105 protein-coding genes, 2 pseudogenes and 1 riboswitch (2 of these 108 running past the window's edge) are annotated in these 112,957 nt (G+C 68.1%); of the genes and pseudogenes, 42 read left to right on the forward strand and 65 right to left on the reverse strand.

Going from position 1 to position 112,957, the window contains the following annotated elements; all coding sequences use genetic code 11:
* The 3 genes in view from AC5Y4C_RS01435 to nei2 are tightly spaced (at most 48 nt apart) and all read left to right on the forward strand, a layout consistent with a single transcriptional unit that may run on beyond the window.
* Nucleotides 1–1,017, forward strand: the 3' portion of a protein-coding gene (locus tag AC5Y4C_RS01435) for an SDR family oxidoreductase (RefSeq protein WP_499951577.1). The gene continues 39 nt to the left of window position 1, outside the view; the window shows 1,017 of its 1,056 coding nt (coding positions 40–1,056); the start codon falls outside the window, past its left edge; its stop codon occupies nt 1,015–1,017.
* Between the two features lie 48 nt (nt 1,018–1,065).
* Nucleotides 1,066–5,568 carry an ATP-dependent helicase gene (locus AC5Y4C_RS01440; protein WP_499962083.1) on the forward strand — a complete coding sequence of 1,501 codons (4,503 nt, stop codon included), beginning with the start codon at nt 1,066–1,068 and terminating at the stop codon, nt 5,566–5,568.
* A 26-nt stretch (nt 5,569–5,594) separates the two neighbouring features.
* Nucleotides 5,595–6,359 (forward strand): endonuclease VIII Nei2, encoded by a 765-nt coding sequence (gene nei2, locus AC5Y4C_RS01445; RefSeq protein WP_499962081.1) that lies wholly within the window; start codon nt 5,595–5,597, stop codon nt 6,357–6,359.
* 9 nt (nt 6,360–6,368) lie between these two features.
* Here the strand turns inward: nei2 and AC5Y4C_RS01450 are convergent, their stop codons facing one another.
* The 6 genes from AC5Y4C_RS01450 to AC5Y4C_RS01475 all read right to left on the reverse strand — a co-directional run bounded on the left by AC5Y4C_RS01450 (nt 6,369) and on the right by AC5Y4C_RS01475 (nt 13,613).
* Nucleotides 6,369–7,271, reverse strand: a complete 903-nt coding sequence (locus AC5Y4C_RS01450) for an NmrA family NAD(P)-binding protein (RefSeq protein WP_499962079.1) — start codon at nt 7,269–7,271, stop codon at nt 6,369–6,371.
* Nucleotides 7,272–7,300: 29 nt separating this feature from the next.
* Nucleotides 7,301–7,681, reverse strand: a complete 381-nt coding sequence (locus tag AC5Y4C_RS01455) for a DUF1330 domain-containing protein (protein WP_499962077.1) — start codon at nt 7,679–7,681, stop codon at nt 7,301–7,303.
* A 302-nt stretch (nt 7,682–7,983) separates the two neighbouring features.
* Nucleotides 7,984–9,243: an HNH endonuclease signature motif containing protein gene (locus AC5Y4C_RS01460; protein ID WP_500007933.1), complete on the reverse strand. Its 1,260-nt coding sequence runs from the start codon at nt 9,241–9,243 to the stop codon at nt 7,984–7,986.
* A 294-nt stretch (nt 9,244–9,537) separates the two neighbouring features.
* Nucleotides 9,538–10,392: a pseudouridine synthase gene (locus AC5Y4C_RS01465; protein WP_499911531.1), complete on the reverse strand. Its 855-nt coding sequence runs from the start codon at nt 10,390–10,392 to the stop codon at nt 9,538–9,540.
* A 7-nt stretch (nt 10,393–10,399) separates the two neighbouring features.
* Nucleotides 10,400–12,157, reverse strand: coding sequence for a glycerol-3-phosphate dehydrogenase/oxidase (locus AC5Y4C_RS01470; RefSeq protein ID WP_499911529.1), 1,758 nt, complete (start codon nt 12,155–12,157; stop codon nt 10,400–10,402).
* 49 nt (nt 12,158–12,206) lie between these two features.
* Nucleotides 12,207–13,613 (reverse strand): NAD(P)H-quinone dehydrogenase, encoded by a 1,407-nt coding sequence (locus AC5Y4C_RS01475; RefSeq protein ID WP_499964264.1) that lies wholly within the window; start codon nt 13,611–13,613, stop codon nt 12,207–12,209.
* Nucleotides 13,614–13,640: 27 nt separating this feature from the next.
* Here AC5Y4C_RS01475 and AC5Y4C_RS01480 point away from each other — a divergent pair, with 27 nt between their 5' ends.
* Nucleotides 13,641–14,120 (forward strand): gamma-glutamylcyclotransferase family protein, encoded by a 480-nt coding sequence (locus tag AC5Y4C_RS01480; protein ID WP_499911527.1) that lies wholly within the window; start codon nt 13,641–13,643, stop codon nt 14,118–14,120.
* A 7-nt stretch (nt 14,121–14,127) separates the two neighbouring features.
* Here the strand turns inward: AC5Y4C_RS01480 and AC5Y4C_RS01485 are convergent, their stop codons facing one another.
* Both AC5Y4C_RS01485 and AC5Y4C_RS01490 read right to left on the reverse strand, forming a co-directional pair.
* On the reverse strand, nt 14,128–15,300 hold the full coding sequence (locus AC5Y4C_RS01485) for a M20 family metallopeptidase (protein ID WP_499964120.1): 1,173 nt from the start codon (nt 15,298–15,300) through the stop codon (nt 14,128–14,130).
* On the reverse strand, nt 15,297–16,478 hold the full coding sequence (locus tag AC5Y4C_RS01490; protein ID WP_499964122.1) for a M20 family metallopeptidase: 1,182 nt from the start codon (nt 16,476–16,478) through the stop codon (nt 15,297–15,299). The genes AC5Y4C_RS01485 and AC5Y4C_RS01490 overlap by 4 nt, the downstream gene beginning before the upstream one ends.
* Nucleotides 16,479–16,515: 37 nt before the next feature.
* Between AC5Y4C_RS01490 and AC5Y4C_RS01495 the strand changes: the two genes are divergently transcribed.
* On the forward strand, nt 16,516–17,310 hold the full coding sequence (locus AC5Y4C_RS01495) for a purine-nucleoside phosphorylase (protein WP_499964124.1): 795 nt from the start codon (nt 16,516–16,518) through the stop codon (nt 17,308–17,310).
* Here AC5Y4C_RS01495 and AC5Y4C_RS01500 read toward each other — a convergent pair.
* Nucleotides 17,256–18,353: an AbrB family transcriptional regulator gene (locus tag AC5Y4C_RS01500; RefSeq protein ID WP_499964126.1), complete on the reverse strand. Its 1,098-nt coding sequence runs from the start codon at nt 18,351–18,353 to the stop codon at nt 17,256–17,258. The genes AC5Y4C_RS01495 and AC5Y4C_RS01500 overlap by 55 nt on opposite strands.
* Nucleotides 18,354–18,429: 76 nt before the next feature.
* Here AC5Y4C_RS01500 and AC5Y4C_RS01505 point away from each other — a divergent pair, with 76 nt between their 5' ends.
* Both AC5Y4C_RS01505 and AC5Y4C_RS01510 read left to right on the forward strand, forming a co-directional pair.
* Nucleotides 18,430–18,870: a MarR family winged helix-turn-helix transcriptional regulator gene (locus AC5Y4C_RS01505; protein ID WP_499964128.1), complete on the forward strand. Its 441-nt coding sequence runs from the start codon at nt 18,430–18,432 to the stop codon at nt 18,868–18,870.
* Entirely contained in the window at nt 18,867–20,423 is a 1,557-nt protein-coding gene (locus tag AC5Y4C_RS01510) for a phospho-sugar mutase (protein WP_499964130.1), read from the forward strand. The genes AC5Y4C_RS01505 and AC5Y4C_RS01510 overlap by 4 nt, the downstream gene beginning before the upstream one ends.
* On the opposite strand, the gene upp is transcribed toward AC5Y4C_RS01510, so the two are convergent.
* Nucleotides 20,405–21,028, reverse strand: a complete 624-nt coding sequence (gene upp / locus AC5Y4C_RS01515) for a uracil phosphoribosyltransferase (protein ID WP_499950252.1) — start codon at nt 21,026–21,028, stop codon at nt 20,405–20,407. The genes AC5Y4C_RS01510 and upp overlap by 19 nt on opposite strands.
* A 65-nt stretch (nt 21,029–21,093) precedes the next feature.
* Between upp and AC5Y4C_RS01520 the strand changes: the two genes are divergently transcribed.
* Both AC5Y4C_RS01520 and AC5Y4C_RS01525 read left to right on the forward strand, forming a co-directional pair.
* Complete coding sequence (locus AC5Y4C_RS01520; RefSeq protein WP_499911512.1) at nt 21,094–21,396, forward strand: hypothetical protein; 303 nt, start codon at nt 21,094–21,096, stop codon at nt 21,394–21,396.
* Between the two features lie 2 nt (nt 21,397–21,398).
* Nucleotides 21,399–22,496 carry a C40 family peptidase gene (locus AC5Y4C_RS01525; RefSeq protein ID WP_499964132.1) on the forward strand — a complete coding sequence of 366 codons (1,098 nt, stop codon included), beginning with the start codon at nt 21,399–21,401 and terminating at the stop codon, nt 22,494–22,496.
* Between the two features lie 48 nt (nt 22,497–22,544).
* On the opposite strand, the gene AC5Y4C_RS01530 is transcribed toward AC5Y4C_RS01525, so the two are convergent.
* The gene (locus AC5Y4C_RS01530) at nt 22,545–23,537 is read right to left on the reverse strand and encodes an ABC transporter ATP-binding protein (RefSeq protein WP_499964134.1); all 993 of its coding nucleotides are present in this window, start codon (nt 23,535–23,537) and stop codon (nt 22,545–22,547) included.
* A 3-nt stretch (nt 23,538–23,540) separates the two neighbouring features.
* Nucleotides 23,541–24,590: an ABC transporter permease gene (locus AC5Y4C_RS01535; protein ID WP_499950259.1), complete on the reverse strand. Its 1,050-nt coding sequence runs from the start codon at nt 24,588–24,590 to the stop codon at nt 23,541–23,543.
* A gap of 212 nt (nt 24,591–24,802) precedes the next feature.
* Here AC5Y4C_RS01535 and AC5Y4C_RS01540 point away from each other — a divergent pair, with 212 nt between their 5' ends.
* Both AC5Y4C_RS01540 and satS read left to right on the forward strand, forming a co-directional pair.
* A complete protein-coding gene (locus tag AC5Y4C_RS01540) occupies nt 24,803–26,326 on the forward strand; it encodes a PE-PPE domain-containing protein (RefSeq protein ID WP_499964136.1) in 1,524 nt (507 codons plus the stop codon).
* Nucleotides 26,327–26,340: 14 nt separating this feature from the next.
* Nucleotides 26,341–27,615: a protein export chaperone SatS gene (gene satS / locus AC5Y4C_RS01545; protein WP_499950264.1), complete on the forward strand. Its 1,275-nt coding sequence runs from the start codon at nt 26,341–26,343 to the stop codon at nt 27,613–27,615.
* Here the strand turns inward: satS and AC5Y4C_RS01550 are convergent, their stop codons facing one another.
* Genes AC5Y4C_RS01550 through AC5Y4C_RS01565 form a run of 4 tightly spaced genes read right to left on the reverse strand, consistent with a single transcriptional unit; the run spans nt 27,616 to nt 30,739 of the window.
* Nucleotides 27,616–27,960: a VOC family protein gene (locus AC5Y4C_RS01550; RefSeq protein WP_499964139.1), complete on the reverse strand. Its 345-nt coding sequence runs from the start codon at nt 27,958–27,960 to the stop codon at nt 27,616–27,618.
* A gap of 9 nt (nt 27,961–27,969) precedes the next feature.
* Nucleotides 27,970–29,058 carry an adenosine deaminase gene (locus AC5Y4C_RS01555; protein ID WP_499964141.1) on the reverse strand — a complete coding sequence of 363 codons (1,089 nt, stop codon included), beginning with the start codon at nt 29,056–29,058 and terminating at the stop codon, nt 27,970–27,972.
* Nucleotides 29,055–30,323 (reverse strand): thymidine phosphorylase, encoded by a 1,269-nt coding sequence (locus AC5Y4C_RS01560; RefSeq protein ID WP_499964143.1) that lies wholly within the window; start codon nt 30,321–30,323, stop codon nt 29,055–29,057. The genes AC5Y4C_RS01555 and AC5Y4C_RS01560 overlap by 4 nt, the downstream gene beginning before the upstream one ends.
* The gene (locus AC5Y4C_RS01565) at nt 30,320–30,739 is read right to left on the reverse strand and encodes a cytidine deaminase (RefSeq protein WP_499964145.1); all 420 of its coding nucleotides are present in this window, start codon (nt 30,737–30,739) and stop codon (nt 30,320–30,322) included. Before AC5Y4C_RS01565 ends, AC5Y4C_RS01560 begins: the two co-directional genes overlap by 4 nt.
* A 122-nt stretch (nt 30,740–30,861) precedes the next feature.
* Here AC5Y4C_RS01565 and sdhC point away from each other — a divergent pair, with 122 nt between their 5' ends.
* From sdhC to AC5Y4C_RS01585, 4 genes and pseudogenes are all read left to right on the forward strand, one after another.
* Nucleotides 30,862–31,197, forward strand: coding sequence for a succinate dehydrogenase, cytochrome b556 subunit (gene sdhC / locus AC5Y4C_RS01570; RefSeq protein ID WP_499911548.1), 336 nt, complete (start codon nt 30,862–30,864; stop codon nt 31,195–31,197).
* On the forward strand, nt 31,191–31,580 hold the full coding sequence (locus AC5Y4C_RS01575) for a succinate dehydrogenase hydrophobic membrane anchor subunit (protein WP_499911546.1): 390 nt from the start codon (nt 31,191–31,193) through the stop codon (nt 31,578–31,580). Before sdhC ends, AC5Y4C_RS01575 begins: the two co-directional genes overlap by 7 nt.
* Before the next feature lie 8 nt (nt 31,581–31,588).
* A pseudogene (locus tag AC5Y4C_RS01580) lies at nt 31,589–32,215 on the forward strand (carboxymuconolactone decarboxylase family protein); the annotation flags it as partial.
* Between the two features lie 153 nt (nt 32,216–32,368).
* Nucleotides 32,369–33,259, forward strand: a complete 891-nt coding sequence (locus AC5Y4C_RS01585; RefSeq protein ID WP_499964147.1) for an Imm52 family immunity protein — start codon at nt 32,369–32,371, stop codon at nt 33,257–33,259.
* A gap of 81 nt (nt 33,260–33,340) precedes the next feature.
* Here the strand turns inward: AC5Y4C_RS01585 and AC5Y4C_RS01590 are convergent, their stop codons facing one another.
* Nucleotides 33,341–34,246: a sigma-70 family RNA polymerase sigma factor gene (locus AC5Y4C_RS01590; protein ID WP_499911495.1), complete on the reverse strand. Its 906-nt coding sequence runs from the start codon at nt 34,244–34,246 to the stop codon at nt 33,341–33,343.
* Nucleotides 34,247–34,392: 146 nt separating this feature from the next.
* Here AC5Y4C_RS01590 and AC5Y4C_RS01595 point away from each other — a divergent pair, with 146 nt between their 5' ends.
* From AC5Y4C_RS01595 to AC5Y4C_RS01605, 3 genes are all read left to right on the forward strand, one after another.
* On the forward strand, nt 34,393–34,854 hold the full coding sequence (locus AC5Y4C_RS01595; protein WP_499911494.1) for an Lrp/AsnC family transcriptional regulator: 462 nt from the start codon (nt 34,393–34,395) through the stop codon (nt 34,852–34,854).
* Nucleotides 34,851–36,236 (forward strand): aspartate aminotransferase family protein, encoded by a 1,386-nt coding sequence (locus AC5Y4C_RS01600; RefSeq protein ID WP_499964151.1) that lies wholly within the window; start codon nt 34,851–34,853, stop codon nt 36,234–36,236. Before AC5Y4C_RS01595 ends, AC5Y4C_RS01600 begins: the two co-directional genes overlap by 4 nt.
* A gap of 79 nt (nt 36,237–36,315) precedes the next feature.
* Entirely contained in the window at nt 36,316–37,575 is a 1,260-nt protein-coding gene (locus AC5Y4C_RS01605; RefSeq protein ID WP_499964152.1) for a D-alanyl-D-alanine carboxypeptidase family protein, read from the forward strand.
* A 55-nt stretch (nt 37,576–37,630) separates the two neighbouring features.
* Here AC5Y4C_RS01605 and yhjD read toward each other — a convergent pair whose 3' ends face one another.
* Entirely contained in the window at nt 37,631–38,641 is a 1,011-nt protein-coding gene (gene yhjD, locus AC5Y4C_RS01610; RefSeq protein WP_499964153.1) for an inner membrane protein YhjD, read from the reverse strand.
* 10 nt (nt 38,642–38,651) lie between these two features.
* Nucleotides 38,652–39,662 carry a tryptophan--tRNA ligase gene (gene trpS, locus AC5Y4C_RS01615; RefSeq protein WP_499964154.1) on the reverse strand — a complete coding sequence of 337 codons (1,011 nt, stop codon included), beginning with the start codon at nt 39,660–39,662 and terminating at the stop codon, nt 38,652–38,654.
* A 75-nt stretch (nt 39,663–39,737) separates the two neighbouring features.
* On the opposite strand from trpS, the gene ephH reads away from it, so the two are divergent.
* Complete coding sequence (gene ephH, locus AC5Y4C_RS01620) at nt 39,738–40,571, forward strand: epoxide hydrolase EphH (protein ID WP_499911486.1); 834 nt, start codon at nt 39,738–39,740, stop codon at nt 40,569–40,571.
* On the opposite strand, the gene AC5Y4C_RS01625 is transcribed toward ephH, so the two are convergent.
* Together AC5Y4C_RS01625 and AC5Y4C_RS01630 are read right to left on the reverse strand one after the other, a co-directional pair.
* On the reverse strand, nt 40,568–41,791 hold the full coding sequence (locus tag AC5Y4C_RS01625; protein WP_499911484.1) for an NADP-dependent isocitrate dehydrogenase: 1,224 nt from the start codon (nt 41,789–41,791) through the stop codon (nt 40,568–40,570). The two genes, ephH and AC5Y4C_RS01625, sit on opposite strands and share 4 nt — an antisense overlap.
* Before the next feature lie 40 nt (nt 41,792–41,831).
* Nucleotides 41,832–44,069, reverse strand: a complete 2,238-nt coding sequence (locus tag AC5Y4C_RS01630) for an NADP-dependent isocitrate dehydrogenase (RefSeq protein WP_499911482.1) — start codon at nt 44,067–44,069, stop codon at nt 41,832–41,834.
* Nucleotides 44,070–44,229: 160 nt separating this feature from the next.
* A riboswitch (SAM riboswitch) is annotated at nt 44,230–44,349 on the forward strand.
* Between the two features lie 49 nt (nt 44,350–44,398).
* Between AC5Y4C_RS01630 and AC5Y4C_RS01635 the strand changes: the two genes are divergently transcribed.
* Genes AC5Y4C_RS01635 through AC5Y4C_RS01655 form a run of 5 tightly spaced genes read left to right on the forward strand, consistent with a single transcriptional unit; the run spans nt 44,399 to nt 48,621 of the window.
* Nucleotides 44,399–45,751, forward strand: coding sequence for a bifunctional o-acetylhomoserine/o-acetylserine sulfhydrylase (locus AC5Y4C_RS01635; protein ID WP_499964156.1), 1,353 nt, complete (start codon nt 44,399–44,401; stop codon nt 45,749–45,751).
* Complete coding sequence (gene metX / locus AC5Y4C_RS01640; protein ID WP_499964158.1) at nt 45,748–46,869, forward strand: homoserine O-acetyltransferase MetX; 1,122 nt, start codon at nt 45,748–45,750, stop codon at nt 46,867–46,869. Before AC5Y4C_RS01635 ends, metX begins: the two co-directional genes overlap by 4 nt.
* On the forward strand, nt 46,866–47,597 hold the full coding sequence (locus tag AC5Y4C_RS01645) for a class I SAM-dependent methyltransferase (protein WP_499964160.1): 732 nt from the start codon (nt 46,866–46,868) through the stop codon (nt 47,595–47,597). The genes metX and AC5Y4C_RS01645 overlap by 4 nt, the downstream gene beginning before the upstream one ends.
* A 32-nt stretch (nt 47,598–47,629) precedes the next feature.
* Nucleotides 47,630–47,986: a type II toxin-antitoxin system prevent-host-death family antitoxin gene (locus tag AC5Y4C_RS01650; RefSeq protein WP_499964162.1), complete on the forward strand. Its 357-nt coding sequence runs from the start codon at nt 47,630–47,632 to the stop codon at nt 47,984–47,986.
* On the forward strand, nt 47,983–48,621 hold the full coding sequence (locus AC5Y4C_RS01655) for an ATPase (protein WP_499964266.1): 639 nt from the start codon (nt 47,983–47,985) through the stop codon (nt 48,619–48,621). Before AC5Y4C_RS01650 ends, AC5Y4C_RS01655 begins: the two co-directional genes overlap by 4 nt.
* A gap of 57 nt (nt 48,622–48,678) precedes the next feature.
* On the opposite strand, the gene AC5Y4C_RS01660 is transcribed toward AC5Y4C_RS01655, so the two are convergent.
* Together AC5Y4C_RS01660 and AC5Y4C_RS01665 are read right to left on the reverse strand one after the other, a co-directional pair.
* On the reverse strand, nt 48,679–48,972 hold the full coding sequence (locus tag AC5Y4C_RS01660) for a DUF3017 domain-containing protein (protein ID WP_499911471.1): 294 nt from the start codon (nt 48,970–48,972) through the stop codon (nt 48,679–48,681).
* On the reverse strand, nt 48,969–49,817 hold the full coding sequence (locus AC5Y4C_RS01665) for a bifunctional methylenetetrahydrofolate dehydrogenase/methenyltetrahydrofolate cyclohydrolase (RefSeq protein WP_499911469.1): 849 nt from the start codon (nt 49,815–49,817) through the stop codon (nt 48,969–48,971). The genes AC5Y4C_RS01660 and AC5Y4C_RS01665 overlap by 4 nt, the downstream gene beginning before the upstream one ends.
* A gap of 38 nt (nt 49,818–49,855) precedes the next feature.
* Between AC5Y4C_RS01665 and AC5Y4C_RS01670 the strand changes: the two genes are divergently transcribed.
* Together AC5Y4C_RS01670 and AC5Y4C_RS01675 are read left to right on the forward strand one after the other, a co-directional pair.
* Nucleotides 49,856–51,049, forward strand: coding sequence for an NADH:flavin oxidoreductase (locus AC5Y4C_RS01670; RefSeq protein ID WP_499964164.1), 1,194 nt, complete (start codon nt 49,856–49,858; stop codon nt 51,047–51,049).
* A gap of 38 nt (nt 51,050–51,087) precedes the next feature.
* A complete protein-coding gene (locus AC5Y4C_RS01675) occupies nt 51,088–53,688 on the forward strand; it encodes an FHA domain-containing protein (protein ID WP_499964166.1) in 2,601 nt (866 codons plus the stop codon).
* 27 nt (nt 53,689–53,715) lie between these two features.
* Here AC5Y4C_RS01675 and AC5Y4C_RS01680 read toward each other — a convergent pair whose 3' ends face one another.
* Entirely contained in the window at nt 53,716–54,030 is a 315-nt protein-coding gene (locus tag AC5Y4C_RS01680) for a hypothetical protein (RefSeq protein WP_499911463.1), read from the reverse strand.
* A 178-nt stretch (nt 54,031–54,208) separates the two neighbouring features.
* Between AC5Y4C_RS01680 and AC5Y4C_RS01685 the strand changes: the two genes are divergently transcribed.
* Entirely contained in the window at nt 54,209–55,105 is an 897-nt protein-coding gene (locus tag AC5Y4C_RS01685; protein WP_499911461.1) for a L,D-transpeptidase, read from the forward strand.
* Between the two features lie 192 nt (nt 55,106–55,297).
* On the forward strand, nt 55,298–55,972 hold the full coding sequence (locus AC5Y4C_RS01690) for a Crp/Fnr family transcriptional regulator (protein WP_499964168.1): 675 nt from the start codon (nt 55,298–55,300) through the stop codon (nt 55,970–55,972).
* A 14-nt stretch (nt 55,973–55,986) separates the two neighbouring features.
* On the opposite strand, the gene AC5Y4C_RS01695 is transcribed toward AC5Y4C_RS01690, so the two are convergent.
* The 6 genes from AC5Y4C_RS01695 to AC5Y4C_RS01720 all read right to left on the reverse strand — a co-directional run bounded on the left by AC5Y4C_RS01695 (nt 55,987) and on the right by AC5Y4C_RS01720 (nt 62,438).
* The gene (locus AC5Y4C_RS01695) at nt 55,987–56,835 is read right to left on the reverse strand and encodes an SDR family NAD(P)-dependent oxidoreductase (RefSeq protein ID WP_499911457.1); all 849 of its coding nucleotides are present in this window, start codon (nt 56,833–56,835) and stop codon (nt 55,987–55,989) included.
* Nucleotides 56,836–56,874: 39 nt separating this feature from the next.
* A complete protein-coding gene (locus AC5Y4C_RS01700; protein WP_499964169.1) occupies nt 56,875–58,410 on the reverse strand; it encodes a flavin-containing monooxygenase in 1,536 nt (511 codons plus the stop codon).
* A 98-nt stretch (nt 58,411–58,508) separates the two neighbouring features.
* Nucleotides 58,509–59,084 carry a GTP-binding protein gene (locus tag AC5Y4C_RS01705; RefSeq protein WP_499911453.1) on the reverse strand — a complete coding sequence of 192 codons (576 nt, stop codon included), beginning with the start codon at nt 59,082–59,084 and terminating at the stop codon, nt 58,509–58,511.
* Entirely contained in the window at nt 59,065–59,421 is a 357-nt protein-coding gene (locus AC5Y4C_RS01710; protein ID WP_499964171.1) for a DUF742 domain-containing protein, read from the reverse strand. Before AC5Y4C_RS01710 ends, AC5Y4C_RS01705 begins: the two co-directional genes overlap by 20 nt.
* A 6-nt stretch (nt 59,422–59,427) precedes the next feature.
* Complete coding sequence (locus tag AC5Y4C_RS01715; RefSeq protein ID WP_499911450.1) at nt 59,428–59,835, reverse strand: roadblock/LC7 domain-containing protein; 408 nt, start codon at nt 59,833–59,835, stop codon at nt 59,428–59,430.
* Nucleotides 59,832–62,438, reverse strand: coding sequence for a HAMP domain-containing sensor histidine kinase (locus tag AC5Y4C_RS01720; RefSeq protein ID WP_499911448.1), 2,607 nt, complete (start codon nt 62,436–62,438; stop codon nt 59,832–59,834). Before AC5Y4C_RS01720 ends, AC5Y4C_RS01715 begins: the two co-directional genes overlap by 4 nt.
* A 334-nt stretch (nt 62,439–62,772) precedes the next feature.
* Between AC5Y4C_RS01720 and AC5Y4C_RS01725 the strand changes: the two genes are divergently transcribed.
* A complete protein-coding gene (locus tag AC5Y4C_RS01725) occupies nt 62,773–63,225 on the forward strand; it encodes a tRNA (cytidine(34)-2'-O)-methyltransferase (protein ID WP_499964268.1) in 453 nt (150 codons plus the stop codon).
* A gap of 25 nt (nt 63,226–63,250) precedes the next feature.
* On the opposite strand, the gene AC5Y4C_RS01730 is transcribed toward AC5Y4C_RS01725, so the two are convergent.
* Nucleotides 63,251–63,898 (reverse strand): nitroreductase family protein, encoded by a 648-nt coding sequence (locus tag AC5Y4C_RS01730; RefSeq protein WP_499964173.1) that lies wholly within the window; start codon nt 63,896–63,898, stop codon nt 63,251–63,253.
* A gap of 23 nt (nt 63,899–63,921) precedes the next feature.
* Between AC5Y4C_RS01730 and AC5Y4C_RS01735 the strand changes: the two genes are divergently transcribed.
* On the forward strand, nt 63,922–64,332 hold the full coding sequence (locus AC5Y4C_RS01735) for a TIGR03667 family PPOX class F420-dependent oxidoreductase (protein WP_499911442.1): 411 nt from the start codon (nt 63,922–63,924) through the stop codon (nt 64,330–64,332).
* 48 nt (nt 64,333–64,380) lie between these two features.
* Here the strand turns inward: AC5Y4C_RS01735 and AC5Y4C_RS01740 are convergent, their stop codons facing one another.
* Nucleotides 64,381–67,704 (reverse strand): error-prone DNA polymerase, encoded by a 3,324-nt coding sequence (locus AC5Y4C_RS01740; RefSeq protein ID WP_499964175.1) that lies wholly within the window; start codon nt 67,702–67,704, stop codon nt 64,381–64,383.
* Nucleotides 67,705–67,834: 130 nt separating this feature from the next.
* On the opposite strand from AC5Y4C_RS01740, the pseudogene AC5Y4C_RS01745 reads away from it, so the two are divergent.
* A pseudogene (locus AC5Y4C_RS01745) lies at nt 67,835–67,915 on the forward strand (DUF899 domain-containing protein); the annotation flags it as partial.
* Between the two features lie 38 nt (nt 67,916–67,953).
* The gene (locus AC5Y4C_RS01750; protein ID WP_499964177.1) at nt 67,954–68,805 is read left to right on the forward strand and encodes an acyl-CoA thioesterase; all 852 of its coding nucleotides are present in this window, start codon (nt 67,954–67,956) and stop codon (nt 68,803–68,805) included.
* 2 nt (nt 68,806–68,807) lie between these two features.
* Here the strand turns inward: AC5Y4C_RS01750 and AC5Y4C_RS01755 are convergent, their stop codons facing one another.
* On the reverse strand, nt 68,808–69,677 hold the full coding sequence (locus AC5Y4C_RS01755; RefSeq protein ID WP_499964179.1) for a MaoC family dehydratase: 870 nt from the start codon (nt 69,675–69,677) through the stop codon (nt 68,808–68,810).
* A gap of 77 nt (nt 69,678–69,754) precedes the next feature.
* On the opposite strand from AC5Y4C_RS01755, the gene AC5Y4C_RS01760 reads away from it, so the two are divergent.
* Together AC5Y4C_RS01760 and AC5Y4C_RS01765 are read left to right on the forward strand one after the other, a co-directional pair.
* Nucleotides 69,755–71,761, forward strand: a complete 2,007-nt coding sequence (locus AC5Y4C_RS01760) for an SDR family oxidoreductase (RefSeq protein WP_499964181.1) — start codon at nt 69,755–69,757, stop codon at nt 71,759–71,761.
* 44 nt (nt 71,762–71,805) lie between these two features.
* Nucleotides 71,806–72,780, forward strand: coding sequence for a nucleoside hydrolase (locus AC5Y4C_RS01765; RefSeq protein ID WP_499964270.1), 975 nt, complete (start codon nt 71,806–71,808; stop codon nt 72,778–72,780).
* On the opposite strand, the gene AC5Y4C_RS01770 is transcribed toward AC5Y4C_RS01765, so the two are convergent.
* Entirely contained in the window at nt 72,771–74,330 is a 1,560-nt protein-coding gene (locus tag AC5Y4C_RS01770) for a DNA polymerase Y family protein (protein ID WP_499964183.1), read from the reverse strand. The two genes, AC5Y4C_RS01765 and AC5Y4C_RS01770, sit on opposite strands and share 10 nt — an antisense overlap.
* A 9-nt stretch (nt 74,331–74,339) precedes the next feature.
* Entirely contained in the window at nt 74,340–74,972 is a 633-nt protein-coding gene (gene imuA' / locus AC5Y4C_RS01775; RefSeq protein ID WP_499964185.1) for a DnaE2-dependent mutagenesis accessory factor ImuA', read from the reverse strand.
* 418 nt (nt 74,973–75,390) lie between these two features.
* On the opposite strand from imuA', the gene AC5Y4C_RS01780 reads away from it, so the two are divergent.
* Nucleotides 75,391–75,642, forward strand: a complete 252-nt coding sequence (locus tag AC5Y4C_RS01780) for a hypothetical protein (protein ID WP_499964187.1) — start codon at nt 75,391–75,393, stop codon at nt 75,640–75,642.
* Between the two features lie 21 nt (nt 75,643–75,663).
* Here the strand turns inward: AC5Y4C_RS01780 and guaA are convergent, their stop codons facing one another.
* Both guaA and AC5Y4C_RS01790 read right to left on the reverse strand, forming a co-directional pair.
* The gene (gene guaA, locus AC5Y4C_RS01785) at nt 75,664–77,229 is read right to left on the reverse strand and encodes a glutamine-hydrolyzing GMP synthase (protein WP_499964189.1); all 1,566 of its coding nucleotides are present in this window, start codon (nt 77,227–77,229) and stop codon (nt 75,664–75,666) included.
* 29 nt (nt 77,230–77,258) lie between these two features.
* Entirely contained in the window at nt 77,259–77,576 is a 318-nt protein-coding gene (locus AC5Y4C_RS01790; protein WP_499911424.1) for a hypothetical protein, read from the reverse strand.
* A gap of 65 nt (nt 77,577–77,641) precedes the next feature.
* Here AC5Y4C_RS01790 and AC5Y4C_RS01795 point away from each other — a divergent pair, with 65 nt between their 5' ends.
* Nucleotides 77,642–78,370, forward strand: a complete 729-nt coding sequence (locus AC5Y4C_RS01795; protein WP_499964191.1) for a beta-phosphoglucomutase family hydrolase — start codon at nt 77,642–77,644, stop codon at nt 78,368–78,370.
* Nucleotides 78,371–78,377: 7 nt separating this feature from the next.
* The gene (locus AC5Y4C_RS01800) at nt 78,378–80,729 is read left to right on the forward strand and encodes a glycoside hydrolase family 65 protein (RefSeq protein WP_499964193.1); all 2,352 of its coding nucleotides are present in this window, start codon (nt 78,378–78,380) and stop codon (nt 80,727–80,729) included.
* 2 nt (nt 80,730–80,731) lie between these two features.
* Here AC5Y4C_RS01800 and AC5Y4C_RS01805 read toward each other — a convergent pair whose 3' ends face one another.
* The 3 genes from AC5Y4C_RS01805 to guaB form a co-directional block, all read right to left on the reverse strand.
* Complete coding sequence (locus AC5Y4C_RS01805) at nt 80,732–82,468, reverse strand: FAD-dependent oxidoreductase (RefSeq protein WP_499911418.1); 1,737 nt, start codon at nt 82,466–82,468, stop codon at nt 80,732–80,734.
* A 126-nt stretch (nt 82,469–82,594) separates the two neighbouring features.
* On the reverse strand, nt 82,595–83,722 hold the full coding sequence (locus AC5Y4C_RS01810; RefSeq protein WP_499964272.1) for a GuaB3 family IMP dehydrogenase-related protein: 1,128 nt from the start codon (nt 83,720–83,722) through the stop codon (nt 82,595–82,597).
* A 112-nt stretch (nt 83,723–83,834) separates the two neighbouring features.
* On the reverse strand, nt 83,835–85,400 hold the full coding sequence (gene guaB / locus AC5Y4C_RS01815) for an IMP dehydrogenase (protein ID WP_499950302.1): 1,566 nt from the start codon (nt 85,398–85,400) through the stop codon (nt 83,835–83,837).
* A 112-nt stretch (nt 85,401–85,512) separates the two neighbouring features.
* Here guaB and AC5Y4C_RS01820 point away from each other — a divergent pair, with 112 nt between their 5' ends.
* Nucleotides 85,513–85,917, forward strand: coding sequence for a DUF5319 domain-containing protein (locus tag AC5Y4C_RS01820; protein ID WP_499911414.1), 405 nt, complete (start codon nt 85,513–85,515; stop codon nt 85,915–85,917).
* A gap of 7 nt (nt 85,918–85,924) precedes the next feature.
* Here the strand turns inward: AC5Y4C_RS01820 and AC5Y4C_RS01825 are convergent, their stop codons facing one another.
* From AC5Y4C_RS01825 to AC5Y4C_RS01835, 3 genes are all read right to left on the reverse strand, one after another.
* Nucleotides 85,925–87,064, reverse strand: coding sequence for an anti-sigma-D factor RsdA (locus tag AC5Y4C_RS01825; protein ID WP_499964196.1), 1,140 nt, complete (start codon nt 87,062–87,064; stop codon nt 85,925–85,927).
* Nucleotides 87,057–87,629, reverse strand: a complete 573-nt coding sequence (locus tag AC5Y4C_RS01830; protein ID WP_499911410.1) for a sigma-70 family RNA polymerase sigma factor — start codon at nt 87,627–87,629, stop codon at nt 87,057–87,059. Before AC5Y4C_RS01830 ends, AC5Y4C_RS01825 begins: the two co-directional genes overlap by 8 nt.
* Before the next feature lie 82 nt (nt 87,630–87,711).
* Nucleotides 87,712–88,497: a hypothetical protein gene (locus tag AC5Y4C_RS01835; protein WP_499964198.1), complete on the reverse strand. Its 786-nt coding sequence runs from the start codon at nt 88,495–88,497 to the stop codon at nt 87,712–87,714.
* A gap of 351 nt (nt 88,498–88,848) precedes the next feature.
* Here AC5Y4C_RS01835 and AC5Y4C_RS01840 point away from each other — a divergent pair, with 351 nt between their 5' ends.
* Entirely contained in the window at nt 88,849–89,139 is a 291-nt protein-coding gene (locus AC5Y4C_RS01840) for a WhiB family transcriptional regulator (protein ID WP_499911406.1), read from the forward strand.
* Between the two features lie 7 nt (nt 89,140–89,146).
* Here AC5Y4C_RS01840 and AC5Y4C_RS01845 read toward each other — a convergent pair whose 3' ends face one another.
* From AC5Y4C_RS01845 to AC5Y4C_RS01855, 3 genes are all read right to left on the reverse strand, one after another.
* Entirely contained in the window at nt 89,147–89,896 is a 750-nt protein-coding gene (locus tag AC5Y4C_RS01845) for an SDR family oxidoreductase (RefSeq protein ID WP_499964200.1), read from the reverse strand.
* Nucleotides 89,897–90,279: 383 nt separating this feature from the next.
* Entirely contained in the window at nt 90,280–90,597 is a 318-nt protein-coding gene (locus AC5Y4C_RS01850; RefSeq protein WP_499964202.1) for a DMT family transporter, read from the reverse strand.
* A 272-nt stretch (nt 90,598–90,869) separates the two neighbouring features.
* A complete protein-coding gene (locus AC5Y4C_RS01855; protein WP_499964204.1) occupies nt 90,870–91,742 on the reverse strand; it encodes a hypothetical protein in 873 nt (290 codons plus the stop codon).
* Between the two features lie 270 nt (nt 91,743–92,012).
* On the opposite strand from AC5Y4C_RS01855, the gene AC5Y4C_RS01860 reads away from it, so the two are divergent.
* On the forward strand, nt 92,013–93,005 hold the full coding sequence (locus AC5Y4C_RS01860) for an MOSC domain-containing protein (protein WP_499964206.1): 993 nt from the start codon (nt 92,013–92,015) through the stop codon (nt 93,003–93,005).
* 43 nt (nt 93,006–93,048) lie between these two features.
* Here AC5Y4C_RS01860 and AC5Y4C_RS01865 read toward each other — a convergent pair whose 3' ends face one another.
* From AC5Y4C_RS01865 to glmS, 12 genes are all read right to left on the reverse strand, one after another.
* The gene (locus AC5Y4C_RS01865; protein ID WP_499964208.1) at nt 93,049–93,672 is read right to left on the reverse strand and encodes an Ltp family lipoprotein; all 624 of its coding nucleotides are present in this window, start codon (nt 93,670–93,672) and stop codon (nt 93,049–93,051) included.
* 179 nt (nt 93,673–93,851) lie between these two features.
* Entirely contained in the window at nt 93,852–95,474 is a 1,623-nt protein-coding gene (gene groL / locus AC5Y4C_RS01870) for a chaperonin GroEL (protein ID WP_499964209.1), read from the reverse strand.
* Between the two features lie 77 nt (nt 95,475–95,551).
* Nucleotides 95,552–95,854, reverse strand: a complete 303-nt coding sequence (gene groES, locus AC5Y4C_RS01875) for a co-chaperone GroES (RefSeq protein ID WP_156687331.1) — start codon at nt 95,852–95,854, stop codon at nt 95,552–95,554.
* 172 nt (nt 95,855–96,026) lie between these two features.
* Nucleotides 96,027–97,052 carry a tRNA (adenosine(37)-N6)-threonylcarbamoyltransferase complex transferase subunit TsaD gene (gene tsaD, locus AC5Y4C_RS01880; protein ID WP_499950317.1) on the reverse strand — a complete coding sequence of 342 codons (1,026 nt, stop codon included), beginning with the start codon at nt 97,050–97,052 and terminating at the stop codon, nt 96,027–96,029.
* The gene (gene rimI / locus AC5Y4C_RS01885) at nt 97,049–97,528 is read right to left on the reverse strand and encodes a ribosomal protein S18-alanine N-acetyltransferase (protein WP_499911388.1); all 480 of its coding nucleotides are present in this window, start codon (nt 97,526–97,528) and stop codon (nt 97,049–97,051) included. The genes tsaD and rimI overlap by 4 nt, the downstream gene beginning before the upstream one ends.
* A complete protein-coding gene (gene tsaB, locus AC5Y4C_RS01890) occupies nt 97,525–98,154 on the reverse strand; it encodes a tRNA (adenosine(37)-N6)-threonylcarbamoyltransferase complex dimerization subunit type 1 TsaB (protein WP_499950321.1) in 630 nt (209 codons plus the stop codon). Before tsaB ends, rimI begins: the two co-directional genes overlap by 4 nt.
* Nucleotides 98,151–98,603, reverse strand: a complete 453-nt coding sequence (gene tsaE, locus AC5Y4C_RS01895; protein ID WP_499964211.1) for a tRNA (adenosine(37)-N6)-threonylcarbamoyltransferase complex ATPase subunit type 1 TsaE — start codon at nt 98,601–98,603, stop codon at nt 98,151–98,153. Before tsaE ends, tsaB begins: the two co-directional genes overlap by 4 nt.
* A complete protein-coding gene (locus tag AC5Y4C_RS01900) occupies nt 98,596–99,600 on the reverse strand; it encodes an alpha/beta fold hydrolase (RefSeq protein ID WP_499964274.1) in 1,005 nt (334 codons plus the stop codon). The genes tsaE and AC5Y4C_RS01900 overlap by 8 nt, the downstream gene beginning before the upstream one ends.
* 199 nt (nt 99,601–99,799) lie before the next feature.
* The gene (gene alr, locus AC5Y4C_RS01905) at nt 99,800–100,963 is read right to left on the reverse strand and encodes an alanine racemase (RefSeq protein WP_499964213.1); all 1,164 of its coding nucleotides are present in this window, start codon (nt 100,961–100,963) and stop codon (nt 99,800–99,802) included.
* Between the two features lie 64 nt (nt 100,964–101,027).
* On the reverse strand, nt 101,028–102,410 hold the full coding sequence (gad, locus tag AC5Y4C_RS01910; protein WP_499964214.1) for a glutamate decarboxylase: 1,383 nt from the start codon (nt 102,408–102,410) through the stop codon (nt 101,028–101,030).
* Nucleotides 102,411–102,424: 14 nt separating this feature from the next.
* On the reverse strand, nt 102,425–103,846 hold the full coding sequence (locus tag AC5Y4C_RS01915) for an NAD(P)H-hydrate dehydratase (protein ID WP_499964216.1): 1,422 nt from the start codon (nt 103,844–103,846) through the stop codon (nt 102,425–102,427).
* A gap of 112 nt (nt 103,847–103,958) precedes the next feature.
* Nucleotides 103,959–105,824, reverse strand: coding sequence for a glutamine--fructose-6-phosphate transaminase (isomerizing) (gene glmS, locus AC5Y4C_RS01920; RefSeq protein ID WP_499964217.1), 1,866 nt, complete (start codon nt 105,822–105,824; stop codon nt 103,959–103,961).
* Between the two features lie 55 nt (nt 105,825–105,879).
* Here glmS and AC5Y4C_RS01925 point away from each other — a divergent pair, with 55 nt between their 5' ends.
* Nucleotides 105,880–106,734, forward strand: coding sequence for a dienelactone hydrolase family protein (locus tag AC5Y4C_RS01925; protein WP_499964219.1), 855 nt, complete (start codon nt 105,880–105,882; stop codon nt 106,732–106,734).
* On the opposite strand, the gene AC5Y4C_RS01930 is transcribed toward AC5Y4C_RS01925, so the two are convergent.
* The 7 genes from AC5Y4C_RS01930 to rplM form a co-directional block, all read right to left on the reverse strand.
* A complete protein-coding gene (locus tag AC5Y4C_RS01930; RefSeq protein WP_499964220.1) occupies nt 106,724–106,897 on the reverse strand; it encodes a hypothetical protein in 174 nt (57 codons plus the stop codon). The genes AC5Y4C_RS01925 and AC5Y4C_RS01930 overlap by 11 nt on opposite strands.
* Nucleotides 106,894–108,375, reverse strand: coding sequence for a hypothetical protein (locus AC5Y4C_RS01935; RefSeq protein WP_499964222.1), 1,482 nt, complete (start codon nt 108,373–108,375; stop codon nt 106,894–106,896). Before AC5Y4C_RS01935 ends, AC5Y4C_RS01930 begins: the two co-directional genes overlap by 4 nt.
* 2 nt (nt 108,376–108,377) lie before the next feature.
* Nucleotides 108,378–108,680 carry a type VII secretion target gene (locus AC5Y4C_RS01940; RefSeq protein WP_499911367.1) on the reverse strand — a complete coding sequence of 101 codons (303 nt, stop codon included), beginning with the start codon at nt 108,678–108,680 and terminating at the stop codon, nt 108,378–108,380.
* A 37-nt stretch (nt 108,681–108,717) separates the two neighbouring features.
* Entirely contained in the window at nt 108,718–110,055 is a 1,338-nt protein-coding gene (gene glmM, locus AC5Y4C_RS01945; protein ID WP_499911365.1) for a phosphoglucosamine mutase, read from the reverse strand.
* A gap of 144 nt (nt 110,056–110,199) precedes the next feature.
* Nucleotides 110,200–110,871, reverse strand: coding sequence for a hypothetical protein (locus AC5Y4C_RS01950; protein WP_499911360.1), 672 nt, complete (start codon nt 110,869–110,871; stop codon nt 110,200–110,202).
* A 226-nt stretch (nt 110,872–111,097) separates the two neighbouring features.
* Complete coding sequence (gene rpsI, locus AC5Y4C_RS01955; protein WP_499911536.1) at nt 111,098–111,529, reverse strand: 30S ribosomal protein S9; 432 nt, start codon at nt 111,527–111,529, stop codon at nt 111,098–111,100.
* A gap of 20 nt (nt 111,530–111,549) precedes the next feature.
* Nucleotides 111,550–111,993 (reverse strand): 50S ribosomal protein L13, encoded by a 444-nt coding sequence (gene rplM, locus AC5Y4C_RS01960; RefSeq protein ID WP_499911358.1) that lies wholly within the window; start codon nt 111,991–111,993, stop codon nt 111,550–111,552.
* 296 nt (nt 111,994–112,289) lie between these two features.
* Between rplM and AC5Y4C_RS01965 the strand changes: the two genes are divergently transcribed.
* Nucleotides 112,290–112,957 carry the 5' end (the start) of an APC family permease gene (locus AC5Y4C_RS01965; RefSeq protein ID WP_499964224.1) on the forward strand. Its footprint extends 919 nt past the window's final position, so only the first 668 of its 1,587 coding nucleotides appear in the window; its start codon is at nt 112,290–112,292; the stop codon falls past the right edge of the window.

The raw sequence follows: 112,957 nt of genomic DNA on the forward strand, positions 1-112,957 counted from the left end.
ACAAGCGTCGTCGAAGCTCTCGCCTCCGACGAGCGGGTGGACCGGATCGTCGGCGTCGCGCGCCGCCGGCCGCAGTGGCAGCCACCGAAGACGACATGGGTGCAAGCTGACGTGTCCTGCGACGATCTCGACCGGCACTTCCGGGGCGCCGACGCGGTGGTGCACCTGGCGTGGCTCTTCCAGCCGACGCATGACGAGCTGGCCACCTGGCGCAACAACGTGCTGGGGGCGATCCGCGTGTTCGACGCGGTCGCCCGCGCGGGTGTCGGCGCGCTGGTGTACTCGTCGTCGGTCGGTGCATATGCGCCCGGTCCCAAGGACCACGGCGTCGACGAGTCATGGCCCACTCATGCGCTGCCCACCGCAGCGTACGGGCGGGAGAAGTCGTATCTGGAGCGCGTGCTCGACACCTTCGAGCGCGACCATCCCGACGTGCGCGTTGTGCGGCTGCGTCCGGGTTTCATCTTCAAGCGCGAAGCCGCCTCGGCGCAACGCCGGCTGTTCGCCGGTCCGCTGCTGCCCGGCGCGCTGGTGCGGCCGTCGTTGCTGCCGATCGTTCCCGATCTGCCGGGCCTGCGGCTGCAGGCGCTGCACAGCGTGGACGCCGGAGAGGCGTTTCGGCTGGCGGTTGTGCAGCCCGTCCGGGGGGCGTTCAATGTCGCGGCCGACCCGGTGCTCGATCCGGTGAGCCTCGGCGGCTTGCTCGGCGCGCGGCCGGTCAAGCTTCCGCTGGCCCCCATCCGCGCGGTCGTCAGCGCCGCCTGGAACCTGCATCTGCTGCCCGCCAGCCCGGCGCTCGTCGACCTGGCCCTGAGCCTGCCGATCATGGACACCATGCGCGCCCAGACGGAACTGGGCTGGCAACCCTCGCACAGCGCACTGGACGCGATCCGCGACTTTCTCGACGGGCTCAGGGACAGCAGCGGCATGTCCACTCCCCCGCTGGATCCGGCGGCGGGCGGCCGGCTGCGCGGCAAGGAGTTCGCGACCGGCGTGGGACAGCGGGCCACCACGTAGAGCCCGTCGCCGCACCGGCTTGTCGTACCGGGTTGGCACGATGGTGAGGTGAGCGCTTCTGCCGATCCGCTGGGCCGCTTCAGCCCCGCCACCCGCGAGTGGTTCAGCGGCACGTTCGAGGCGCCCACTCCCGCGCAGGCACAGGCCTGGTCGGCGATCGCCGACGGCGACAACACCCTGGTCATTGCACCTACCGGGTCAGGCAAGACGCTCGCGGCGTTCCTGTGGGCCATCGACCGGCTGGCGCATCAACCCGGCGACGGCACGAGGGTGCTCTACATCTCGCCGCTCAAGGCTCTGGCCGTCGACGTCGAACGCAACCTGCGAACCCCGCTGACCGGCATCACCCGTACCGCGCAGCGGCTGGGCCTGCCGGACCCGCAGATCACCGTCGGCCTGCGCTCCGGCGACACCCCACCCGCGCGGCGACGCGAGCTGGTCAGCCGGCCGCCGGACATCCTGATCACCACGCCCGAGTCGCTGTTCCTGATGCTCACGTCGGCCGCCCGCGACACGCTGGCGAGCGTCGAGACGGTGGTCGTCGACGAGGTGCACGCGGTGGCCGGCACCAAACGCGGCTCGCATCTGGCGCTTTCCCTGGAACGTCTCGACGCGCTGCTGCCCCAACCGGCGCAACGCATCGGCTTGTCGGCCACCGTGCGTCCGCCGGAGGTGGTCGCGCGGTTCCTGGTCGGCGCAGCGCGGCCGGTCACCATCGTGGCGCCGCCGGCGGCCAAGACGTTCGACCTGTCCGTGGTGGTGCCGGTGCCTGACATGGCGAACCTCGAGAACAACACGATCTGGCCGGACGTCGAGCAGCGCATCGCGGATCTGATCGAAGCACACAACTCGACGATCGTGTTCGCCAACTCGCGGCGCCTGGCCGAGCGGCTGACGGCGCGGCTCAACGAGATTCACGCCGAACGCGTCGGGATTGCCCTCGAGCGGCCGCCGAATCCCGAAGTGCCCGGCGGGCCACCGGCGTACATCATGAGCAGTGGTCAGACGTTCGGCGCCGAGCCGCTCTTGGCCCGTGCGCATCACGGTTCGGTCAGCAAGGAACAGCGGGCCGCGGTCGAGGACGACCTGAAGAGTGGGCGGCTCAAGGCCGTCGTTGCCACGTCCAGCCTGGAACTCGGAATCGACATGGGCGCAGTCGATCTCGTGATCCAGGTGGAGGCGCCGCCGTCGGTGGCCAGCGGTTTGCAGCGCATCGGCCGCGCCGGACATCAAGTCGGCGAGATCTCCCGCGGCGTCGTGTTTCCCAAGCACCGCACCGACTTGATCAGTTGCGCGGTGACGGTGCAGCGGATGCGGGCCGGCCAGATCGAGAACCTTGCGGTGCCGGCCAATCCGCTCGACGTGCTGGCGCAGCACACCATCGCCGCATGCGCGCTCGAGCCACTGAGCGCCGACGTATGGTTCGACACCGTGCGCCGCAGCGCCACGTTTTCGACGTTGCCGCGCAGTGCATTCGAGGCGACACTGGATCTGCTGTCAGGCAAGTATCCGTCGACCGAGTTCGCCGAGTTGCGGCCCCGGCTGGTGTACGACCGCGACACCGGCACCCTGACGGCCCGGCCCGGGGCGCAGCGGCTGGCCGTCACGTCGGGCGGCGCCATCCCCGACCGCGGTCTGTTCACCGTCTATCTTGCCGCCGGCGCTGATTCTGAAAAGCCCTCGCGAGTAGGCGAACTCGACGAGGAGATGGTGTACGAGTCGCGGCCGGGCGACGTCATCTCGCTGGGCGCCACCAGCTGGCGGATCACCGAGATCACTCATGACCGCGTGCTGGTGGTGCCCGCATTCGGGGAGCCCGCCCGCCTGCCGTTCTGGCGCGGCGACGGCGTCGGTCGGCCCGCCGAGCTCGGGGCGGCGCTGGGCGCGTTCACCGGCGAGCTGGCCGGCCTTCCGCCGGAAGCGTTCGGACAGCGTTGCGCCGCAATGGGTTTGGATCCGTACGCCACCGAGAACCTGCGGCGGCTGCTCGACGACCAACGTGAGGCCACCGGCGCGGTGCCCACGGATTCCACACTGCTGGTCGAACGGTTCCGCGACGAGCTCGGCGACTGGCGGGTGATCTTGCACTCACCGTACGGACTGCGGGTGCACGGACCGCTGGCGCTCGCGGTCAGTCGGCGACTGCTCGAACGCTACGGCATCGACGAGAAACCCACCGCCTCCGACGACGGAATCGTCGTTCGCTTGCCCGACACCGAGGACGTGCCGCCCGGCGCCGACCTGTTCGTGTTCGACCCCGACGAAATCGAGCCCACCGTCACCACGGAGGTCGGCGGTTCAGCGCTGTTCGCGTCGCGCTTCCGGGAGTGCGCTGCCCGGGCGCTGCTGCTGCCACGGCGCCACCCTGGCAAGCGCTCACCGTTGTGGCACCAGAGGCAGCGAGCCGCGCAGTTGCTCGATGTGGCGCGCAAATATCCCGACTTCCCGATCGTGCTGGAGGCTGTGCGCGAGTGTCTGCAGGACGTGTACGACGTGCCGGCGCTGACCGCCCTGATGACCGGAATTCACCAGCGCCGCGTGCGAGTGATGGAGGTCGAGACCGCCACCCCGTCGCCGTTCGCGGCGTCGCTGCTGTTCGGCTACGTCGGCGCGTTCATGTACGAAGGCGACGCACCGCTGGCCGAGCGGCGTGCGGCGGCACTGTCGCTGGACACCACGCTGCTGGCCGAACTGCTGGGCCGCGTCGAGTTGCGGGAACTGCTCGACCCGGACGTCGTCGACGTCACACATCGCCAACTGCAACACCTCAGTACCGACCGACTCGCGCGCGACGCCGAGGCGGTGGCGGACCTGCTGCGCCTTCTCGGTCCCCTCACCGAGGAGGAGGTCGCTCAGCGCAGCACCACGGCGGATCCGGGCGGCTGGCTGGAGGGGCTGCGGGCGTCGCGCCGGGCGGTGACGGTGTCGTATGCGGGTGCGACGTGGTGGACCGCGGTCGAGGACATCGGCCGGCTGCGGGACGGCGTCGGCATCGCGGTGCCGCCCGGCGTCCCGGTGAGCTTCACCGAGCCGGTCGCCGACCCGCTGGGCGAGCTGCTCGGGAGGTATGCCCGCACCCGGGGCCCGTTCACGACCTCCGACGCGGCAGCGCGGTTCGGGCTCGGTGTACGCGTTGCCGAGGACGTGTTGAGAAGGCTGGCTGTCGACGGCAAGCTTGTGGGTGGCGAATTCATCTCTGCTTCAAGCGATTCCGGGCAGTGGTGTGACACCGAGGTGTTGCGCATGCTGCGGCGACGGTCGCTGGCGGCGCTGCGCGCGCAGGTCGAGCCAGTCAGCACCGCCGCCTACGGCAGGTTCCTGCCGGGCTGGCAACAGGTGGGCGGAAACACGTCGGGCGTCGATGGCGTGGCAGCCGTCGTGGAACAGCTCGCCGGGGTCGCCGTCCCGGCGTCCGCCCTGGAGCCGTTGGTGCTTGGGCAGCGGGTACGCGATTACCACCCGGCGATGCTCGACGAACTGCTGGCCTCTGGCGAAGTGGTCTGGTCGGGGGCCGGCGCGATCTCGGGTAGCGACGGCTGGGTCACGCTGCACATGGCCGACACCGCGCCGCTGTCGCTCGCCGCGCCGGTCGAGATCGATTTCACCGACCGGCACCGGATGATCCTCGACACGCTGGCGCCCGGCGGTGGCTTCTTCTTTCGGCAGCTGACCGACGGACGCGACGAGCGTGAGCTGAAAGAAGCACTATGGGAGCTCGTTTGGGCCGGCTGGGTGACCGGTGACACTTTTGCGCCGGTGCGGGGCTTGCTCGCCGGGTCGGGTCGTGGGCGGTCGGCGCCTGCGCATAGACAACGGCGGCGGGCACCGCGGCTGAGCCACTACAGCGTCGCGCACGCCCAGAACCGCGCATCGGACCCCACCGTTGCCGGCAGATGGTCGGCGTTGCCGCCTCCTGAGCCGGATTCGACTGTGCGCGCGCACTTTTCGGCTGAACTGTTGTTGGGCCGCTACGGCGTGCTGACGAAGGGCAGCGTGGCCGCAGAGGGAGTGCCGGGCGGATTTGCCACGCTCTACAAGGTGCTGACCGCGCTCGAGGACGCGGGCCGCTGCCAGCGTGGCTACTTCGTCGAGTCACTGGGCGGCGCGCAGTTCGCGGTCGCCTCGACCGTCGACCGGTTGCGGTCGCATCAGGACAGCGTCGACCCCGACCACCCCGCCTATCACGCGGTCGCGCTGGCCGCGGCCGACCCGGCGAACCCGTACGGCTCGGCGTTGCCGTGGCCCGTCGGCGAAGGCCGCCCGGGCCGCAAGGCCGGCGCGCTCGTCGTGCTCGTCGACGGAAAACTGGTGTGGTTCCTCGAGCGCGGCGGGCGCTCGCTGTTGACTTTCTCGTCGGACCTCGAGGCACAGCGGGCGGCCGCGGGCGCGCTCGCCGACCTGGTTGCCGGCGGGCGGATGGGGGGCATGGTGGTCGAGCGGGTGGACGGCGTGCCGGTGCTGGATCCCGGTCATCGCACGGATGTGGCGGTGGCGCTGGCCGATTCGGGATTCGCGAGGACGCCGAGAGGTCTGCGGCTGAGGGCGCGATGAGCGCTTGCGCGGGACAGTAGGGCTCGATGCCCGAGGGTGACACCGTCTGGCTGACCGCCGCCAAGCTGCGAGACGGCTTGGTGGGCAAGACGCTCACACGCTGTGATGTCCGGGTACCACGGTTTGCGACCGCGGATCTGACCGGCCACACAGTCGACGAAGTGCTCAGCCGCGGCAAGCACTTGTTCATCCGCGTCGGCCCGGCCAGCATTCATTCGCATCTGAAGATGGACGGCAGCTGGCGGGTGACGGCCAGGAACCGCGGCGTGCGGCCGAACGACCACAGGGTACGAATTGTTCTGGAAACAAACGACATTCAGGCCGCCGGCATCGACTTGGGCCAACTCGAGATCCTGCCGCGCAACCAGGACATGTCGGTGGTGGCCCACCTAGGACCGGATCTGCTGGGCACCGACTGGGACCCCGCGCGAGCGGCCGCCAACCTGACCGCCGACCCTGACCGCCCGGTCGGGGCGGCACTGCTGGACCAGCGCGTCATGGCCGGCGTCGGCAACGTTTACTGCAACGAATTGTCTTTTGTGTTCGGCATTTTGCCCACAGCTCCGGTGTCGCGACTTGCCGATCCGCTGCGCGTGGTCTCCCGTGCGCACGACATGCTCGTGGCGAACCGCGCTCGCTGGAACCGCACCACCACCGGAGATCGCCGACGTGGCAGCGAATTATGGGTATACGGCCGCGCCGGAGAACCCTGCCGCCGCTGCGGCACACCTATTCAGACTGATCGCCGCGGCGAGCGGGTCACGTATTGGTGCCCGCACTGCCAGAGCTAGCAGCGGGCGCTATCCCCCGAACAGCTGCGAATGGGCCGCGATGTACTGGTCGACTGTCTGCGGCGGCTGTCCGGTGATCTTCTCGAAGTCGTCGCTCATTCGGTCGTAGCGGCCGTCGCGGTGTAGCCGCGCGATGGTCGCGATGTGCTGTTGGACATGTTCGGGCAGGCCGGATACGCGCAAATACTGCCGAACCCAGTCGTCGTAGGGGGTGTCCTCGGCGGTGACCGGCCGGTTGAGACCGCGGGCGTAACGCTCGGCCAAGCCGTGGATGTCGAGGACTTCTGCGCCGGTCAGTTCATAGACGTCGCCGATGCGGTCCGCCGGATCGAGCAGCACCTCGACGACCACTCGCGCGATATCGGCGGCAGCGATAGGTGAGGTACGCCCGGTTCCGATCGGCAGCGGCAGCACGCCGCGCTCCCGCACAGACCGGCGGACCAACATCGCAAACAACGGGTTGTCCAGGAACACGGTCGGCCGGATATGTACCACCGGCACGCCGGACCAGTTCATGACCTGTTCGGAAAGCCAGTGCAACCACTGCTGGAATGATTCGCCGGTGCTGGTCAACCCCATTTCCGAGACCGTCATCTGCGACATGTTGACAATTACCTGGTAGCCGCCGACATCCCGCGCGGCCGCGCAGACGATCGCCGTCGCCTCGAGATAGTCCAGCGACACGCTCATGTTGAAGAACATCCGGTCGACACCGGTCATTGCGTCGACGACGTTGCGCGGATTGGTCAGATCCCCGATGACCACCTCTGCGCCGATTTCGCGCAGCCGCTGTGCCCGGGCGTCCTCGCGGTGCACCATGGCCCGCACCGGTTCGCCCCTCTCGATCAACATCTCGACGACCCAACGACTGACTCCGCCGAGCCTTCCGGCCGCCCCCGTGATCAGATACATGCCCTTAAGTTAGTCGCCGCGGGTGGCCGTCAATCACCGATCGACCACTTGGATGTGGCGATGAGGTGTCCGCGGTCCAGTGCAGCGGCGCGGTGTTCATGCACGTGCAGATATGCCTCGTCGGTGACCATGCCGATGAACGCGCCGGGCGTCGGATATTCGACGATCAGGATCGCGTCCCACCACGGCCGTTCACCGTCGCCGATCACCACCGTCGGCGCCGTTCCGCTGTAGCGGACGATGCCGCCGACCCGCTGAAGGTGTGGGGTCACTTCTCGTGCGTACTGTCGATAGCGCTCTGCTCCGCCGGGCTCTTTGAACTTCAGCAGATTGACCATCACCACGGGAGCATCCGGGGGCCGCGCCGCAAGCGCGGCGATCTGCTCGGTCGTCGGTTCGAGCTCTGACATCGTATCTCCTTGCGTTGCAATGGCTTCGGGTTCATCGTCGGCATGATGCGCGACCACCGCATCGAAGCGATGTCAAGCCATCTTTCCGCATTCGTGGGCACCAGTCGATGATTTCGCGTTGTGGCAACACCTACTTCGACCCGCAACGCAGGCTCGAAGGCGTTCGGCTCAGCTCACATTGATGAGCACCATCGGCGCGCATGGTAATGACGAGTGGCAAGGTCCCTGACCTAAGGGCTTGATGCGGCAAGCATTTGCGCTTCACTGCCTTGTCGGCTGTGAGCGGTCCGGGGTGAGGAGGCCTAGTTGTTGGTGGGTGGTGGTTGGGGTTGGAAGGGTTGGTACCACCACCACTGGGCGCGCTCACCGGTGGGCCCCGGACAGGGCGGCACCGCGGGCGGGGGTTGGGTTGGTGGGCGGGCCAGCGAGGCGGCGCTCAGTACTCGCCCAGCGTTGTCGGTGACGACGAGCGCGTCGGCGGGCCCGGTGATGGTGATCAGGCCGCGATGGTGCAGCCGGTGATGATGCGCGCACACCAACACCAGATTCGCCAACTCGGTGGCGCCGCCGTCCTCCCAATGCCGAAGGTGGTGGGCGTGCAAACCGCGGGTGGCCCCGCAGCCGGGCACCACACAGGTGCGGTCGCGGTGCTCGAGTGCGCGGCGCAGCCGCCGGTTGATCTGGCGGGTTGTTCGGCCCGCGCCGATGGGTTGCCCGTCGCGTTCGAACCACACCTCACAGGTGGCCTCACAGGTCAGGTAGCGGCGCTCGGCGTCGGTGAGCAGCGGACCCAGATGCAGCGCCGCGACACGGTCTTTGACATCCAGGTGCACCACCACCGTGGTGTGCTGGCCGTGCGGGCGGCGCGCCGCCTCGACGTCCCAGCCCGTCTCCACCAGCCGCATGAACGCATCGACGCTGCTGGGCATGGGCGGGGCCGTCTCTGACGCGCGCTCGCTGTTGTCGTGGTCGTGTTTCCACTCGCCGATCAGCGCCTCCAGATGCGACGCCAACGCCGCGTCGAACTTGGCCGCGTCATCATGCGGCAGCCTGATCCGATAATTGCTGCCCTGCTCGTCGCTGGTCTTGATGATCGAGCGCGCCGGGTGCGGCCGCGCAGGCTGCAGCTCGCGTTCGGGTCGCGGTTCGAGCTTGACCGCGGTACGTAACTGGTTGACCGTGGCCACGCTGGCCAGCTGCGCATAGTGCTCATCAGAGCCCTCGGCTGCGTGTGCGGCGATCACCCCGACCTGATCCAGCGACAGCCGGCCCTCGGCCAGACCCTGCACACACCGCGGAAACTGCTCACGCCGGCCCGCCACCGTGGTGATCGTGTGCGCATTGGCCGACGACACCCCCAGCTTCCAGGCCACCAACGCCGGCACCGACCGCGCACCCGTCGCGCCCCACAACCCCTCACCATCGATCTCAGCGACGATCTCCACGATCCGCCCATCAATCGCATTACGCTGACCGCTCAGCTCCGCCAACTCCTCGAACAACACCTCAAGACGCTGCGCAGGACTCACCGCAACAACGGCCGACGACGCGATCGAGGACATAACGACACCATCGCACCCACCACCGACAAGTCGAGGCCACGAGCCCCGCCCGCGGTGGCCCCTAGGCACACGGTGCGAATGTTGGTTGCCGAGACTGGACCCGTTCGACCCGCACAGGGTCCCCCACATGTATTACACCGGACCTGACCACGTCGACATACCAACCTGCACAAAGAGATTCGCTATTCGCGCCGATGTGCAGATCGCAACCGATCCAGTCGTCGTCGGCCGGCCCATCGCCCTCGACCGAGGACGTCCGGCCGCCGCTGGGGTGCCGGCTGACGGAGGCGCTTGTCATGCCGGAAGCGTCCGCCGGCTGACGAACCGCATCAGGGCACCGCGGCGCGGATCGTCGAATTCGATGCTGTGCGCGAGCAAGTGCAGCGGTGCCGAGAAATCGTCGGCGGCGACGTCGAGCACGGTGGGATACAACGGGTCCCCGACGATCGGTAGACCGAGCGACGCCATGTGTACGCGCAGCTGGTGTGTGCGGCCGGTGCGCGGCGTGAGCCGGTAGAGACCGTCCCCCAACGGCTCGACCGATGTCTCCGCATTCGGTTCACCGGGTTCGACGCTGGCTTGTAAACACCCGCGCCGCTTGACAATTCGGCTCCGCACCACCTGCGGCGCCTCCAGTTCACCCGACGACCTCGCCAGATACGTCTTCCGCACCGCGCCGCGGGCGAACAACGACTGAAAGAGCCCGCGCATCTCGCGCCGCGCGGTGAACAGCAGAATTCCGGCAGTCAGTCGGTCCAAGCGGTGTGCCGGCGTCAGCTCCGGCAGGTCGAGCTCCCGACGCAACCGCACCAACGCCGTCTGCGTCACGTGGCGGCCGCGAGGCATCGTCGCGAGGAAGTGCGGCTTGTCGATTACGACGATGTCGTCGTCGCGGTAGAGCACGGGGATGTCGAAGGGTACGGGCACCTCAGCGGGCAGCACGCGGTAGCAGTAGACGACCGAGCCCGGCGGCAGCGCGCTGCGCGCGTCGAGCACCGCGCCGTCGGCGTCCACCACCTCGCCCGCCAGAACCTTCGCCGCGCCGGCCGCCCCGAACCTCGCGGTGAACTCTTCGAGCACCGATCCACCGCGCACCCGCAACCGTGCCGGACCAAGCCCGTCACGAACCGGCAAAGGCGCAGGCCTCACGGCGTGATCAAGTCAGCGGGACCGGCTCGAGGATCTCCGCCCGCGCCTCCGGCGCCGCCTGGCGTAACGCGTCGGCTGACTCGTCGTCGGGCTGCTGCTGCGACCGCACCTCGGCGTCCACCCGCGCGATGTACGTGTCCACCTCCCGCTGCACATCGGCCTCGTCCCAACCCAGCACCGGCGCGACGATCTCTGCGACCTCCCTCGCGCAGTCCACCCCTCGATGCGGATACTCGATCGAGATCCGCATCCGCCGGGCCAGGATGTCCTCCAGATGCAGCGCCCCCTCGGCCGCCACCGCGTACAACGCCTCGACCTTGAGATACACCGGCGCTTCTGTGATCGGCGCCAACAACTCCGGCTTGGCTGCACCCGGCTCGCTGGCCATTGCGAGGACCTCGCCGATCAGCGATCCGTAGCGGTCCAGCAGGTGGCGCACCCGATACGGATGCAGCCCGTAGTAGGCGCCGACCCTTTCGGCCTGATTCACCAGTGCGAAGTAGCCGTCAGCACCCAGCAGCGGCACCTTCTCGGTGATCGACGGCGCCACCCGCGCCGGAATGAATTCGCTGGCGGCGTCGATCGCGTCCTCGCCCATCACGCGGTAGGTGGTGTACTTGCCGCCCGCGATCGCCACCAGCCCCGGTGCCGGCACCGCCACGGCGTGCTCGCGCGACAGCTTCGACGTGTCCTCGGTCTCCCCGGCCAGTAGCGGCCGCAGGCCCGCGTACACGCCGTCGATGTCGTCGTGTGTCAGCGGGGTGGCCAGCACGGTGTTGACGTGGTCGAGGAGGTAGTCGATGTCGGCCTTCGTGGCGGCTGGGTGGGCCAGATCGAGGTTCCACTCGGTGTCGGTGGTGCCGATGATCCAGTGCGTCCCCCACGGGATCACGAACAGCACCGACTTCTCGGTGCGCAGGATGATCGCTACCTCGCTGACGATCCGGTCGCGCGGCACCACGATGTGCACGCCCTTGGACGCCCGCACCCGAAACCGGCCGCGCTGCTTGGACAGCGCCTGGATCTCGTCCGTCCACACGCCGGTGGCGTTGACGACGACGTGCCCGCGCACGTCGGTCACCTCGCCGTTCTCGGAGTCGCGGACCGTCACGCCGATCACCCGGTCCCCTTCGCGCAGCAGAGCCACGACCTGTGTCGAGGCACGCACCACGGCCCCGTAGTGGGCGGCGGTGCGCACCACTGTCATCGTGTGCCGCGCGTCGTCGACGACCGTGTCGTAGTAGCGGATCCCGCCGATCAGCGAGTTGCGCTTGAGACCCGGAGCCAGCCGCAGCGCCCCTGCCTTGAACAGGTGCTTCTGCGCCGGAACCGATTTCGCGCCGCCAAGCTGGTCGTAGAGAAAGATTCCCGCAGCCACATAGGGCCGCTCCCACCACCGCTTGGTCAGCGGGTACAGGAACGGCATCGGCTTCACCAGATGCGGGGCCAAGGTGGTCAGCGACAGCTCGCGCTCGTGCAGCGCCTCGCGCACCAGCCCGAACTCCAGCTGCTCGAGGTAGCGCAGGCCGCCATGGAACATCTTGCTGCTGCGGCTCGACGTGCCCGACGCGAAGTCGCGGGCCTCCACGAGCGCCACCTTCAGCCCGCGGGTGGCCGCGTCCAGCGCCGCGCCGGCGCCCACCACGCCGCCGCCGATCACCACGACGTCGAACTGCTCGGAGCCCAGCCGTTCCCAGGCAACCGCGCGTTCGCGTGGGCCCAGAAACGTCTGCCCGTTGCCAGGGGCGGGGGCAGCCTCGATCACAGACACTCCCGGTTGAAGTTACTGGTCAGTACCACCAGGTTAACGGCAGTCAGTCCAGGTCGTCGTGCGCCACCAGCTGACGGGCCGCTTCGGTGATCGACCCGGTCAGCGACGGGTAGACCGACAGCGTCTGCGCCAGCTCGGCAACCGAGTTGCCGTTCTGCACGGCCAGCGCGATCGGCAGGATCAGCTCAGAGGCGACCGGCGCCACCACCACACCGCCGATCACCACGCCGGTGGCGGGCCGGCAGAAGATCTTGACGAAGCCCTTACGCAGGCCCGACATCTTCGCGCGCGCGTTGGTGTTCAGCGGCAGCATCACCGTCCGGGCGGCGACTGTGCCGTCGTCGATCTTGGCCTGCGGCACCCCCACCGCGGCGATCTCCGGCCGGGTGAACACCGCAGCGGCGACGGTCCGCAGCCGGATCGGAGTGACCGCATCGCCCAGCGCGTGATACATCGCGATCCGGCCCTGCATCGCCGCGACCGACGCCAGCGGAAGCAGCCCCGTGCAGTCGCCGGCGGCGTAGATCGTCGGCACCGAGGTCCGCGAAACCCGGTCCACCGGAATGTAATTCCCGCGCCCGAGGTCGATGCCCACGCGCTCGAGCCCCAGACCCGACGTGTTCGGCACCGACCCGACCGTGATCAGCGCGTGGCTGCCCTCCACGCAGCGCCCGTCGGTCATCTTCACCACGACCCCGTCCTCGCTGCGGGTCACCGACTCCGCGCGGGCGTTCTTCACCAGCGTCACACCGCGTTCGGCGAACACCTCCTCGAGCACGGCGGCCGCGTCGGAGTCCTCGTGCGGCAGGATCTGGTCGCGGCTGGCGACCACGGTCACGTCGACACCCAGCTCGGTGTAGGCGTTGACGAACTCCGCGCCCGTCACGCCGGAACCCACCACCACCAAATGGTCGGGCAGGTCGGTCAGGTCGTAGAGCTGCCGCCACGTCAAGATGCGCTGGCCGTCGGGCGTGGCGTTGGGCAGCACCCGCGGGCTGGCGCCCGTCGCGATCAGCACCACGTCCGCCTCGAGCACCTGCTCGCTGCCGTCGGGCTCGGTGACCTTGACGCTGTGGCGGGCCATGCCCTCCACCGCGTCGACGATCTCGCCGCGCCCGCTGATCAACCGCACGCCTTGCCCGCGCAGGCGCTCGGCGATGTCCTGCGATTGCGCCGCAGCGAGCCGCTTCACGCGGTCGTGGATCTGGGTCAGCGAGATTTTCGCGTCCTCGATGTGGATGTCGTAGCCGAGCTGGGGTGCCCGGCGCAGATCGGTCCGCACGCCCGTCGACGCGATGAACGTCTTCGACGGCACACAGTCGAACAGCACACAGGCTCCCCCGATGCCGTCCGAGTCGACGACGGAGACGTCCGCTTCGTGCGCTGCCGCGATCAGCGCGGCCTCGTACCCGGCCGGCCCTCCCCCGATGATCACGATGCGGGTTGCCACAGTGCTCACGGTAGCTACTCTTTCTCCGTGCCGCTCTACGCCGCGTACGGGTCGAACATGCATCCAGAGCAGATGCTGCAGCGCGCACCGCATTCCCCGATGGCCGGTACCGGCTGGCTGCACGGCTGGCGCCTGACGTTCGGCGGCGAGGACATCGGCTGGGAAGGTGCGTTGGCCACCATCGTCGAGGACCCCAATTCCAAGGTCTTCGTGGTGCTCTACGACATGACCAAGGAAGACGAGAAGAACCTCGACCGCTGGGAGGGTTCGGAATTCGGCATCCACAAGAAGATCCGCTGTCGTGTGGAGCGGATCTCGTCGGACACCACAACCGATCCCGTGCTGGCGTGGCTGTACGTGCTCGACGCGTGGGAAGGTGGCCTGCCGTCGGCCCGCTACCTCGGGGTGATGGCCGACGCAGCCGAAATCGCCGGTGCGCCACCGGAATACGTGCACGCGCTGCGCACGCGGCCCTCACGCAACATCGGTCCCGGCCACGGCGACTAGCACACCGCTAGAGCAAGGCCGCGGCCTGCTCGACGGTGTTCACCAGTACCCGCACCCCGATGGCCAGCGCGCGCTCGTCGAGGTCGAACGTCGGTTGGTGCAGGTCCAGCTGAGGCCCACGGCCCGACCACACTCCTAGCCGTGCCATCGCACCCGGCACCTCCTCGAGGTACCAGCTGAAGTCCTCGCCGCCGCCGGACTGCCGCGTCTCGGCCAGCGCGTCAGGGTCGACAGCCTCGATCGCGTGGCTGAGAATCCGCGTCGCGAGCTCTTCGTTGACCACCGGCGGCACCCCGCGCCGGTATTGCAGCGAATGCTCGACGCCCAGCGGCGCCAGCAGCGATGCCACCGTCTCCCGGACCAGCGACTCCAGGGTCAGCCAGGTGGCGTGGCTGGCCGTGCGCACAGTGCCCGCCAGCACACCGTTCTGGGGGATCGCGTTGGGCGCCATCCCCGCATTGACCGCCCCCCACACCATGACCGTGCTGTTGCGCGGGTCGATGCGCCGCGACAGCACTCCCGGCAAGCCGGTGATCAGCGTGCCGATGCCATACACGAGGTCGGCGGTCAGATGCGGCCGCGCGGTGTGCCCGCCCGGCGAATGCAGCGTGATCTCGATCGAGTCCGACGCGGAGGTGATGGGCCCTGCGGTGATCGCCACCTTGCCGACCTCCAGCCGAGGGTCGCAGTGCAGCGCGAAGATCCGTGAGACCCCGGCCAGCACCCCCGCGGCGATCGCGTCGATTGCGCCGCCGGGCATCAACTCCTCGGCCGGCTGGAAGATCAACCGCACCCCGATGGGCAAGTCCGGCACTCCAGCCAGGGCCAGGGCGGTGCCCAGGAGGATCGCGGTGTGGCCGTCATGGCCGCAGGCGTGCGCGACGCCCGGCACCACCGACGTATACGGCGCGCCGGTGCGCTCCGACATGGGTAAGGCGTCCATGTCCGCGCGCAGCGCGATCTTCGGCAGGTGATCGGGTCCGAGATCGCAGGTGAGGCCGGTGCCCAAAGGCAGCACCTTCGGATTGAGCCCGGCGTCGGCGAGCAGCGTCGCGACGAACTGCGTGGTGGCGAACTCCTGCCGGCCGAGTTCCGGGTGAGCGTGAATGTGCCTGCGCCAGCTGACCAATTCGTCATAGTGTGCCGCCAGCCAAGATTCGGCGGTGTCGGCAAGGCTCATGCGCGCATCACCCGTGCCCGCTCCGAGGGAGTTTCCGCCAGCCGAATCACGGTGCGCGCCAACATGATCGATCCGTCGACGACGGCTTGGTCGGCGCTGGGCGACACCGCGGCCGTAGCGAACTCCGGCTGGTGCAGCGACGCGCCGCCCGCCTCGACGCCGACGATGGGGTGGATCCCGGGTATTGCCTGAGTGACGTTGCCCATGTCTGTACTGCCCACCGGCAGCGCGCTTTCCAGCTCGGCGGGCACGGGACTGCGGCCGCACCGGATCATTTCGTCGCGAAACACGTTCGCCAGCCACGGATCTGGGCGCAGTTCGTCGTAGGCGGGCCCGCGGGCGTCGATGGCGCATTCGCATCCGGTTGCCAGAGCGCCGGCGCGGAAGCAGTCGAAAACCCGGCCCTGAAGATGATGCAGGGACTGCTTGTCGACGGCCCGCAACGCGTACGTCATCGAGGCGTGCCCGGGAACCACGTTCGGCGCCCGGCCGGCCTCGGTCACGATTCCGTGCACCTGCTGCCCCGGCCCGAGGTGCTGACGCAGCAGCCCGATCGCCACTTGCGCGACGGTCGCCGCGTCTGCGGCATTGACGCCGAGGTGCGGGGCCACCGAGGCGTGTGATTCGTGGCCGCGGAATCGCACGGTCACCTCCGACAGCGCCAGCGACCGGGTGGCCGCGATGTCAGCCGGTCCGGGGTGGACCATCACCGCGGCATGTACGTCGTCGAAGGCTCCGCCGTTGAGCAGCAACGCCTTTCCGCCGCCTGACTCCTCGGCGGGGGTGCCCATCAGCACCACGGTCAGGTCGAGCTCGTCGGCGACGTCGGCCAGCGCCAGCGCCGCACCGACCGCGGACGCGGCGATGATGTTGTGCCCGCAGGCATGTCCGATGTCGGGCAGCGCGTCGTATTCGGCGCACACCGCGACAGTGAGGTCACCGCTGCCGTAGTCGGCGCGAAACGCGGTGTCCAATCCGGCCGGCGCGGCGGTGATAGCGAAGCCCCGCTCGGCCACCAGCGCCTGCGTCTTGGCGCAGCTGCGATGTTCGGCGAACGCGAGTTCGGGCTCGGAGTGAATGTCGTGCGACAGCGCGATCAGGTCACCGCCGCGGTCCCGGACCACCTGCTCGGCCACGTCGGCAGCGGCGTGACGGCGCGGCGGCGAAGTGGCGGGCATCCTCGCAGTATCGCATTGCGGGCTAAGCTCGCTGACCGTGACTCGGGATGACGAGCTGGCCAAACAGGCCGCCGCGGCCATCGCCGATCACACCGGAGTCAGCAAACACGACGTCGCCGTGGTGCTCGGATCCGGGTGGGCGCCGGCCGCCGACGCGTTGGGCCGTCCCATCGCCACCCTGGACATGGCGGAGCTGCCCGGCTTCACGCCTCCGACCGCCGCCGGGCATCGCGGCACGGTGTCGTCCATCATGCGAGGCGACACCCGAATCCTATTGCTGCTCGGGCGAATTCACGCCTACGAAGGACACGAGCTGCGGCATGTCGTGCATGCGGTCCGCACCGCGGCGGCCGGCGGCGTGCGGGCGGTGGTGCTGACCAATGCCGCCGGTGCGCTGCGCGACGACTACCGCGTGGGGCAGGCCGTGCTGATCGCCGATCATCTCAACCTCACCGGCCGCTCACCGCTGGTCGGCCCGCGGTTCGTCGACATGGTCGACGCGTACTCCCCGCGGCTGCGCGCGCTGGCGCGCGAGGCCGATCCGACACTGCCCGAGGGGGTCTACGCCGGCCTGATCGGGCCGCAGTACGAGACGCCCGCCGAGATCCGGATGCTGCGCACTCTGGGCGCCGACCTGGTCGGCATGTCCACGGTGCACGAGACCATCGCCGCGCGAGCCGCGGGGCTGGAGGTGCTGGGGCTCTCGCTCGTGACCAACATGGCCGCCGGCATCACGGGCCAGCCGATCCGCCACGACGAGGTGCTGGAAGCCGGGCGTCAATCCGCAGCGCGGATCGGCGCCCTGCTGGGCTCGATCGTCGGCATGGTCTGAGCAGTGTGCTGCGAGAACCGCAGGAACAGCCGAGCCACCAACGGCGCGGTGAACAACATCAGCAGCACGCGAATCACTTGTGCGGCAATGACGAACGTGACGTTGGAGCCGGTCTCGACGCTCGTCGCCAGCACGGCGTAGATGCCGCCGGGACTGGTCGCCAGATAGCCGTCGAGCTCACTGATCCCTGCCACCTTCGACAGCACCACACCGAAGCCCGCCGCGGCGACGTTCAGCATCACGATCAGCCCGAGTGCGGCCGGCAGAATGCGCTCGATCGCGCGCAGCGACTCGCGGGTGAACGCCAGGCCGGCCTGCCAGCCGATCAGCATGTAGCCGATCTGCACCAGCACCGCGGGCACAGTCAGCCCGAACGAGAGCCCGGTGAGCTCGGCCGCGATCGTGAGCGCCATCGGACCCAGCAATCCAGCACCGGGCATCCGCACCAACCGCCCGGCCACAGCCCCTATGACCACGATCACCGACATCAGCGGGATGCTGAGATACCAAGGCAGCGAACCGGTTTCGGACACCAGAGTCTGGTGCGGCGCCTTGGTCGCGTGATAGACGAGCGTGACGACGACCGGCATGGACGCGGTGATCAGCGCGACGCGCAAGTACTGCACCACGGCCACCACGCGGTCGTCGCCACCCAATTCCCGCGCAATCGCCACCAGACCGGACGCGCCGCCGGCCACGAGTGCCAGCGCCCCGGTCAGCGGCGTCACGTCCCGGTGCAGACCCAGCAGCGCACCGCCGACGACGGACAGCACCAGCGTGCCGATTGCGACGGCCGCGACAACCGGCCAGTCCGAGCCCAGCGCCGCGAACGACTCACGGTGCACCATGGTGCCGATGTAGACGCCGAGCACGCCCTGGGCGGCTACTCCGGCCAGTCGCGGGACGCGCCGCGGCGCGAACGGCACCAGCGCCAGCGCAATGCCCACCACCAGCGCCGCGAACAACGCCGCCGACGGCACGCCTAGCCTGGCGAGCGGGACGGTCACGGCGACCGTCATACCCGCCAGAACCAGCCACCTCATTCTTCAAGTATGCCCTTGGCAATTTGGCGACTCAAAGTGCGTAGATCAGCGAAAATTGTCAAGGTATAACTTGCTTATGGGCGCGCAACGTTCCGCCGCCGCCACAGAACTGCGCGAGGCGATGATGGCGCTGGCCCGCCAGTTGCGACGGCATCGGCCCGACCACGGGCTCACGCTGAGCCAGTTGGAGGTGCTCAGCGAAGTCAGCCGCACCGGGGTCAGCACTCCCGCAGAACTGGCCCAACGACTGCATGTGCGAGTGCAGTCGCTGACGGACAGCATCAACGACCTGGCGGCGCGGAGGCTGGTGTCTCGCCGCGCCGACACCGCCGACAGGCGCCGCCAGCTCGTCGAGATCACCCTTGATGGCACCGCCCTGCTCGAGATCGATCGGGCCGAGAGGGACCGCTGGCTGCAGGAGGCGATGCGCGAGCACCTGACCGATCTGGAATGCGACCTGGTGATACTGGTCGCCCCGATTCTGCGCAAACTGGCCAGGGCAGAATCGAGGGAGTGACGCCCCAGGAGTGGATCGCGGAGTGGATCGCCCACGATCCAGAACCCGGCGCGGTGGCGGAGTTGTCGGCCTGCGGGCCCGAAGAGCTCGCCGAGCGGTTCAGCAGACCGCTGAGGTTCGGCACGGCCGGACTGCGCGGGCCGATGCGAGCCGGTCCGGCGGGCATGAACCTCGCCGTCGTGCTGCGCGCCACCTGGGCGCTGACGCGCGTGGTCGAGCCAGGCCCGGTGTTCGTCGGCTACGACGCCCGACGCCGATCGCGGGAGTTCGCGACTGCGGCGGCGGAAGTGCTTGCAGCCGAGGGCTTTTCGGTGACTTTGTTTCCGAAGCCGCTGCCCACCCCGGTGCTCGCGTTCGCCGTGCGGCGACGCGGCGCCGCGGCCGGCTTGCAGATCACCGCGTCGCACAATCCGGCCTCCGACAACGGCTACAAGGTCTACCTCGACGGCGGCCTGCAGATCGTCTCACCCATCGACCGCCAGATCGAGGCCGCGATGGCCGACGCCCCGTACGCCGACCACATCCGGCGGATTCCGGTAACCCCAACTGGCGCAGGCATTCTGGAGGACTATCTCCAGCGCACAGCGACTGTGCGCCGTGGCTCCGGCACCGTGCGCGTGGCGCTGACGCCGCTGCACGGAGTGGGCGGGCAGGTCGCCGTCGAGGCTTTGCGGCGGGCCGGTTTCACCGACGTGCATACGGTCGCAGGCCAGTTCGCCCCCGACCCGGACTTTCCCACCGTCGCATTTCCCAACCCCGAAGAGCCGGGCACAGTGGACATGCTGCTGGAGCTGGCTGCGGACGTCGGCGCGGACCTCGCAGTCGCGTTGGACCCGGACGCCGACCGCTGTGCGATCGCCATACCGGCAGAGCACGGCTGGCGCATGCTGTCCGGCGACGAGACCGGTTGTCTGCTGGGCGATTACATTCTGCGCTACGCGAAGCCGGGCGTGGCGGTGGCGAGCACAGTGGTGTCGTCGCGCATGCTGGCCGCGATCGCCGCAACCCACAACGCTCGGCACGTGGAGACGCTCACCGGATTCAAATGGCTGGCCCGCGCCGCCGGCGACGACCTGGTGTACGCCTACGAGGAGGCGATCGGCCATTGCGTCGACCCGCAGGCCGTCCGCGACAAGGACGGCATCAGCGCGGCGGTGCTGTGCTGCGACCTGGTCGCGGCGCTGAAAGCCGACGGGCGCTCGGTGGCCGACGCGCTCGACGACCTGGCCCGCCGCCACGGCGTGCACCTGACCGCGTCGATCACGGTGCGCACCGAGGACGCGGCAGCGCTGATCGCGCGCCTGCGCAGCGATCCGCCGGTAAGGCTCTGCGGCGTCGCCGTGACCGTCACCGAATGGGCCGAGGTGCTCATCTTCACCGGCGACGGCGTGCGACTGGCGGTTCGACCGTCGGGCACCGAGCCGAAAGCCAAGGGATACATCGAGATTCGCGTGGCAGGCGACGAGCTACGGGTGGCCCGCCGCCGGGCCGAGGAGATGTGCGCTCAGGTTCGGGCCGAGGCGACCGCGCTGCTTCAGCGTGGACCGAACTGACGGTCCCCGGCGTCGCCTAACCCTGGGACGATGTAGGCGATCTCGTTGAGGCGGTCGTCGACGGTGGCGGTGAAGACCCGCATGTCGGGTGCGATCTTCTCGAGTGCGGCGATGCCCTCCGGCGCCACCACCACGCACACCGCGGTGATGTCGGTGGCTTGGCGCGCCTGCAGCAGCCCGACAGTGTGGGCCATCGACCCGCCGGTGGCCAGCATCGGATCGAGCACCATCACCGGCTGGCGTGACAGATCGTCGGGAAGCGACTCCAAATACGGTGTGGGCGAATGGGTTCGCTCGTCGCGGGCGACGCCGACGAACCCGACGCGTGCCTCCGGTATCAGCGCGTGCGCTTGGTCCACCATCCCGAGCCCGGCCCGCAGCACCGGCACCAGAAGCGGCGGCTTGGCCAGCCGGCAGCCGGTGGTCACCGCCAACGGCGTGCGCACCGAGACCGTGTCCGTGGGCGCGCCGCGGGTGGCTTCGTAGACCAGCATCAACGTCAGGTCGCGCAACGCCGCGCGGAACGCCGCGTTGTCGGTGCGTTCGTCCCGCAATGTGGTCAACCGGGTCCGGGCCAGCGGGTGGTCTACGACGCGCACGTCCATGGCGCAGACATTAGCCCGGCGATTGCGGCGGAACCGGATCGTCGCGATGCCACGTCCAACACGGCATGCACGCCGACACCCACGCCATCCGCGGCTACGGGAGCGCTACCGCCTGCCTGGGCGCCGACCTTCACGCCGCGGCCACCACCCTGTCCGTCGACCTCGGCCCGACGATCGCTGCGGCGTTCGGCCCGATCGGCAGCCGGTTCGCCCACGCACTAGTCGCCGCCACCGAGGCGCTGGCGGTCGGATTGAGCAGCATCGCCGACGACGTGGCGGCGGCCGGCGCCGCGACGGCAGCAGCCGCCGGGCACTTCGACGACGTGGACCAACGGTCCCGGTCGCACCTCACGAGCCTGGCCAGTTAACGGTGCCCAGCGCCCTGGTCGCCGCGCTCGCGGCACCACTGCATGAATTGCACGCCGCCGTCGGTGCCGGCGTCTTCACCGGTGACGACCCAGCCCGGACACTGCTCACCGCCAGCCAGGTCGTCGCCGACGCGGCGTCCGCAGGCACAGCGGCGCTCGGGCAAATGGGTGCCGCATGGTCGGGTCTCGCCGCCGACGCGGCGGGGCAGGCGATTTCCACGGCGCTCACCGGCGCGGCCGACCTCGCGGCCCACGCGTCAGGCATGGCCAACCGCGTGGGGGCCGCATCGGACGCGGTCGCGCGCGCGAAGGCCCAGCTGCAGCGCATCATCGACGACTTCCACGCGACCGCTCAGGCGCTGGAACCTGCTCTGCCGAAAAGCGCGCCCGCGCTGGCCGATGCGGCACGACAGGCACTCGCGGAGGCCGGCCGCGTGGTCGCGGACCTGGAAGCCGAGCTCGACGGTCATGCCGCAGCTGTCGCGTCGGGACCAGGGGCGCCGTCGGCTGCCCAGGCTCCGACGACGTCACCCGCGGGGCTGTCGCCGGCCGTGCCGGCCACGATGGCTCCGGCCGCGTCGGGGATTCCCTCCGGGCTCTCCGGGCTTTCCGGACTCACGAGCCCGACCTCCGGCGCGTTGCCGACCACGACCGGTCTCGAAGACGTCGCCGAAGCGCCCATGCTGAACCCCGACGCGTTGGGCAGCGGGGTCGCGGTGCGCCTGCCCGACGGCAGCACGGCACTGGCACCGAACCAGGTGGCCGCCGAGGCCGTGCGGCATGCGCTCACGCAACTCGGCGTGCCCTACGACTGGGGCGGGACGTCGCCGGGCGTCGGGCTGGACTGCAGCGGCTTGACGCAATGGGCGTATCACCAAGCAGGACTTGACCTTCCGCGGCTGGCCCAAGAGCAGGACATCGGCGCCGCGGTAGCGCCGAACGCATTGCTGCCTGGCGACCTCGCGGTGTGGGACGGGCATGTGGCGATGGTCGTGGGCAACGGCATGATGATCGAGGCCGGCGATCCTGTTCAGCTGTCACCGATCCGAACCAGCAACGCCGGTCAGGGTTTCCAGGGTTTCTGGCGGCCGACGGGTTGAGCATGAGACCGCACATCGCTCTTGAAGCGCGTATCGACGAGCTTGTGATCAGTCGATGCTGAGCTCGCGACGCTGGATCAGCTCGGCGAAACCGCTGACGCCGAGCCGCTCACGAAACGCCTGGGCGGTGTATCCCACAACCGTCGCGTCGGTGCGGGCGCGCACCGTCGCCGACCGCGGCAAGTGAAACAGCACACCGATCTCGCCGAAGTAGTCGCCCGGACGGGCTATGCGCACGAATTCCTCACCGCCGTCGGCTAATTCACGCACAATCTCGAGTTCACCCTCGGTGACGATGTAGATGAGACTTCCCATCGTGCCCTGCTCGAACAGCACCTCACCGGCCGAGAGATGAGTCGTTTCGGACCGCTGGTTCGTCGGCACGACATCGGGAATCAGGTCGACGACCCGATCCGCCATCGGCAGAATCCGACTGTCATGGGTCGCGACGACCACCACACGTTGCCCCGAAGCGAGCGAGCGGATCAGCCTCAGCACCTCCTCGACCTGGATGAAGTCGAGGTGTGCGGTTGGTTCGTCGGCGAGGATCAGTGGTGGATCCAATGCGATGGCCCGCGCGACTGCCACGCGCTGCTGCTGACCGCCGCTCAAGTCACCCGGACGATGTCTCAGACGGTCCGCGAGACCGACCTGGGTCAGCAGCTTCGTGGCCGCCTCGCGCGCCGATGCGCGCGGGATTCCGGCAATGCGCATCGGGATCATGACGTTTTCGATCGCGGTGAGACTGGCGACGAGGTTGAACGCCTGGAACACGATGCCCACCGTCTGGCGCCGGTACTTCGCCAACGCACTGCCGTCGAGCCCGGTGATGTCGGCGCCGTCGAATCTGATCGATCCGGAATGCGGGCGCAGGATGCCGCCGAGACACGACAGCAGGGTCGTCTTCCCGCAGCCACTGGGACCCAGCAGGATCACCAACGACCCGGCCGCCACATCGAGGCTCAAGCCGTTGATCGGCCGCACAGCGTATCCGCCGCTGGAGTACTCGACCACCAGGTCCCGAATGCTCAGATCGCCCACTGCTCAGGGACCTCCGAAGGCAAGCGCCGGGTCCACCGCGACCGCACGCCGGAGCCCGGCAAGGCTGGCCAGCAGACCGATGACCACCGCGACCGCCGGCAGGGCGAGGTAGGCGCGCATCGGTACCACGACGTTCATCGGGAACAACGGTGCGAGCGCTTGGGCGAGCAGCATGCCCAGCGCCGCGGCCAGCAGCGCGACGACAACGGCCTGCACGGCCAGTCCCGCCAGAATCGACCGCGTCGGCGCGCCGATCGCCTTGAACACCGCGAAATCGCGCAACCGCTCGAGCGCCGAGAGGTACACAACTGACCCGACGATCAACGCCGCCACAATCCACAGCAGCACCGCGACAATGGTGATCGCGTCGACCGCCACCTTCATCGGGCGCATCAGGTCAGTCATGCCAGCCGCCCGATCGACGACCTGGTAGCCGGGCAGTACTTCTTGCGGTGTGCCGACGATCCCAATCGAGGTGACGATCGGTTGACCGTTGAAAGCCAACTGCTGCACACCCTCGGTCGTCATGAAGATGTTCGGCATCCGCGCCAGCGCAGTGGAATTGGGCACTATCCCGACGATCCGCAGGGTGCGCTTGCCGACCTGAAGATCGTCGCCGACGTGGCGTCCCAACGTGCTCGACACCGCGACCTCGTCGGCCCTCGACGGCGCGCGTCCCTCCGCGACGGCCGGCATGCCAGGGCCATGCTCCGGCGCCCCGAACGCGGTGGCGTTCTTGGTCGAGGTGCCCTGCCGGATCGTCACCGCGGCCATGGTCAGCGGAGCCGCGGCCACGACACCGGGCGTACTCGCCACCCGAGCGAGATCAACTGGGGCAAATGCCGTGGCGCCCATGAAAGGGCCATTCGCGCCCGCCTCGATGAGGAATCGATCGACACCCAGGGAATCGACGGTTCGTTGTGATTCGACCCGGAAGCCGTTGGACAGGCCGGTGAGAACCAGCGTCATCGCGAAGACCAATGCGGTGCTCACGATCGCTATGAAAAAGCGCCGTCTTCGCCACTGCATATCGCGTAACGCCGCGAACAGCATGGCGGCGACGTTACCGGCGTCAACCGGCGCGCGGCTGCGCTTTGGAAAAGCACCACTGCGGAGTTTGCTGACTGTCGCACAAAGAAGTAGTTCGATTTTGCTACGGGAGTGCTCCGAAAATGTCAGGATGTTCTCACCCACGGCGTCGGGGCGGGGATTCTTCGAGTTCCAACGCGGTGAGAATCGGTTTCGGCGCACCCAGGGAGGTCGGAATGCGCCCCTTCATCCGCGCCGCGGCAGTGGCTTTGCTGACGCTGGGCCTCACCTTCTTGCTGGCCGTCTCCACGACGATGACGTCGGTCGTGCTTGCCGCAACCGCGCTCATCATGGGCGGAACGAAACATCCGCTCAGTCGGCCGCAGGACACCCAGCAGTTCATCAGCGACTATGTGACCGGCGCCAACGACACCTACATCGACAACACTGGGTTCTGCGGCAACTCGCCCTGCACCCTCGTCGCGGTCTACACCCCCGAGCAGTTCCGGTTCGATACCGGGCTCACCGACATGACGTTCGACCAGTCCGTGGCGGCGGGGAAGGCAAACCTCGACCGTTGTATTCGCAACGGCGCCTGCCAAGCGACGGCGGCTCCCTATGACGCCACCAGCCCGAACCAAGACGTCACCGACACGAGCTATGTGGTGTACGGCTATTCGCAGAGCGCGACCATCGCGACGGAAGAAAAGCGCGACCTGATGGCCAACCCGGCCGGCGTTCCCGTGCACTTCGTGCTCGTCGGGAACCCGAACCGCCCCAACGGCGGCATCCTCGAGCGCTTCGAGGGTCTGCACATCCCGATCCTGGGAGTGACCGCTGACGGCGCCACGCCCACCAACAACCCGGACGGTACGCCGACGGACATGACGACCGTCGACGTCGCCCGCCAGTACGACGGGTGGACCGACTTCCCGCTCAACCCGCTGTTTCTGCTGTCCGACCTCAACGCCGCGATGGGCATCTACTACCTCCACGGCGGCAACTACACCGGCATCGGCACACCGCAACTGCAGGGACAGTACGGCGACACCACCTACTACCTCGTTCCGACGCCGGTGCTGCCGCTGCTGATGCCGCTCACGCAGATCCCGGTCATCGGAACCCCGCTCGCACAGACCCTCGACCCGGTGCTGCGGGTGCTGGTGGAGGCGGGCTACGACCGCACGATCAACCCCGGAGCTCCGACGCACGCCAACTTCTTGTACTTCGGCAACCCGATCACGACGCTGGTCAACGCGGTGCGTGCCGTCCCGGTGGGGCTGGACAACGGGATCAGTTACTTCACCGGCAGCCGGCCGCTCGGGACGACGGTTCCGACCTCTCCGTACGGGGTGGGCGGGCCACCGATCAACGCCGGCTGCGGCGGCGGCGCCAACTGCGGCAGTCCGACACCGTACGTGGCGACGAACCCGTCGGCCCAGCTCGCGCCGGCCACACCGGCAGACGATCTGTCGCCCACCGACCAGAAGCGCATCGAGACGCCGACGCTCAAGAACGACCCGCCGAAGACCAAGCCGGTCAAGCCGCCGAGGCTGACCAAGCCGGCCGATCTCGTCGCGGCGTTCCGTCCTGACGTGACCAAGCAGCCGACCACACCGCCCGCAGGCAAGACGGACGATCCGAAGCCGCCCCGCGTTCGGCTGCCGTCGCTGGCGATCAACAGGCACGCGCCATCCGGCAACGACACGTCCGACAGCAGTTCGGCATCTGCCGGGAGCGCCGCCGCGAGCACGAAGTAGCCGCCCGAGCGTCAATGGCTAGGCTGTGGCGCGTGGCTGACATCGTGCCGATCGAGCTGTCTCTTGACGACCGCGACGTGTTCACGCTGTACGCGCCGCGCTGGCGCGACGCCAACGACGAGTGGGAGGCGTTCCTCGGCAAGGACGACGACCTCTACGCGTTCGAGTCGGTCGCCGATCTCGTCGCGTTCGTGCGCTCCGACCACGACAACGACCTCACCGACCACCCGGCGTGGGAAAAGCTCAAAAGCGGGTCGGCCCACAAGCTCAACCCCAAAGACGACAAGCGCTTCGACCTGATCAAGGTCTACGAGCTGCTCGCCGAGAAGCCGACAGCGGAGTCCGTCGAAGAGCTGGCCGGGACGCTGGCCATCGCCTCGGCGATCGGATCGGTCTGCGAATTGCCTGCGGTGACCAAGTTCTTCAACGGCAACCCGGTGCTGACCGCGGTGTCCGCCGGGATCGAGAACTTCTCCGACAAGGCGGGGCTGCGGCGCTGGGACGAGATCGGCGCGGTCGTGGAGAAGGGCTGGGACAAGGTCATCGACGCGATCGAGGACGTCATCACCACCCCCGAGGTGGACAGCGCGGCCGCGGAGAAAGCCAAGGCCGAACTCGACGAACCGGCTCCCGAGGAGCCCGAAGAGGAAGAAGACAGCGTCGAGCTCGGCGCACAGACCGACGAGGAGACCTCTGAGGAACCCGAACCGGCTGCCGCGCACGATGTGGTGCTGGGTGGCGACGAGGACTTCTGGGCCAAGGTGGGCATCGACCCGGTTCGGATGATGACGAGCACCGGCACGTTCTACACGCTGCGGTGCTACCTCGACGACACGCCGGTGTTTCTGGGGCGCAACGGCCGGATCAGCGTGTTCGGCTCCGAGCGGGCGCTGGCGCGGTACTTGGCCGACGAGCACGACCACGACCTTTCCGACCTGGCGACCTACGACGACATCCGCACCGCCGCCACCGACGGCTCACTGCGGATCGACGTCACCGAGGACAACGTGTACGTGCTGACCGGCATCGCCGACGACTTGGCCGACGGCCCCGACGCGGTGGACCGCGAGCAGCTGGCGCTTGCCGTCGAGCTGCTTCGCGACGTCGGCGACTACTCCGAGGACACCACGGTCGACAGGATCCTCGAGCCGGACACCCCGCTGGGGCAACTGGTCGCGCATGTGCTCGATCCCGACGGCGTCAGCAAACCCAAGCCGCCGTACGTCAAGGCCGTCGACCAGTGGGGCGAGCTGGAAGCGTTCGTCGAGTCGCGCCTGCGCCAGGAGTAGCTACAGCTCGGTGGCACGATCGTGCCGCGGCTGGTACAGCCCGAGGCTGCCGCCGCCGGGCAGCGTGATCGTCGTCAAGATCCCCCAGCCCTCGTCGGTCGGCGGCGTGCAGCCGATCCCGCGCTCGGCAAGCGAGGCGATGGTGGCGTCGAGGTCGTCGCACATCAGGTACAGCTCATGGGCGCCCTGTCCGGCCGGATGCACCGCGACCTCGGCGGGCGGCAGCTTGAAGATCAGCCAGCCGCCGCCGGCGTCGACATGCGAATAGCCGAGGACGTCGCGGAAGAATGCGCGGTCGGCGTCGGCGTCGGTGCTGTAGATGATGACGTGGGCGCCGGTGATCATTGTGTCCTCCTACCCGATCAGCACCGCGAATCGCGGCTTGATGACGTCGTCGATGATCGCGAGCCGTTCGTCGAACGGGATGAACGCCGACTTCATCGCGTTGATGGTGAAGCGCTGCAAGTCGGCCCAGCCGTAACCGAAGGTCTCGACGAGCCGCAGCATTTCCTGGCTCATCGTGGTGTCGCTCATCAACCGGTTGTCGGTGTTGACGGTCACCCGGAATCGCAGCCGCGCCAGCAGGCCGAACGGATGCTCGGCGATGCTGCGCACAGCGCCGGTCTGCACGTTGGAGCTGGGGCACATCTCCAGCGGAATCCGCTTGTCGCGCACGATTGCCGCCACGCGGCCAAGGTGGTGGCTGCCGTCGGCCCGCTCCTCGATGTCGTCGACGATCCGCACCCCGTGGCCCAGCCGGTCGGCGCCACAGAACGCGATCGCCTCGTGGATGGACGGCAGGCCGAATGCCTCGCCAGCGTGAATGGTAAAGCGGCCGCTGTTGTTTCGCATGTATTCGAAGGCGTCCAGATGACGGGTCGGCGGATGTCCCGCCTCGGCGCCGGCGATGTCGAAGCCGACCACGCCCTTGTCGCGGAATCGGATCGCCAGCTCGGCGATTTCCAGTGAGCGGGCGGCGTGGCGCATCGCGGTGACCAGGCACCGCACGGTGATGGTCCGACCGTCGGCGCGCACGGCCTTCTCCCCGTCGGCGAACCCGGCCAGCACCGCGTCCACCACCTCGTCGAGCGACAGGCCTTCGTCGATGTGCAGCTCCGGCGCGAACCGCACCTCGGCGTAGACGACGTTGTCGGCGGCCAGGTCCTCGACGCACTCGTAGGCCACCCGGTACAGCGCAGCCTGGGTTTGCATGATGCCGACGGTGTGCGCGAACGGTGCGAGGTAGCGCTCCAGCGAGCCGCTGTGCGCGGAGGTGGCGAACCAGGTGGCAAGCGCGTCGACGTCAGTGGCCGGCAGGTCGCGGTAACCGCACTGCTCGGCGAGCTCGAGCACGGTCGCCGGGCGCAGGCCGCCGTCGAGGTGGTCGTGCAACAGGGCCTTGGGCGCCCGACCGATCGTGTCCAGGTTCAGCGGAGCCGTCATCCCACGATTCTGTCGATCACAAGCGGCCGGCGGGTGAACATCCCCACACGCCAGCCGTCGAGTTCGGCCAGCGCGGGCGCCAAGCGCTCCGCAGTGTCGGTATAGAGCGTGAACACCGGCTCGCCGGCGACCACCTGCTCCCCCGGCCGGCGGTGGATCCGCACCCCGGCGCCGGGCTGCACGGGATCGCCCGGCCGTGCTCGGCCCGCGCCGAGCCGCCACGCCGCCATCGCCACCGCCATCGCGTCGATGTCGCCCACGGTGCCGCTTCGGTCCGCGGTGACGGTCTCGGTGTGCGCGCCCAACGGCAGCGACTTGCCCAGGTCGCCGCCCTGCGCGGCGACCACCGCGCGGAAGCAGTCCATTGCCGACCCGTCACGCAGGGTGTCCGCCGGGTCGCGGCCGTCGAGGCCGGCCGCGTCGAGCATCTCGCTGGCCAGCGCCAGCGTCAGCTCCACGACGTCGTCGGGTCCGCCGCCGGCCAGCACCTCCAGCGCTTCGGCGACCTCGATCGCATTGCCGACCGCACGCCCGAGTGGGGTGTTCATGTCGGTCAGCAGCGCGCGGGTCGCCAGACCGTGGGCGGCCCCGAGCTCGACCATCGTGCGGGCCAGCTCACGCACCTCCGCCTCGGTCTTCAGGAACGCCCCCGAGCCGACCTTGCAGTCGAGAACCAGCGCACTGGTGCCCTCGGCGATCTTCTTGCTCATCACCGAGCTGGCGATCAGCGGCAACGACTCGGTGGTGCCGGTGACGTCGCGCAGCGCATAGATCTTGCGGTCGGCCGGGGCCAGCTCGCCCGGGGCGAAGATCGCTGCGCCGACATCTTGAAGTTGTTGCTGCACTTGATGTTTCGTCAGTTCAGCGGTGAACCCGGGAATCGACTCGAGCTTGTCCAGCGTGCCGCCGGTGTGGCCGAGCCCCCGACCGGCTGCCTGCGGCACGGCGCCGCCGCACGCGACGACGACGGGCACGACGGTGAGGGTGAGCTTGTCACCGACGCCGCCGGTGGAGTGCTTGTCGACGGTGGGCCGGCCGACGTCCGAGAAATCGAACCGCTGTCCTGAGGCCACCATCGCCGCGGTCCACTGGGCGATCTCGTCGCGGTCCATCCCGCGCAGGAAGATTGCCATCAGCAGCGCCGACATCTGCTCGTCGGCGACCTCCCCCGCGGTGTAGGCGTGCACCACCCAGTCGATCGCCTCGGCGGACAGCCGGTGGCCGTCGCGCTTGGCCCGGATCACCGTGGGCGCGTCGAAGCTCATCGCTGCAGGTCGTCCGGCCCGAACGCGTGCGGCAACAGCTCGACGAGGCGGCGCGCACCGCCGGGCGCGTCGACCAGCAGTTCCGGGCCGCCGTGCTCCATCAACAGCTGCCGGCAGCGCCCGCACGGCATCAGCGGCCGGCCGCCCCCGTCGACGCAGGCCAACGCGACCAGCCGCCCGCCCCCACCGCTGTGCAGCGCGCACACGACCGCGCACTCGGCGCACAGCGCCAGCCCGTACGAGGCGTTCTCGACGTTGCAGCCGGCCACCACGCGGCCGTCGTCCACCAGCGCCGCGGCACCGACCGGAAACCGCGAATACGGCGCGTAGGCACGGGCAACTAGGCTAGTTGCCTTGCCGCGCAATGCTTTCCAGTCGATGTCTGCGCCCACCGTCGCCGCTTCCGCCGTCGTCATCGGATCACGCCTTACCCTAGTGGCCCCGACGCATGGTTCGGGACGAAGGGGCGGCAGGGTTTACTGTCGTCATGAGCACCACGTCGATGGAGCGCAAGGCCGTCCGCCGCGGCGATCCGGGGATCTGGTTGTGGGTGCTGCACCGCATCTCGGGGGCGGCGATCTTCTTCTTCCTCTTCGTCCACGTCCTCGACACCGCGCTGGTGCGGGTCAGCCCTCAGGCTTACGACCAGGTGGTCGCGCTCTACAAGACGCCGGTCGTCGGCCTCATGGAGGCAGGACTGGTGGCCGCGGTGCTCTTTCACGCGCTCAACGGGATCCGCGTGGTCGTCGTCGACTTCCTGTCGCCGCGTGAGCGCTTCCAGACGTTCTTGCGGTGGGCCGTCGTCATCCTGTGGCTAGCCGCGGTGATTCCGGCACTGATCGTGCTGGGCGCGCACCTGGTGCAGCGATCGTGACGCCGGTGGATGCGCCCCGCTCTCCGCGGGGCCGGCGGTTCGAGAGGTCCGCGTGGCTTTTCGTGCGGTTCTCCGGGCTCGCGCTCGTGGTGCTGGCGGTGGGACACCTGTACGTCACGCTGATCGCCGACGACGGTGTACACCGGATCGACTTCAATTTCGTTGCTGCACAATGGCATTCGCCATGGTGGCGGATATGGGATCTGCTGCTGCTGTGGCTGGCGCAGCTGCACGGCGGCAACGGCATGCGCGTGATCATCGACGACTACGCCCGCAAGGACTCCACCCGGCGCTGGCTCAAGGGCCTGCTCGCGGTGTCGATGACGTTCACCCTGGTGCTCGGCACCTACGTGATCGTCACGTTCGACCCCAACATCTCGTGATTCGGCTGTCACACATCGGTGGGCTGCGGCGTCTAAGGGGTATGACCAACACCCGCATCCCGCCTCTGCCCCCTCACCGCGCCAATCTGCTGACCCGGCTGATGTACCGCTACGCCAAGCGCCGGTTCGGCGAAGTGCCCGAACCGTTCGCGGTCGCGGCACATCACCCCGGCCTGCTGACGGCCAATGCGGTCCACGAGACCGCGCTGCAGAAGGCCTCGACCAAGCTGCCCGCGAACGTCCGCGAGCTCGCCGTGTACTGGACCGCCCGCACCGTCGGCTGCTCGTGGTGCGTGGACTTCGGCTCGATGCTGATCCGCCTCGAGGGCCTGGATCTTGAGCGGCTCAAGCACATTGACGACTACGCCACGTCGCCGCTGTACAACGACGACGAGCGCGCCGCGATCGCCTACGCCGACGCGATGACCCGCGACCCGCACACCGTCACCGACGAACAGGTGGCCGATCTGCGACGCCGTTTCGGCGACGCCGGGGTGATCGAGCTGACGTACCAGATCGGCGTCGAGAACATGCGAGCCCGGATGAACACCGCGCTGGGCATCACCGAACAGGGCTTCAGCTCTGGTGAGGCGTGCCGGGTTCCGTGGGCGAGTCCCACAATGAAGTTGCTCTGACCACAAGCTGCCCGCCAGGTAGCAGCGGCCGGCGGGACTCCGGTTCAATGGACGTTCGCCGAGGAAGCAAGCGCAAATCTCGTCCGAGAAATGCTTATGCACGATTACCCGCAGATCCGCGTTGTTTGGGTCCCGCCACAGTAGGGGAACACTTTGACGAAATCGTATCTAGGGGCGTATTGGGGCGCTCGCGCAGAGTCGGTCGAGCAGTGTGCCGACAAGGTCGCAAGATTCCTTGGCGTCGTGGCTGAGATCGATCCTCTCCTAACTGATTGGCGCGGAAAAGGGCGCTCGCGACAGGAGGCGCTGAAGGAACCACTAGTTACCGCGGAGCGAACGGACCTCATTGATCGTCTCTTGGCGGGACGGAACAGCAAGGACGTCGGGCACGACGTCATGGAAGATCTGGGATATGCCCTGTATTGGTGGAACAGCCGCGACAACAAAGATGGTGGCGTCACGCTTTCTATGCATTTGAGCGTGACGTCCCAGTACGTCGGCAATAACGTGACGATCAACTTCCCCGATTCGTCGCGGTTCCCCACGCTCTACGCCCGGGACACCGCCATCTCGATACTGACAGCTGTCATTGCAACGTTTCAGCCGCAGCGCGCAGTGTGGTCCAGTAGCGCATTGACGAGAGCGCAAGCCGAGCCGGATCAACCGCTGGAGAATGGCGGTATCGCCTACGGGCAAGTGATTGGCCAGCCCGCCGGGTGGGCCACCTTCCTCGCGGACGATGACTCGATTCGCTTTGAGTGGCGGGCGCTTCCGCCAACGGCGACCGTCGAGCGGATCGATAACGGGTCGCTTGTTCTGATCGGCGACGATCCTGCCAATCCGCCCCTGAATGAAGTGTTAGCAGTACGGGCCGCGATGGGATACGCCGTGCCGCAACGAGAGACGTCACCCGCACCGCAGGTCGAGTCATCGTCAAGTGCTAGCTTTGCTCAGCTGCAAGGCGAAGATCGAGAGAGCTCGGCTTCGACTGCCTCAGATCGGCAGGAGCGCGGGCAAGACCCGCAACGTCCACTTGATACCTAGGCGCTGAGTGGCTGGACCCAAGTGCAAGACCAGCGACGGCAGGGAACGCGCTGGGGCACAAAGTCAATTGTGCCGCGCCAGCTACCGGCCATGCAGCGGCGAACCGGTGAACTTGTCCGGGTTGGCCACGTCCCAGACGGCCGCGACCTTGCCGTCGCGCACGGCGACCGCGATGATCCTCGGGTGCACGGGCTCGTGGCCGTCGCTGCCGGGGCTGCCGACCGAATAAGCGCCGAGTTCGCCGTTCACCAGCGCCAGCCGGCTCGACTCCAGCCAGCCGGGACCGTAGCGGCGGGCCAGCCCGAACAGGAACCGCGCCACCTTGTCCGGACCTGTGATCGTGTGAATTGCGGTGCGGGTCTTGCCATTTGCGTCGCCGACGAGCGTGACGTCGGGGTGCAGCAGTCCGATCACCGCATCCATGTCACCCTCGGCCATCGCGGCCAGCAGCCGGCCCACCACCTCGTCGTGCGACGCATCCACCGGCCGCGCAAGCGGCTCGTCGCCGACGATCCGGCGGGCACGCGACGCCAATTGCCGCGCCGACGCCTCCGTCGTGCCCAGAATCGACGCGATCTCCGAGAACGGCACCCCGAAGCCGTCGTGCAGCACGAACGCCACCCGCTGATCCGGCGTCAACCGCTCCAGCACCACCATCGCCGCGTACCGTGCGTCTTCGTCGGCGACCACCGCGGCCAGCGGATCATCGGTGCCGGGAGTGGTGACCACCGGTTCCGGAAGCCACTCCCCCACATAGGTTTCGCGCCGTCTGGCCGCTGACCGCAGCCGGTCCAGCGCCAGCCTGCTCACCACTCTGGTCAGCCAGGCCCGCAAGTCCTCGGGCTCGTCTCCGGAGTGCTGCCACCGCAACCACGCATCCTGTACCGCGTCCTCGGCGTCGGCCACTGTGCCGGTGAGCCGGTAACCCACCGAAAGCAGATGAGGGCGCAAAGCCTCGAACTCGTCGACCCGCTGCGCTGCGGTCATTCACCAGAGTCTATTAGCGGCCGGCCGACCACGCTTCGAGGCCATGATTATTCGCTCACCCAATCCGTTGCGTGCATCCGAAAGCCACGAGTCAAAGCGTTGTCTGGGTTGCCCACGACGACGGAATCCGTGCCAGAATCTTTCCCATGCCCAGCACCGACGGCCAACTCGACGAGCTGTCGAAAGCGATCATCGAGCAGCTGCAGGAGGACGGCCGCCGGTCCTACGCGGGCATCGGTAAGGCAGTGGGGTTGTCGGAAGCCGCTGTGCGCCAACGGGTTCAGCGGATGATCGACGCAGGGGTGATGCAGATCGTCGCCGTGACCGACCCGATGCAGTTGGGCTTCGCCCGCCAGGCGATGATCGGCATCCGCTGCACCGGCGACTCCGGCAAGCTCGCCGAGCAGCTGGCCGCATTGACGTCGGTCGACTACGTAGTGTTGACGGCCGGCTCCTTCGACGTGATCGCCGAAGTCGTCTGCGAGGACGACGACCACTTGCTGGATTTGCTCAACACCCAGATCCGGGCGCTGCCCGGCGTCACGTGCGCCGAGACACTGGTCTACCTCAAACTCGTCAAGCAGCAATACAATTGGGGGACGCGGTGACCATAAACGGTCCCGCCCAAGACATTTCGGCTGAGCTTTCGGCGAAGGCCGACCGCTACCTGTGGGGCCACTTCGCCCGGCACGGCGCCGGCATCACGCCTCCGATCATCACTCGCGGTGAGGGCGTGCGGATTTGGGACAGCCGCGGCAGCTGCTACCTCGACGGGCTGTCCGGACTGTTCGTCGTCCAGGTGGGCCACGGCCGCGCCGACCTGGCCGAGGCCGCCGCCCGACAGACCAGGCAGCTCGAGTTCTTTCCGCTGTGGTCCTACGCCACCCCACCGGCGATCGAACTGGCCGAACGGCTGGCGCACTACGCGCCGGGCGACCTGAACCGGGTCTTTTTCACCACCGGCGGCGGCGAAGCGGTGGAAACCGCATGGAAGCTGGCCAAGCAGTATTTCAAGCTGGTCGGCAAACCCCATAAGTACAAGGTGATTTCGCGGTCGATCGCCTACCACGGCACCCCGCACGGCGCGCTCGCGATCACCGGCCTACCGAACTTCAAGAAGCCGTTCGAGCCGCTGCCACCGGGCAGCTTCCGGGTGCCCAACACCAACTTCTACCGCGCGCCCGCGCCGGTGAACACCGACGTCAAGGAGTTCGGGCGGTGGGCTGCAGACCGGATCGCCGAGGTGATCGAATCCGAGGGTCCCGACACCGTCGCTGCGGTGTTCCTCGAGCCGGTGCAGAACGCGGGTGGGTGCTTCCCCCCGCCACCCGGCTACTTCGAGCGGGTCCGCGAAATCTGCGACGAGTACGACGTTTTGCTGGTGTCCGACGAAGTGATCTGCGCGTTCGGCCGGATCGGATCGATGTTCGCGTGTGACGACTTCGGCTACGTCCCCGACATGATCACCTGCGCAAAAGGCATGTCGTCGGGTTACTCGCCGATCGGCGCGATGATCGCCTCCGACCGGCTGTTCGAGCCGTTCGCCGACGGCAAGACGACGTTCCCGCACGGCTACACGTTCGGCGGCCACCCGGTCTCGGCGGCGGTCGCGCTGGCCAATCTCGACGTCTTCGAACGCGAGGGCATCAACGACCACGTCAAACACAACGCCGCCGCGTTCCGCACCACGCTGGAGAAGCTCCACGACCTGCCGATCGTCGGTGACATCCGCGGCGAGGGCTACTTCTACGCCGTCGAGCTGGTGAAGGACAAGGCCGGCAAGGTGACGTTCACCGACGAGGAGAGCGAACGGCTGCTGCGGGGCTTCTTGTCGTCGGCACTGCTGGAGGCGGGGCTGTACTGCCGCGCCGACGACCGCGGCGATCCCGTGGTGCAGCTCGCGCCGCCGCTGATCAGCGGCCAAGCCGAGTTCGACGAGATCGAGCAGATCCTGCGCCGCGTGCTGTCGGAGGCGTGGCGGCGCCTGTAGGCGATGTGGCAGACCTGTGACCGGCAAGCGGCGGGTCATGACGGCTGCCGTGACCTTCGTCCCGTAACCTGCGGTCTCGATGGGTGGGTTGACGAAGGCCGGCCGGCGCGTACTGTGCGCGGCTTCGGCAGCGGTGTTGATGGGGTTTCCGACGCTGGGCGGCATGCCGCCGGCGTCCGCCGAGCCGGTCGCTGCCCCTGACACGCCTTCGTGCCCGTACCGGGTGGCCACCCCGCCTGCCGTCGACGAATCCGAGGTGCCGACCGCCGGCGAGGCGCCCCAGCCGTTGCCGGTTCCGGCCAAACCGATGGGCGGTGACGCACTGAGCGGCTGCGGGGTGGTCGTCGCGCCCAACACCCCGCCCCTGCCCAACGACATCTCCGCCGACGCGTGGCTCGTCGCGGACCTCGACACCGGCGCGGTCGTCGCCGCGAAGGATCCGCACGGGCGGCACCGGCCAGCCAGCATCATCAAGGTGCTGGTCGCGATGCAGGCGATCAACGAACTCGGCATCGGGAAGGTGGTCACCGGCACCGCCGAGGACGGCAACGCCGAAGGCACCCGCGTCGGCGTCGACCAAGGCGGCACCTACACGGTCTTCCAGCTGCTGCACGGGCTGCTGATGCACTCCGGCAACGACGCCGCGCATGCGCTCGCGATGCAGCTCGGCGGCATGGACGTCGCGCTCGGCAAGATCAACGCGCTGGCGCGCAAGCTCGGCGCCACCGACACCCGCGCCGCCACCCCGTCCGGCCTGGATGGCCCTGGGATGAGCACGTCGGCCTACGACATGGGCCTGTTCTACCGGTATGCCTGGCAGAACCCGATCTTCGCGCAGATCGTCGCCACCAAGACGTTCGAGTTCCCCGGTCACCCGGCCCGGCCCAACGTTCCCGGCGACGAGCCGCACCCCGGCTACACGCTCGAGAACGACAACCAGCTGCTCTACAACTATCCGGGCGCGATGGGCGGCAAGACGGGCTACACCGACGACGCCGGCCAGACGTTCGTGGGTGCGGCCAACCGCGACGGCCGGCGCCTGATGGCGGTGCTGCTGCACGGCACCCGCCAGCCCATCCCGCCGTGGCAGCAGGCGGCGCATCTGCTGGACTACGGGTTCGCGACGCCGCCGGGCACGATGGTGGGCAAGCTGGTGGAGCCCGACCCGTCGCTGGTGCCCAAGACCGCTTCTGACAGCAGCGCCCCGTCGGCTGCGGCGGGCCTGCCGGGTTCGATGAACGACCTGCCGGTGCGCGTCGGTGTCGCGATCGTGGGCGCGCTGATCGTGTTCGGCTTGATCCTGGCCGCCCGCTCGATCAACCGCCGCGCCCAGACATAGTCCTTCGCCGAGCGTGCGCTGGCTGCGACGATCCGGCCGGATTCTCGCAGTGAGTTCACATTCGGCGCGTGAGCCTTGAAATCCCCAGCGCCCCGAGGGCTCCCAGCGCTCCTGCCACCAGCGCCCCACGCAACCCGACGCCCTCGGAGGTACGTGGCGCGATGATCGCGGCGTCGGGCGGCACCACCGGCGCGGCGGCGAGGTTTTCCGACGACGTCGCCGCCCACGCCGTCGCAAACAACACCAGTCGCGCCGTGATGTAGGCGAATACCAAAAGACCCAGCACCGGCCCGAACGTCGCCCCCGCCGGCCCATGCATGACCGTCGCCAGATACAACGAGCCCAACTGTTTGAACACCTCGAAACCCACCGCGGCGATCAGCCCCGCGCGCAGCGAGCTGCGCACGCTCAGCGACTCCCGCGGCAGCCGGGCGATCATCCACGCGAACAACAGCCAGGAAACCAGCACCGACGCCAGCACCGAGGTGATCTGCAGTGCTACGCCGACCCCCGGAAGGTGAGCAATGCCCAACCAGCGCAGGATGTTTCGCATCAGCGGACGGCTCGACAACGCGGACAACCCGATGGTGACGACGAGTGCGAGGAACACCGACAGCAACGCGCCGAGGTCCGACAGCTTGGTACGCACGAAACCCCCGGCTTCATGCCGTTGGTCCCACATCGCACTCAGCGCCTCGCGGATGTTGGCCATCCAGCCCAGCCCCGCCCACAGCGCGGTGGCCAGGCCGATGACGCCCACGGACGTCCGCGACTCGATCGCCGCGGCGATGAGTTCGACGACCTGGCGGCCGAATTCGCCCGACACCGTGTGCTTGACGCGATCCTCGATCTGTGTGAGCAGCTCCGGCTGGCGCGACAACACGAACCCGGCGATAGCGAACGCCACCATGAGCAACGGAAACAACGCGAACACCGTGAAGTAGGTGATTCCTGCGGCGAAGAAGTCGCCGTTGGCGTCGCGGTAGCGCTGCTGAGCCCGCATCACGTGGTCGAACCAGCCATAGCGCGCCCGCAGCCGATCGAGGATGCCCGGCTTGTCCGGCATGGGCCGTCTCCTATGAGGAAATCTGCAAGAACCCTAGCCGCTCATAGACATTGGCGATCGTCTTTGCCGACACCTCGCGGGCCCGGTCGGCGCCCTTCTTGAGAATCGCTTCCAACTCGGTTGTGTCGCTCAGCAATTCGTCGACACGCGCCCGGATGGGGGTGACGAACTCCACGACCGCGTCGGCGGTGTCGCGCTTGAGGTCGCCGTAGCCGCGGCCCGTGTAGCCCTCGACCAGCTTGTCGACGTCGGTGCCGGTGATCGCCGATTGGATGGTCAGCAGGTTCGACACCCCAGGCTGGTTCTGCGGGTCGTAGCGGACCTCGCGGCCGCTGTCGGTGACCGCCGAGCGGATCTTCTTCGCGGTGAGGCCCGGATCGTCGAGCAGGTTGATCAACCCGGCCTCGGTGGGTGCGGACTTGCTCATCTTCGACGTCGGGTCGCTCAAGTCGTAGATCTTGGCCGTCGCCTTCGGGATCAGCACCTCGGGCACCACGAACGTGTCCGGGAAGCGGCTGTTGAAACGCTGCGCGACATCACGCGCCAGCTCCAGATGCTGACGCTGATCCTCACCGACCGGCACCAGATCGGTGTCGTACAACAGCACGTCGGCAGCCATCAGTACCGGATACGTGAACAGCCCGACCGTCGTCGACTCGGTGCCCTGCCGTTGAGCCTTGTCCTTGAACTGCGTCATCCGCGACGCCTGCCCGTAGCCGGTGAAACAGCCCAGCACCCAGGCCAATTCGGTGTGCGCGGGCACGTGGCTCTGCACGAAGACGGTGCTACGGGCCGGGTCGATTCCCAGCGCCAGATACTGCGCGGCGGTCACCAGCGTGCGCCGGCGCAGCACATCGGGGTCCTGCGGGACGGTGATCGCGTGCAGGTCGACCACGCAGAAGAACGCGTCGAACTCGTCCTGCAGCCCCACCCAGTGCGTCACCGCGCCCAAGGCGTTGCCAAGGTGCAGCGAGTCGGAGGTCGGCTGGACGCCGGAGAAGACGCGTTTCTGCTTGCTCATGGTCGGCCAATCTTTTCACCCGCAGGCGTCCAGCGCGCTTGCGGTACCGGCGGTACCGGCTTTATGGTCGCCATCATGCGCGAGCGTGCCCCCATCCATCTCGGCTCCGGCGAACCGATGCTTCTGCTGCACCCGTTCATGATGTCGCAGAACGTGTGGAAGAAAGTCGCCCCGCGGATCGCCGACACGGGCCGCTACGAGGTGTTCGCGCCGACCATGGCCGGCCACAACGGCGGCCCGAAAGGCAGTTGGAAGCTCGACAGCGCCACGCTCGCCGATCATCTGGAGCGCCAGCTCGACGACCTCGGCTGGAAAACTGCGCACATCGTGGGCAACTCGCTGGGCGGCTGGGTGGCGTTCGAGCTGGAGCGCCGGGGCCGGGCCCGCACGATCACCGCGATCGCTCCGGCGGGCGGCTGGCACCAGTGGTCGCCGGTGAAGTTCGAGATCGTCGCCAAGTTCCTGGCCGGCGCACCGCTGTATGTGCTGGTGAAATTGCTCGGCCCGCGGGTGCTGAGCCTGCCGTTCAGCCGATATCTCGCGCACTTCCCGATCAGCGCATCTCCGGAAACTCTGCCCGAGAGCGACCTGCTGGACATCATCGACGACGTCCGCAACTGCCCGGCCTACTACCAGCTGTTGATGAAGTCGCTGATGGCGCCCGGCCTCTTGGAACTGGCCGAGACCTGCACGCCCACCCACCTGGTGATCTGCGAAAAGGACCGCGTGCTGCCGCACCCGCGCTACACGCGGCACTTCCACACCCACATTCCGGAGATCAACAAGGTCACCGAGCTCGACGGCGTGGGTCACATCCCGATGTTCGAGGCACCCGAGCGCATCGCCGACGTGATCGTGAATTGGGTCGACGAGTACATCGGCACGCCGCCGGTGAAGTCGACCGGTTAGGCCTCGGCGAGCGCCTTCTGCAGGTTGTCGTCGAGGGCGGCCATGAAGTCCTCGGTGGTCAGCCACTCCTGGTCCGGACCGATCAGCGCCGCGAGGTCCTTGGTCATCTGCCCGCCCTCGACGGTGTCGACGACCACGCTCTCCAGCTTCTGCGCGAACTCGATCACCTCGCGGGTGTCGTCGAGTTTGCCGCGGTGCTCCAGCGCCCGGGTCCACGCGAAAATTGACGCGATCGGGTTCGTCGACGTCGGCTTGCCCTGCTGGTGCAGCCGGAAATGGCGCGTCACGGTGCCGTGCGCCGCCTCTGCCTCGACGATCTTGCCGTCGGGAGTCATCAGCACCGACGTCATCAATCCCAGCGACCCGTAGCCCTGCGCGACGGCGTCCGACTGGACGTCGCCGTCGTAGTTCTTGCACGCCCAGACGTAGCCGCCCTCCCACTTCAGCGCCGAGGCGACCATGTCGTCGATCAACCGGTGCTCGTAGGTCAGGCCGTTGCGCTCGAACTCGTCTTTGAACTCCTCGTCGTAGATTCGCTGGAACTCGTCCTTGAACATCCCGTCGTAGGCCTTGAGGATCGTGTTCTTGGTCGACAGGTAGACCGGGTACTTCTCTTTCAGCCCGTACTTGAACGACGCGCGCGCGAAGTCCTGGATCGAGCGCTTGAAGTTGTACATGCCCATGATCACCCCGCCCTCGTCGGGAATGTGGACGACCTCCTGCTGGATGGGCTCGCTGCCGTCGTCGGGAGTGAACGTGATCGTGAACGTGCCCGGCCGGTCGAACGCGAAGTTCTCGGCGCGGTACTGGTCGCCGAAAGCATGGCGGCCGATGATGATCGGCTTGGTCCAGCCGGGCACCAGGCGGGGGACATTGTTGATGACGATCGGTGCACGAAAGATGGTGCCGCCCAAGATGTTTCGGATGGTGCCGTTGGGCGACAGCCACATCTTCTTGAGGTTGAACTCCTTGACCCGGGCCTCGTCGGGGGTGATCGTGGCGCATTTGACGCCGACGCCGTGCTTCTGGATCGCGTGCGCGGCGTCGACGGTCACCTGGTCGTCGGTTTCGTCGCGGTGCTCGATGCCGAGGTCGTAATACTCGAGGTCGATGTCCAGGTACGGCAGGATCAGCGTGTCCTTGATGGACTTCCAGATGATCCGGGTCATCTCGTCGCCGTCGAGCTCAACGACCGTGCCTTCGACCTTGATCCTGGACATGTGAGCCACACTACAAGGGCCGAATGCCGCGAAACTGCGCTCAGGCTTGGGCGGCCTCCAGCGTCTGGTTGAACGTCTTGCTGGGCCGCATCACTGCGGTGGTCTTTTCGGGGTCGGGGTAGTAGTAGCCGCCGATGTCGACCGAATTGCCTTGCGCGGCAGCGAGTTCCGACAGAATTGTGTCTTCGTTCTCCGACAGCGACTTCGCCAGCTGCGCGAAATGATCCGCGAGCTCTTGGTCGTCGCTCTGCTCGGCCAGCTGCTGCGCCCAGTACAAAGCGAGATAGAAGTGGCTGCCCCGGTTGTCCAGCTCGCCGGTCTTGCGCGACGGGCTCTTGTCGTTCTCCAGGAAGCAGCCGATCGCCCCGTCGAGCGCTTTGCCGAGAACCGTGGCCCTCTTGTTTCCGGTTTTCGTGCCGATGTCCATCAGGCATGCGCCCAGCGCCAGATACTCGCCGAGCGAATCCCACCGCAGGTGGTTCTCCTCGACCAGCTGCTTGACGTGTTTGGGCGCCGAGCCGCCCGCGCCGGTTTCGTACATCCCACCGCCGGCCATCAGCGGCACGATCGACAGCATCTTGGCGCTGGTGCCCAGCTCCAGGATCGGGAACAGGTCGGTCAGGTAGTCGCGCAGGATGTTGCCGGTGGCCGCGATCGTGTCTTTGCCGCGCACCACACGTTCGAGCGTGTACCGCATCGCCCACACCTGCGGCATGATCTGGATGTGCAGGCCCTCGGTGTCGTGGTCCTGCAGGTACTTTTTGACCTTTTTGCGTAGCTCGACCTCGTGCGGGCGTTCGATGTCGAGCCAGAACACCACGGTCATACCGGAGTCGCGGGCCCGGGTGACGGCCAGCTTCACCCAGTCCTGGATCGCCGCGTCCTTGGTGACGGGCATGCGCCAGATGTCGCCCTCTTCGACGTTCTGCGTCATCAGCACTTCCCCGGTCTCGTTGTCGACGATGTCGGCGACGCCGTCCTCGGGGATCTCGAAGGTCTTGTCGTGGCTGCCGTACTCCTCGGCCTTCTGCGCCATCAGCCCGACGTTCGGCACGGTGCCCATGGTGGTCGGGTCGAACTGGCCGTGGGTCTTACAGAAGTTGATCATCTCCTGGTAGATGCGGCTGAACGTCGACTCGGGGTTGACCGCCTTGGTGTCCTTGGTCCGGCCGTCGGCGCCGTACATCTTGCCGCCGAGGCGGATCATCGCAGGCATCGAGGCGTCGACGATCACGTCGGACGGCGAGTGGAAGTTCGTGATGCCCCGCGCCGAATCGACCATCGCCAATTCGGGACGATGCTCGTGCACGGCGTGGATGTCGTTGATGATCTCCTCGCGCAACGATCCGGGCAGCGCCTCGATCTTGTTGTAGAGGTCGACCATGCCGTTGTTGACGTTCACGCCGAGTTCGTCGAGCACGTCTTGATGCTTGGCGAACGCGTCCTTGTAGAACACCTTGACGCAGTGGCCGAACACGATGGGGTGGCTGACCTTCATCATCGTGGCCTTGACGTGCAGCGAGAACATCACGCCGGTCTTGTAGGCGTCCTCGATCTGCTGCTCGTAGAACGCGCACAGCGCCTTCTTGCTCATGAACATGCTGTCGATGACGTCGCCCTCGTCGAGCTTCACCTCGGGCTTGAGCACGATCGTCTCGCCGCGCTTGGTCTTCAGCTCCATCCGCACGTCGCGTGGGCGGTCCAGCGTCATCGACTTCTCGCCGTGGTAGAAGTCGCCGCTCTTCATCGTCGCCACATGGGTGCGCGAGGCCTGCGACCACTCGCCCATGCTGTGCGGGTGCTTGCGCGCGTACTCCTTGACCGCCTTGGCCGCGCGCCGGTCCGAATTGCCTTCCCGCAGAACGGGATTGACGGCACTGCCGAGTACCTTCGCGAAGCGCTCCTTGAGCGCCTTCTCCTCGTCGGTCTTGGGATGCGCCGGATAGTCGGGCACTGCGTAGCCCTTCTCCTGCAGTTCCTTGACCGCGTCGGTGAGCTGCGGCACCGAGGCGCTGATGTTGGGCAGTTTGATGATGTTGGTGTCGGGCAGCTGCGTCAGCCGGCCCAGCTCGGCGAGGTTGTCCGGCACGCGCTGATCCTCCTCCAGGCAGTCGGAGAACTCCGCCAGGATGCGGGCCGCCAGCGAGATGTCACTGGTTTCGACTTTGATGCCCGCCGGCTCGGTGAAAGTGCGGATGACCGGCAGCAAGGCGTAGGTAGCCAGCAGCGGCGCTTCGTCGGTCAGCGTGTAGATGATGGTCGGTTGCTCATTGCTCATGTGTTGGGTGTCTCCCGCCATCGGTTCGGACAAGCCGAGTATCAGTATTCCGTCGAGGCACCCGTCGTGTCAGGGGTGGGTCCGGTAGCGAGGTCAGCGCGGGCGTCTGCGATGCGAACTCGGTGGCAGTCGGCTTGCGGCATGCGATACTCTTCTCATCGGTCAAGAGCGCCAGCGCCAAGCCCCGGCTCGCTGGCCGGCAACCCTCCAACCGCGGTGGGGTGCCCCGGGTGATGACCAGGTTGAGTAGCCGCCAGCGGCTACACGGCAAGCGCGGGTCCGTGATGACGGGCCCCGGACCGGACGGCCCTCACCACAGGAGCACATCGATGACGAACGAACAGGACGATCCCAGCAGCCGCTGGGCGTTCGAGACCAAACAGATTCACGTCGGCCAGGTCCCGGACGCCGCCACCAACGCCCGGGCGCTGCCGATCTACCAGACCACGTCGTACACGTTCAACGACACCGCCCACGCCGCCGCACTGTTCGGCCTCGAGGTCGAAGGCAACATCTACACCCGGATCGGCAACCCCACCACCGCGGTCGTCGAGCAGCGCATCGCCGCGCTGGAGAACGGCGTGGCCGCGTTGTTCCTGGCGTCCGGGCAGGCGGCGGAGACGTACGCGATCCTCAACGTCGCCAACGCCGGCGACCACGTCGTGTCCAGCCCTCGGCTGTACGGCGGCACGTACAACCTGTTCCACTACTCGCTGCCCAAGCTGGGCATCGAGGTCAGCTTCGTCCAAGACCCCGACGATCTCGAGTCGTGGCGGGCGGCTGCGCGGCCGAACACCAAGGCGTTCTTCGCCGAGACGATTTCCAACCCCCAGATCGACATCCTCGATATCCCCGGCGTCGCGGCGGTGGCCCATGACGTCGGCGTGCCGCTGATCGTCGACAACACCATCGCGACGCCATATCTCATCCAGCCGATCAGCCACGGCGCCGACATCGTCGTGCACTCCGCCACCAAGTACCTGGGCGGCCACGGCGCGGCGATCGCCGGAGTGATCGTCGACGGCGGCACGTTCGACTGGCGCAACGGTGACTTCCCTGGCTTCACCACGCCAGACCCCAGCTACCACGGAGTGGTGTTCGCCGACCTCGGCCCGCCCGCCTTCGCACTGAAGGCGCGGGTGCAGCTGCTGCGCGACCTCGGTTCTGCCCCTTCGCCTTTCAACGCGTTCCTGATCGCGCAGGGACTGGAGACGCTGAGTTTGCGGGTGCAGCGCCACGTGGAAAATGCGCAACGCGTCGCCGAATATCTGGAGTCCCACCCCGAAGTGGTGTCGGTGAACTACGCCGGGCTGCCGAGCTCGCCGTGGTACGAGCTGGGAAAGAAGCTGGCGCCCAAGGGAACCGGCGCTGTGCTGGCGTTCGAACTGGCCGGCGGCGTGGAGGCCGGCAAGGCGTTCGTCAACGCGCTGACCCTGCACAGCCACGTCGCCAACATCGGTGACGTGCGCTCGCTGGTGATCCATCCGGCATCCACTACGCACAGCCAGCTCAGCCCCGAGGAGCAACTGGCCACCGGCGTCACGCCGGGCCTGGTGCGCCTTGCCGTCGGCATCGAGGGAATCGACGACATCATCGCCGACCTCGAGCGCGGCTTCGCCGCCGCCAAGCCGTTCAGTTCGGCGCGGGGTGCCGACCCCCAGTCGGTGGGGTCGCTGTCGTGACGGATTTCGACGTCCCGACCACCCAGCTGCCCGCCGAAGGGGAGGTGGGCGTCGTCGACATCGGCCCGCTGCGACTGGAGAGCGGCCGGGTGATCGACGACGTGTCGATCGCGCTGCAACGCTGGGGTGAGCTGTCGCCGGCACGCGACAACGTAGTGGTGGTGCTGCACGCGCTCACCGGCGACTCGCACGTCGCCGGGCCCGCGGGCCCGAACCATCCGACCCCCGGCTGGTGGGACAGCGCAGTCGGTCCCGGCGCGCCGATCGACACCAACCGCTGGTGCGCGGTGGCCACCAACGTGCTGGGCGGCTGCCGCGGCTCGACCGGGCCCAGCTCACCCGCACCCGACGGAAAGCCTTGGGGCTCACGGTTTCCCACGATCACCGTGCGCGACCAAGTGGAGGCCGACGTCGCAGCGCTGGCGGCAGTGGGCATCACGGAGGTCGCCGCGGTGGTCGGCGGTTCGATGGGCGGCGCGCGGGCGCTGGAGTGGATCGTCGGCCATCCCGACAAGGTGCGCGCCGCGCTGGTGCTGGCCGTCGGCGCACGCGCGACCGCCGACCAGATCGGCACGCAGACCACCCAGGTCGCCGCGATCAAAGCCGACCCGAACTGGCAGGGCGGCGACTACTACGGCACCGGCCGAGAACCCGTCGACGGCATGGACATCGCCCGGCGCTTCGCCCATCTGACCTACCGCGGCGAGGTGGAACTGGACCGGCGCTTTGCCAATCAGCCGCAGGCCTCGGAGAACCCGCTGACCGGCGGCCGGTACGCGGTGCAGAGCTACCTCGAGTACCAGGGCGCCAAGCTGGTCGACCGGTTCGACCCGGGCAGCTACGTGGTGCTCACCGACGCGCTGTCCAGCCACGACGTCGGACGCGGCCGTGGCGGTGTGCCGGCGGCGCTGAGTCGATGTCAGGTTCCCGTGGTGGTGGGCGGCATCACCTCCGACCGGCTGTATCCGCTGCGGCTGCAGGAGGAGCTGGCCGACCTGTTGCCGGGCTGCCCCGGGCTGAACGTCGTCGACTCGGTGTACGGGCATGACGGGTTCTTGATCGAATCCGAGGCCGTCGGAGATTTGATCCGGCAGACGCTCAAGCTCGCATCGGCATGACCGACCAGCTGGCCCGCTCGCTGTCGTTCGGCGCCGAAGCGGCCGCATACGAACGCGGCCGGCCGTCGTACCCTCCCGAGGCCATCGACTGGCTGCTGCCGCCAGATGTGCGCGACGTGCTCGACCTCGGTGCCGGCACGGGCAAACTCACCACCCGGCTCGTCGAGCGCGGGCTGTCCGTGGTGGCGGTCGATCCGATCCCGGAAATGCTCGAGCTGCTTCGCCATTCGCTGCCCGACACGCCCGCGCTGCTCGGTACCGCCGAGGAGATCCCCCTGTCCGACGACAGCGTGGATGCGGTGCTGGTGGCGCAGGCCTGGCATTGGTTCGACCCCGCCCGCGCTGTGGCCGAAGTGGCGCGGGTGCTGCGGCCCGGCGGGCGGCTCGGCCTGGTGTGGAACGTGCGCGACGAGCGGATGGGCTGGGTACGCGAGCTGGGCCGCATCATCGGCCATGAGGACGATCCGTTCAACAACCGCGTCACGCTGCCCGAGCCGTTCGTCGACGTCCAGCGCCATCAGGTGGAGTGGACGAATTACCTGACGCCGCAGGCGTTGATCGACTTGGTGGCGTCGCGCAGCTACTGCATCACCTCGCCGACAGAGGTGCGTACCCGGACCCTCGAGCAGGTGCGCGAGCTTCTGGCCACGCATCCCGCATTGGCCAACTCGACGGGCCTGGCCCTGCCGTACGTGACAGTGTGCATTCGGGCCACCCTGTCGACCTAGCGCGCGTCGTCGTATTGGCTAAAATGTCCAATATGGCTACTTTGACGTTCCGCAACCGCGACGGTGTGCTGGTCGACGTGCCGACGGTCGCTGCCACCCGGTTCAAGAACGAGTTCGGCGCGGTCTTCGAAGAGGCGTCGCGCCGCGGCGCAGTTGCGATCACCAAGCACAACACACCGAAGGCGGTGCTGTTGTCGTACGACGAGTTCGAGGCGCTGACGAAGGGCAGTGTGCCGGCACTGGACGAGTTGACCGCAGACTTCGACCAATTGTTGGAGCGCTTGCAGACGTCAAAGGCCAAGGCAGCTATGGCCGCTGCGTTCGACGCGACGCCTGACGAGCTCGGCCGGGCCGCCGTCGAGGCCGCCCGTCCGAAGCGCCGACGCTGACACCGCCACGGCTTTATGTTGTTGCCGGCGTCAACGGCGCCGGGAAGAGCAGCATCGTCGGCGCGATGATCCGCGCGGCCGGCGCCGACTACTACAACCCTGACGAAGCCGCGAAGGCCTTGACGGCCGCGAACCCCGGGCTCGATCAATTGAAGGCCAATGCTGCCGCGTGGCATGAGGGCAAGCGACTGCTGGAGCGGGCGATCGAGCAGCGGCTCGACTTCGCGCTCGAGACCACTCTGGGCGGCAACACCATCCCGCGCTTGATCACGGACGCGGCATTGGATGGCTTCGAGGTGCGCATGTGGTACGTCGGGCTCGACAGTCCCGAAACACACATCGCGCGGGTGCGGCATCGTGTCCGGGCAGGCGGTCACGACATCCCCGAGGCTGTCATCCGGCGCCGGTGGCGGCACAGCAGGCAAAACCTGATACGGCTGCTGCCCGCCCTCACCGAACTGCGGGTATACGACAACTCAGCCGACGCCGACCCCGCGACCGGCCGCGCACCCCGTCCATCGCTGGTGCTGCACGTGGCGCGTGGTGCGGTGGTCGGGCCGGACGACCTGACGTCGACGCCGGAGTGGGCGAAGTCCGTTGTCGCAGCGGCTCATTCGCGCCGAGTGTGGACTTGAGCCACGCTCCGCTGCGCCTGCCAAAAGCGTGGATCAACCCAACACTCGGGCCAGCAACTATCGGGTGCCCAGCGGATCGATCGTCCACGCGATGTAGATCACCACCGCGCTGACCACCGCCATCGTCACGAAGTCGGTGAGCCGGCTGCGGACCACCAGCAAGCCCGCGCGACTGTCCGACAAGACCAACCGCAGCACCGCAGCAACCGCGACGCCGATGCCGATCAACAACGACCCGCGCCGCCAGAAGTCCGCGACCACGAGCACGAATGCGGCCGCAAAGATCAGGAACACCAACAGGATCGGCCACTGGGTGCGGACGACCTGACGGGCGGCGTCGCGCGTGCTCATCGCGACTCCGCACGCTCCACGACGTTCGTCAGCAGGAACGCCCGGGTCAACGGCCCCACGCCGCCGGGGTTCGGCGACACGTAGCCCGCCACCTCCCAGACGTCGGGATGCACGTCGCCGGTGAGTTTGCCGTCCACTCGGCTCACCCCGACGTCCACGACCGCGGCCCCCGGCTTGACCATGTCGGCGGTCACCATGTGCGCAACGCCGACCGCCGCGACCACGATGTCGGCCTGCTTCGTCAGCGCCGGCAGATCACGAGTTCCGGTATGGCACAGGGTGACTGTGGCGTTCTCCGACCGTCGGGTGAGCAGCAGGCCGAGCGGGCGGCCGACGGTCACACCGCGGCCGATCACCACCACGTGCGCGCCGGCGATCGGTACGTCGTAGCGGCGCAGGAGGTGCACGATCCCGCGCGGCGTGCACGGCAGCGGTGCCGCCTTGCCCAGCACCAGCCGGCCGAGATTCGTCGGATGCAGGCCGTCGGCGTCCTTCTCCGGGTCGATGCGCTCCAGCGCGGCGTTCTCGTCCAACTGACCCCGCGGCAGCGGCAGCTGCACGATGTAGCCGGTGCACTCGGGGTTCTCGTTCAGCTCGTCGATGGTCTCGTCGAGCTTGGCCTGGCTGATGTCGGCGGGCAGATCCCGGCGGATCGAGGTGATGCCGACCTTCGCGCAGTCGGCGTGCTTGCCGCGGACATAGGCCTGCGAGCCGGGGTCGTCGCCCACCAGGATCGTGCCCAGTCCGGGAGTGCGCCCGGCGGCTGTCAGCGCCTGCACCCGCTGCGTCAAGTCGGCGAAGATCTCGTCGCGGGTGGCCTTGCCGTCGAGCACCGTCGCAGTCACGAACCTCAGTCTGACAGGCTTGTGGCACGCTTTGAGCCATGGCCCCGACGAGCGTGTTCTCCCCGGCCAAGCTGGGGCCGATCACGCTGCGCAATCGGATCATCAAGGCGGCGACGTTCGAGGCGGCGACCCCCGACGCGCTGGTGACCGACGAACTCGTCGAATACCACCGGTTGCCTGCGGCCGGCGGGGTGGCGATGACCACGGTCGCCTATTGCGCGGTGTCACCGGGCGGCCGCACCGAGGCCGGCCAGCTGTGGATGCGACCCGAGGCGGTGCCGGGGCTACGCCGACTGACCGAGGCCGTGCACGCCGAAGGCGCCGCGGCCAGCGCGCAGATCGGGCACGCCGGGCCCGTCCGCGTGGGCCCGGCCGACAAGTCGCCGGCGCTGGCGCCGGTCCGCAGCTTCAACCCGATCGTTCTGCGGTTCGCGAAGAAAGCCACCCGCGAGGACATCGACAGGGTGATCGCCGACCACGCCGCGGCGGCCCGGCTGGCCGTCGACGCCGGCTTCGACGCCGTCGAAATCCATCTGGGGCACGGCTACTTCTGCAGTTCGTTCCTCAGCCCGCTGGTGAATCGTCGTGACGACGAGTTCGGCGGCTCGCTGCACAACCGCGCGAAGGTGGCCCGCAGAGCGGTGCAGGCCGTGCGCCAGGCCGTGGGCAACCAGATCGCGGTGACCGCGAAACTCAATATGGCAGACGGGATTCGGACCGGCATCACCGTCGACGAAGCGCTCACCACTGCCACGTGGCTGCAGGATGACGGCGCCCTCGACGCCCTGGAACTGACCGCGGGCAGCTCGTTCGTCAACCCGATGTACCTGTTCCGCGGCGACGTTCCGATCGAGGACTTCGCGAAGATCTTCAAGCCCCCGACGAGCTGGGGGCTGCGGCTGGTGGGCAAGAAGATCTTCCGCGAATACCCTTACCGCGACGCGTATCTGCTCGACTTGGCGCGCACGTTCCGGGCCGAGCTGTCGATGCCGCTGATCCTGCTGGGCGGCATCACCAACCGCGAAACCATGGACCTCGCGATGGCGGAGGGGTTCGAGTTCGTCGCGATGGCCCGCGCGCTGCTGGCCGAACCGGATCTGGTCAACCGGATCGCCGCGGGCGGCACCGCGGTGCGATCGGCCTGCACGCACTGCAACAAGTGCATGCCCGCCGCTTTTCGCTCGCGGCCCACCGTGCGCACCCGATGCGTCGTCACCGGAGCGCCCGGCTAACGCATCGGGACGCCGCTGTCCTTATAGAGTGACGGCTAATGAGCCGACCATCACCGCCCGCGCTGACTGTTCGGACCGACGGGTCGCAACGCACCTTCGCGCCGGGCCACGACGTGGTCATCGGCCGCGATCTGCGCGCCGACGTCCGGGTCGCTCATCCACTCGTCTCACGCGCGCACGTGCTGCTGCGGTTCGACCGCGGCCGCTGGGTGGCGATCGACAACGGCAGCCTCAACGGGATGTTCGTCGACCACCGCCGCGTGCCGTCCGTGGAGATCCGCGACGGGCAGAGCATCAACATCGGCAACCCGGACGGCCCGCGGCTGACATTCGAGGTCGGGCGCCACCAAGGTGCTGTGGGCCGGCCCCCGCAGACCACGTCGGTGCCGGCCCAAGCCCGCGGCGCGGCCGCCCGGCAGGGCCACCAGCAGTCCATGTCGCATGCCCCCGCGGGGTATCCGCCGAGCACGCCGCAGCCGTCGTACCCGCCGACCCAGCCGCCGCACACATATCCGCCCGGCCCATCCAGTGGCCCGCAGACGCGGCCGCCCAGCACGCCTGCGCCGGCGTCCCGGGTGCCGTCGCCGCCTGTGTCGCAGCCGGACACTCAGCCGCCGCCGACGCAGATCCGGCCGACGGCACGTCCCACCGGCGCCGACGGCCAGAACCTGGCGACCAGCATGATCCGCATCCTGCGTGGCGGCGCTGCGCCTCCGCCGCCGGGAGCGACGACGATCGGCCGCGCCACCGACAACGACATCGTGATTCCCGACGTGCTGGCGTCGCGGCACCACGCGACGTTGGTGCCGACGGCCGAGGGCGTCGAGATCCAGGACGCGCGCAGCATCAACGGCACGTTCGTCAACGGCAACCGGGTGGACCGGGCGCTGCTGCGCGACGGCGACGTCGTCACGATCGGCAACGTCGACCTGGTGTTCCAGGGCGGCACGCTGGTCCGTCGCACCGAGACCGAAGCCGCCACGCGCACAGGCGGTTTGGAGGTTCGCGACGTCAGCCTCGAGATCGAGCACGGCCGCACGTTGCTGGACAACATCTCGTTCTCGGCGCGGCCCGGCACGCTGACCGCGGTGATCGGCCCGTCAGGCGCCGGCAAGTCGACGCTGGCGAAAGTGATTGTCGGGGCCAGCAATCCGACCCGCGGCAGGGTGCTGTTCGAGGGCCACGACGTCCACGCCGAATACGCGTCGTTGCGCAGTCGTATCGGGATGGTGCCGCAAGACGACGTGGTGCACGGTCAGCTGACCATCGAGCAGGCGCTCGGCTATGCGGCCGAGCTGCGGCTGCCGCCGGACACCACCAAGGAAGACCGGCGTCAGGTGATGATGAACGTGCTCGAGGAGCTCGAGCTCACCCCGCACGCGGGCACCCGGGTGGACAAGCTGTCCGGCGGACAGCGCAAACGCGCCTCGGTGGCGATGGAGCTGCTCACCGGCCCGTCGCTGCTGATCCTCGACGAGCCCACCTCGGGTCTGGATCCGGCGCTGGATCGCCAGGTGATGACGATGCTGCGCCAGCTGGCCGACGCGGGCCGCACCGTGATCGTCGTGACCCATTCGCTGACCTACCTCGACGTGTGCGATCAGGTGCTGCTGCTGGCCCCGGGCGGCAAGACCGCGTTCTGCGGGGCGCCCAGCGACATCGGCTCGGCAATGGGCACCACCAACTGGGCCGACATCTTCAGCGCCGTGGCAAGCGACCCCGAGGGCGCGAAGCTGCGGTTCCTGGAACGCCATCCGGCCCCGCCGTCACTGCCGGAGACCGAGAAGCCGACGGACTTGGGCAAGCCGGTGCACACCAGCTTGTGGCGGCAGTTCTCTACGGTCACCCGCCGGCAGGTGCGGCTGATCGTCGCCGACCGCGGCTACTTCGTCTTCTTGATGCTGCTGCCGCTGATCATGGGTGCACTGGTCAAGGCGGTGCCCGGCGACGTCGGGTTCGGGATTCCGAACCCCTACGGCGACGCACCGAACGAGCCGGGCCAGATTCTGGTGCTGCTCAACGTCGGAGCGATCTTCATGGGCACCGCGCTGACCATCCGCACGCTGATCGGCGAGCGGCCGATCTTCCTTCGCGAACAGGCGGTGGGATTGTCCACGACTGCCTACCTGTTGGCGAAGATCTGTGTGTTCACGGTGTTCGCGGTGGTGCAGTCGGCGATCGTGGTGGCGATCGCGGTGTGGGGCAAGGGCGCTCCCACCCAGGGCGCAGTGCTGCTGAAGAGTCCGGCCTTCGAGCTGTTCGTCGACGTGGCGTTCACCTGTGTGGCCGCGGCGATGGTGGGCCTGGCGCTGTCGGCGCTGGCCAAGTCCAACGAGCAGATCATGCCGCTGCTGGTGGTGGCGATCATGTCGCAGCTGGTGTTCTCCGGCGGCATGATCCCCGTGACGCATCGCGTTGGGCTGGACCAGCTTTCGTGGTTCACGCCGGCGCGCTGGGGATTCGCCGCGTCGGCGTCGACGGTGGATCTGATCAAGCTCGTCCCCGGTCCGCTCACGCCGAAGGACTCGCACTGGCACCACACGTCGAGCGCCTGGCTGTTCGACATGGCGATGCTGGCCGCGATCTGTGTCGGCTACGCCTCGTTCGTGCGCTGGAGGATCCGGCTCAAAGGCTCGTAGCGTCGGCCCGGTTCCTCCGGGAAACGACTACTCGGGCGGAGGCGGCACCACGGGACGACACACGTTGGCTACCGGGTCCCACCAATTGCCCCAGCCGCAATCCTGCGGAGGCGGCGGCACCACCGGCCGACACACGTTGGCTGCCGGATCCCACCAATTGCCCCAGCCGCAATCCTGCGGAGGCGGCGGCACCACCGGCCGACACACGCTCGCCACCGGGTCCCACCACGTACCCCACTCGCAGTCGGCGTGACTCACCGCTGGCGAGACGACCGTCACGTACGCCAAGGGCGCCAATGCAACGGCAATGGCGCCGGCCAAACGAGGAAACAACTTGCTCATCAAAGGCCCCTCCATCCGCAAGCGTGCAGTCCCCCGGCGCCTGTCTTCTTCCCACAGACATGCCCCGCGAAACGTGCCACCTCCCGTACGCCAGAGCCAGACACGGGACAGACGGCGAAGATACGGCCGCACCGGCCGCTATGCGACACTGCATGCGGAACGCGACTGGAGGGACTGTATGCCGGGCCGGACGAAGAGAAGTCTCTTGACGGTGTCGAGGGCGGCCGTAGTGGCTTCACTCGTGGTTTCGGCGTTGGCATTGAATGCGGCTCCCGCACTTGCAGATCCGGATCCGGCCGTGCCTGACCCAGGGGTCGTTGCGGGGCCGGCCGCAGGGCAGGACCCGACGCCGTTCACCGGCACGCCGCCGTTCGGACCGCCGAGGATCGTCCCTGCCAACGGCTCCACGGTGGGCGTGGGGCAGCCGATCATCATCAACTTCCCCGGTCTGGTCGACGACGCCGTCGCAGCTGAAGGCGCCGTGCACGTCTCCTCGGTCCCTCCGGTTCCGGGAAAGTTCTACTGGATGACACCGACGCAATTGCGCTGGCGTCCGCTGAGCTTCTGGCCCGCCCACACCGCGGTGACCGTCGATGCCGGCGGCACGGTGTCGAGCTTTCGTACCGGTGACGCGCTGGTCGCCACCGCCGACGACGCCACACATCAGCTGACCGTCACCCGCAACGGAGCCGTCGTGAAGACGATGCCGATGTCGATGGGTATGTCAGCCGGCGGCCATCAGACCCCGAACGGCACCTACTACGTCCAAGAGAAGATGCCGTCGGTGGTGATGGACTCCTCGACCTACGGCGTTCCGGTCAACTCCACCTACGGATACAAGACGACGGTCGAGCTCGCGGTCCGGTTCGACGACAGCGGCGACTTCGTGCACAGCGCTCCGTGGTCTGTGGACGACCAGGGTAAGCGCGACGTCAGTCATGGCTGCATCAACATCAGCCCGTCCAACGCCAGGTGGTTCTTCGACAACTTCGGACCCGGCGATCCGATCATCGTGAAGAACTCCAGCGGCGGCACCTACTCCAGGCACGACGGGTCCAACGACTGGCAGATGTAGCCGGCACCTGCCGCCGCTATCGGCGTTGCACGGCGTAATTGCTTTCTGCGCAATGACTTAGAGCTTTCTCGATTGTGCTCCGCGGACGCGCTGAAGCGCGTAGCGTCGCATCGCCAGGACATCCTGCTGGTCAATGTCGACCACTCCCCGATCACCGTGCAGTCCCGGTTCGTCACCTGAGAGGAAGTCGTCGTGAACGAGGTGCTAGCACGCGCCGGCATTTTCCAGGGGGTGGCGCCCAGCGCCGTCGGCGCGCTCACCCAGCAGCTCGAGCCGGTGACCTTCCCTCGCGGACACACCATCTTCCGCGAAGGCGATCCCGGCGAGCAGCTCTACATCATCACCGCGGGCAAGGTGAAGGTCGGGCGCCGCACTCCGGACGGGCGCGAGAGTCTGATCACGTTGCTGGGGCCGGCTGACATGTTCGGCGAGCTCGCACTTTTCGACCCTGGACCGCGCACGTCCACGGTCACCACCTTGACCGAGGTGCGCGCGGTGATGATGGACCGCGCCGCGCTGCGCTCGTGGATCACTCAGTATCCGGATATCGCCGAACAGCTGCTGCGGGTGCTGGCGCGGCGGCTGCGGCGCACCAACGATGCGTTGACCAGTTTGATCTTCACTGACGTTCCCGGCCGGGTCGCCAAGCAACTGCTGCACCTCGCGCAGCGGTTCGGCACCCGCGAAGGCTCGGCGCTGCGCGTCGACCACGACCTCACCCAAGAGGAGCTCGCTCAATTGGTCGGCTCGTCGCGCGAGACGGTCAACAAGGCCCTCAGTGACTTCGCCAAACGGGGATGGATCCGAGTCGAAGGCAAGAGTGTGCTGATCGACGACCCGGAGCGGCTCGCTCGGCGTGCCCGGTAGCAGCCGTCTGTCGCCTAGCCGCCGAAAGTCCGCTTCTCCCACCACAGAACCAGCCGGACGTGCGCGCGAGGGAGGAGCCGAACCAGCAGGTCGACACCCTTGGCGTCTCTACCTACCAGCACCCGGCTCCGGTTGGCCTCGACGCCGTCGAGGATGATGTCGGCGGCTCGCTCGGGAGACATTTTGAGCAGCTTGCGGTTGTACGCCTCGGCGCGTCGGCGCTGCGCGTCGGTGATTTCTCGGCCGGCGCGCTCGGCCTCGGTGAGGGCCGACGTGGCGATGTTCGTCGCGATCCCGCCCGGGTGCACGACGGTGACTTTCACCGGATATTCCGCCGACAACATCTCGGCACGAAGCGCCTCGGTGAATCCTCGCACGGCGAATTTGGTTGTGCAGTAACCAGTCATCGACGCTTGGGCCATCAGGCCGTTGAGGCTGGAGATGTTGACGACGTGTCCGTCGCCGGACTCGATCAAATGCGGCAGGAACTCCTTGGTGCCGTTGATGACGCCCCAGAGGTTGACGGCGATGATCCGCTCATAGGTTTCGTAGTCGCAGTCGATGAGTGGCGCTGCCCCGCTTGCGATTCCAGCGTTGTTGTAGATCTGGTGGACCACTCCGTAGTGTGCGGCGACTGACGATGCGTAGGTCTGCACCGCCGAGCGGTCGCTGACATCGAGAAGTTCGGCATGCGGCTCACCGTTGAGCGCGGTGACCATCTCAGCGGTTTCTGCCAGCCCCTCTTCGTTGACGTCGGAGATCGCCACCCGCGCGCCCCGGCGCGCCAGGCCCAGCGCAAGCGAGCGTCCGATGCCGGAGCCCGCGCCGGTGACCACCGCTACTTTGCCTTCGAACGATCCCACCGTGTTCTGCCTTCCCGACGAGTTGCGTTGCGCTGCAGATCAATTCGCGTCGCTGAGCTGACGCGCCGACGTCTCGTACGCGTCGACGTCGAAGTGCTTCGTCTGTGCGCGGAACCGGAACGTGAAGTCAGGCCACAGGGTCGTGTTGTTGCCATGGGCGTCCAGATACCAGCTGGCGCAGCCGCCGGTCATCCACACGGTGCGCGCGAGCTTGCGCTGCAGCTGCTCGTTGTAGGCGTCTTGGACGTTTCGGCGAACCTCGACGCGGGTGAGCCCGCGCGCTTTCATGGTCTCGATCGCATCGACGACGTAATTCAGTTGCGACTCGATCATGTACACCATCGACGTGTGCCCGAGCCCGGTGTTCGGCCCGACGAGGAAGAACGCGTTGGGAAATCCCGCGATGGTGGTGCCCTTGTAGGCCTGCATGCCCTTGTCGGCGAAGGATTGCGCCAGGCTTCGCCCGTCGCTGTTGCAGATGGTCTCGAACATCGGCGAGTCGGTGACGTGGAAGCCGGTCGCCACGATGATCGCGTCGACTTCCCGCGCTGTGCCGTCCTTGGTGACGATGCTGCGGCCGTCCACCCGCTCGATGCCGTCGGTGATCAAGTCGACGTGGTCGCGGTCCAGCGTCGGATACCAGTCGTTGGCGATCAGCATGCGCTTGCATCCGATGCGGAAATTAGGCGTGACCTTGCGTCGCAGGTCGGGGTCGCGGATTTCGCTGCGGATCTTGGCCTGCGATATCAACTCGAAGACCTTCATCAGGGGCGGATACTTGGCCAGCCCCACCACCTGGGTCTCGCGGGCGGCGTAGATCCCGAACCGGGCGAGCCACAGCACACCGGGCACATTGCGGAACGCCCACCGCTCGACAGGGGTGAACGGCCGGTCGAATCGCGGCAAGAGCCAGGGGGCGGTTCTCTGATAGACGTCGATGTGGCCCACCGTGTCCGCGATGGCCGGCACGATCTGGATCGCCGACGCGCCCGTGCCGATCACAGCGACGCGCTTTCCGCGCAAGTCGGCCGCGTGGTTCCACTGCGCCGAGTGGAAGAGTTCGCCGTCGAAGGCATCGATCCCGGGTATGTCCGGCAGTTTGGGCTCCGCCAGCGCGCCGAAGGCGCCGATCAGCACGTCGGCAGTCATCGTCCCGCGTGACGTCGACAGCTCCCAGTGGTTGCGGCGCTCGTTCCATGCCGCCCTTTTCACCTCGCAGCCGAACACATGCCGGTCGAGGACACCGGCCCGGCGAGCGACTCCGCGCAGGTAGTTCTGGATCTCCTCCTGCCTCGAGAACGACCGCGTCCAGTCCGGGTTCAGGGCGAACGAGTACGAGTACAGGTGCGACGGCACGTCACAGGCGGCGCCCGGGTAGGTGTTGTCGCGCCAGGTCCCGCCGACGTCGGTGCCGCGCTCGAGTACGACGAAGTCGCGGTGACCGGCTTCGTCCAGCTTGACGGCCGCGCCCAGGCCGGAGAAACCGCTACCGACAATCGCGACGCCGACGTGACGCGGCAATCGATCCGGATGCGAGGGACTGGACGACACCTGCGTCACGGTCTGCTCCTTCATCTGTCGACGGTTCCAGACCGCTCTAGTTAATCGCCCCACAAGGGCGAACGCACCTACCTACGTTAGCGTAGGTTACCGAATAGTAACCGGCCGGGCGCTCACCGCGCCGGCGTCAGCTGCTCCAGCGCGTACTCCGCGAGCGCAATCAGCGCCTGTTTTGCCGAATCCCGTTGTCGCGCATCGACATCGATCACCGGAACGCCGGGCGGCAGCGAAAGCGCTTTGCGCACCTCGTCGGCCGGGTAGCGCGGTGCGCCGTCGAACTGGTTGACCGCCACCAGAAACGGCAGTCGGTGCGCTTCGAAGAAGTCCACGGCCGCGAAGCTGTCTTGCAGCCGGCGTACGTCCACCAGGACGATCGCGCCGATCGCACCGCGCACCAGGTCGTCCCACATGAACCAGAAGCGGCGCTGCCCTGGCGTGCCGAACAGGTACAACACCAGGTCCTCTTCTGCCAAGGTGATGCGGCCGAAGTCCATGGCCACCGTGGTGGTTCTCTTGTCGGGCGTGCCGTCGAGTTCATCCACACCCACCGAGGCCTCGGTCAGGATCGCCTCGGTGCGCAGCGGCATGATCTCGGACACCGAACCGACGAAAGTGGTTTTGCCTGCGCCGAATCCGCCGGCGATCACGATCTTGGTGGAGGCTTGGGTCTCAGAGTGTGCGGAGGCCACGCAGCGTCCTTCCGATCAACTCACGCCGCTCCTCGACCGACGAGTCGTCGTCGAGCGTGGCGAGTACCCGCAGGTGCCCGGATTCGATTAGGTCAGCCACCAGCACCCGCGTCACGCCGAGCGGCAGGCTCAGCTTCGACGCGATCTCCGCAACGGACGGCCTTGCGGCACAGAGCTTCACGATGTCCTCTCGTACGTCGTTGGGAAGCCAGCCGTTGGCGTCGGCGGACCGGCATAGCGCAATCGGCGCTTCAAGCGGCAGCGCAATGCTCGCGCTCGTCCGCCCGGCCGTCAGAGTGTACGGCCGGACCAGGTTCGGTTCACTGCGGGGGTTCACTACGCCTCACGACTGCTGCGTCGCTCGCCGTGCCGACTTCACCACTGCCCCAACGCGTTCCACCAAGACCGCCATCTCGTAGCCGACTTGACCGATGTCGCACGACGTGGACGCCAGCGCCGCCAGGTGCGACCCGTCTCCCACCCGCATCAGCAGCAGGTAGCCGTTTTCCATCTCGACCACCGACTGCAGCACACGGCCGCCTTCGAACAGTTGCGCCGCGCCTGTCGACAAGCTCGCCAATCCCGAACTGACAGCGGCCAATTGGTCGGCGCGTTCTGTCGGCAGATGCGCACTGGCGGCCACCAGTAGGCCGTCGGCGGACACCAGGATCGCATGCGACACGCCGGGCACGTCCCGGGCGAACGCCGACACCAGCCAGTCCAGCGACTGGTTGCGCGCGGGACGCGTCATTCGTCGTCTCCCGCGTCGTCTTCGCGCGCGTGCGACCGGCCGGCGCGCACCCCGCTCCAGTGGCTGGACAGCGACGCCCGCACGGCTTCGGGGTCACGCTCGGCCGTCGCATCCACGTCGCGGTCGTCGTCCGGTTTGCGGTGTGCGGCGCCGTTCGGCCGCCCGGTGGAGGCCTGAGCCGAGCCGGGCACCAGCCGTGCGCCGGGCTCGCGCACCGGCAAGCCATGCTCGGTGCGCTGTTCGACCGGCACCTCTTCGGCCTGCGCGGCCGCCTCCCAGCCGCTGTCCCATACCGATTCCCACGACTGGAACGGCTGCATCAACTCCTGCGGATCGATCAGCCACTCCGAGACCATCTTCTGGAAGATCACGTCGGTGTCGCCCAGCGGTGACGACGGCGGCCGGGTGCGGGCCGCAGGCTCCTGCGGTTCGGCGGCCTGCTCACGGGAAGCGAAGTACGCCGACGTGTCCGCGGGCGTGCGGGGCTCGGCTGGCTGCTCTAGCTGCTCGCCCGGCAGCGCGACGATGCCGCTGGCGCCGGGAGCCCGCCGCGGTAGCAGCGAGTCCTGGTCGTCCTGCGCCGGAATGTCGTTGCGGTGCGATGGTTCCGCGAATGCAGGGCGGGTGGCAGCCTGGCTGATGGCCGCCGTCGCGTCGTCGCTTTCCAGGGTTTCGTCGTGCTGCTCGGGGCGGGTCCAGCCCGTCGCGCCCGGCCGTTCGATCAGCTCGGCGGGGATGAACACGCCGGCGGTCAGGCCTGAGCCCGGCTCGCCGGCCACCGAGCTGCGCAGCCGCACCACCAGCCCGTGCCGCTGGGCCAGCCGCCCGACCACGAACAGCCCCATGTGGCGGGCGGTGTAGGGGGTCACCTCGCCGCCGGACTCCAGGCGCATGTTGGTCATCCGCAGGTCGCCCTCGGTCATGCCGAGGCCGCTGTCGCTGATCTCGATGACCAGCCCGCGCGGACCGGTGCGCACCGCAGACACCCGAACTTCGGAGGTGGGCGGCGAGTAGCGCAGCGCGTTGTCGATCAACTCCGCGAGTAGGTGCACGACGTCGGGTGCCGCGGAGCCGACGACCGCGCTGTCGGGCACCGTGGTGATGACCACCCGTTGGTAATCCTCGACTTGCGAGGTCGCCGCCTTGACGACATCGGCCACCGCCATCGATTCGGCGTGCTCGCGGCGAGGCTTCGCCCCGGACAGCACCAGCAGGTTGCTGCCGCTGCGGCGCATCCGCGCGGCCAGGTGGTCGAGCTTGAACAACGCCTCCAGCCGCCGCGGGTCGTCCTCGTTGCGTTCGAGCTCGTCGATCAACGACAGCTGCTGGTCCACCAGCGAGCGGGTGCGCCGCGACATCGTCTCGAACATGTCGCTGACGTGCAGGGCAAGCCGCGACTGCTCGGCCGCCATCATCAATGCCTGCTCGTGCAGGTCGTCGACCGCGTGGGCGACCTGGCCGATCTCCTCGGTGGTGTAGACGGGAATCGGCACGACGGGCTCGGGCTCGTGGCCGGCGCGGATACGTTCCACTTCGGCGGGTAGGTCTTCGTGGGCCACCCGCAGCGCGCCCTCCCGCAGCCGGCGCAGCGGCTGGACCAGCGACCGAGCGCCCAGGACCACGGCGACAATGCCGAGCAAAAGCGCGACCAGGACGATCGCCGCATCCCGGATCGCGGCGGCACGCGCCGCTGACGCCTGCTGGTCCACCGCGGCGGTCACCGAGGGCGTGGTGTCACTGATCACCTTCTTGGCGATGTCCTCGGTGGCCTGCAGGGACTGCAGGAGGTCGGGATTGCCGGCGAGCACGGCGTTCGGATCGGACATGACGGCCATCCGGCTGACCATCTGCTGTTGCAGTGCCTTGGCGTCCGCGGAGCCGACGCCGAGCACCTGGTTCATGCCGAACAGCGTGGAAGGCTCGGTGCCGGCCAGCGTGATCATCGACGTGCGCAGCTCCGGCTCCGGCAGCTCGCCACCACGGTTGACCAGAAGTTTCTGCATCGTCATCTGGCCGCGCGCCCCGACGGCGCGGCTGAGCCCTTGGGCCTGTGCGCGGATCTGTTCGTCGTCAACCCGCACCGACCCGTTGATCGCGTCTTCGGCGGTCAGCAGGATCGGTGCGTACGTGGTCACGGTGTCGCGAACTGCCATGCTGTTCGACGCGGCCTGGTCGAGTAGCGCAGGACCGCTGTTCAACAGCGTGGTGATGCCGGAGCGGACGTCCGCGTCGACGTCGGTGCCGGCCAGTTTGCGCTCCAGTGCCGCGCGGGAGTCGTCGAACGCCTTGCGGGCGACCGGGCCGTCAGGACCCGATGCGTAGGCCAGCAGGGCGCTCTCCAAGGCGCCGGTGTAGTCCTCGATCGGTGCGACGAGGTCCGCGCGGGCGGCGGCGGCGCGCAGATTCCGGGCGTCGTTGACGCTGTGATACACGCGCAGACCGCCGAACGCCACCGCCAGCGCGATCGGGATGACGACGATCGCGAGTACCTTCCAGGCCACCGGCCAATTCGACGGCGACCACGACGGCGGACGTTTGGGCGGCGCTTCCGGCGGACTTTCTTCCGCGTCGTCGGGCAGCACCGGCTGCTCGAACATCGTCATCGCTGCACGCTGTTTCGAATGTGCGCCTGGCTCATAGACTTTCCTGCTTTTGTCGACCCCGACGTCGGGCGGCGCGGTAACCGCCTGCAGAACAAGCGCAGTTCAGAGGCGTTTGCCGCGCTGGAATTCTACGCGAGTGAATTCGGGTGTCCGCAGGACGGCTGGTTTTTCTTTCGGTTGTGCGCTGTTCGCATTCGTGCGCCTGTCCTTTTGCACACTGCGATCCGAATTTCTGCGTTGACGCTCGTCCGAGTCCGGCCCGTCGCCGGAGGCGAATACGATCGGATGCAATGCAAGTGACGACCTCGATCGTGCTCAGCCGTTGTTCAAGGTGATGTTCTTCTCGCCGCGGATCGCGCCGAACACAGGCAACGCAATTCGGATGGTGGCGGCCACCGGCTGCGAGTTGCACCTCGTCGAGCCGCTCGGGTTCGACCTGTCCGAGCCGAAGCTCCGACGCGCCGGGCTCGACTACCACGACCTCGCATCCGTCACTGTGCACGCATCCCTGGCCGACGCATGGCGGGCGGTTGGGCCGGCACGCGTGTTCGCCTTCACCGCCCACGCGACGGCGTCGTTCGCCGATATCAGCTACCAGCCCGGCGACGTGCTGTTGTTCGGCCCGGAGCCGACGGGGCTGGACGCGCAGACGCTGACGGACCCGCATGTCACCGCCGCAGTACGGATTCCGATGATCCCCGGGCGCCGATCGTTGAATCTGTCCAACGCCGCGGCCGTCGCCGTGTACGAGGCGTGGCGCCAGCACGGGTTTGCCGGAGGCCGCTGAGTTTCGAGGCCGACCGCGCTCGGCGTCACCAACTGTCGAAATGCACGATCTGCTCGACCGGCAGCCGCTTGGCCGGCTTGAAGTCGGTGCCCTTCGTGTAGGCGATCGGGAAGAGCCCGCCCTGGCGGTAGTCCTCATAGGGGATGCCGAGCAGCTCAGCGGCCTGCTCTTCGCCGCCGTTGATCAGGTGCAGCGTCGTCCACGCCGACCCGAGCCCCCGCGACCGCAGCGCCAGCATGTAGCTCCACGCGGCCGGAAGCAGCGACCCCCAGAACGACGCCGGGCTCTGCGACGCGTCTTCGACTGTGCCCTGCAGGCACGGGATCAGCAGCACCGGCGCCTCGTGCATGTGCTCGGCCAGATACATGGCCGACGAGACCACTCGGTCGCGCCGCTCGGCGCGGGTGTCGCCTTCGGCGTACTCGGGACCGGGCTGCGCGCCGTACCACTGGAAGTTCTTGCGGTAGATGTCGGCGAGCGCCTTCTTCTTCTCGGCGTCCTCGACGAACACCCACTGCCAGCCCTGCTGGTTGGAGCCGGTCGGCGCCTGGATTGCCAGCTCGAGGCACTCCAACAGCAACTCCCGCGGCACCGGCTTGTCGAAATCGAGGCGCTTGCGTACCGATCGTGTGGTGGTCAGCAGTTCGTCGACGGAAAGATTGAGGGGGGCCATCTTGTGGAGACTACATTCGCTTCATGGCCGAACTGACACCAGAAGTCACCGACAGGCTCTCCAACGACCACTACGGGTGGTTGACCACCGTCGCGAAGTCGGGGCAACCCGTCCCGCGGCTGGTGTGGTTCTACTTCGACGGCGACGACCTGATCGTGTACTCAATGCCCAACGCCGCCAAGGTTTCCCACATCGAGGCGCGGTCGCGAGTGAGCCTGAACCTGGACTCTGACGGCAACGGCGGCGGGATCGTCGTCGTCGGTGGCAACGCGGTGGTCGACGAGGTGGGCGTCGACCCCCGCCAAGACGGGCCGTATTGGGAGAAGTACCGCGCGGACGCGGAGCAGTTCGGGCTGACAGAGGCGATCGCCGCGTACAGCACACGGCTGAGGATCAACGTCGAGCGGGTCTGGACCACACCGACCGCCGAGTAGCGATTTCGGTGCGCTAACGTGCGCTGAGCGCCGGTTAGCGCACCGAAATCACCGGAAGTCGCGGGACTTCGAGCCGATCGCCAGCTCGATGCGGCCGATCCGCTCGGCCACCACGGTGACCGCGCCGGTGGCGTTCTGCAGCTGGCCGCGGATCAGCATGGCCGGGGCGGTCTGCGCGACGCGACGGTGCCGTGCCCACACCCCCGGCGTGCACAGTACGTTGACCATTCCGGTTTCGTCCTCGAGGTTCAAAAAGGTCACTCCCCGTGCAGTGCCGGGCCGCTGACGATGCGTCACAGCCCCGGCGATCAGCACCCGGGTGCCGTCGGGCACATTCAACAACTGGTCGGCGGGAATGACGCCGAGCGCGTCGAGATCCTCGCGCAGGAACTGCGTCGGATAGCTGTCCGGGGATATCCCGGTGGCCCACACGTCGGCCGCCGACAGCTCCAGTTCCGTCATGCCCGGCAGTGACGGGATGTGCGACGACGACCCGACGCCCGGTAGTCGATCGGGCCGTTGCGTGGCCGCCGCCCCGGCTGCCCACAGCGCTTCTCGGCGGCTGACCCCGAAACAGCCCAGCGCGCCGGCCGTGGCCAGCGCCTCGGTCTGCGGCACACTCAGCTGCACGCGCGACGTCAGGTCGAGAAGAGAAGCGAACGGCCCGTTGGCTTTTCGCTCGTCGACGATCGCCTGCGCCAGCTCGTCGCCGATATGGCGGACCGCCCCCAGCCCCAGCCGCACCTCGGTGCCGCGGTTTTCCAGCGTGGCGTGCGCGAGGCTGGCGTTGACGTCGGGTGAGTGGACGACGACCCCGTGCCGACGGGCGTCGGCGACCAGTGACTGCGGGGAGTAGAAGCCCATCGGCTGCGCGCGCAGCAGCGCCGCGCAGAACGCCGCCGGGTGGTGCAGCTTGAACCACGACGAGTAGAACACCAGCGACGCGAAGCTCAGCGAATGGCTTTCCGGGAAGCCGAAGTTGGCGAACGCCTCCAGTTTTTCGTAAATCCGGTCGGCGACCTCGCCGGTGATGCCGTGGCGCTGGCGCATGCCGTCGTAGAACCGGCCCTTGAGCCGCTGCATCTTTTGGGTGGAGCGTTTGGAGCCCATCGCACGTCGCAGCTGGTCGGCCTCGGCAGCGGTGAACCCGGCGCAGTCGACCGCCAGCTGCATCAGCTGTTCCTGGAACAGCGGCACTCCCAACGTCTTTCGCAGCGCCGGCTCCATCGACGGGTGGTCGTAGGTGACGGGCTCTTCGCCGTTGCGGCGTTTGATGTACGGGTGCACCGAGCCGCCCTGGATCGGGCCGGGCCGGATCAGCGCCACCTCGACCACGAGGTCGTAGAACATCCGGGGCCGCAGGCGCGGCAGCGTGGCCATCTGCGCGCGCGACTCCACCTGGAACACACCGACCGAGTCGGCCTTCTGCAGCATCTCGTACACGGCGGGTTCGGATAGATCGAGCTTGGCCAGGTCCACGTCGATACCCTTGTGCTCGCGCACCAGATCGATCGCGTAGTGAAGCGCCGAGAGCATGCCGAGGCCGAGCATGTCGAATTTCACCAAACCGATTGCTGCACAGTCGTCTTTGTCCCATTGCAGTACACTGCGGTTCTCCATGCGGGCCCATTCCACCGGGCACACGTCGGCGATGGGCCGGTCGCAGATCACCATGCCGCCGGAGTGGATGCCCATGTGCCGGGGCAGGTTGGAGATCTGCAGCGCAAGGTCGATCACCGGCTCAGGAATGTCTGCCACATCGGGGGACTGTGCCCCATTTTCTGGGCGAACCCCGTTCCACCGGCTGATCTGCTTGCTCCACGCATCCTGCTGCCCTTGCGAAAACCCAAGCGCGCGAGCCATATCCCGTACCGCACTGCGGCCGCGGTAGGTGATGACGTTGGCCACCTGCGCGGCGTAGTCACGGCCGTAGCGGTCGTAGACGTACTGGATCGCCTTCTCACGCAGGTCCGACTCGATGTCGATGTCGATGTCGGGCGGCCCGTCGCGTTCGGGTGACAGGAACCGCTCGAACAGCAACTCGTTGGCCACCGGGTCGACGGCGGTGACCCCGAGCGCATAGCAGACCGCGGAGTTGGCCGCCGATCCCCGGCCCTGACACAGGATGCCATTCTGGCGGCAGAACCGTGTGATGTCATGCACCACAAGGAAATACCCCGGGAACTTCAGCGCCTTGATCACCTCGAGCTCATGTTCGATCTGCGCGTAGGCCCGCGATGCCCGCTCCGGCGGTCCATACCGCTCACGTGCTCCTGCCATGGTCAGATGCCGCAGCCAGCTGTCCTCGGTGTGCCCGTCGGGTACGTCGAACGGCGGCAGTTGCGGTGCGATGAGCTCCAGCGCGAACGCACACTGCTCGCCCAGGTCGGCGGCGGCCGTCACCACCTCTACGGGAAACAGCCGGGCCATCTCCGTACCGGAACGCAGATGCGAACCCCCTAGCGGCGCAAGGTATCCGGCGGCCTCGTCGAGTGAGTGCCGAGCCCGGATCGCGCCCATCGCCATGGCCAGCCGCGCGCGGGACGGTTCGGCAAAGTGTGCGCCGGTGGTGGCGACGATGCCCACCCCGGAGCCGCCTGGCCGGCGACATCCAAGCCCGAACTTGGGTGCCAGCGCCGCCAGCGCCGCGTTGTGTTCGTCGTCAAGCGGCTGACCGTGCGTCGTCAACTCGATACTGACTCGCCTCTGCCCGAACCGGTCCACCAGATCGGCCAGCGCCTTTTCGGCCGCCTCCGGTCCATGGGCCCTAAGTACCTGGCGCACATGGCCTTTGCGGCATCCGGTGAGGATGTGCCAGTGCCCGCCCGCGGCCTCGGTGAGCGCGTCTAAGTCATACCGCGGTTTGCCTTTCTCGCCGCCGGCCAGATGCGCTTTGGACAGTTGGCGTGACAGCCGCCGGTACCCTTCGGGTCCGCGGGCCAGCACCAGAAGGTGCGGTCCGGGCGGGTCCGGGTGCTCGGTGCGCGGGGTGTTCGACAGCGAAAGTTCCGCACCGAACACCGTGCGCATGCCCAGTTCCTTGGCGGCTTCGGCGAAGCGCACCACACCGTAGAGGCCGTCGTGGTCGGTCAGCGCGATGGCGCGCAGGTCCAGCCGGGCGGCTTCTTCGACCAGCTCTTCGGGAGTGCTGGCGCCGTCGAGAAAGCTGTAGGCGGAGTGAGCATGCAACTCGGCGTAGGGCACTTGAGATGACGCCGGCTGGACGTCGGGCCGAAGGTAGGCGCCGCGTTTACGAGAGGCGGCCGGTCCGCCGAGGTCAAGGGGATCCTCCAACGGCGCGCCGGCGCGGCGGGGCTTGCTGTTGAGCACCCGCTCGATCTCGCCCCAGCTCGGCCCGGTGAACCATCCCACCGAGCCATGGTATCGAACTGATGTTCGACCACAAGCACACACGGGCGATTACGGTGCGTTTTCGTGCGCTGAGCGCCGGAAAACGCACCGAAATCACCGCAGATCGCGATGAAAATGGCGCTTTCAAGGGCCCGAAGGCTGGCCGAAGAGGCCCACGTACTCCGGCTGGCTGGACTCCCCGACGATCGCGCAGCGCTACGGGCAGGGCTAACCGAACGTCACCGACGGCGATCGGCGATGATCGTTGCCGTGGCCGAGACGCTGACCGACATCCTGGCGCTGCTCGACCTGCAACCGGCCGGTCACGACGCGTTCATCGGCCCACAGCCCGCCGACACCCGCAACACGCGAGTCTTCGGGGGCCAGGTGGCGGCGCAGGCGCTGATGGCGGCCGGGCGCACCGCGCCCGACCGTGTTCCGCACAGCGTGCATCTGTATTTCCTGCGCCCAGGTGACCCGCGAAAACCGTTGCAGTACAACGTCACCCGGCTTCGTGACGGCGGCACATTCTCGGCTCGCGCGGTTGCGGTCACCCAGGGCGACGACCGGGTCATCCTCGAAGCGCTGGCGTCGTTCAGCGAGCCCGTCGACGGCATCGACTATCAGCAGCCGATGCCCGCCGTGCCACCGCCAGAAGCGTTGCAGCCGTTGGAGATTCAGCTCGCTGATTACGCGGACGTGCTCGACGGATTCTGGGTGCAGCCGAGGCCGGTGGAGATGCGCTACGTCGACCCGCCGCCGTTGCTGGCCGCGGACCTCCCCGCCGCGCCGGGCCCGCAAGCCCGACTGTGGTTTCGTGCCCCGGGCGACGTGCCCGCCGACCCCCTGACCGCATACGGTCTGCTCGCCTACATCAGTGACTGGTCGATCCTCGATCCGGTGCTGTATCTGACGCGACGTCCGCCGGTGGCAGGCAGCATCGCCTCACTGGACCACGCGATGTGGTTTCACCGCGCGCCGGACTTCTCGGATTGGCTGCTCTACGAACAACATTCGCCCAGCGGCATCGGCGCACGCGGGCTGTCCAACGGCGCGATCTACAACAGGGCCGGACAACTTGTCTGCACGGTGGTGCAAGAGGGATACCTGGGCCGGCGCTGAGCTCAGCCGCCGTACTCGGCGGTGCCGTCCTCGAGGACGACCCGGGCGTCTGACCCGTCGGGATTCGAGGCCTCGGTGCGGAACACCGCGCGTCCCGGGTCGGTCCGCCAGATCGACGTCGTCAGCGTCTCACCGGGAAACACCGGCTTCGTGAAGCGCGCACCGACGGCGGTGACCTTGTGGGCGTCGCCACCTCCGAGTTCGGCGACCAGCGCGCGGCCCGCGAAGCCGTACGTGCACAGCCCGTGCAGGATCGGCTTCGGGAACCCGGCCATTTCCCGGGCGAACCAAGGGTCGCTGTGCAGCGGGTTGCGGTCGCCGGAGAGCCGGTAGATCAACGCCTGATCATCACGCGTCGGCAGCGCGATCCTCGCGTCCGGCTCCCGGTCAGGAATCGGCGGCGCGACCGGCCGCTGGCCGGGCTGCCCGCCGAAGCCGCCCGCGCCGCGGATCACCGCGGTGGTCAGCGTCTCGGCGAGAGCCGTGTTGGTGTCCGGGTCGGTGCCAGTCGCCTTGAGCATGACGATCGCGTTCTTGCCCTCGCCCTTGTCCTGGATGTCGGCGACCTCGGAAACCACGCTCAGTTTTCCGGCCGGCGGCAGCGGCGCGAACAGCCTGATCTGCTGCGAGCCATGCAGCAGCATCGCGAAGTTGAACGTGCCGATCTTGGCTGCCGCGGCGAACGGTAGGCACGCGATCACCGCGTAGGTGGGCAGCACCTGCTGCTCGATACCGTGACTGTTCTCCGTGGTGAACGCCAAGTCGTCGACGCCCGCGCCGACGCCCAGCGCATAGAGCAGGGTGTCGCGGTCGGTCCATTCGAAGACTGTCGGATCCGTCTTGGCGCCCACGGCGTTGGGGTCGAGCGGCATGGCTGCGAGCCTAAGCGCTTAACCGAGCCCGTCACACACCATTGACCCTGCCGACGCGGGAGACGACCATGGCTCCCATGCGCTATGTCGTTACCGGCGGTACCGGGTTCATAGGCCGCCGTGTGGTGTCGAAACTGCTGGAGACGCGACCCGACGACGAGGTGGGCGTGCTCGTGCGCCGCACGTCGCTGTCGCGGTTCGAACGGCTCGCGGCGGACTGGGGCGAGCGGGCGAAACCCGTGGTGGGCGATCTCGTCGCGCCGGGTCTGGGGCAAACCGAAGAGACCCTGGCGACCCTGACCGACGTCGAGCACGTGGTGCACTGCGGCGCGATCTACAACATCACCGTGCCCGAGGCCGCGCAGCGCGCCGCCAACGTCGAGGGCACCCGCTCGGTGATCGCATTCGCCAAGCGGCTCGGCGCGACGTTGCACCACGTGTCGTCGATCGCGGTGGCGGGAGATTTCCGCGGCGAGTACACCGAGGCCGACTTCGACGTCGACCAGACGCTGCCGTCGCCGTACCACCGGACCAAGTTCGAGGCTGAACAACTCGTCCGCGACGAGCGCGGCCTGCGCTTCCGTATCTACCGGCCCGGCGCGGTGGTCGGCGATTCCCGCACCGGTGAGATGGACAAGATCGACGGGCCGTACTACCTGTTCGGGCTGCTTGCCAAACTCGCGAAGCTGCCGTCGTTCACGCCGATCGTGCTGCCGGACACCGGCCGCACCAACATCGTGCCGGTCGACTACGTGGTAGATGCGCTGGTGTATCTCATGCACCTGGCAGATCGCGACGGACAGACGTTCCACTTGACATCGCCGCAACCCATTGGACTGCAAGGTATTTACCGCGGCGTGGCCAGGGCTGCCGGGTTGCCGCCACTGGTGGGCAGTGTGCCGGGCACGCTGGCCGCGCCGGTGATGAAGCTGCGCGGGCGAGCCAAGGCGGTCCGCAATGTCGCTGTCACGCAGCTGGGTGTACCCGCAGAACTGCTCGACGTCGCCGACCTGCCCACCACGTTCACCTCCGATGCGACTCGGGAAGCGTTGCGCGGCAGCGGCATCGAGGTGCCAGAGTTCGCATCCTATGCGCCGGTGCTGTGGCGGTACTGGGCTGAGCATCTGGATCCCGATCGGGCCCGTCGCGACCACCCGGACGGCCCGCTGGTCGGCAGGCACGTCATCATCACCGGTGCGTCCAGCGGCATCGGGCGGGCGTCGGCAATTGCGGTCGCGAAGCGGGGTGCGACGGTGTTCGCGCTGGGCCGCAACGCGGCGGCGCTCGACGACCTCGTGGCCGAGATTCGTGAATCCGGCGGTCAGGCTTATGCTTTCACGTGCGATGTCACCGATTCGTCGTCGGTGGAGCACACGGTCAAGGACATTCTCGGCCGGTTCGGCCATGTCGACTATCTGGTCAACAGCGCCGGCCGGTCGATACGCCGCTCGGTGGTCAACTCCACGGACCGCCTGCACGACTACGAGCGGGTCATGGCCGTGAACTACTTCGGCGCGGTCCGCATGGTGCTGGCGTTGCTTCCGCACTGGCGCGAGCGGCGCTTCGGCCACGTGGTCAATGTGTCCAGCGCGGGCGCGCAGGCACGCAACCCCAACTACAGCGCGTACAACCCGAGCAAGGCCGCACTGGATGCGTTCTCCGACGTGGTGGCGTCCGAAACGCTTTCCGACCACATCACGTTCACCAACATCCACATGCCGCTGGTGCGCACGCCGATGATCGCACCGTCGCAGCGCCTGAATCCGCAGAAACCGATCAGCCCTGAGCGGGCGGCGGCGATGGTGGTGCGTGCGCTGGTGGACAAGCCGCCGCGCATCGACCACCCGTTCGGCACGATCGCCGAGGCCGGCAACTACTTCACCCCCAAGCTCGCACGGCGAGTGCTGCACCAGATCTATCTGGCATATCCCGACTCGCCGGCAGCCCGCGGAGTGGCCGAGCCGCAGCGCGATCCACCGCCTCCGCCGCGCCATCCGAAGCCGCCCTCGCGGGCAGTGCGCCGGTTGCGGGTGCCGCGGCCGGTCAAGCGGGCAGTGCGTCTGGTGCCCGGCGTGCACTGGTGACCGCGCCGATCTTCGCCGACGTCGACACCGGCGTCGACGACGCGATGGCACTGGTGTACCTGCTCGCCAGCGCCGAGGCGCGGCTGGTGGGCATCGCTTCGACGGGAGGAAACGTTGCGGTACACCAGGTCTGCGAGAACAACCTCGGTCTGCTGGAGTTGTGCAAGGCCGATGACATTCCGGTGTCGAAGGGCGCTGAGCAGCCGCTGAGCTGTCCGCTGCGCACCGCGGAGGACACGCACGGACCGCTCGGCCTGGGCTACGCAGAACTGCCTACGAGCCGGCGTCCGGTCACCGACTACGACGCGGCAGGGGCGTGGGTGCGCGCCGCCCGCGCCCATCCAGGCGAGTTGATCGGATTGGTGACCGGCCCGATGACGAACCTGGCGTTGGCGTTTCGGGCCGATCCGGAGTTGCCGCGGCTGCTGCGCCGGCTGGTGATCATGGGTGGCTCGTTCGAGTATCGCGGCAACACCGACGTGGTGGCGGAGTGGAATGTCAGCGTCGACCCGGAGGCGGCCGCCGAGGTGTTCGCTGCCTACTGCGGGGCACCGGAGTTGCCGATTGTCTTGGGGCTCAATCTCACTGAGAAAATCGTCATGACTCCGGCGATCTTCACGCGGCTGGCCGAAGCGGCCGACTCGGCCACGGTGGCGATGAGCGTGCTGGACGCGCGCGGTACCCGGTCGGTGGCATCCAATCCACTGATCCGGGTGCTCGAGGACGCCATGCGGTTCTACTTCGAGTTCCACTACGAGCAGGGCGAAGGGTATTTGGCGCATCTGCACGATCCGCTGGCCGCCGCGGTCGCGCTGGATCCCTCCGTGGCGCTCACGCGCACGGCGACAGTCGATGTGGAGCTGACCGGCACGCTGACGCGAGGGATGACGATCGCGGACTGGTCAGGGCGCTGGGGGCGGCAGCCGAATGCGCGGGTGGGGGTCGACGTGGATCCCGGCGCGTTCTTCGACCGGTTCATCTCGCGGGTGGGGGCATTCGCACGCCGGCTCTACTCGTAGACCCCTTCCAAATGCCAGCGCCGCTGCCGGTAGCACAGCAAGAACGCGTCGCCGGGATCGCCGTCGACGAGCACCTGGGCCCGGGCCGTCCTGGCGGCTGTGACGCTGGGATCCCACCAGCGTTCGTCGACCGGCCACGGTCCGGCCCACCAGCGCAGCGGCCCGTCACGGCCGTGTGCGACCAGCCGCGCCGGGTCGGCGGAGAACAACCCCCGACTGGTGACTCGCACTGGATTGCCTTGGGCGTCAAGGAGTTCGACGGGATCGTCGCGCAGCACGGCCGGGGACGGCTCCGGTAGTTGCCCCGGCCACGGCTGTCGCGGGTCGGCTCGGGGTACGAGTTCGTCGCCAAGCGGCACCAGGGTGATCCGCTCGGCCGGGCCACGCCCACCCGACAGCACCGGAACCTGGACCGCCTCCGGTCCGAGCAGGCCCTGCACCCGCACCAGCGCCCGTCGCGCTCGCAGCCGGTCTTCTTCCCCGATACCGCCCCACAGCGGCAGCTGCAGCGCCTCGGCCGAGACCACCTCAACGGGCTGCAGCCGCAGTGTCGTCACCGGTGCCGTGGGCCGGTCACCCGTACGGCTGTTGAGCCAGCCGTCCAGCTGCCAGCGCACCCGGTCTGCGGTGGCGTCCTCGGTCAGCGGCTCCGCACATCGCCAAACACGTTGCAGCTCTTCGCCGTTAGCGGTAACGGCGTGGATGGCCAGCCGGGTGCAACCGACGCCGGCGGACATCAACGTCTGATGCAACTGACTGGCCAGCGATCGACCGGCGAACGCCGCGGCGTCCACGCGGTCGATCGGCGGATCGCAGGTCATCACCGCGTCGAGCTCGGCCGGCGGCTCGCGTCCCGACGGGCCGCGCTCCGGCTCGCCGCGAGCGAACCGGTGCGCCACCACCGCGTCGGCGCCGAACCGGGATGCCACGTCGGTGCGCGAGAGTGTCGCGAACTGGCCGATGGTACGAATACCCAACCGCCGCAACAAGTCTGCCAAGTCGGCACGGCCGTCGCCGGATAGGCTCGGTTCGGTGGCCAGCTCGCGGATCGACAGGCCGGCCAAGAATGCGGCGTCAGCACCGGGCTCGACGATGCGTCCGGCGCGGGCGGCGAACACCGCGGTGGGCAGCTGGTCGGCGATGCCGGTCTGGCACTCGGCACCCGCCGCTGACACGGTGTCGACCAGCCGCTCGGCGGCGGCGGATTCCGAGCCGAAGTAACGGGCCGCGCCGCGGACGGGCAGCACCAGCAGACCGGGCCGCAGCACCTCCGCGCGGGGCACTACGTCGTCGACGGCGGCCGTCACCGGTTCGAAGAACCGCGCGTCACGACCCGGATCGGCGGTGACCACGTGCAGATCCGGGCAGCGGGCCTGCGATTCGCGACGGCGCAGCCCGCGACGCACGCCGGCCGCGCGAGCCGCCGCCGAGCACGCGACCACGCGGTTGGCCAGCGTCACCGCCACCGGGGCGGTGGCGGGCAGGCCGGCGGCCTTGGCGGCGGCGACCGCGGGCCAGTCCATGCACCAGATTGCCAACACGCGGGACATGACACCGCGTCAGCCCGACTGGCCCCAGGCCGCTCGGCCGGCGGTGATCTCCAGCCGCACCTTGCGGATGCGACCGCCTACCTCGTAACCGCTGACCCGCGCCTCCAGCCGCGCCTTTGCCCCCTGCCAGTCGCCGCCGGTGACCAGAAGCGTGCAGCCCTTGTTGCGGGCCCGCGCCGTCACGGCTCGGGCCCGAGACAGCGGCACCGACCGGTCGCCGAGACCGAGCACCACCAGATCCATTCCATCCAGCAGCACCGCGGCCACCTCGACGGGATCGGTGCCCGGATCGGGCACCAGCGCCAGCCGGTTCAGGTCCGCACCCATCTCCACGGCGGCCAGCAGGCCGACATCGGGCTGCCCGACCACGGCGGCATGACCGCCCGCCGCCGTTACCGCCGCGACCACTTGCAGCGTCAGCGATCGCGCGCCTGACGCCACCACTACCGAACCGCGCGGCAAAGCCCCCACCCCAGGGATCGCCAGCAAACTTTTTGCGTCCGGCATCACCCGCTCGGGCCGAGGCGGTGCCGCGTGACCGCGGGCCACCTTCCCGGACACCGCCGCGATCTGCCGGCGCAGGCGTTCTACCTGTTCAGCGCGGTCAAACGCTCGCTGATCCAGGCTTGCCGCTGCTGTCACAGCAGCACCTCCCGCACCATCCGTCACTCCTTGGTTTCGAACTGATGTTCGATACAGTGAGTAAACACCTCAGGGCTGAGGACCGTCAAGGGCGGGACGTGTCGAAGCGACCGGTCGCGGCACTGCCCGCACGACGCTGCCTGATGCTTCCGCAAAGGGCAACAATTATGAATTCAGCATGAAATAGGTGACTTCACGGTGGCTCGGCACAACAATTGCGAGCATGGCAACAGATCCGCCACCTGATCAGTTATCGCGCCGTGTAAGAACACCAACCTGATCGCGAAGACACCCGCCTCACCAGCTCTTTTCGGCTCCGACGCGTTGAATTCAGCGCATACCGATATGTCCTGAATTCGGCCGCCGACATTTCCGGCATGCCGGAAAAAATCCCTGATCCAGCACCGAAAGGAATGACATGATCGGCAAACGTGTGGGTACCGTCATGGTGGCGACGGCGTGGGCAATCGGCGCCGTCGTCTTCCTGCCGAGCTATGGCGCCGCCCAGGCAACCACATGCGCTTGTCCGGACGGTACTGTTGCGCTGCCCCCGGGCGGATTCGAAACCGTCTATCCGCGTGACCACATCATCGGCGGCGCAAACCCGTTCGTTCCGTACGGCACCAACCCCTTCGTGCCCTACGGAACGTGGGCGGGGCTGGAGTACTGACACTGTCGATTGCCGGCTGCGCTACTCCCATTCGATGGTGCCCGGCGGCTTGCTGGTGACGTCCAGCACCACCCGATTCACCTCTGGCACCTCGTTGGTGATCCGGGTCGAAATACGCTCCAGAACCTCGTAGGGCACCCGCGTCCAGTCGGCGGTCATCGCGTCTTCGCTCGACACCGGCCGCAGCACGATCGGATGTCCGTACGTGCGTCCGTCGCCCTGCACGCCGACCGACCGCACCTCGGCCAGCAATACCACCGGGCATTGCCAGATCAGGTTGTCCAGGCCGGCCGCGGTCAGCTCCTCGCGGGCAATCGCGTCGGCCCGCCGCAGCGTCTCCAGCCGCGCCGCGGTGACTTCACCGACGATCCGGATGCCCAGACCCGGACCCGGAAATGGTTGGCGCGCAACGATTTCCTCAGGCAGCCCCAATTCCCGGCCGACCGCGCGGACCTCGTCCTTGAACAACAGCCGCAGCGGTTCGACGAGCGTGAACTTCAGGTCGGCCGGCAGCCCGCCGACGTTGTGGTGGCTCTTGATGTTCGCGGTGCCGCTTCCCCCGCCGGACTCCACGACGTCGGGGTACAGCGTGCCCTGCACCAGGAACTTGACCTCAGAACCGCCCTCTGCCACCAAGTCAGCCACCGCGCCGTCGAACGCGCGGATGAATTCCCGCCCGATGATCTTGCGTTTGCCCTCGGGGTCGTGCACTCCGGTCAGCGCCTCGAGAAAGCGCTCCGCGGCGTCGACGGTGACCAGCCGCGCACCCGTCGCCGCCACGAAATCGCGCTCCACTTGGGCGCGCTCGCCTGCACGCAACAAGCCGTGGTCGACGAACACGCACGTCAGCCGGTCGCCGATCGCCCGCTGCACCAACGCCGCGGCCACCGCGGAGTCCACCCCGCCGGACAGCCCGCAGATGGCGCGCCCCGCGCCGATCTGCGCACGCACCTGCTCCACCAGGGTTTCGGCGATGTTGGCCGGCGTCCACACCGAGTCGATGCCGGCGAACTCGTGCAGAAACCGGCTCAGCACCTGCTGGCCGTGCGGGGTGTGCATGACCTCGGGGTGATACTGCACGCCGGCCAGCCCGCGAGCCCGGTTCTCGAACGCCGCCACCGGGGCACCGGCGCTGCTGGCCACCACGTCGAAGCCCTGCGGCGGCGAGGTGACGGCATCGCCGTGGCTCATCCACACCGGCTGCGTCTCCGGCAGCCCCGAATGCAGTTCTCCCCCAACGACTTTCAGCTCCGTGCGGCCGTACTCGCTGGTGCCGGTGCGGGCCACGGTGCCGCCCAGCGCCTGCGCCATCGCCTGAAATCCGTAGCAGATCCCGAACACCGGCACTCCGAGGTCGAACAGCGCGGGATCAAGCTGCGGCGCCCCGTCGGCGTACACGCTGGCCGGCCCGCCCGACAGCACGATCGCCTGCGGCTCTTTGGCCTTCAGCTCCTCGACGCTCGCGGTGTGTGGAATGACCTCGGAGTAGACCCTTGCCTCACGCACGCGACGGGCGATCAGCTGCGCGTACTGCGCCCCGAAGTCGACCACCAAGACGGGTCGACCGGGTGCGTGCGGTTTTGTCACGCGGGCCAGTCTATGGGCGGCCCGCGCCCTCAGTCCTTGCGGCGCAGCATCCAGGCCGGCACCCAATGCGTCACCGGACGGCTGTTGGCGCCGTAGCTGACCGGATATGTCACCAGCCCCCACCAGTGGCCCTGCTCGCACAGCCCCCAGCAGCACAATCGGCCCTCGACGACTTTGTGCATCTGCAACCCGGCCGGGTGATAGCCGCCGCGACGGTGCGGCTCCCGGGGAAACAGCGCGGCCAGGTCGATCATCACCGCAACAGGCGGCTCCACCGGACGAAACGCCTCGGGCACCGGTTGACCGCTGTAGCTGATCCCGCGAAGATCACCCACCCGATCGATCATACGTTCGAATCACTGCGTGCGGGAGTGAAAGAACCGCTCGGGCGGGTACCGGTAGCGGAGAATGCTTGGCGGACGAAGGAGGCGGTGTGCTGGGTCTGCCTGACACGATTCGGGCGTGTCTGTTCGACCTCGACGGTGTGCTGACGGACACCGCGAGCGTGCACCGCAAGGCGTGGAAGGCGATGTTCGACGAATTCCTGCGCCAACGGGCCGACCGCACGGGCGAGCCGTTCGTGCCGTTCGACGCGGCGGCCGACTACCAGACCTACGTCGACGGCAAGAAGCGTGAGGACGGCGTGCGGTCGTTTCTTCAAAGCCGCGGCATCGATCTCGGCGACGACGCCGTGATCGAGCTGGGCGACCGCAAGAACGCCATGTTCCAGCAGACTCTGGCCGAGGACGGCGTCAAGGTGTTCGACGGATCGCGCCGCTACCTGCAGGCGGTGCATGCCGCCGGCCTGTCGGTCGCGGTCGTGTCGTCGAGCGCCAACACCCGCGAGGTGCTCGAGGTCACGGGGCTGGACAGATTCGTGCACCAGCGAGTGGACGGAGTGACGTTGCGCGAGGAGCACATTACGGGCAAGCCCGCCCCTGACTCGTTCCTGCGAGCAGCCCAGCTACTCGGCGTGGCGCCGGCGGAAGCGGCCGTGTTCGAAGATGCGCTTTCGGGAGTGGCTGCCGGACGGGCCGGCAACTTCGGCCTGGTCGTCGGCGTCGACCGCGTCGGACAAGCAGAAGCGTTGCGGCGCAACGGCGCCGACGTCGTCGTCACCGATCTGGCCGAACTGCTCTAGGGTCCCCATGATTCCTCACGAAGCCTTCCCGGTCGAACCGTGGCACGTCCGCGAGACGCGGCTCGATCTCGAGCGGCTGGCGCAGTCGGAGTCGTTGTTCGCATTGTCGAACGGACACATCGGATTACGCGGCAACCTCGACGAAGGAGAACCGTACGGGCTGCCCGGCACGTACCTCAACTCGTTCTACGAATGCCGCCCGCTGCCTTATGCCGAAGCGGGTTTCGGCTATCCGGAAGCGGGCCAGACCGTCATCGACGTCACCAACGGCAAGATCATCCGGCTGCTGGTGGACGACGAGCCGTTCGACGTGCGCTACGGCCAATTGCTCTCGCACGAACGGGTTCTCGACATGCGCGCCGGCACGCTGACCCGCAACACGCGCTGGGAGTCACCGGCCGGCAAGAAGATCGAGCTGCGGTCCACCAGGTTGGTGTCGCTGGCCCAACGCAGTGTGGCGGCCATCGAGTACGTGGTCGAGGCGCTCGACGACTTCGTCCGCGTCACAGTGCAATCCGAGCTCGTCGCCAACGAGGACCAACCACGCACCTCACGCGATCCGCGGGTGGCCGCGGTCCTGAAGAACCCGCTCGAGGCGGTGCAGCACGAGACCACCGACAACGGAGCAATCCTGTTGCACCGCACCAGGTTGAGTGAGCTCGTCATGGCGGCCGGCATGGACCACGAGATCGAAGTGCCGGGGCGCGTCGAGTCGCACACCGAAGCCGCCGAAGACTGGGCCCGAACCACCGTGATCTGCGGGCTGCGTCCGGGCCAGAAGTTGCGGATCGTCAAGTATCTGGGCTACGGCTGGTCGAGCCTGCGCTCGCGGCCTGCACTGCGCGACCAGGCCGCTGCCGCGCTGGCCGGCGCCCGCTACAGCGGGTGGCAGGGATTGCTCGACGGCCAGCGGACCTACCTCGACGAGTTCTGGGACGCCGCCGACGTCGAGGTCCAAGGCGATGCCGACTGCCAACAGGCGGTGCGGTTCGGGCTCTTCCACGTCCTGCAGGCCAGCGCGCGCGCCGAGCGTCGTGCGATTCCCGGCAAGGGACTGACCGGCACCGGTTATGACGGCCACGCGTTCTGGGACACCGAGGGATTCGTGTTGCCGGTGCTCACCTACACCGCTCCGTCCGCGGCCGCCGACGCGCTGCGGTGGCGCGCCTCGACGCTGCACTTGGCCCAGGAGCGCGCCGCCGAGCTGGACCTCGAAGGTGCCAGTTTCCCGTGGCGCACCATCCGCGGGCAGGAATGCTCAGCCTACTGGCCCGCCGGCACCGCGGCATGGCACGTAACGGCCGATGTCGCAATGGCTTTCGAGCGGTATCGCATCGTCACCGGCGACGACTCACTGGAAAAGGAGTGCGGTCTGGCGGTGCTCGTCGAAACCGCTCGGCTGTGGCGCTCGCTCGGGCATCACGACCGCAACGGCGTGTGGCATCTGGACGGCGTCACCGGTCCCGACGAGTACACCGCGATCGTGCGCGACAACGTGTTCACCAATCTGATGGCCGCCCACAACCTGCGCACGGCGGCCGAGGCGTGCGCGCGCCACCCCGACGCCGCCCGCGCGATGGGCGTCAGCACCGAAGAGATGGCGGCCTGGCGCGACGCCGCAAACGCCGCGCACATCCCGTACGACGAGGAGCTGGGCGTGCACCAGCAGTGCGAGGGCTTCACCACCCTGGCCGAGTGGAACTTCACCGAGAAGACCACCTACCCGCTGCTGATGCACGCGCCGTACGTGCGGCTGTATCCCGCGCAGGTGTGCAAGCAGGCCGACCTGATCCTGGCGATGCATTGGCGAAGCCACGCGTTCACGCCTGAGCAGAAGGCCCGCAACGTCGACTACTACGAGCGGCGCACGGTGCGTGACTCGTCGCTGTCGGCGTGCACGCAGGCGGTGATGTGCGCAGAAGTAGGGCATCTGCAGCTCGCGCACGACTACACGTATGAAGCCGCGATGGTGGACTTGCGCGATCTGCACTCCAACACCCGCGACGGCCTGCACATGGCTTCGCTGGCGGGAGCGTGGACCGCGCTGGTCGCCGGATTCGGCGGCCTGCGCGACGACGAGGGCGTCCTATCGCTCGACCCTCACCTTCCCGAAGGCATCTCGGGTCTGCGATTCCGCTTGCGGTGGAGGGGATTTCGGCTGACGATCAGCGTCACCCACGACGACGTCACCTACGCGTTGCGCGACGGACCCCACGGTGAACTGACCATCCGCCACGCGGGCGACGAGCTGAAGCTGAGCACCGATTCCCCGTCGACCGTCGCGATCAAGGAACGCCAGGCGCTGCTGCCGCCTCCGCCGCAACCGGTGGGCCGGGAGCCGAGTCGGCGCCGCGGCTGATCTCAGCCCGCCGAGCTGACCGGCTCGATCGGCAAGCGCCGCAGCGCCGCCGGCGCGTCCGCAGGAACCACCGGGTGTTTCGGCGGCACCGGGTCGAGGCGCCGATACGGCTCACCTTGCGCGGGCCGCAGGTCGGTTTCCCCCTTGTTCGGCCACAGCGACGCCGCCCGCTCGGCCTGCGCGGTGATCGAAAGTGACGGATTCACACCGAGATTCGCCGAGATCGCAGCGCCGTCGACCACCGACAGCGTCGGATATCCGTACACCCGGTGGTACGGGTCGATGACGCCGGTCTCCGGGCTGTCGCCGATCGCGGCGCCACCCAGGTAGTGGGCGGTCAGCGGGATGTTGAACAACTCTCCCCAGGTGCCCCCGGCCACGCCGTCGATCTTCTCCGCGACGCGCCGGGTGACGGCGTTGCCGACCGGGATCCACGTCGGGTTGGGCTGGCCGTGGCCCTGCTTGCTGGTGACGCGGCGGATGCCGAGCTTGGTGCGCTTGGTGAACGTCGTGATCGAGTTGTCCAGGTGCTGCATGACCAGCATGATCATGGTCCGCTCGCTCCAGCGCCGGGCGTTGAGCAGCCGAATCGTGCCGCGCGGGTTTGCGGCGACCTGCTGGAAGAACTGCTTCCAGCGCGGCACGTCGGTGCCCTCCGGCCCGTCGCCGTCCGTCATCAGCGTCTGCAGCAGACCCATCGCGTTGGAGCCCTTGCCGTAACGCACCGGCTCGATGTGGGTGTCCGGGGTCGGGTGGATCGACGAGGTGATCGCCACGCCGTGGGTGAGGTTCAGGTCCGGGGTGACCTTGTAGCGGCCGGCCCCGACGATGGATTCGGAGTTGGTGCGGGTCAGCACGCCCAGCCGGTCGGAAATCCTGGGCAGCTTGCCCTTGTCGCGCATCTTGAACAGCAGTCGCTGGGTGCCGTAGGTGCCTGCGGCCAGCACGAGGTGGCGCGCGGTGAACGACTTTCGCTGACGGCGCACCCACCGGCCGGTGACGACGGTGTCGACGCGCCACGAGCCGTCGGGCTGTTCTTCGAACCCGGTGACCGTGCGCATCGGAAACACCTGCGCCCCAGCAGATTCCGCGAGGCCAAGGTAGTTCTTCACCAACGTGTTCTTGGCGCCGTAGCGGCAGCCCGTCATGCACGAGCCGCATTCGATGCAACCGGTGCGGTCGGGCCCGGCGCCACCGAAGTATGGATCGGCCACGGTCTTGCCGGGTGCCTTTTTGCCGTCGGGACCGAAGAACACCCCCACCGGCGTCGGGGTGAACGTATCGCCGACGCCCATCTCGTCGGCGACCTCCTTCATGATGCGGTCGGCGTCGGTGAACGTCGGGTTGGTGACCACGCCGAGCATTCGCTGCGCCTGCTCGTAGTGCGGCATCAGCTCGGCTCGCCAGTCGGTGATGTGCGACCACTGGCGGTCGGCGAAGAACGGCTCCGGCGGCACGTACAGCGTGTTGGCGTAGTTCAGCGAGCCGCCGCCGACGCCGGCACCACCCAAGATCATCACGTTGCGCAGCAAGTGGATGCGCTGGATGCCGTACATGCCCAGCTTCGGCGCCCAGAGGAATTGCCGAAGATGCCAGGACGTCTTGGCGAACTCGTGGTCGGCGAAGCGCCGGCCGGCTTCGAGCACGCCGACGCGATACCCCTTCTCCGTCAATCGCAAGGCGGTGACGCTGCCGCCGAAACCGGAGCCGATGATGAGAACGTCGAAGTCAGGCTGCATAGAGCCAGTATTGCCGTACCCATGGGTAACAAACCAGAGCGGGTTGGCGGTTGATCTGCGCGAGCAGACACCAACTCGCACGGATCGGCCTCGGTTAACGCGATTGCGCGTCTGCTCGCGCAGGCGTCAGCGGCCGACGGTCAGGCCCACCTTCTGGAACTCCTTGAGGTCGCAGTAGCCGGCCTTGGCCATCGACCGGCGCAGCCCGCCGACCAGATTCAGCGACCCGAACGGGTCGTCGGAGGGGCCGCCCAGCACCTGCGCCAGTGACGGCCGGTCCCCCACCGCGACCTGGAGCAGCGCGCCCCGAGGCAGCGACGGATGCGCGGCCGCCGCCGGCCAGAACCAGCCCTCGCCCAACGCCTCGGCCGCCACCGCCAGCGGGGTGCCGAGCACCACCGCGTCGGCGCCGCAAGCGATCGCCTTCGCCAGATCCCCGGATGTGTGGATGTCGCCGTCGGCCAGCACGTGTACGTAGCGGCCGCCGGTTTCGTCGAGGTATTCGCGACGGGCCGCGGCGGCGTCGGCGATCGCGGTGGCCATCGGCACGCTGATGCCCAGCACCTCGTCGCTGGTGGTGACTCCGCTGGTCGAGCCGTAGCCGACGATGACGCCCGCCGCGCCGGTGCGCATCAGGTGCAGCGCGGTGCGGTGGTCGAGCACGCCGCCGGCGACCACCGGCACGTCGAGTTCGGCGATGAACGTCTTGAGGTTCAGCGGCTCGCCGTCGCGGGCGACCCGCTCCGCGGACACGATCGTGCCCTGGATGACGAGCAGGTCGATGCCGGCCTGCAGCAGCACCGGGGTCAGCGAGCGCGCGTTCTGCGGGCTGACCCGCACTGCGGTGGTGACGCCCGCGTCGCGCACCCGCGCGACCGCCGCGCCCAGCAGATCCGGATCCAGCGGCGCGGCGTGCAGCTGCTGCAGCAGCCGGATCGCGGCGCCAGGCTCCGGCTCCTTTTCTGCGGCCTCGACGACTTGCGCGATCTTGGCCTCGACGTCGGCGTGCCGGCCAATGAGCCCTTCGCCGTTGAGGATTCCCAATCCGCCGAGCCGGCCCAGCTCGATCGCGAACTCCGGGGAGGCCAGCGCGTCGGTGGGATGCGACAGCACCGGGATCTCGAACCGGTACGCATCCAGTTGCCAGGCGGTGGAGACGTCCTTGCTGGAGCGGGTGCGCCGCGACGGCACGATGTTGATGTCGTCGAGCTCGTAGGTGCGGCGGGCGGTGCGGCCCATGCCGATCTCGACCATGTCTCGCATGCGTTAGTCCCGGGTCTCGGCGAGAGTGACGTATTGCAGAGAACGTGCGAGAAGCAGCCTGCAAAACGTCACTCTCGGCGCGTTGCTCATCGAAAAGTGTGCCTCAGCGGCTGTAGTAATTCGGCGCTTCGACGGTCATCGTGATGTCGTGCGGATGGCTTTCCTTCAAGCCGGCCGCGGTGATCCGCACGAACTGCGCGTGCTGCAGGTCCTCGATGGTGGCCGAGCCGGTGTAGCCCATGGCCGCACGCAAGCCGCCGGTCAGCTGGTGGATGACCGTGGCCAGCGGGCCGCGGAACGGCACCCGGCCCTCGATACCCTCGGGCACCAGCTTGTCCTCGGAGAGCACGTCGTCTTGGAAGTAGCGGTCCTTGGAGAACGACTTGTTGTCGTCGCGCCCGCGCATCGCGGCGATCGACCCCATGCCGCGGTAGCTCTTGAACTGCTTGCCGTTGACGAAGATGAGGTCACCGGGCGCTTCAGCCGTGCCGGCCAGCAGCGAGCCCAGCATCGCGGTGGATGCGCCGGCAGCCAGCGCCTTGGCGATGTCACCCGAGTACTGCAGGCCGCCGTCGGCGATCACGGGTACCCCGACGGGCGCGCAGGCCGCGGCCGCTTCGAGGATCGCCGTGATCTGCGGCGCCCCGACGCCGGCGACCACGCGAGTGGTGCAGATCGAGCCGGGCCCCACCCCCACCTTCACCGCGTCGGCGCCTGCCTCGACCAGCGCGGCGGCCCCGCTGCGGGTGGCGACGTTGCCGCCGATGACCTCCACCTTGTCGCCGGCCTCGGCCTTGAGCTTGCCGACCATTTCCAGCACCAGGCGGTTGTGCGCGTGGGCGGTGTCGACCACGAGCACGTCGACGCCGGCGTCGACGAGCGTCATCGCGCGCACCCAGCCGTCGTCGCCGGTGCCGACGGCGGCGCCGACCAGCAGCCGACCGTCGCTGTCCTTGGTGGCCAGCGGATGCTGTTCGGTCTTGACGAAGTCCTTGACCGTGATGAGCCCCGTCAGCCGGCCCTGGCCGTCGACAATCGGAAGCTTTTCGATCTTGTTGCGCCGCAACAGGCCTAGCGCTGCGTCGGCGGAGACGCCTTCGCGGGCGGTGATCAGCGGCGCGCGGGTCATGACCTCTGCCACGCGCTTGTTCTGGTCCACCTCGAAGCGCATATCGCGGTTGGTGATGATCCCGACGAGCGCGCCGTCGTTGTCGACGACGGGCAGGCCTGAGATCCGGAACCGCGCGCACATCGCGTCGACCTCGGCCAGCGTATTGTCCGGCGAGCACGTCACCGGATCGGTGACCATGCCCGCCTCGGACCGCTTGACCATTTCCACCTGACCGGCCTGTTCGGCGACCGCGAGATTGCGATGCAGCACACCCATGCCGCCGGCGCGGGCCATCGCAATCGCCATGCGCGCTTCGGTGACGGTGTCCATCGCGGAGCTCACCAGCGGCACCTTGAGCCGGATCTTCTTGGTGAGCTGACTGGAGGTGTCGGCGGCAGCAGGGACGACGTCGGAGGCGGCCGGCAGCAGCAGCACGTCGTCGAAGGTCAGCCCCAGCATGGCGATCTTGTTCGGGTCGTCACCGCCGGTGTACACCGGCGTGTCGTCCCGAAGCGAAGCAGCCGAACTCACCGTGGTACGGCCGTCTGTGATCGACATGGAAAGGCCTCCATCGGCGCCGGGGGCTAGGCGCCCATCCTATCCGTACGGACCCGACCGCTGCGGGCGGCGCGGCTGGCGGAATATCGGACAGTCCCCGTAATGTAGAGACGTGCGCGACCATCTTCCCCCGGGTTTGCCGCCCGATCCCTTCGCCGACGATCCGCTGGACCCGTCGGCCGCGCTGGACGCCATCGAGCCCGGTCAGCCGCTGGATCCCCAGGAGCGCACCGCGGTCGAAGCCGACCTGGCCGACCTCGCGGTGTACGAGGCGTTGTTGGCGCACAAGGGAATTCGCGGCCTGGTGGTGTCGTGCGACGAATGCCAACAGGATCACTACCACGACTGGGACATGCTGCGCGCCAACCTGTTGCAGCTGCTTGTCGACGGCACCGTGCGGCCGCATGAGCCGGCTTACGATCCGGAGCCCGACGCGTACGTCACCTGGGATTACTGCCGCGGGTATGCGGACGCCTCGCTGAACGAGGCAACTTCTGATTCCGACAACTACCGCTGAGCCGCCGCTAGCGGACGATCGGACCCTCCGACGTTTGCGGAGAGGTCGTCGGCGTCGCTTGGGACTGTGTGGTCGCTGACGCCTCGGACGGCGTGGGCAGCGACCGTGCTGACGTCGAGTTGGTCGTCGGTGCCGCTGTCGTCGGAGTCGCCTTCGCCGTGGGCGACGGAGCCGCGGTCGCCGACGCTGTCGCGGTGGGTTCCGGGTTGCCGACCTGCGGCAGCTGCGACGTCGGCACCGGACCCGTGGGCGTGGGCAACGGTGCGCTCGGCGTCGGCAGCGGACCGGTGGGCGTCTGTGCCGGCAACGTCGCGGTCGACGACGGACCCGTCGGCCTGGACGTCGGCGTCGGCCTGGACGTCGGCGTCGGCCTGGACGTCGGCGTCGCCTGCGAACTCGTCGGCGACGGACTCGTCGGAACTGTAGTCGTCGGCGTCGGCTGCGGCGTGGCCTCGCCCGGTGTGGTCGGCGGCAGCGACGACGTCGTGGGCACCTCCACCGCGGGCACCGGCAGAAGGGTCAGCGGCGATGAGGGCAGCGGCGGCAACGGTTGTCCCGGCGGCGGCAGTGCGGCCTCGGGATCACGCTGAATCACCTTGACAGTCAACGCGTTGTATTGCTCGACCAGCTGCTGCTTGCTCGCGACGTCGTCGACGCCCTGCACGGTGGAGGACAGCGTGGACAGCTTCGCCTGCGCCTCGCCCCACTTGCCCTGCTGCACCAGCTGCTGCACCTGTGCCAACTCGGTTTTCGCCGCCAGCACCACCGCGTCGTCGCGGGTCTTGGTCGACTCGCCGAACAGCATGGTGTGCAGGCCGTAGAGCGAATCGCCGGGCTTGGCGTCGTACACCACGGCGCCGAAGCCGCCGACGCCCAGCACCGCGGCCGCCGCTGCTCCTACCACGGCGAGCCCAAAGCGGTTGCGGCGCGGCGCTTTTCGGGTACCGGCCAGTGCCGCGACGGCCTGGTCAAGTGTCACGACATGCGCGTCGGGCCGGCTGCGCACCTCGTCGCGCCACGCGCCGAGCATCGCCGACAGCGGATCGACCGGCGACATCCGCGCACCGGACGACAGCGCGTCGACAAAGCGATCGGTGCGCACGACGGCCTCGAAATCGGGCTCGGCGGGCCGATTGAAGTCAGGCATAGCCCGCCCCGATCATCTCTTCGCGCAGCCGTGTCAACGCCCGATGCTGCGCGACCCGCACGGCACCCGGCGAGCTGCCGACGGCTTCAGCGGTCTCCTCAGCTGACAGCCCGACGACCACCCGCAGAATCAAGATCTCGCGTTGCTTCTCGGGCAGGACGGCCAACAGCGCGTTCATCCGGGCCGACGCTTCGGCGTCCAGGGCCATCTGCTCAGGACCGGCCTCGAAGGTGGGGCGTTCGGGGATGACGTCGGTGGGTTCGGCACGGTTGCGCGCGACAGCCCGGTGGGCGTCTGCCACCTTGTGAGCCGCGATGCCGTACACGAACGCCAAGAAGGGCCTCCCCTGGTCCCTGTAGCGAGGCAACGCCGTGATGGCGGCCAAGCACACCTCCTGAGCCACATCGTCTGCTGACAGACCGCTCCGCTCCGCCGCACCCAACCTTGCGCGGCAATACCGCACGACGATCGGCCGAACGATCTCCAGCACTTCCCGGAGTGCGCCACGATTACCTGCCACCGCGTCAGCAACGACAGCTTCGAGGCGATCTCCCGAATTTGTCATCGACGACGGCGTCCCCAACGTTACGAGCCGAGCGCTTCTCGGCGACTTAACGACAATAACGATCCAACAACGTTCGACCGCTTCAGCGACGCCAAACCCCACCGGCGCGGCGCACGAAGGCAGCGCAGTCGTCGCGGATCGCGACCATGTCGGCCCGTGGGACGGTATCGCCGCCGATATCCGCGAGCAAACTTGCCACCGCCCACCGCAGCGGCACGAGCTTGAATTCGCCTGTCGCGGTGAGGGCCTCGACGGCGACGGTGCGCGCGTGCGGTATCCGGCCGGCGCTGCAGAGCGCGGCGGCATGCACGATCTGGGTTTTCACGCGGTGGCGCACCGACGGTAGAGCGGACGCCAACTCGACAGCGTGCTGGGCGTGCTCGACGGCCTGCGCACCGTGTCCGCGGGCCATCGCCAACTCGGCGGCCACCCACTGCCAGCGCAACGGCAACCGGGCCGGCAGCGACGGTCCGTTGAGCGCGTCCGCGGCCCGGTCGAGCAGCGCTGCCGAGGCGGCGAACCGGCCGACGCCCAATGCGTCGGCGGCCAGCCCGAGCAGGGCGTCGACGCGCGCTTGTGGATCGCTGCCGGCAAGCGCCAGCGCCCGGCCATCCCAAGCCCGGGCCTCCCGGTGCCCGCCGAGCTGGCGGATGAACGACGCCTGGGTGCTGTGCACCAGCGAGGCCAGCGGGCCGCTCGAGACGTCACGGCGCAGGGCCGCCAGGTCAGCCGTTGCGCTGCCGTAGTGGCCCTGGCCGCCGGAGGCGACGGCACGCAGCCAGCGGTCGTGGGGCGTGGTGGCAGCGGGCAGCGGCCAGCGACTCGGGTGGTCGCCGAATGCCGCCGCGGTCAGCACGGGATCGCTCATGCGTGGTTAACAGTTTGTGGTCGAAGTGTTAACACCGTGTCAACTGCCTGCCCGCCGAGTGGAATGCCGCCGCGACACAGCCGTGAGCCCAACAGCACAAATCTGTCGACGGGCACTTCCTGCGTTGTCGTGGATAGCACGGCGTTGGTTGTTGTTGGGTCGCAATGATGAACGTGATGTAAATTCTGGGCCTGCTGTTATGCAGTTGCGCACACTACGTAGCTATTGACGCGCTTTTGTAAGCACCCCTACCTTGTCAGCACGAGTGGTCATCGGCGACATGTCTCGATCGTTTCGCACCCGAGCGTCCAGTGAAGCTTCGCGAATTGGACTCGGCGAGAGGGGTTTTCCATGCCGCAGCCGCAACAGCTACCCGGACCCAACGCAGACATCTGGGACTGGCAGATGCACGGCCTGTGCCGGGGCGTTGACTCGTCGATGTTCTTCCACCCGGACGGCGAACGTGGCCGCGCGCGGGCGCAACGCGAAATGCGAGCCAAAGAGATGTGCCGCCGCTGCCCCGTGATCGCGCAGTGCCGGGCGCACGCGCTGTCGGTCGGAGAGCCCTACGGCATTTGGGGCGGACTTTCGGAAACCGAGCGGGAACTGTTGCTGAAACGCGGGATCCGCCGCAGCGCCTGACGATCCGCTAGCGCGCGCCGGCTGCCAGCCACTGGTCGAATGTCGTCGGGGCGATGCGAGCGTTCTCACCCGGCAGCAGGACACTGCCGGCCATCGACTCGTCGAACGGACCGGCCCAGGTGGGTACCAGCTTGACCGCGCGGCCTCGAACGTCGTTGGTGCGTCGCGCCATGTCGACGAGGTCTTGGGTCTCTGGACCGGCGACGTCGACGTGGCGCCCCTGCGGTCTGCCGACGGCGACCTCGGCCAACACCTCGGCGATGTCGTCGGGCGCGATCGGCTGCACCAGAAGCGGAGCGATCGTCGCCACTCCGTCGTGTTCGGTCCAGCTACACACCATCGCCGCGAAGTCGTGAAACTGCGTCGCCGGCACGATGGTCCACGGCACAGGCCCTTCTTCGACCAACCGCTCTTGCTCGCGCTTGCCCGCGTAGTGCGCACTGCCGCCCTCGATTCGGTGAATCCCGACGATCGACAGCAGGACGTGGTGCCGCACACCTGTCCGCTCTTCGGCGCCGAGAAGATTCCGCGTGGTCGTGCCGAAGTAATTGCGGGTTTCCTCGATGCTCATCGGCGGGGCGCTGATGGCATCGACCACGGCATCGACCCGTTCGAGCGCCGAGTCCAGCCCTTCACCGGTCATCAGGTCGACCCCAAGGGCGCGACTGATCCGGACGACCTCGTGCCCCTGCCGCTCGAGAACCGCGGCAGTCCGGGCACCGATGTTGCCGGTTCCTCCGGCGACAGCAACTCGCATGATGCACCTCCGCTGACACGCTAACGGAGCTCTCGGCTGCGAGTGGACGCCGTCCGCCGGGCTGGTCTGGTCACGCTCGACCGCCTGGTCAACGTGCTCGGAAGTTACGGGGTCCGCCTGCGGTTCTGCCCGATACCGCGGTCCACCGAATTGCGCAGCGTCGTCATGCACGAACACAGCGGAGGCCGGGCCGTCGTCGGATTTGTTCGCCCTCGCCGACGGTCGGGCCGATGCGACCGGCGGTGCGGTGATTATCGAGGACCGCCTCTCACGGGTACTGGCCTACTCGTGACCGGGAGCATGCCGACTCAGCGCGGGTGCGGTCGGTCGTGAATTGCCAAGCGCCGCAACGATTTCTTTTGCGCGACAGATCATCGCGCTAATCAGTGACTGACGACTTTGAGGCCGACGACGCAGCCGATGGTTGCGAGAATGAGAACGACCTTGATCACCGAGGCCGGCTCTTCGCCCGTCAGCATCGAGTAGGCGACGGTGAGTAATGCGCCGATCCCCACCCAGATCGCGTAACTCGTGCCTAGCGGCAGTTGACGCAGCGCGGTCGCGAGGCCGATCATCGACAACACCAACGCCGCGACGAACACCACCGACGGCACAAGACGGCTGAATCCTTCCGACTTGTCCAGGGCGACCGCCCAGACCGCTTCCATCACACCGGACAGCACGAGGATCACCCAAGCCATCTCATCCTCCGAACGCATACCGCCGCAGGACGACAACGCGCAGCCGTCCGGTTGTCCGGTACCGGCAACCGGTTCCGAGGCTACTTACGCCACGCTGGAACGTGACATACATAGCAACCTACAAGCGCTGCGTGAGCTCAACCCGTGCGCCGAATCAGCCACTGATCAACCCTCAGGCGTCTCCCGAATTGCCTTGCAGCGCTGGGAGTCCGACGGACGAGCAAGCCACGCGGAGCTGGACCGTCACGTGACGACCACTGTTGCCACTCCAGCTACGACGTCGACACCGACTTGCCGATGTCCCCGCAAGCAATCGGTGCGACCAAGGGCGTCGGCGGGCTGTTCGACGGGATCTGAGCCGACGACCCGACTTGCACTTTGAGATACCACCCGCCTGAGGAAGGCGGCGGCTGGTCGACGTCTTGCACGACCGTGGTCTGGTAGGCGGTGCCGTTGGGTGAGGCGACCAAATCGGTCAGTGGGTACTTCACCGCGCCCTGGGCCGCACACGTGCCCTGCCCGATGCTCTGAGCGTGGACGCTGCCCGGCGCCACGCCGCTCAGGGCCGTGGCCACGATCAACGTCTTGTTGCCCGCGTTGTACGTCAGGTTCGCCCAGCCCTCGGGCCGTTGGCCCACGGGCGCCACGTTGAGATCGGCCGTCACGACGGCGGCGTTGATGTCTGCGCAGGCGAACGGCGCGGCGCTCACGTCGGCGGGACCGGCGGGCTCCGCACCTGCCACCGGGCGCACAGTGAACGTCGTGCCGGGAAGCAGCCCTGCCGGGGCAGGCTTCTCACCGACGACGGTGGTGCTGAGGGTTCCGCCGCTGTCGGCGCTCACGGCCGGAAACGGGACTGTCACATCGCCGATCGCGGCGCAGGTGCCTTTGTGGATCTCGGCCGCGTACAAGGCCTTCGGCACGAATCCGGCGATCTGAAGCTTGGCGGTGACTTTGCGGCTTTGCCGATCCCAGCTGAGCGTTGCCGTGCCGCTCGGCTGGTAGGCCAGGTTGACCTTGACGCGCGACGCTTCACCGGGCGCCATCGGCCGCGACGACTGCATCAGCCGAGGGTTGCAGCCCGCGACGGATACGGCGATCAGCGCGGCACCCGCGACGGCCCTTAGGACGCCCCACTTGCTCATGCTCACCATCATGGAACTGCGCACTCGACAGCCCCACTTGGGCTTGTGCCGGTCGATGAGATCACCAGCCACCCCCTTGTCCTGGGTGAACGGTAACTCGCGGTTGCGGCAAATGGTTCGCGGGCAGACCACACACGTCGATTACGTGATGGTGCAGTCATCCAGTTGATACGAAACACCCCCGGGCCGTGACGCGACTGGGCGCGCAAAAGTATCCTCAGCGACCGTCAGCGCGCCGAAATCCCAGTGCGTAGTGCCTAATGTATGGGGATGGCGGTCGGCGAGGTGGCCCAACTCTGGCGTTATCCGGTCAAGTCTCTGGGCGGTGAACAGGTCGAACAAGCGGAGGTCGGCCCTCGCGGAGTGCGAGGCGATCGGCTCTGGGCTGTGCGAGACCTGCAACGCGACATCACTGCGTCGGCGCGCCGTTTGCCCGCGCTGTTGACCGCCACGGCCCGCTATCCCCGCACCGTTCCGGCCGACGCCGGCCCAGGGAACGTGCCCGACGTCGACATCACTTTCCCCGACGGTACGGTGCTGTCCAGCAGCGACTCCGAGGTGCACGCGAAGCTGTCGGAGTTGGCCGGCCGGGAGGTGCGGTTGACGGCACTGCCCCCGGCAGACGACACGAGCTTGCATCGGCTGCGCCGCGACCACCGGACGGACGGCCTGTCGGCTACTTCGCTGCGCTCGGACTTCGGCGTTGCCGACGGTGACAAGCTCCCTGACCTGTCGATGATCCCGATGGCCGACCTTCTGACCCTCGGCCGTTACTCCACACCGCCGGGAACATTCGTCGACCTGGCGCCGGTGCATGTGCTGTCGACGACGAGCTTGGCAACCATCGGCGCGGAGGTCGGCGACGAACTCGACGTTCGCCGTTTCCGGCCCAATGTGTTTGTGGCCGTGGAGGATTCGGACGACGAGCTCCCCGAGACGCAGTGGGTCGGGGCGCACCTCGTGTTCGGCGACGTCACCCTGAACGTCTCGATGCCGACGGTGCGCTGCGTCGTTCCCAGTCGCGCGCAACCGGGTCTCGACGTCAATCGGCAAGTCACCCGGGCGGTAGCCGCGAGGGCCCAGCGGTGCCTCGGTGTGTACTGCAGTGTCGAGCGCACGGGCACGGTGAGAGTGGGAGATCGATTCACCGTCCGCGCTGTCGCTTCGTCGCGGCCACGGCGATTGCTAAACGATGCCGCCCGGCGCACGAAGCGGTTCGCATTCGCACTTGCGACGGCGGCTGCGGACCGGCTGTCCCGCTAGCAGCGGCTGCGTTAGAGAGCGAGCAAGCCCAATTGCCTCGACTTCAGGCTCCGTATGCCGTGTCGGCACCGTACTGAGCCTCGCTAGAAGTGAAACCGTCGAACTGCAGTTGGTCAATCAGACCTTGCTTGGAGAACGAGGTGTAGCCGAGGTAGCTCTTGGCCTTCTTGACTGCCTGCTCATTCCAGTTCACGCTTCCATCTGACTCGAGATGTTCGACGGCGAAGGTAGCGTCTTCCGTGCTGAAATGGTCGAACTCCAGTTGCTTGATCAGCCCTTGCTTGGAGAACGCGGTGTACCCCAGGTAGCTCTTGGCCTTCGCAATTGCGTTGTTTTGACCAGGAGTGAAGTCGGGCTTAGCGGTGGTTGGGGTTTCAGCTGGCGTGGGCGCGATGTTCACAGCCCTAGTCGTGGTGGCACTCGTGGAAGAAGACGAAGTTTTCTCGCCGTTGCCGATGGAGCCGAGGACGATCAACGCCAAGACTGCCGCTCCTACGCCTATGCCGATCTTCAGTCCTGTGGACATGCCCCGCTTTGCGGGTTGGCCGCTGCCATGTGGCGGCGCAGCGAACGGGGCGTAGTTCTCGGTCCACGCTTTGCCGTCGAAGTACCGCTGGCGGCTCGGATCAGATGGATCGGGATACCAACCCGCGGTTGGCTGCGTCATAGAGTCCCCCCTCGCTGGTTTGCTGCCCTATCTTCAGGCGGGGCAAAGCATACCCACAGCATCCGACAAGCTAAGGAGCGCTCCCAGCAATCCCTTATTGCCTAACGAGACACGGGATCAACCCAGCCCAAACGAGAAACACCCCCGGCCTAGACGACCGGGGGCGCTCCTGTCAGTCGCTAGTGGTGGTGATGACCGTGGCCGTGGCCGTGGTCGTCGGCCTCCTCGGCCGGCTTCTCCACAACCGCCGTCTCGGTCGTCAGCACCATGCGTGCCACCGATGCCGCGTTGAGCACCGCCGAGCGCGTCACCTTGACCGGATCGACGACGCCTTCAGCGACCAAGTCGCCATAGGACAGCGTCGCGGCGTTGAAGCCTTGGCCCTTCGGCAGCTCCGCAACCTTGTTCACCACTACGGAGCCGTCCAGGCCGGCGTTCGTCGCGATCCAGTACAGCGGCGCAGACAGCGCGTCGGCGAACACGTCGACACCCAGCGCCTGGTCACCAGACAGGCTGGACCGCAGCTCGTCGAGGGCGCCCCGCGACTGCACCAGTGCAGAACCGCCACCGGCGACGATGCCCTCCTCGACGGCCGCCTTGGCCGCCGCGACCGCGTCCTCGACGCTCTCCTTGCGCTCTTTGAGCGCGGTCTCCGTCGCGGCGCCGACCTTGATCACCGCCACGCCGCCGGACAGCTTGGCCAACCGCTCCTGGAGCTTCTCGCGGTCCCAGTCGGAGTCAGTGGTCTCGATCTCGGACTTGAGCTGCTTGGCCCGCGCCTCGATGGCCTCTTGACTGCCGCCCCCGTCGACGATCGTCGTGGTGTCCTTGGTAACGACGATGCGCCGCGCGGTGCCCAGCACCTCCAGGCCGACCTCACGCAGCAGCAGGCCGACGTCGGGGTTGACCACCTGGCCGCCGGTCACGATCGCGAGGTCTTCGAGGAACGCCTTGCGGCGGTCGCCGAAGAACGGCGCCTTGACCGCCACGGCCTTGAGCGTCTTACGGATCGCATTGACCACCAGCGTCGACAGCGCCTCACCCTCGACGTCCTCGGCGATGATCAGCAGCGGCTTGCCGGCCTGCGCGACCTTCTCCAGCAGCGGCAGCAGGTCGGGCAGCGAGCTGATCTTCTCGCGGTGCAACAGCACGTAGGCGTCTTCCAGCACCGCTTCCATCGCGTCGAAGTCGGTGATGAAGTAGGCCGACAGGAAACCCTTGTCGAACTGCACACCGTCGGTGATCTCCAACTCGGTGCTCATCGTCGACGACTCCTCGACGGTGACGACCCCGTCGTGGCCGACCGTGGTCATCGCCTCGGCGACCATCTCGCCGATCTCCTCGTCGCGCGACGAGACCGTGGCCACCTGCGCGATCGCGTTCTTCTCGGTCACCGGAATGGCCGTCGCGAGCAGCGCCTCCGAGATCGCGTCGGCCGCCTTGCCGATGCCGGCGCCCAGCGCGATCGGGTTCGCGCCCGCCGCGACAAGTCGCAATCCGCCTTTCACGAGTGCCTGCGCCAGCACGGTCGCCGTCGTGGTGCCGTCGCCGGCGACGTCGTTGGTCTTGGTGGCCACTGACTTGACCAGCTGCGCGCCGAGGTTTTCGAACGGGTCTTCCAGGTCGATCTCGCGGGCGATGGTCACGCCGTCGTTGGTGACCGTCGGGCCGCCGAACGCCTTGGCGAGCACCACGTGGCGGCCGCGGGGCCCGAGCGTCACCCGGACGGCGTCGGCGAGCTTGTCGACCCCGGATTCCATTGCCCGGCGCGCGGTTTCGCTGTACTCAATCTGTTTGCTCATCTGAGTTCCTGTCTAGCGCGCACCGCCCCGGTAATCCGCCGCGGTGTGCGGTGGATCGCCGGGGCGGACACGGGTGATTACTTGTTGACGACGGCCAGCACGTCGCGGGCCGACAGGATCAGGTACTCCTCGCCGTTGTACTTGATCTCGGTGCCGCCGTACTTGCTGTAGATCACGGTGTCACCCTCGGAGACGTCCAGCGGAATCCTCTTCTCGCCGTCCTCATCCCAGCGGCCGGGACCAACGGCGACGACGGTGCCTTCCTGCGGCTTCTCCTTCGCGGTGTCAGGAATGACCAGACCGGATGCGGTCGTGGTCTCGGCCTCGTTGGCCTGGACGAGGATCTTGTCCTCGAGTGGCTTGATGTTCACCTTCGCCACGATGTGAGCCCTCCACTTATCTGGGTGCGGCCCGGCTTGTTCCGGGCATTCGGCATTACAGGTTTCGGCATGCGCCACCGCCGTTGCGCCGTCGTCGCGGGTGCCGACCCAAAGAGCAGCGCGCCTGCCACCTAGCACTCTATACATGAGAGTGCTAGCACTCAAGCACGTCCTAGAACACTTGCGACGTGACCACCGGCAGCCCCGGATCGGCGGCTGCGGTCAGCGCCGACGGGCGCGCCCCGGCGGCGATCAGATGCGCCGCCAGCGACGCGATCATCGCACCGTTGTCCGTGCAGAGCCGCGGTCGCGGCACGCGAAGCACCAGTCCGGCTGCCGCACAACGAAACTCGGCGAGCTCACGCAGTCGCGAATTTGCCGCCACCCCACCGGCGATCAGCAACGTGCCGACGCCGAGGTCGGTCGCAGCACGCACCGCCTTCGCGGTCAGCACGTCGGCCACCGCCTCCTGGAAACCGGCGGCCACGTCGGCGGCCACGTAATCCGGATTGCGGTGCAGATACCGCGCCACCGCGGTCTTGAGGCCCGAGAAACTGAACGAGTAGGGGTCGTCGCGCGGCCCCGTCATGCCGCGCGGAAACACCACCGCCTCCCGGTTCCCGGTGCGGGCCAGCTCGTCGAGCACCCGGCCACCCGGATAACCCAGCCCTAACAGGCGGGCCACCTTGTCGTAAGCCTCGCCCGCCGCGTCGTCGACGGTCGCCCCCAACTCGATCACCGGCTCCCCCAGCGACCGCAGATGCAGCAGGTTCGTATGCCCGCCTGACACCAGCAGACCCACGCATTCCGGCAGCGGACCGTGCTCGTAGACGTCGGCGGCGAGGTGCCCGCCGAGGTGGTTGACCGCGTAGAAGGGCACGTCCCACGCCGCGGCGTAGGCCTTCGCCGCCGCGACACCGACCAGAAGCGCGCCGGCCAGTCCCGGGCCGATCGTGGCGGCGACGGCGTCGGGCCTGTCGATTCCGGCCGATGCGAGTGCGCGGCGCATCGTCGGCCCGAGCGCTTCCAGATGCGCGCGTGAGGCCACCTCGGGCACCACGCCGCCGAAGCGGGCGTGTTCGTCGACGCTGGAGGCCACCTCGTCGGCGAGCAGCCTGACATCGCCGTGGGGGCCGACCTCGGCGATGCCGACGCCGGTCTCGTCGCAGGAGGTCTCGATGGCAAGAACAGTCGTCATCTCGGTTGTCTCCCTACTGAAGTCGGGTGACGATCCCGTTTCATGGTGTACGCGTCCGCGCCGCTGACCCGGTAATAGCGTTTGCGCAGTCCGACTTCGACGAACCCGGCACTGCGGTAGAGCTCGATGGCGCGGGTGTTGTCGGTGCGCACCTCGAGGTAGACGGCACCGCCGTGGGCGTACTCGAGCAGCGCGTCGAGCAACTGCCGACCGATGCCCTGCCCCTGAAACGCCGGATCGACCCCGATGGTGTGGATCTCGTACTCGTACGGCGGAAGCAGGCCCAGTCGTGCAATACCGGCGTAGCCGACCAGTTTGTCGGCAGACCGCGCGGCGACGTAGCGGTTGTGCCGGCCCTTGAGCTCAGCGATGAAAGCTGTTGCGGGCCAAGGGTCATCGCCCTCGAACAGCTGGGCCTCCAACTCTGCGCAGCGGGCCGCGTCCGCGGGGGTCAGTTCGTCGATCGTCACCGTCATCGCGGCACCGCCGCTTCGCGTTCAGCCAGAGTCTTCGCGTCGGGGCGCCGAAGGTACAACGGCACCAGAGGTTGGGGTTGCGCGGTCAAGTCGGCGACCGCGCGCACCAGCCCGACCGGCGTCGGATACGTCGCGTCGAGCCGCGGCAGCGGGAACAGCTCCGCGTGGTCCGGCGAGCCCGCCACCGCGGCAGCGCCCTGGTATGGCACGTCGGACGGCGCGCTGACCGCGGGACCTTGGGTGCGAACGCCGTCGCGGTAGCGCGCCCAGTACACCTCGCGCCGACGCGCATCGGTGACCACCAGAACGTCGCCCGTGGTGCAGACCCCCACAGCGTCGAGGCTGCAGACGCCGTAGACGGGGATGTCCAGCGCGTGTCCGAGCGCGGCAGCGGTCGCCATGCCCACCCTCAGGCCGGTGAACGGGCCCGGGCCGCAGCCGACGACCACCGCGTCGAGGTCGGCCATAGACAGTGCTGAATCAGCAAGCACCGCAACGATATTGGGCGTCAACGTCTCGGCGTGGGCGCGCGCGTCGACGGTCACCCGCTCTGCAAGCAGACTTCCGTCCCGCACCACTCCGGCCGTCACCGCGGGGGTCGCGGTGTCTATCGCCAGCGCGATCATGGCTGACTCCACTGCCAAGTCGCGGTCCGTACGTCGGAGTCGTCGTCGTAGTGAAGGCGGACGTCGAGGTGGCGGTCGGAGAGTCGTTCGGCCAGCCCTTCACCCCATTCGACGACGACCACCGCGTCGGCGAGGTCGGTGTCGAGATCGAGTGAGTCCAGTTCGGCGAGCAAATCAGTGGCGTCTTCGAGCAGCCGGTACATGTCCACGTGCACCATCGCCGGCGCTCCCGCACGCCGGGCCGGATGCACCCGCGCCAGCACGAACGTCGGCGAAATCACCGCACCGTCGACGTCCATTGCGTGCGCGATTCCCTTGGCCAGCACTGTCTTTCCGGCCCCCAATGGCCCGGAGAGCACCACCACGTCGCCGGCGCGCAACTCAGCCCCCAGCCGAGCGCCCAGCTTGAACGTATCCTCTGCCGTAGGCAGCCGCTCCGAATCAGCCACTGCGGCGCACCTTTTCGCGCACCTTCCGGGCCAGCCTCACCAACTTGGAGGGCGTGGCCCGCTCCACCAGCCGCACCAGCGCGTCGTCGATGATGTCCGGCTGCTCCAGCTGCACCAGGTGGCCGGCACCGGACACCACCACCAGCTCACACTTCGGCAAGGCCGCCGCCATCTCGCGCGAATTACCCACTGGCGTCAACAGATCACGGTCGCCGCACGCGACCAGCGTAGGGACCTTCGCGACCACGCGCAGGGCGGCTGCTTCGTCGTGCACTTCCAGCGCGTGCAGGAACTCGACCATGGTGTCGATCGGGGTGTCGTGGATCATCTTCTCGGAGAACGCCACCACGGTAGGGCTGACCTGCTCGTCGCCGTAGGAGGCTGCACGCAGGATGGGCCGGATCAGTGCCCGCGCCGAGCCGCGGGCCCGCAGAACGAGTTTGGGCGAATAGCGGGCAGCGAACCGCACGGCTTCCAGCGCAGGGTTCTTGAGGATCTCGCCCAGCGGTGACCGCGACACCCCCTCGGCTGCCGAGGAGATCAGCGCGACGCCGACCACCCGGGTGCCGTAATGCTGCGGGAACTGTCGCGCGTGCGACAGCACCGTCATTCCGCCCATGGAGTGGCCGACCAGCACGACGGGCCCACTCGGAACCGTCACGCTCAGTACGGTCTCCAGGTCCCGGCCCAACTGCTCGACGGTGTAGGTTTCCACCGGCGCCCGCCCCGACTGGCCGTGCCCGCGCTGGTCGTAGAACACCATGCGAACCTGATCGCCCCACTCCTGTTCGAGACGGGCTCGCTGGAAGTGAAAGGCGCCCATACACATACAGAAGCCGTGGGCGAAGACCACCGTCAGCGGTGCATCGGGCGGGCCCACCTCTCGAACCGCCAACGGCACCCCGTCGAGCGTGGTGACGACGCTGCCGCGGTCCGCGTCGAGCAGCGTGAAATCCTCAGCGGCGTGCGGATCGTCGACCGGAGGGTGCTTGCCCATCGAGCGGGCAGCCGACACCCCTGCGACGGCGCCCACGGCAGCCAGTCCGGTGACACCCGCCAGCCACCGGGCATCCTTGAAGCGTCTGCGCTGCGGCTGTTCTCCGCTCGCCAAGCGGGCGAGTTTCTCGGCGTTCTTCGCAGCCGTCTTCGCGAGCCGCTCGTCGAGGCTGCGCTTGGTGCGGCCCTCGGAAGCGTTGTCAGCCAACGGTTTCACCCTCACGGTAGACGCGGACGACGCGGCCACGCGGACTCGTCACTACCTCGTAGTGGATGGTGTCCAGCAGGTCGGCCCACTCTTGAGCGGTCGGCTCTCCCGACATGCCCGGCCCGAACAGGATCGCGACGTCACCTTCCCGCACGCTGGTTTCCTCCGGACCGAGATCGACGACGAACTGGTCCATGCAGACTCGGCCGACGCTGCGTCGGCGCCGGCCGTTGATCAGTACGTCGAACCTGCCGCTGAGCCTGCGGTACACGCCGTCGGCGTAGCCGATCGGAATCAGCGCCAGCGTGGTGTCCCGCTCGGCGATCCACGTGTGCCCGTACGACACACCCTCTCCAGCGCGCACCGGCTTCACCAGTGCGACAGGGCATTTGAGCGTCATCGCGGGAATCAAACCCATCTGCCCGCGCTCGGGCAGTGGACTGAGCCCGTACACCGCGATGCCCGGCCGGATCATGTCGTAGGCCAGGTCGGGTCGCGACATCGCGGCCGGCGAGTTCGACAGGTGCGCGATCTCGTAGCGCACGCCGGCCGACCGCGCTTGCGCCAGCATGTCCGAGAAACGTTGCGCTTGATGGTCATTGGTGGGGTGTTCGGGGTCGTCGGCGTGGACCAGATGCGACATCAGCCCTCGCACCCGCACCGACTCGTCGGCCTGCGCGCGCAGCAGCGCGTCGAGCATCGCCGGATACTCCGCGGCGCTCACCCCGTTGCGGTTCAGCCCAGTGTCGATCTTGACCGTCAGCACCGCCGTGATCCCAGTGCGTTCGACGGCGTCGAGCAGCTCACGAAGCTGCCGCACCGATGAGACCGCGATCTGGACGTCGGCGGCCAGCGCCGGGGCGAAATCGGTGCCCGGGGCATGCAGCCAGGCCAGGATCGGCGCGGTGATCCCGTCGGCGCGCAGGGCCAGCGCCTCGTCGATCGTGGCAACCCCCAGCTCGGCGGCACCTGCGGCCAGTGCCGCCCGGGCCACGGGGGTGGCGCCGTGGCCGTAGCCGTCGGCTTTCACCACGGCCATGACCTGAGCGGAGCCGGCGTGTTCACACAGGACGCGCACGTTGTTGGCGATCGCGTCGAGGTCGACGACGGCCTCGGGCGCTGGCGTCGACGTCGTGCTGGGCGGGATCGTGTGCATGCTGGCACCGATTGTCCCAGAATCCGGGGAGCGCACGGTCGACGCCGCGAGCGCGGGCTCAGGCTCAGTGCGCGAAGTGCTGCTGGTCGTCGAACGCGCCGCCGGGCTTCAGCTCGTCCATGTGGCCGATCACCTTCGCCAGGTCTTCGTACAGCGAACGCGCCAGATCGGCCGAGAATCCTTCGCGGACCACGACGCGCAGCACGGACACGGTCTCGGCGCCTTCCGGCATGGTGTAGGCGGGTACCTGCCAGCCGTACGCGCGAAGCCCGGCGGAGACGTCGAACTCGGTGTACCCGAAGTCGCCCGACAGCCGGAACGCCACCACCGGAATCGCCGAGCCGTCGGAGATCACCTCGAAGTGCTTGGTTGCCTCCAGTCTGTCGGCAAACCACCGCGCCGTCGTCTGCAGAGCACCCATGACCTGCCCGTAGCCGCCGCGACCCAGCCGCAGGAAGTTGTAATACTGGCCGACCACCTGGTTGCCCGGCCGGGAGAAGTTCAGCGTGAAGGTCGGCATGTCGCCACCGAGGTAGTTGACCCGGAACACCAGGTCGTCGGGTAGGCAGTCGGCGTTGCGCCACACCACGAACCCGATCCCCGGGTAGGTCAGCCCGTACTTGTGGCCGCTGACGTTGATCGAGACCACCCGGGGCAGCCGGAAATCCCACTCGAGATCGGGGTGCAGGAACGGGACGACGAAGCCGCCGCTGGCCGCGTCGACGTGCACCGGTACATCGTGACCGCCGCCCTTTGCCAGCTCGTCCAGCGCCGCGCAGATCTCGGCGATCGGCTCCAATTCGCCGGTGTAGGTGGTCCCCAGGATCGCGACCACGCCGATGGTGTCCTCGTCGACGGCCTCGAGCACCTGCTCGGGGGTGATGGTGTAGCGGCCCTCGGCCATCGGTAGGTACCGCGGCTCGACCTCGAAGTAGCGGCAGAACTTCTCCCAGACCACCTGCACGTTCGAGCCCATCACCAGGTTGGGGGTGCGCGTGCGCCAGCCGTCTCCCGCGCGTTGTTTCCACCGCCATTTCAGCGCCAGGCCGCCGAGCATCACCGCCTCGCTCGAGCCGATCGTCGACACGCCGACCGCGCTGAACGGGTCGTCGTCGCGCAGGTTCTCGGCATGGAACAGGTCGGCGACCATACACACGCAGCGCTGCTCGATCGCCGCGGTCGCCGGATATTCGTCCTTGTCGATCATGTTCTTGTCGAACGTCTCGGCCATCAGCTTCTCGGCCTGCGGGTCCATCCACGTCGTGACGAACGTCGCCAGGTTCAGCCGCGAACTGCCGTCGAGCATCAGCTCGTCGTGGATGAACCGGTACGCCGCTTCGGGGTCCATCGGGTCGTCCGGCAAGCGCAGCGACGGGATCGGCGTGCATGCCAGCCGGCCGGTGTAAGCCGGGGCAATCGACGGCGAGGGATGCGAAACACGCGGCACGGCAGAACCTTTCGTTACAAAGCGGCGACGGCTGAGCGGATGTGGGCCAGGATCCGCGACGCCGACGTGGGCGCCGGCGCCGGACCCGGGTCGGCGGCCGAGAGGTTCGCGGCGCGGGCGTGGACGAACGCGGCCGTGGCGGCGGCCTCGGCGGCGGGCAGCCCGTGGGCCAGCAGCGCACCGATCATCCCCGACAACACGTCGCCGGAGCCTGCGGTGGCCGCCCATGCCGCGCCCGCCGAGTTGAGGTAGACCGGGCCGCCCGGCTCGGCGATCACGGTGACATAGCCCTTCAGCAGCACGGTGGCGCCGAACCGCTCCGCGAGCCGGCGGGTGGCGCCGACACGGTCGTCGCCGGGGGGTTCGCCTGCGAGGCGGGCGAATTCGCCGGCGTGAGGAGTGAGGACAGTCGGCGCCTTACGATTCGTGACGGCCTCGGGGTGGTCGGCCAGGATCGTCAGCGCATCGGCGTCGACGATCACGGGCAGCTCCGTGTTCAGCGCGAACCACAGCGCACCGGCGCCGGCGTCACCGGTGCCGATACCCGGCCCGACCACCCACGACTGCACCCGGCCGGCAGCTTCGGCGGTGGCTGTGGCGATCACCTCCGGCCAGTGCGAAAGCACTTGTGCCGCAGCACTTCCCGCATACCGGACCATGCCTGAGGTGGCAGCGACGGCAGCACCCGTGCACAGCACGGCAGCACCGGGATACGTGGCGGACCCTGCAAGAATTCCGGTGACACCCTGGGTGTACTTGTCGTCATTGCGGTGCGGCACCGGCCAGCGTGTCCGCGCGTCGTCGGCCTCGAAGCCGAGCACGTCCGTCGGCGGCAGATCCAGTCCGATGTCGACGAGTTCGACACGCCCGCAATCGCCCAGAGCGTGCACAGGTTTGAGTCCGCCGAACGTGACGGTCAGCGCCGCGTGGACGTGCGGGCCGGTTGTCGCGCCGGTGTAGACGTCGACGCCGCTGGGGATGTCGACAGCCACCACGGGGATGCCGGCGTCGTCGACCGCGGCGAACACCTCGGCGGCCGCCGGCCGCAGCGGCCCGGAGCCGGAGATGCCGACCACCCCGTCGATCACGAGATCGGTTGCGGCGGGGACGGTTTCGACGATGCGGCCGCCGGCTCGCAGGAAGGCCGCTAAACCCTTCTTGTGCGCCTTGTCGGGGTTGAGCAGCACCGCCGCGGCCGTTACTCCCCGGCGGAGCAAAAACGTCGACGCCCACAGCGCGTCGCCGCCGTTGTCTCCTGAGCCGACGACCGCGCAGATCTTTCGGCCCGCGACGCCGCCGGTACGGGTCCGCAGCTCCCGAGCGACCGCCACCGACAGCGGATAGGCGGCGCGGCGCATCAGCGCACCCTCGGGCAGGCTGGCCAGCAACGGGGCCTCGGCGGCGCGGATCGCCTCGACGGTGTAGTAGTGCCGCATCAGCTCCCGTTCTAGTCGATCAGCTCACGCCGGACGCCCGAGTGTGCAGTTTCGTACGGTCACCTCGGCGTGTCGCGTACAGAACCGCACAGTCGGCGCAATGGGGTGCGGGCTACTCGACGGTGACGGACTTGGCCAGGTTCCGCGGCTTGTCGACGTCGTAGCCGCGGGCCTGCGCCACCGACGCCGCGAAAACCTGCAGCGGAATGGTGGACAGCAGTGGCTGGTAAAGCGTTGAGACAGCTGGGATTTCGAACAGATGGTCAGCGTAGGGCCGCACGGTGTCGTCGCCCTCCTCGGCGATCACGATCGTGATCGCACCGCGCGCCTGAATCTCGCGGATGTTGCTCAGCAGCTTGGCGTGCAGTTGCGCCGAGCCCTTCGGCGACGGCATCACGACGATCACCGGCAGACCGTCCTCGATCAGCGCGATCGGCCCGTGCTTCAGCTCGCCGGCCGCGAAGCCCTCGGCGTGCATGTACGCCAGCTCCTTGAGCTTGAGCGCTCCTTCCAGCGCCACCGGGTAGCCGACGTGGCGGCCGAGGAACAGCACCGTCGGCGACGACGCGAACCGGCGTGCGACGTCGGCGAACGGTTCGACGCCGGCGAGCACCCGCGACACCAGCTCGGGCATCGCCTCGAGTTCGTGGTACTCGCGTGCGACTTCATCGGCGTATTTGGTGCCGCGCGCCTGGGCCAGCGCCAAGCCGACCAGGTAGTTCGCCGCGATCTGCGCGAGGAACGTCTTGGTGGACGCCACCCCGATCTCCGGTCCGGCGCGGGTGTAGAGCACCGCATCGCATTCGCGCGGGATCTGGCTGCCGTTGGTGTTGCAGACCGCCAGCACCTTGGCCTTCTGCTCTTTGGCGTGCCGCACCGCCTCCAACGTGTCGGCGGTCTCGCCGGATTGCGAGATCGCGACGACCAGCGTGCTGCGGTCCAGCACCGGGTCGCGATAGCGGAATTCGCTGGCCAGCTCCACTTCCACCGGCAGGCGCGTCCAGTGTTCGATCGCGTACTTGGCCAGCAGCCCGGAGTGGTAGGCGGTGCCGCACGCGACGACGAACACCTTGTCGACCTCGCGCAGTTCCTGGTCGCTCAACCGCTGCTCGTCGAGCACGATGTGCCCGTCGACGAAGTGCCCGAGCAGGGTGTCGGCCACTGCGGCGGGTTGCTCGGCGATCTCCTTGAGCATGAAGAACTCATAGCCGCCCTTCTCGGCAGCCGACAGGTCCCAGTCGATGTGGAACTCGCGGTAGCCGCCCACGTCCTCGCCCGCGAAGTCCGTGACGCGGTACCCGTCGGCAGTGATCACCACCGCCTGGTCCTGGCCCAATTCGACGGCGTGGCGGGTGTATTCGATGAACGCGGCGACGTCGGAGCCGATGAACATCTCGCCGTCACCGATGCCGAGCACCAACGGCGTGGACCGGCGCGCGGCGACGATGGTGCCGGGTTCGTCGGCGTTGGCGAACACCAGCGTGAAATGGCCTTCGAGGCGGCGCAGCACGGCCAGCACCGACGCGACAAAATCGCCTGCGGTGTCGCCGGAGTGGTACTGCCGTGACACCAGGTGCACCGCGACCTCCGTGTCGGTGTCGCTGGCGAATTCGACGCCGGCACCTTCCAACTCCCGGCGCAGCGTCGCGAAGTTCTCGATGATCCCGTTGTGGACGACCGCGATTTTGCCGGTGGCGTCGACGTGCGGGTGGGCGTTGCGGTCGGTGGGCCGGCCGTGCGTGGCCCAGCGGGTGTGGCCCAGGCCGGCGTGACCTCGCAATGCGACCGGGTCGGTGCAGTCCAGCGCCTCGCCCAGGTTGGCGAGCCGACCCGCGCGCCGGTGCACGGCCATGCCGCCGTTGCCGTCGAGGATCGCGATGCCGGCCGAGTCGTAGCCGCGGTACTCCATGCGGTGCAGTGCCTGCACGACGACCTCGCAGGCAGGACGCTGCCCGACGTAGCCGACGATCCCGCACATAGGTGACCAGGGTAGTGGAACCGTGGGGTCCGGCGGGGTCCGCTACCGTTCACCCATGGCCCGGACCCGCAAACTCTTCAGCGCGCTGACCCGCCGCGGCCCCCATCGGGTTCTGCGCGGTGACCTGGCGTTTGCCGGGCTACCGGGGATCGTCTACACGCCTGAGTCGGGCTTCAATTTGCCTGCGGTGGTGTTCGGGCACGACTGGCTCACATCCGCCGACCGCTACCACGGCACGCTGGAGCACCTGGCGTCCTGGGGAATCGTCGCTGCGGCCCCCGCCACCGAGCGGGGGATGGCACCGTCGGCACTGAACTTCGCCTACGACCTGCGCACAGCGCTGGACATCGTCGCGGGGGTGCGCCTCGGCGCCGGCAAGATCAGCGTGCATCCCAACAAGCTCGGGCTGGTCGGACATGGTTTCGGCGGGTCGGCAGCGGTGCTGGCCGCCGCCGGCCGCTCGCAGGGATCGCGTTTCACACCCAAGGCGGTGGCCGCGCTGTTTCCGACGGTCACCCGGCCGGCCGCCGAGCAAGCGGCCACGAGGTTGACGATCCCGGGGCTGGTGCTGACCGCGCCCGGGGATCCGCAGACCCTGCGGTCCAACGCGGCGGAGCTGGCCCGGGCGTGGGACGGCGCTGTGCTGCGGATCGTCAAGAAGGCCAAGCCGGGCGGGCTGATCGAAGGACGGCGGCTGGCGCGCGTGGTGGGGCTGCCGGCTGCCGACCGCAGCACGCAGAAGGTGGTGCGCGCGCTGCTGACCGGATATCTGCTGCACGTGCTGGCGGGAGACAAGACGTACCGCGAGTTCGCGGACCCCGACGTGGTGCTGCCGAAGACCCAGCCTGTCGACCCCGACGCCGATCCGGTGGAGATCGAGGACAAGGTCGTCGCGCTGCTCAAGCCCTAGCACCGAAGGTCGGCGCGCTGCAGCGCCGCTGCCGGTCGGCGGGTTTGAGGATCCGGCCGTCGCGCGTGTCGGTTCTCGGCGTTTCTGCTGGCCGCTCGAGCTGGCGGATGGTGTCGGTGTATTCGGCGAGGATGTCGGCCAGTCGGCCGTTGACGTCGGTCACTGCCCGGCCTGCGGCAGCTCGTCGGCGGCGATCTCACACGGTGTGGCAGTGCCGGGCGGTGCAGGCGCCGGAGCCGGCGGTTGCGGCGGTTCGGGAGCTGGCGGTTCAGGCGGTTCCGGCCCTGGCTCCGGCGGGTCCGGCCCCGGCTCCGGCGAAGCAGGCGGCGGCTCCGGCGACGCAGGCGGTGACTCCCCCGGCGGCGTTTCTTCCGCCGGCTGCTCACCCGGCGCTGTTTCCTCCGTGCTGTCCGCTGTCGGCTCCGGATTCCCTTGCTCATCGTCTTCCTCTGCGCTGCAAGGGTTTTCGTCATCCACGCCCTCGTCAGAAGGTGGCGTGTCGTCCGGCTTTTGGTCCTCGGTGTCCTCTGACCCCTGGTCGTCAGCCTCGGGCGCGTCGTCGAGCGCCGGCAGATCCGACAGACCCGCATCGTCCGCCGATGGCAGGAGCCCGCCGAGAACGTCGGCGAAGCGTTGGCCGAGCCCGTCGAGGCCGGGCGCGGCCAATGGTGCCGTCGCCGGCGACGCTGTCGGGGTCGGCGCCGCGGGAGTCTCCGCCGGCATGGCGCCCGGCATCGAGGCCGGCATTGAGGCCGGCATGCTCGCGGGCATCACGGCTGACGGCGGATACGACGGCGCGGAGGCCGGATACGACGGCGCATACGACGCTGGCGGCGGTGGTCCCGGCGCGGCGGGCGGGGCCTGCGCCGATTGGGTGGTGGGAGCGGCATCGTGGGCGTGCATGTCGTCGGTTTCTGGATCCGCCGCCGGCGGCGGCGCCGGCTGCGGCCCCAAATCGCCCGGCACGTCGAACCGCACGGGTGCCGCCGATGTCAACCCGGAGATCGCGGCGTCGTAACTGCTGTCGACGGATGCCATCGCCGTTCGCACCGCTGTCAGCCAGTCGACGCGAATGTCGTTGTCCACGAAAGGTTTCACCTGCCGGTCGAGCAGTTCACTGGCCGCCGCGCGGTCACCGACACCGGTGATCACGGTCTGCGCGGCGGCCAGCCAGGCCGGCCGGTCGCCGCCGCGGCGCTCGTCGATCGCACCCACCGCAGCCACCTTGGAATCCACCAGCTTCCACAGCGTGTCCCTAAGGCCACTAAGGGCATCCGCCGCCGTGCGCGTCATGGCTGCCACGCTGTCGGCCGCGTCGCAATGCCCACGCACGAAGTCCTCGGCGGACGCAGCACCGGCTCCCTGCCATGCCCCGGCGAGCCGGCTCAGCTGTTCGCGTTGCCGCCGCAGCGCGCCCTCGGCGGTTGTCGCCACCTCCTGCAACGCAGACCGGTCCGCGTCGAGCACCCGCAAATCCATGCCGTCCTCACTGGAGAACCAGTCGCGGATCTGCGCCGGATGCAAAGTCAGGTCGGGGTTCTGATAGTCCACGAGGTGGCATGCCCACACGTACGTCTGGGTGTCGTCGACAGCTTGGCGTGCTTCCGCCAGCCTGGCGGCGACGTCGAATTCGGCGCCCATGGTTAGTCGAACCGGGCAGCGCTGTGCTGGTCGGCGCTCACATAGCGGTCGGCACTCGCGCGCAGTGCGGCCGCGATCTCCGAGGACGCACGCGCCCACGCGGTCAGCCCGTCGGCCACCGGGTCGAGCGACGCGCGCAGCGCGTCACCGCGCGCGGCATGCATTCGGCCCGCGGTGGCACCACCGAAACCCAACCGCCACAGATGCATTCGCACCGCCGCCTGCACGTCCTCGGCCGTCGCGTCGAATTCCGCTGCGATGTCACGCACCGCGTCCGCGTCGACCCGCGCACTGTTTGATCCCATACCGGCTACGACGCGCGGCAGGGTGATGCGGTTCCGGCTAGTTCTGCTCGCTGACGCAGGTGGCCACGCGAATCGCAACCTGTTTGGCGGTGTCTTCGTCGGGAGCTTCCACCATCACGCGCACGAGCTGTTCGGTTCCGCTGGGGCGCAACAGGATTCGTCCAGTGTCACCGAGCTCGGCTTCTGCGTCGGCGACGGCCGCCTGCACGGAAGGCGCTGCCGCCACTGTGGTCTTGTCGGCGACCTCGACGTTGATCAGCACCTGCGGCAGCGTGTGCATGGCCGACGCCAGTTCGCGCAGCGGCCGGCCGGTTTGCGCCATCCTCGACATCAGCCGAAGACCGGTCACGATCCCGTCGCCGGTGGTCGCCAGCGCGGGCATCACGATGTGACCGGACTGCTCGCCGCCCAGCGCATAGCCGCCGGCGCGCAGTTCCTCGAGGACGTAGCGGTCGCCGACGGCCGTGGTGCGGACCTCGATTCCGGCCGCCCGCATCGCCAGGTGCAATCCCATGTTGCTCATCACCGTCGCCACCAGCGTGTCGGAGGTCAGTTCACCGGCCTCGCGCATCGCCAGCGCGAGGATCGCCATGATCGCGTCCCCGTCGACCGCGTCGCCGTGCGCGTCGACGGCCAGGCACCGGTCGGCGTCACCGTCGTGGGCCAGCCCCAAGTCGGCCCCATGGCGCAGGACAGCGGCCCGCAGCGCATCGATGTGGGTGGACCCGCAGCCGTCGTTGATGTTGAGACCGTTCGGCGCGGCGTTGATCGCGAGGACGCGCGCGCCGGCGGCCTGGTATGCGCGAGGCGCTGCCGTCGAGGCAGCTCCGTGAGCGCAGTCGACGACCACGGTCAGCCCGTCGAGCCGGGTGGTGACGGCCTTGCCGACGTGGCGCAGGTACCGCTCGAGCGCGTCTTCGGCGTCGACGACCCGCCCGATGGCCGCGCCGACCGGCCGCTCGGCAGGGTTGGTGGAGACCAGGCGCTCGATGTCGTCCTCGGTGGCGTCGTCGAGCTTGTGGCCGCCCGGCCCGAAGATCTTGATGCCGTTGTCAGGCATGGGGTTGTGCGACGCGGAGATCATCACACCGAACTCGGCGTCGTAGGCGCTGGTCAGATAAGCCACCGCTGGGGTGGGCAGCACGCCGACGCGCAGCGCATCGACGCCCTCACTGGTGATACCGGCGATCACCGCGGCCTCGAGCATCTCGCCGCTGGCCCGCGGATCGCGGCCGACCACCGCGACGCGGCGGCCGTGGCGCGAGGCGGCGCCCAGCCGGCGCGCGGCCGCGGATCCGATGGCCAGGGCAAGCTCGGCGGTCAGCTCACGGTTGGCCACGCCGCGGACACCGTCGGTGCCGAAGAGTCGAGCCATGCGCACAAACTTCTCACAGTCGGACGTGGAAGACACAAACAATGAGGTCGTCAGCCATGTTGCCGCCTGATCGCTACCCCGGCGATACCCCGGACAGCACTCACCGCCCGCACCTCGCGGGCGCGGGCGGTGAGGTTCTGCCGGTTAGCTCGACGGCGTCACGCCACCCGACGTCGGCGTCATCTGAGCCGTGTTCGGCTGGCCTGCCGGCGCCCCGTTGGGCTGCTCCGAGACGTTCTCGGTGTTCGGGCCGGCGTTGGTCGCGTTCGGCGTGCCCGCCGGGGCGTTGTTGGCGTTCGGATTGCCCGCCGGCTCAGTGCTGCCGTTCGGGTTGCCCGCCGGCGTGTTGGTGCCGTTCGGCGTGTTCGCCGCCGGCGCGTTGGTGGCGTTCGGCGAACTCATCGCATTGTTCTGCGCGATCGTCACGACACCCTGCGGACTGTCACAGGTGGTCGTGGGCAGCAGCCCCGCGTCCACCTGGTTGGCCAGTGCGGTGATGTCGCGGACGTTCACCGTGGACTGGTTGTTGGCCACGCCGGTCACGTTCGCGCCGTTCGAGTTCGGCGTGTTCGCCGTCGGCGTGTTCGCGTTCGGACCGTTCTCGGCGGTGCCGCACAGCAGTCCCGCGATCTGCGACGCCACGTTGACGTTCACGTCCTGCAGGAAGTTCTGGTCGTTGCCCACACCGAGGTTGACCAGCTGATCGTTGATGACGTTGGCACCGGGCGCCGCAGTGGCGATCGCAAGTCCGCCGGTACACACCAGCGATCCGGCGAGCACCGCGCCCGCGCCAACTCGCTTGAGGTTGTTTCGCATGGATAACTCCTTTTCGTCAGGAAGCAGCGATCCGGACACCGTCGTGCTTGGTAGCACCGGTGGCAGGGTCGGCCTGCCTGGCGCGAAGAAACGCCCCCTGCTCCCGCAGAGGGGGTTTCCACACTTGGCGGCGAAGCCAAACCTCGATTGCGGAATTACCCCAAAAAATCAGGCGCCGAGCGTGATTGATGTCACACGTCCGGCGCCTGATAGAGCTGCTGGGAAATCAGCGCTTCGAGTACTGCGGCGCCTTGCGGGCCTTCTTGAGGCCGTACTTCTTGCGCTCGGTCGCACGCGGGTCACGAGTAAGGAACCCGGCCTTCTTCAGCGCAGGCCGGTCTTCGGGCTGCACCAGGATCAACGCACGGGCGATCGCCAGCCGCAGCGCCCCGGCCTGCCCGGAGGGGCCGCCGCCGTCGAGGTGGGCGTAGATGTCGAAGCTGTCCAGCCGGTCGACGGTCACCAGCGGCGCCTTGATCAGCTGCTGGTGCACCTTGTTGGGGAAGTAGTCCTCCAGGGTGCGCCCGTCCAGGTTGAACTTGCCGGTGCCGGGCACCAGCCGGACGCGCACCACGGCCTCTTTCCGACGGCCGACGGTTTGGATGGGGCGGTCGATGACAACCGGCTCGCGCGCCGCCGTCTCCTCGGTGGTCTCCACGGTCGTGTCAACTGGCTGGGTCACTGGCTCACCTGCTTGATCTCGTACGGAACCGGCTGCTGGGCCGTGTGCGGATGCTCCGGTCCGGCGTAGACGCGCAGCTTGCGCTTGATCTGGCGGCCCAGCCGGTTCTTGGGCAGCATGCCGACGATCGCCTTCTCGACGACGCGGTCGGGGTGCTTTTGCATCAGGTCGCCGACGGAACGGGCCCGCAGGCCGCCGGGATATCCCGAGTGGCGGTACGCGAACTTGTTCTGCAGCTTGTTGCCGCTGATGGCGACCTTGTCGGCGTTGACGACGATGACGAAGTCGCCGCCGTCGACGTGGGGGGTGAACGTCGGCTTGTGCTTGCCGCGCAGCAATGTGGCAGCTGCGGCGGCAAGGCGGCCGAGCACGACGTCCGTGGCGTCGATGACGTACCACGTGCGCGTGGTGTCACCGGCCTTCGGCGTGTACGTGGGCACAGCGCTTACCTCTCGACTCGGGTGGATCCCGGATGACCCGGGCGCCGGTCACGGCGTCGCGGCAGGGCATGCTCTCGGCGACCGACATTGACCCGAGGCCCAGTTGGCGTACCGCGCGCCAACCGAGCAGCCTACCTGTGCGCGTAATCGCTGGTCAAAACGCGCGTCGGCGCGGGCCGCCCGGCTCCCGGTGAGCCGAAACACGGAATTTACGCCGAGGACTCACCACCGCGACAGAAACGTCCGACGCTCTTACCTGTCAATCGACAGGTATTCCTCACGCGTCAGGAGCACGGATGAGCGCACCGGAACTCACCGCACCGTCCCGGCCGGATGGCAGCCCAGCCCGCGGTCATGTCCATACAGGCTACCAGCAGGAGCTGCGCCGCGGCGTCGGATCGTTCGCCTCGTTTGCGGCCGGCTTCTCGTTCGTGTCGATCCTGACCACTGTGTTCCAGCTGTTCGGGCTCGGCTTCGGGCTCGGCGGCGCGGCGTTCTTCTGGACCTGGCCGGCGGTGTGGGTGGGCCAAATGCTGGTGGCCCTGTGTTTCGCCGAACTGGCGGCGCGGTGGCCGATCTCCGGCGTCATCTTCCAGTGGTCGAGTCGCCTCGCCGGCACCACGATGGGCTGGTTCGTCGGCTGGACGATGATCATCGGCCAGATCCTCACGGTCGCGGCGGCCGCGATCGCCACCCAGGCCGTGCTGCCGAGCATCTGGTCGGGCTTTCAGATCGTCGGCGGCTCGGCGGCCGACCCGGCGCTGACGTCGCCCACCGGAGCGCAGAACGCGGTGCTGCTCGGCGTGGTCATGCTGGTGATCGCCACGCTGGTGAACGTCTCTGGCGTGCGGCGGATGGCGGTGTCGACGAGCGTGGGGGTGGTCATCGAGATCGCCGGTGTCATCGCGCTGGTGCTGCTGCTGTTCTTCCTGCCCGAGCGCGGCCCGGACGTCGTTCTCAGCAA

It is taken from the genome of Mycobacterium sp. NGS35 (genome assembly GCF_059812855.1).

What these genes read in the sequence shown, in the direction of transcription:
- nei2 (WP_499962081.1), top strand. Translation starts at nt 5,595, where the DNA reads ATGCCCGAGGGTGACACCGTCTGGCTGACCGCCGCCAAGCTGCGAGAC.
- AC5Y4C_RS01450 (WP_499962079.1), bottom strand. Translation starts at nt 7,271, where the DNA reads ATGTATCTGATCACGGGGGCGGCCGGAAGGCTCGGCGGAGTCAGTCGT.
- AC5Y4C_RS01455 (WP_499962077.1), bottom strand. Translation starts at nt 7,681, where the DNA reads ATGTCAGAGCTCGAACCGACGACCGAGCAGATCGCCGCGCTTGCGGCG.
- AC5Y4C_RS01460 (WP_500007933.1), bottom strand. Translation starts at nt 9,243, where the DNA reads ATGTCCTCGATCGCGTCGTCGGCCGTTGTTGCGGTGAGTCCTGCGCAG.
- AC5Y4C_RS01485 (WP_499964120.1), bottom strand. Translation starts at nt 15,300, where the DNA reads ATGAGCCTTGCCGACACCGCCGAATCTTGGCTGGCGGCACACTATGAC.
- AC5Y4C_RS01490 (WP_499964122.1), bottom strand. Translation starts at nt 16,478, where the DNA reads ATGCCCGCCACTTCGCCGCCGCGCCGTCACGCCGCTGCCGACGTGGCC.
- AC5Y4C_RS01500 (WP_499964126.1), bottom strand. Translation starts at nt 18,353, where the DNA reads ATGAGGTGGCTGGTTCTGGCGGGTATGACGGTCGCCGTGACCGTCCCG.
- AC5Y4C_RS01505 (WP_499964128.1), top strand. Translation starts at nt 18,430, where the DNA reads ATGGGCGCGCAACGTTCCGCCGCCGCCACAGAACTGCGCGAGGCGATG.
- upp (WP_499950252.1), bottom strand. Translation starts at nt 21,028, where the DNA reads ATGGACGTGCGCGTCGTAGACCACCCGCTGGCCCGGACCCGGTTGACC.
- AC5Y4C_RS01520 (WP_499911512.1), top strand. Translation starts at nt 21,094, where the DNA reads ATGCACGCCGACACCCACGCCATCCGCGGCTACGGGAGCGCTACCGCC.
- AC5Y4C_RS01535 (WP_499950259.1), bottom strand. Translation starts at nt 24,590, where the DNA reads ATGCTGTTCGCGGCGTTACGCGATATGCAGTGGCGAAGACGGCGCTTT.
- AC5Y4C_RS01540 (WP_499964136.1), top strand. Translation starts at nt 24,803, where the DNA reads ATGCGCCCCTTCATCCGCGCCGCGGCAGTGGCTTTGCTGACGCTGGGC.
- satS (WP_499950264.1), top strand. Translation starts at nt 26,341, where the DNA reads ATGGCTAGGCTGTGGCGCGTGGCTGACATCGTGCCGATCGAGCTGTCT.
- AC5Y4C_RS01550 (WP_499964139.1), bottom strand. Translation starts at nt 27,960, where the DNA reads ATGATCACCGGCGCCCACGTCATCATCTACAGCACCGACGCCGACGCC.
- AC5Y4C_RS01555 (WP_499964141.1), bottom strand. Translation starts at nt 29,058, where the DNA reads ATGACGGCTCCGCTGAACCTGGACACGATCGGTCGGGCGCCCAAGGCC.
- AC5Y4C_RS01560 (WP_499964143.1), bottom strand. Translation starts at nt 30,323, where the DNA reads ATGAGCTTCGACGCGCCCACGGTGATCCGGGCCAAGCGCGACGGCCAC.
- AC5Y4C_RS01565 (WP_499964145.1), bottom strand. Translation starts at nt 30,739, where the DNA reads ATGACGACGGCGGAAGCGGCGACGGTGGGCGCAGACATCGACTGGAAA.
- AC5Y4C_RS01590 (WP_499911495.1), bottom strand. Translation starts at nt 34,246, where the DNA reads ATGACCGCAGCGCAGCGGGTCGACGAGTTCGAGGCTTTGCGCCCTCAT.
- AC5Y4C_RS01595 (WP_499911494.1), top strand. Translation starts at nt 34,393, where the DNA reads ATGCCCAGCACCGACGGCCAACTCGACGAGCTGTCGAAAGCGATCATC.
- AC5Y4C_RS01605 (WP_499964152.1), top strand. Translation starts at nt 36,316, where the DNA reads ATGGGTGGGTTGACGAAGGCCGGCCGGCGCGTACTGTGCGCGGCTTCG.
- yhjD (WP_499964153.1), bottom strand. Translation starts at nt 38,641, where the DNA reads ATGCCGGACAAGCCGGGCATCCTCGATCGGCTGCGGGCGCGCTATGGC.
- trpS (WP_499964154.1), bottom strand. Translation starts at nt 39,662, where the DNA reads ATGAGCAAGCAGAAACGCGTCTTCTCCGGCGTCCAGCCGACCTCCGAC.
- ephH (WP_499911486.1), top strand. Translation starts at nt 39,738, where the DNA reads ATGCGCGAGCGTGCCCCCATCCATCTCGGCTCCGGCGAACCGATGCTT.
- AC5Y4C_RS01625 (WP_499911484.1), bottom strand. Translation starts at nt 41,791, where the DNA reads ATGTCCAGGATCAAGGTCGAAGGCACGGTCGTTGAGCTCGACGGCGAC.
- AC5Y4C_RS01630 (WP_499911482.1), bottom strand. Translation starts at nt 44,069, where the DNA reads ATGAGCAATGAGCAACCGACCATCATCTACACGCTGACCGACGAAGCG.
- AC5Y4C_RS01635 (WP_499964156.1), top strand. Translation starts at nt 44,399, where the DNA reads ATGACGAACGAACAGGACGATCCCAGCAGCCGCTGGGCGTTCGAGACC.
- AC5Y4C_RS01645 (WP_499964160.1), top strand. Translation starts at nt 46,866, where the DNA reads ATGACCGACCAGCTGGCCCGCTCGCTGTCGTTCGGCGCCGAAGCGGCC.
- AC5Y4C_RS01650 (WP_499964162.1), top strand. Translation starts at nt 47,630, where the DNA reads ATGGCTACTTTGACGTTCCGCAACCGCGACGGTGTGCTGGTCGACGTG.
- AC5Y4C_RS01660 (WP_499911471.1), bottom strand. Translation starts at nt 48,972, where the DNA reads ATGAGCACGCGCGACGCCGCCCGTCAGGTCGTCCGCACCCAGTGGCCG.
- AC5Y4C_RS01670 (WP_499964164.1), top strand. Translation starts at nt 49,856, where the DNA reads ATGGCCCCGACGAGCGTGTTCTCCCCGGCCAAGCTGGGGCCGATCACG.
- AC5Y4C_RS01675 (WP_499964166.1), top strand. Translation starts at nt 51,088, where the DNA reads ATGAGCCGACCATCACCGCCCGCGCTGACTGTTCGGACCGACGGGTCG.
- AC5Y4C_RS01680 (WP_499911463.1), bottom strand. Translation starts at nt 54,030, where the DNA reads ATGAGCAAGTTGTTTCCTCGTTTGGCCGGCGCCATTGCCGTTGCATTG.
- AC5Y4C_RS01685 (WP_499911461.1), top strand. Translation starts at nt 54,209, where the DNA reads ATGCCGGGCCGGACGAAGAGAAGTCTCTTGACGGTGTCGAGGGCGGCC.
- AC5Y4C_RS01700 (WP_499964169.1), bottom strand. Translation starts at nt 58,410, where the DNA reads ATGAAGGAGCAGACCGTGACGCAGGTGTCGTCCAGTCCCTCGCATCCG.
- AC5Y4C_RS01715 (WP_499911450.1), bottom strand. Translation starts at nt 59,835, where the DNA reads ATGACGCGTCCCGCGCGCAACCAGTCGCTGGACTGGCTGGTGTCGGCG.
- AC5Y4C_RS01720 (WP_499911448.1), bottom strand. Translation starts at nt 62,438, where the DNA reads ATGACGATGTTCGAGCAGCCGGTGCTGCCCGACGACGCGGAAGAAAGT.
- AC5Y4C_RS01725 (WP_499964268.1), top strand. Translation starts at nt 62,773, where the DNA reads ATGTTCTTCTCGCCGCGGATCGCGCCGAACACAGGCAACGCAATTCGG.
- AC5Y4C_RS01730 (WP_499964173.1), bottom strand. Translation starts at nt 63,898, where the DNA reads ATGGCCCCCCTCAATCTTTCCGTCGACGAACTGCTGACCACCACACGA.
- AC5Y4C_RS01735 (WP_499911442.1), top strand. Translation starts at nt 63,922, where the DNA reads ATGGCCGAACTGACACCAGAAGTCACCGACAGGCTCTCCAACGACCAC.
- AC5Y4C_RS01755 (WP_499964179.1), bottom strand. Translation starts at nt 69,677, where the DNA reads ATGCCGCTCGACCCCAACGCCGTGGGCGCCAAGACGGATCCGACAGTC.
- AC5Y4C_RS01760 (WP_499964181.1), top strand. Translation starts at nt 69,755, where the DNA reads ATGCGCTATGTCGTTACCGGCGGTACCGGGTTCATAGGCCGCCGTGTG.
- AC5Y4C_RS01765 (WP_499964270.1), top strand. Translation starts at nt 71,806, where the DNA reads ATGGCACTGGTGTACCTGCTCGCCAGCGCCGAGGCGCGGCTGGTGGGC.
- AC5Y4C_RS01770 (WP_499964183.1), bottom strand. Translation starts at nt 74,330, where the DNA reads ATGTCCCGCGTGTTGGCAATCTGGTGCATGGACTGGCCCGCGGTCGCC.
- AC5Y4C_RS01780 (WP_499964187.1), top strand. Translation starts at nt 75,391, where the DNA reads ATGATCGGCAAACGTGTGGGTACCGTCATGGTGGCGACGGCGTGGGCA.
- AC5Y4C_RS01790 (WP_499911424.1), bottom strand. Translation starts at nt 77,576, where the DNA reads ATGATCGATCGGGTGGGTGATCTTCGCGGGATCAGCTACAGCGGTCAA.
- AC5Y4C_RS01800 (WP_499964193.1), top strand. Translation starts at nt 78,378, where the DNA reads ATGATTCCTCACGAAGCCTTCCCGGTCGAACCGTGGCACGTCCGCGAG.
- AC5Y4C_RS01805 (WP_499911418.1), bottom strand. Translation starts at nt 82,468, where the DNA reads ATGCAGCCTGACTTCGACGTTCTCATCATCGGCTCCGGTTTCGGCGGC.
- AC5Y4C_RS01810 (WP_499964272.1), bottom strand. Translation starts at nt 83,722, where the DNA reads ATGGTCGAGATCGGCATGGGCCGCACCGCCCGCCGCACCTACGAGCTC.
- guaB (WP_499950302.1), bottom strand. Translation starts at nt 85,400, where the DNA reads ATGTCGATCACAGACGGCCGTACCACGGTGAGTTCGGCTGCTTCGCTT.
- AC5Y4C_RS01825 (WP_499964196.1), bottom strand. Translation starts at nt 87,064, where the DNA reads ATGCCTGACTTCAATCGGCCCGCCGAGCCCGATTTCGAGGCCGTCGTG.
- AC5Y4C_RS01830 (WP_499911410.1), bottom strand. Translation starts at nt 87,629, where the DNA reads ATGACAAATTCGGGAGATCGCCTCGAAGCTGTCGTTGCTGACGCGGTG.
- AC5Y4C_RS01835 (WP_499964198.1), bottom strand. Translation starts at nt 88,497, where the DNA reads ATGAGCGATCCCGTGCTGACCGCGGCGGCATTCGGCGACCACCCGAGT.
- AC5Y4C_RS01840 (WP_499911406.1), top strand. Translation starts at nt 88,849, where the DNA reads ATGCCGCAGCCGCAACAGCTACCCGGACCCAACGCAGACATCTGGGAC.
- AC5Y4C_RS01845 (WP_499964200.1), bottom strand. Translation starts at nt 89,896, where the DNA reads ATGCGAGTTGCTGTCGCCGGAGGAACCGGCAACATCGGTGCCCGGACT.
- AC5Y4C_RS01850 (WP_499964202.1), bottom strand. Translation starts at nt 90,597, where the DNA reads ATGGCTTGGGTGATCCTCGTGCTGTCCGGTGTGATGGAAGCGGTCTGG.
- AC5Y4C_RS01855 (WP_499964204.1), bottom strand. Translation starts at nt 91,742, where the DNA reads ATGAGCAAGTGGGGCGTCCTAAGGGCCGTCGCGGGTGCCGCGCTGATC.
- AC5Y4C_RS01860 (WP_499964206.1), top strand. Translation starts at nt 92,013, where the DNA reads ATGGCGGTCGGCGAGGTGGCCCAACTCTGGCGTTATCCGGTCAAGTCT.
- AC5Y4C_RS01865 (WP_499964208.1), bottom strand. Translation starts at nt 93,672, where the DNA reads ATGACGCAGCCAACCGCGGGTTGGTATCCCGATCCATCTGATCCGAGC.
- groL (WP_499964209.1), bottom strand. Translation starts at nt 95,474, where the DNA reads ATGAGCAAACAGATTGAGTACAGCGAAACCGCGCGCCGGGCAATGGAA.
- tsaD (WP_499950317.1), bottom strand. Translation starts at nt 97,052, where the DNA reads ATGACGACTGTTCTTGCCATCGAGACCTCCTGCGACGAGACCGGCGTC.
- rimI (WP_499911388.1), bottom strand. Translation starts at nt 97,528, where the DNA reads ATGACGGTGACGATCGACGAACTGACCCCCGCGGACGCGGCCCGCTGC.
- tsaB (WP_499950321.1), bottom strand. Translation starts at nt 98,154, where the DNA reads ATGATCGCGCTGGCGATAGACACCGCGACCCCCGCGGTGACGGCCGGA.
- AC5Y4C_RS01900 (WP_499964274.1), bottom strand. Translation starts at nt 99,600, where the DNA reads ATGGGCAAGCACCCTCCGGTCGACGATCCGCACGCCGCTGAGGATTTC.
- alr (WP_499964213.1), bottom strand. Translation starts at nt 100,963, where the DNA reads ATGCACACGATCCCGCCCAGCACGACGTCGACGCCAGCGCCCGAGGCC.
- AC5Y4C_RS01915 (WP_499964216.1), bottom strand. Translation starts at nt 103,846, where the DNA reads ATGCGGCACTACTACACCGTCGAGGCGATCCGCGCCGCCGAGGCCCCG.
- glmS (WP_499964217.1), bottom strand. Translation starts at nt 105,824, where the DNA reads ATGTGCGGGATCGTCGGCTACGTCGGGCAGCGTCCTGCCTGCGAGGTC.
- AC5Y4C_RS01925 (WP_499964219.1), top strand. Translation starts at nt 105,880, where the DNA reads ATGGCCCGGACCCGCAAACTCTTCAGCGCGCTGACCCGCCGCGGCCCC.
- AC5Y4C_RS01935 (WP_499964222.1), bottom strand. Translation starts at nt 108,375, where the DNA reads ATGGGCGCCGAATTCGACGTCGCCGCCAGGCTGGCGGAAGCACGCCAA.
- AC5Y4C_RS01940 (WP_499911367.1), bottom strand. Translation starts at nt 108,680, where the DNA reads ATGGGATCAAACAGTGCGCGGGTCGACGCGGACGCGGTGCGTGACATC.
- glmM (WP_499911365.1), bottom strand. Translation starts at nt 110,055, where the DNA reads ATGGCTCGACTCTTCGGCACCGACGGTGTCCGCGGCGTGGCCAACCGT.
- AC5Y4C_RS01950 (WP_499911360.1), bottom strand. Translation starts at nt 110,871, where the DNA reads ATGCGAAACAACCTCAAGCGAGTTGGCGCGGGCGCGGTGCTCGCCGGA.